Annotated in this window: 109 protein-coding genes, 3 tRNA genes, 7 pseudogenes, 3 riboswitches and 1 other annotated feature (2 of these 123 cut by a window edge); of the genes and pseudogenes, 62 read left to right on the top strand and 57 right to left on the bottom strand. The window is 65.6% G+C overall.

All coding sequences use genetic code 11. The features are described from left to right. The 3 genes from ACOOHP_RS21930 to ACOOHP_RS21920 form a co-directional block, all read left to right on the top strand. Positions 1–583, top strand: partial view of a flavin-containing monooxygenase gene (locus ACOOHP_RS21930; RefSeq protein ID WP_420468582.1) — the final stretch only. The gene continues 1,034 nt to the left of window position 1, outside the view; 583 of the gene's 1,617 nt are visible here — the last part of the coding sequence; its start codon lies beyond the left edge, outside the window; the stop codon is at positions 581–583. A 561-nt stretch (positions 584–1,144) separates the two neighbouring features. Beyond that, a complete protein-coding gene (gene xth / locus ACOOHP_RS21925) occupies positions 1,145–1,915 on the top strand; it encodes an exodeoxyribonuclease III (protein ID WP_420468581.1) in 771 nt (256 codons plus the stop codon). A 138-nt stretch (positions 1,916–2,053) separates the two neighbouring features. Continuing rightward, entirely contained in the window at positions 2,054–3,064 is a 1,011-nt protein-coding gene (locus ACOOHP_RS21920) for a hypothetical protein (protein ID WP_420468580.1), read from the top strand. 633 nt (positions 3,065–3,697) lie between these two features. On the opposite strand, the gene ACOOHP_RS21915 is transcribed toward ACOOHP_RS21920, so the two are convergent. From ACOOHP_RS21915 to tldD, 12 genes are all read right to left on the bottom strand, one after another. After that, positions 3,698–3,973, bottom strand: coding sequence for an energy transducer TonB family protein (locus tag ACOOHP_RS21915; RefSeq protein WP_420468772.1), 276 nt, complete (start codon positions 3,971–3,973; stop codon positions 3,698–3,700). A gap of 473 nt (positions 3,974–4,446) precedes the next feature. Beyond that, positions 4,447–4,869: an ExbD/TolR family protein gene (locus ACOOHP_RS21910; RefSeq protein ID WP_420468579.1), complete on the bottom strand. Its 423-nt coding sequence runs from the start codon at positions 4,867–4,869 to the stop codon at positions 4,447–4,449. Next, complete coding sequence (locus ACOOHP_RS21905; protein ID WP_420468578.1) at positions 4,866–5,267, bottom strand: ExbD/TolR family protein; 402 nt, start codon at positions 5,265–5,267, stop codon at positions 4,866–4,868. The genes ACOOHP_RS21910 and ACOOHP_RS21905 overlap by 4 nt, the downstream gene beginning before the upstream one ends. Before the next feature lie 6 nt (positions 5,268–5,273). Then, the gene (locus ACOOHP_RS21900) at positions 5,274–5,900 is read right to left on the bottom strand and encodes a MotA/TolQ/ExbB proton channel family protein (protein WP_420468577.1); all 627 of its coding nucleotides are present in this window, start codon (positions 5,898–5,900) and stop codon (positions 5,274–5,276) included. A gap of 2 nt (positions 5,901–5,902) precedes the next feature. Then, complete coding sequence (gene ggt / locus ACOOHP_RS21895) at positions 5,903–7,582, bottom strand: gamma-glutamyltransferase (protein ID WP_420468576.1); 1,680 nt, start codon at positions 7,580–7,582, stop codon at positions 5,903–5,905. Next, the gene (locus tag ACOOHP_RS21890; RefSeq protein ID WP_420468575.1) at positions 7,579–7,833 is read right to left on the bottom strand and encodes a YfhL family 4Fe-4S dicluster ferredoxin; all 255 of its coding nucleotides are present in this window, start codon (positions 7,831–7,833) and stop codon (positions 7,579–7,581) included. Before ACOOHP_RS21890 ends, ggt begins: the two co-directional genes overlap by 4 nt. A gap of 26 nt (positions 7,834–7,859) precedes the next feature. Next, positions 7,860–8,630, bottom strand: coding sequence for an ABC transporter substrate-binding protein (locus ACOOHP_RS21885; protein WP_420468574.1), 771 nt, complete (start codon positions 8,628–8,630; stop codon positions 7,860–7,862). After that, complete coding sequence (gene coaD / locus ACOOHP_RS21880; RefSeq protein WP_420468573.1) at positions 8,627–9,118, bottom strand: pantetheine-phosphate adenylyltransferase; 492 nt, start codon at positions 9,116–9,118, stop codon at positions 8,627–8,629. Before coaD ends, ACOOHP_RS21885 begins: the two co-directional genes overlap by 4 nt. Positions 9,119–9,128: 10 nt before the next feature. Continuing rightward, a complete protein-coding gene (rsmD, locus tag ACOOHP_RS21875; protein WP_420468572.1) occupies positions 9,129–9,719 on the bottom strand; it encodes a 16S rRNA (guanine(966)-N(2))-methyltransferase RsmD in 591 nt (196 codons plus the stop codon). Next, the gene (locus tag ACOOHP_RS21870; protein ID WP_420468571.1) at positions 9,716–10,177 is read right to left on the bottom strand and encodes a hypothetical protein; all 462 of its coding nucleotides are present in this window, start codon (positions 10,175–10,177) and stop codon (positions 9,716–9,718) included. Before ACOOHP_RS21870 ends, rsmD begins: the two co-directional genes overlap by 4 nt. 18 nt (positions 10,178–10,195) lie before the next feature. Further along, entirely contained in the window at positions 10,196–10,327 is a 132-nt protein-coding gene (locus tag ACOOHP_RS21865) for a hypothetical protein (protein ID WP_420468570.1), read from the bottom strand. Between the two features lie 14 nt (positions 10,328–10,341). Next, positions 10,342–11,805 (bottom strand): metalloprotease TldD, encoded by a 1,464-nt coding sequence (tldD, locus tag ACOOHP_RS21860; RefSeq protein ID WP_420468569.1) that lies wholly within the window; start codon positions 11,803–11,805, stop codon positions 10,342–10,344. Positions 11,806–11,980: 175 nt separating this feature from the next. Here tldD and ACOOHP_RS21855 point away from each other — a divergent pair, with 175 nt between their 5' ends. Then, complete coding sequence (locus ACOOHP_RS21855; RefSeq protein ID WP_420468568.1) at positions 11,981–12,793, top strand: SDR family oxidoreductase; 813 nt, start codon at positions 11,981–11,983, stop codon at positions 12,791–12,793. A 177-nt stretch (positions 12,794–12,970) separates the two neighbouring features. Here ACOOHP_RS21855 and ACOOHP_RS21850 read toward each other — a convergent pair whose 3' ends face one another. From ACOOHP_RS21850 to argA, 6 genes are all read right to left on the bottom strand, one after another. Then, positions 12,971–13,543: a DNA-3-methyladenine glycosylase I gene (locus ACOOHP_RS21850; RefSeq protein WP_420468567.1), complete on the bottom strand. Its 573-nt coding sequence runs from the start codon at positions 13,541–13,543 to the stop codon at positions 12,971–12,973. 48 nt (positions 13,544–13,591) lie between these two features. After that, entirely contained in the window at positions 13,592–13,777 is a 186-nt protein-coding gene (locus ACOOHP_RS21845; RefSeq protein WP_420468566.1) for a GIY-YIG nuclease family protein, read from the bottom strand. 219 nt (positions 13,778–13,996) lie between these two features. Further along, the gene (locus ACOOHP_RS21840) at positions 13,997–15,322 is read right to left on the bottom strand and encodes a dihydroorotase (protein ID WP_420468565.1); all 1,326 of its coding nucleotides are present in this window, start codon (positions 15,320–15,322) and stop codon (positions 13,997–13,999) included. Positions 15,323–15,357: 35 nt separating this feature from the next. Further along, positions 15,358–16,098, bottom strand: coding sequence for a 16S rRNA (uracil(1498)-N(3))-methyltransferase (locus ACOOHP_RS21835; protein WP_420468564.1), 741 nt, complete (start codon positions 16,096–16,098; stop codon positions 15,358–15,360). Positions 16,099–16,104: 6 nt separating this feature from the next. Then, positions 16,105–17,505, bottom strand: a complete 1,401-nt coding sequence (bioA, locus tag ACOOHP_RS21830) for an adenosylmethionine--8-amino-7-oxononanoate transaminase (protein ID WP_420468563.1) — start codon at positions 17,503–17,505, stop codon at positions 16,105–16,107. Next, the gene (gene argA, locus ACOOHP_RS21825; RefSeq protein ID WP_420468562.1) at positions 17,502–18,827 is read right to left on the bottom strand and encodes an amino-acid N-acetyltransferase; all 1,326 of its coding nucleotides are present in this window, start codon (positions 18,825–18,827) and stop codon (positions 17,502–17,504) included. The genes bioA and argA overlap by 4 nt, the downstream gene beginning before the upstream one ends. Positions 18,828–18,998: 171 nt before the next feature. On the opposite strand from argA, the gene ACOOHP_RS21820 reads away from it, so the two are divergent. The 6 genes and pseudogenes from ACOOHP_RS21820 (at position 18,999) to ACOOHP_RS21795 (ending at position 22,476) form a co-directional block, all read left to right on the top strand. Next, a complete protein-coding gene (locus ACOOHP_RS21820) occupies positions 18,999–19,532 on the top strand; it encodes a hypothetical protein (RefSeq protein ID WP_420468561.1) in 534 nt (177 codons plus the stop codon). Positions 19,533–19,577: 45 nt separating this feature from the next. Beyond that, positions 19,578–20,816: an SLC13 family permease gene (locus ACOOHP_RS21815; protein ID WP_420468560.1), complete on the top strand. Its 1,239-nt coding sequence runs from the start codon at positions 19,578–19,580 to the stop codon at positions 20,814–20,816. 180 nt (positions 20,817–20,996) lie between these two features. Next, the gene (locus tag ACOOHP_RS21810) at positions 20,997–21,374 is read left to right on the top strand and encodes a hypothetical protein (protein ID WP_420468559.1); all 378 of its coding nucleotides are present in this window, start codon (positions 20,997–20,999) and stop codon (positions 21,372–21,374) included. A gap of 12 nt (positions 21,375–21,386) precedes the next feature. Beyond that, a pseudogene (locus ACOOHP_RS21805) lies at positions 21,387–21,797 on the top strand (MFS transporter); the annotation flags it as partial. An 86-nt stretch (positions 21,798–21,883) separates the two neighbouring features. Next, positions 21,884–22,048 carry a hypothetical protein gene (locus ACOOHP_RS21800; RefSeq protein ID WP_420468558.1) on the top strand — a complete coding sequence of 55 codons (165 nt, stop codon included), beginning with the start codon at positions 21,884–21,886 and terminating at the stop codon, positions 22,046–22,048. Further along, positions 22,048–22,476: pseudogene (locus ACOOHP_RS21795) on the top strand (TA system VapC family ribonuclease toxin). Before ACOOHP_RS21800 ends, ACOOHP_RS21795 begins: the two are co-directional and overlap by 1 nt. Before the next feature lie 29 nt (positions 22,477–22,505). Here the strand turns inward: ACOOHP_RS21795 and ACOOHP_RS21790 are convergent. Both ACOOHP_RS21790 and ACOOHP_RS21785 read right to left on the bottom strand, forming a co-directional pair. After that, on the bottom strand, positions 22,506–23,072 hold the full coding sequence (locus ACOOHP_RS21790) for a Uma2 family endonuclease (protein WP_420468557.1): 567 nt from the start codon (positions 23,070–23,072) through the stop codon (positions 22,506–22,508). Positions 23,073–23,098: 26 nt separating this feature from the next. Continuing rightward, complete coding sequence (locus ACOOHP_RS21785; protein WP_420468556.1) at positions 23,099–23,431, bottom strand: ATP-binding protein; 333 nt, start codon at positions 23,429–23,431, stop codon at positions 23,099–23,101. Between the two features lie 17 nt (positions 23,432–23,448). Between ACOOHP_RS21785 and ACOOHP_RS21780 the strand changes: the two genes are divergently transcribed. Next, a complete protein-coding gene (locus tag ACOOHP_RS21780; RefSeq protein ID WP_420468555.1) occupies positions 23,449–23,913 on the top strand; it encodes a hypothetical protein in 465 nt (154 codons plus the stop codon). Between the two features lie 86 nt (positions 23,914–23,999). Here ACOOHP_RS21780 and ACOOHP_RS21775 read toward each other — a convergent pair whose 3' ends face one another. Continuing rightward, positions 24,000–24,515: a hypothetical protein gene (locus ACOOHP_RS21775; RefSeq protein ID WP_420468554.1), complete on the bottom strand. Its 516-nt coding sequence runs from the start codon at positions 24,513–24,515 to the stop codon at positions 24,000–24,002. 11 nt (positions 24,516–24,526) lie between these two features. Further along, the gene (locus ACOOHP_RS21770) at positions 24,527–25,480 is read right to left on the bottom strand and encodes a peptidoglycan-binding protein (RefSeq protein WP_420468553.1); all 954 of its coding nucleotides are present in this window, start codon (positions 25,478–25,480) and stop codon (positions 24,527–24,529) included. 285 nt (positions 25,481–25,765) lie between these two features. On the opposite strand from ACOOHP_RS21770, the gene ACOOHP_RS21765 reads away from it, so the two are divergent. The 5 genes from ACOOHP_RS21765 to ACOOHP_RS21745 all read left to right on the top strand — a co-directional run bounded on the left by ACOOHP_RS21765 (position 25,766) and on the right by ACOOHP_RS21745 (position 31,545). Further along, a complete protein-coding gene (locus ACOOHP_RS21765) occupies positions 25,766–26,974 on the top strand; it encodes an MFS transporter (protein ID WP_420468552.1) in 1,209 nt (402 codons plus the stop codon). A gap of 37 nt (positions 26,975–27,011) precedes the next feature. After that, positions 27,012–27,581: a UPF0149 family protein gene (locus ACOOHP_RS21760; RefSeq protein WP_420468551.1), complete on the top strand. Its 570-nt coding sequence runs from the start codon at positions 27,012–27,014 to the stop codon at positions 27,579–27,581. A 255-nt stretch (positions 27,582–27,836) separates the two neighbouring features. Continuing rightward, a complete protein-coding gene (gene pepP / locus ACOOHP_RS21755) occupies positions 27,837–29,156 on the top strand; it encodes a Xaa-Pro aminopeptidase (RefSeq protein ID WP_420468550.1) in 1,320 nt (439 codons plus the stop codon). Positions 29,157–29,161: 5 nt separating this feature from the next. Further along, the gene (gene ubiH, locus ACOOHP_RS21750) at positions 29,162–30,370 is read left to right on the top strand and encodes a 2-octaprenyl-6-methoxyphenyl hydroxylase (RefSeq protein ID WP_420468549.1); all 1,209 of its coding nucleotides are present in this window, start codon (positions 29,162–29,164) and stop codon (positions 30,368–30,370) included. After that, positions 30,367–31,545 (top strand): UbiH/UbiF/VisC/COQ6 family ubiquinone biosynthesis hydroxylase, encoded by a 1,179-nt coding sequence (locus ACOOHP_RS21745; RefSeq protein ID WP_420468548.1) that lies wholly within the window; start codon positions 30,367–30,369, stop codon positions 31,543–31,545. The genes ubiH and ACOOHP_RS21745 overlap by 4 nt, the downstream gene beginning before the upstream one ends. Positions 31,546–31,568: 23 nt before the next feature. On the opposite strand, the gene ACOOHP_RS21740 is transcribed toward ACOOHP_RS21745, so the two are convergent. The 7 genes and pseudogenes from ACOOHP_RS21740 to ACOOHP_RS21710 form a co-directional block, all read right to left on the bottom strand. After that, positions 31,569–32,801 (bottom strand): cytochrome P450, encoded by a 1,233-nt coding sequence (locus tag ACOOHP_RS21740; RefSeq protein ID WP_420468547.1) that lies wholly within the window; start codon positions 32,799–32,801, stop codon positions 31,569–31,571. Further along, a complete protein-coding gene (locus tag ACOOHP_RS21735; protein WP_420468546.1) occupies positions 32,798–34,402 on the bottom strand; it encodes a GMC family oxidoreductase in 1,605 nt (534 codons plus the stop codon). Before ACOOHP_RS21735 ends, ACOOHP_RS21740 begins: the two co-directional genes overlap by 4 nt. Positions 34,403–34,430: 28 nt before the next feature. After that, the gene (locus ACOOHP_RS21730) at positions 34,431–35,903 is read right to left on the bottom strand and encodes an aldehyde dehydrogenase family protein (RefSeq protein ID WP_420468545.1); all 1,473 of its coding nucleotides are present in this window, start codon (positions 35,901–35,903) and stop codon (positions 34,431–34,433) included. Between the two features lie 2 nt (positions 35,904–35,905). Further along, positions 35,906–37,495, bottom strand: coding sequence for a flavin-containing monooxygenase (locus tag ACOOHP_RS21725; protein WP_420468544.1), 1,590 nt, complete (start codon positions 37,493–37,495; stop codon positions 35,906–35,908). 88 nt (positions 37,496–37,583) lie between these two features. After that, positions 37,584–38,768, bottom strand: a pseudogene (locus ACOOHP_RS21720) (CaiB/BaiF CoA transferase family protein). Between the two features lie 14 nt (positions 38,769–38,782). Beyond that, positions 38,783–39,217, bottom strand: coding sequence for a Zn-ribbon domain-containing OB-fold protein (locus tag ACOOHP_RS21715; RefSeq protein ID WP_420468543.1), 435 nt, complete (start codon positions 39,215–39,217; stop codon positions 38,783–38,785). After that, complete coding sequence (locus tag ACOOHP_RS21710) at positions 39,217–40,401, bottom strand: thiolase C-terminal domain-containing protein (protein ID WP_420468542.1); 1,185 nt, start codon at positions 40,399–40,401, stop codon at positions 39,217–39,219. The genes ACOOHP_RS21715 and ACOOHP_RS21710 overlap by 1 nt, the downstream gene beginning before the upstream one ends. A 159-nt stretch (positions 40,402–40,560) precedes the next feature. On the opposite strand from ACOOHP_RS21710, the gene ACOOHP_RS21705 reads away from it, so the two are divergent. From ACOOHP_RS21705 to ACOOHP_RS21650, 12 genes are all read left to right on the top strand, one after another. Next, positions 40,561–41,601: an alpha/beta hydrolase gene (locus tag ACOOHP_RS21705; RefSeq protein WP_420468541.1), complete on the top strand. Its 1,041-nt coding sequence runs from the start codon at positions 40,561–40,563 to the stop codon at positions 41,599–41,601. Between the two features lie 58 nt (positions 41,602–41,659). Next, positions 41,660–41,754: riboswitch (glycine riboswitch) on the top strand. A gap of 14 nt (positions 41,755–41,768) precedes the next feature. Continuing rightward, a riboswitch (glycine riboswitch) is annotated at positions 41,769–41,882 on the top strand. 30 nt (positions 41,883–41,912) lie between these two features. Further along, positions 41,913–43,037, top strand: a complete 1,125-nt coding sequence (gene gcvT / locus ACOOHP_RS21700; protein WP_420468540.1) for a glycine cleavage system aminomethyltransferase GcvT — start codon at positions 41,913–41,915, stop codon at positions 43,035–43,037. A gap of 48 nt (positions 43,038–43,085) precedes the next feature. Continuing rightward, positions 43,086–43,475: a glycine cleavage system protein GcvH gene (gcvH, locus tag ACOOHP_RS21695; RefSeq protein WP_420468539.1), complete on the top strand. Its 390-nt coding sequence runs from the start codon at positions 43,086–43,088 to the stop codon at positions 43,473–43,475. Between the two features lie 60 nt (positions 43,476–43,535). Further along, positions 43,536–43,919, top strand: coding sequence for a GxxExxY protein (locus ACOOHP_RS21690; protein WP_420468538.1), 384 nt, complete (start codon positions 43,536–43,538; stop codon positions 43,917–43,919). 63 nt (positions 43,920–43,982) lie between these two features. Then, the gene (gene gcvPA, locus ACOOHP_RS21685) at positions 43,983–45,347 is read left to right on the top strand and encodes an aminomethyl-transferring glycine dehydrogenase subunit GcvPA (RefSeq protein ID WP_420468537.1); all 1,365 of its coding nucleotides are present in this window, start codon (positions 43,983–43,985) and stop codon (positions 45,345–45,347) included. A 28-nt stretch (positions 45,348–45,375) separates the two neighbouring features. Next, on the top strand, positions 45,376–45,876 hold the full coding sequence (gene tpx / locus ACOOHP_RS21680) for a thiol peroxidase (protein ID WP_420468536.1): 501 nt from the start codon (positions 45,376–45,378) through the stop codon (positions 45,874–45,876). Between the two features lie 110 nt (positions 45,877–45,986). Beyond that, on the top strand, positions 45,987–47,540 hold the full coding sequence (gene gcvPB / locus ACOOHP_RS21675; RefSeq protein WP_420468535.1) for an aminomethyl-transferring glycine dehydrogenase subunit GcvPB: 1,554 nt from the start codon (positions 45,987–45,989) through the stop codon (positions 47,538–47,540). Positions 47,541–47,780: 240 nt separating this feature from the next. Further along, complete coding sequence (locus ACOOHP_RS21670) at positions 47,781–48,713, top strand: carbohydrate kinase family protein (RefSeq protein WP_420468534.1); 933 nt, start codon at positions 47,781–47,783, stop codon at positions 48,711–48,713. 188 nt (positions 48,714–48,901) lie between these two features. Continuing rightward, on the top strand, positions 48,902–51,061 hold the full coding sequence (locus ACOOHP_RS21665) for a RelA/SpoT family protein (RefSeq protein WP_420468533.1): 2,160 nt from the start codon (positions 48,902–48,904) through the stop codon (positions 51,059–51,061). Positions 51,062–51,211: 150 nt separating this feature from the next. Continuing rightward, positions 51,212–53,008 carry an ABCB family ABC transporter ATP-binding protein/permease gene (locus ACOOHP_RS21660; protein ID WP_420468532.1) on the top strand — a complete coding sequence of 599 codons (1,797 nt, stop codon included), beginning with the start codon at positions 51,212–51,214 and terminating at the stop codon, positions 53,006–53,008. A gap of 176 nt (positions 53,009–53,184) precedes the next feature. Further along, positions 53,185–55,035 (top strand): DUF1302 domain-containing protein, encoded by a 1,851-nt coding sequence (locus ACOOHP_RS21655; protein ID WP_420468531.1) that lies wholly within the window; start codon positions 53,185–53,187, stop codon positions 55,033–55,035. A 22-nt stretch (positions 55,036–55,057) separates the two neighbouring features. Beyond that, positions 55,058–56,410, top strand: a complete 1,353-nt coding sequence (locus ACOOHP_RS21650; RefSeq protein WP_420468530.1) for a DUF1329 domain-containing protein — start codon at positions 55,058–55,060, stop codon at positions 56,408–56,410. A 259-nt stretch (positions 56,411–56,669) separates the two neighbouring features. On the opposite strand, the gene ACOOHP_RS21645 is transcribed toward ACOOHP_RS21650, so the two are convergent. After that, positions 56,670–57,065, bottom strand: coding sequence for a DUF4168 domain-containing protein (locus ACOOHP_RS21645; RefSeq protein WP_420468529.1), 396 nt, complete (start codon positions 57,063–57,065; stop codon positions 56,670–56,672). 238 nt (positions 57,066–57,303) lie between these two features. Here ACOOHP_RS21645 and ACOOHP_RS21640 point away from each other — a divergent pair, with 238 nt between their 5' ends. After that, on the top strand, positions 57,304–57,840 hold the full coding sequence (locus ACOOHP_RS21640; RefSeq protein WP_420468528.1) for an RNA polymerase sigma factor: 537 nt from the start codon (positions 57,304–57,306) through the stop codon (positions 57,838–57,840). Beyond that, positions 57,837–58,838: an anti-sigma factor family protein gene (locus tag ACOOHP_RS21635; RefSeq protein WP_420468527.1), complete on the top strand. Its 1,002-nt coding sequence runs from the start codon at positions 57,837–57,839 to the stop codon at positions 58,836–58,838. Before ACOOHP_RS21640 ends, ACOOHP_RS21635 begins: the two co-directional genes overlap by 4 nt. A gap of 13 nt (positions 58,839–58,851) precedes the next feature. Here ACOOHP_RS21635 and ACOOHP_RS21630 read toward each other — a convergent pair whose 3' ends face one another. The 3 genes from ACOOHP_RS21630 to ACOOHP_RS21620 form a co-directional block, all read right to left on the bottom strand. Next, positions 58,852–60,192 carry an LLM class flavin-dependent oxidoreductase gene (locus ACOOHP_RS21630; protein WP_420468526.1) on the bottom strand — a complete coding sequence of 447 codons (1,341 nt, stop codon included), beginning with the start codon at positions 60,190–60,192 and terminating at the stop codon, positions 58,852–58,854. 82 nt (positions 60,193–60,274) lie between these two features. Next, positions 60,275–61,438: an acyl-CoA desaturase gene (locus tag ACOOHP_RS21625; protein ID WP_420468525.1), complete on the bottom strand. Its 1,164-nt coding sequence runs from the start codon at positions 61,436–61,438 to the stop codon at positions 60,275–60,277. A gap of 110 nt (positions 61,439–61,548) precedes the next feature. Further along, on the bottom strand, positions 61,549–61,761 hold the full coding sequence (locus tag ACOOHP_RS21620) for a cold-shock protein (RefSeq protein WP_133879928.1): 213 nt from the start codon (positions 61,759–61,761) through the stop codon (positions 61,549–61,551). Between the two features lie 503 nt (positions 61,762–62,264). Between ACOOHP_RS21620 and ACOOHP_RS21615 the strand changes: the two genes are divergently transcribed. From ACOOHP_RS21615 to idi, 3 genes are all read left to right on the top strand, one after another. Beyond that, positions 62,265–63,490, top strand: a protein-coding gene (locus tag ACOOHP_RS21615) for an IS3 family transposase (RefSeq protein ID WP_420466482.1) whose coding sequence is annotated in 2 segments (ribosomal slippage) — positions 62,265–62,550 and positions 62,550–63,490 — 1,227 coding nt in all. Because the reading frame shifts where the segments join, the coding sequence is not laid out codon by codon here. Beyond that, positions 62,543–62,659 (top strand) — a sequence feature (AL1L pseudoknot). It overlaps the preceding gene by 117 nt. A 59-nt stretch (positions 63,491–63,549) precedes the next feature. Further along, positions 63,550–63,999 carry a mevalonate kinase gene (locus ACOOHP_RS21610; protein ID WP_420468524.1) on the top strand — a complete coding sequence of 150 codons (450 nt, stop codon included), beginning with the start codon at positions 63,550–63,552 and terminating at the stop codon, positions 63,997–63,999. Next, positions 63,992–64,567 carry an isopentenyl-diphosphate Delta-isomerase gene (gene idi, locus ACOOHP_RS21605; protein ID WP_420468523.1) on the top strand — a complete coding sequence of 192 codons (576 nt, stop codon included), beginning with the start codon at positions 63,992–63,994 and terminating at the stop codon, positions 64,565–64,567. Before ACOOHP_RS21610 ends, idi begins: the two co-directional genes overlap by 8 nt. A 35-nt stretch (positions 64,568–64,602) precedes the next feature. On the opposite strand, the gene ACOOHP_RS21600 is transcribed toward idi, so the two are convergent. The 5 genes from ACOOHP_RS21600 to tadA all read right to left on the bottom strand — a co-directional run bounded on the left by ACOOHP_RS21600 (position 64,603) and on the right by tadA (position 67,755). After that, entirely contained in the window at positions 64,603–65,364 is a 762-nt protein-coding gene (locus tag ACOOHP_RS21600; RefSeq protein ID WP_420468522.1) for an esterase/lipase family protein, read from the bottom strand. Positions 65,365–65,408: 44 nt separating this feature from the next. Beyond that, complete coding sequence (locus tag ACOOHP_RS21595) at positions 65,409–66,449, bottom strand: NAD(P)H-binding protein (RefSeq protein ID WP_420468771.1); 1,041 nt, start codon at positions 66,447–66,449, stop codon at positions 65,409–65,411. A 211-nt stretch (positions 66,450–66,660) separates the two neighbouring features. Continuing rightward, positions 66,661–66,735: transfer RNA gene (locus tag ACOOHP_RS21590), tRNA-Val, on the bottom strand. Between the two features lie 64 nt (positions 66,736–66,799). Further along, a complete protein-coding gene (locus ACOOHP_RS21585) occupies positions 66,800–67,252 on the bottom strand; it encodes a MaoC family dehydratase (RefSeq protein ID WP_420468770.1) in 453 nt (150 codons plus the stop codon). Positions 67,253–67,254: 2 nt separating this feature from the next. Continuing rightward, positions 67,255–67,755: a tRNA adenosine(34) deaminase TadA gene (tadA, locus tag ACOOHP_RS21580; RefSeq protein ID WP_420468521.1), complete on the bottom strand. Its 501-nt coding sequence runs from the start codon at positions 67,753–67,755 to the stop codon at positions 67,255–67,257. Between the two features lie 48 nt (positions 67,756–67,803). Further along, positions 67,804–67,956, top strand: a riboswitch (yybP-ykoY riboswitch). A gap of 17 nt (positions 67,957–67,973) precedes the next feature. On the opposite strand from tadA, the gene ACOOHP_RS21575 reads away from it, so the two are divergent. Next, entirely contained in the window at positions 67,974–68,564 is a 591-nt protein-coding gene (locus ACOOHP_RS21575; RefSeq protein WP_420468520.1) for a TMEM165/GDT1 family protein, read from the top strand. A 244-nt stretch (positions 68,565–68,808) separates the two neighbouring features. Here ACOOHP_RS21575 and ACOOHP_RS21570 read toward each other — a convergent pair whose 3' ends face one another. The 6 genes and pseudogenes from ACOOHP_RS21570 to ACOOHP_RS21545 all read right to left on the bottom strand — a co-directional run. Next, positions 68,809–69,846 carry a DUF72 domain-containing protein gene (locus ACOOHP_RS21570; protein WP_420468519.1) on the bottom strand — a complete coding sequence of 346 codons (1,038 nt, stop codon included), beginning with the start codon at positions 69,844–69,846 and terminating at the stop codon, positions 68,809–68,811. Between the two features lie 314 nt (positions 69,847–70,160). Beyond that, positions 70,161–71,846 carry an ATP-binding protein gene (locus ACOOHP_RS21565; RefSeq protein ID WP_420468518.1) on the bottom strand — a complete coding sequence of 562 codons (1,686 nt, stop codon included), beginning with the start codon at positions 71,844–71,846 and terminating at the stop codon, positions 70,161–70,163. A gap of 3 nt (positions 71,847–71,849) precedes the next feature. Beyond that, entirely contained in the window at positions 71,850–72,485 is a 636-nt protein-coding gene (locus ACOOHP_RS21560) for a hypothetical protein (protein WP_420468769.1), read from the bottom strand. Positions 72,486–72,650: 165 nt separating this feature from the next. Further along, positions 72,651–73,613 carry an IS5 family transposase gene (locus ACOOHP_RS21555; RefSeq protein WP_420464632.1) on the bottom strand — a complete coding sequence of 321 codons (963 nt, stop codon included), beginning with the start codon at positions 73,611–73,613 and terminating at the stop codon, positions 72,651–72,653. A 63-nt stretch (positions 73,614–73,676) separates the two neighbouring features. Next, complete coding sequence (locus ACOOHP_RS21550; RefSeq protein WP_420468517.1) at positions 73,677–74,048, bottom strand: hypothetical protein; 372 nt, start codon at positions 74,046–74,048, stop codon at positions 73,677–73,679. A 169-nt stretch (positions 74,049–74,217) separates the two neighbouring features. Further along, positions 74,218–74,640: pseudogene (locus tag ACOOHP_RS21545) on the bottom strand (PIN domain-containing protein); the annotation flags it as partial. 67 nt (positions 74,641–74,707) lie between these two features. On the opposite strand from ACOOHP_RS21545, the gene ACOOHP_RS21540 reads away from it, so the two are divergent. Next, a protein-coding gene (locus tag ACOOHP_RS21540) for an IS3 family transposase (RefSeq protein WP_420465030.1) occupies positions 74,708–76,266 on the top strand; the annotation gives its coding sequence in 2 pieces (ribosomal slippage) (positions 74,708–75,146 and positions 75,146–76,266; 1,560 coding nt in all). 27 nt (positions 76,267–76,293) lie between these two features. On the opposite strand, the pseudogene ACOOHP_RS21535 reads toward ACOOHP_RS21540, so the two are convergent. The 4 genes and pseudogenes from ACOOHP_RS21535 to ACOOHP_RS21520 form a co-directional block, all read right to left on the bottom strand. Then, positions 76,294–76,452 (bottom strand): annotated as a pseudogene (locus tag ACOOHP_RS21535) (PIN domain-containing protein); the annotation flags it as partial. Next, the gene (locus tag ACOOHP_RS21530; RefSeq protein ID WP_420468516.1) at positions 76,449–76,916 is read right to left on the bottom strand and encodes a helix-turn-helix domain-containing protein; all 468 of its coding nucleotides are present in this window, start codon (positions 76,914–76,916) and stop codon (positions 76,449–76,451) included. The gene ACOOHP_RS21530 and the pseudogene ACOOHP_RS21535, both read right to left, overlap by 4 nt. A 431-nt stretch (positions 76,917–77,347) precedes the next feature. Continuing rightward, a complete protein-coding gene (gene guaA / locus ACOOHP_RS21525) occupies positions 77,348–78,946 on the bottom strand; it encodes a glutamine-hydrolyzing GMP synthase (protein WP_420468515.1) in 1,599 nt (532 codons plus the stop codon). A 58-nt stretch (positions 78,947–79,004) separates the two neighbouring features. Then, the gene (locus tag ACOOHP_RS21520; protein ID WP_420468514.1) at positions 79,005–79,676 is read right to left on the bottom strand and encodes a TetR/AcrR family transcriptional regulator; all 672 of its coding nucleotides are present in this window, start codon (positions 79,674–79,676) and stop codon (positions 79,005–79,007) included. Between the two features lie 92 nt (positions 79,677–79,768). Between ACOOHP_RS21520 and ACOOHP_RS21515 the strand changes: the two genes are divergently transcribed. After that, positions 79,769–81,130: a flavin monoamine oxidase family protein gene (locus tag ACOOHP_RS21515; RefSeq protein WP_420468513.1), complete on the top strand. Its 1,362-nt coding sequence runs from the start codon at positions 79,769–79,771 to the stop codon at positions 81,128–81,130. Between the two features lie 373 nt (positions 81,131–81,503). Here the strand turns inward: ACOOHP_RS21515 and queA are convergent, their stop codons facing one another. Further along, entirely contained in the window at positions 81,504–82,526 is a 1,023-nt protein-coding gene (gene queA, locus ACOOHP_RS21510) for a tRNA preQ1(34) S-adenosylmethionine ribosyltransferase-isomerase QueA (RefSeq protein ID WP_420468512.1), read from the bottom strand. A gap of 138 nt (positions 82,527–82,664) precedes the next feature. Here queA and ACOOHP_RS21505 point away from each other — a divergent pair, with 138 nt between their 5' ends. Beyond that, the gene (locus ACOOHP_RS21505) at positions 82,665–83,426 is read left to right on the top strand and encodes a glycosyltransferase family 2 protein (protein WP_420468511.1); all 762 of its coding nucleotides are present in this window, start codon (positions 82,665–82,667) and stop codon (positions 83,424–83,426) included. Between the two features lie 4 nt (positions 83,427–83,430). Here ACOOHP_RS21505 and waaA read toward each other — a convergent pair whose 3' ends face one another. Together waaA and ACOOHP_RS21495 are read right to left on the bottom strand one after the other, a co-directional pair. Further along, positions 83,431–84,678, bottom strand: a complete 1,248-nt coding sequence (gene waaA / locus ACOOHP_RS21500) for a lipid IV(A) 3-deoxy-D-manno-octulosonic acid transferase (protein WP_420468510.1) — start codon at positions 84,676–84,678, stop codon at positions 83,431–83,433. A 24-nt stretch (positions 84,679–84,702) separates the two neighbouring features. Beyond that, on the bottom strand, positions 84,703–85,413 hold the full coding sequence (locus ACOOHP_RS21495) for a 3-deoxy-D-manno-octulosonic acid kinase (RefSeq protein WP_420468509.1): 711 nt from the start codon (positions 85,411–85,413) through the stop codon (positions 84,703–84,705). 72 nt (positions 85,414–85,485) lie between these two features. Between ACOOHP_RS21495 and ACOOHP_RS21490 the strand changes: the two genes are divergently transcribed. From ACOOHP_RS21490 to ACOOHP_RS21480, 3 genes are read left to right on the top strand one after another with little or no spacing between them, the layout of a single operon-like run. Next, positions 85,486–86,514, top strand: a complete 1,029-nt coding sequence (locus tag ACOOHP_RS21490) for a glycosyltransferase family 9 protein (protein WP_420468508.1) — start codon at positions 85,486–85,488, stop codon at positions 86,512–86,514. 2 nt (positions 86,515–86,516) lie between these two features. Next, positions 86,517–87,563 (top strand): glycosyltransferase, encoded by a 1,047-nt coding sequence (locus tag ACOOHP_RS21485; RefSeq protein ID WP_420468507.1) that lies wholly within the window; start codon positions 86,517–86,519, stop codon positions 87,561–87,563. A gap of 9 nt (positions 87,564–87,572) precedes the next feature. Then, positions 87,573–88,346 carry a glycosyltransferase family 25 protein gene (locus ACOOHP_RS21480; RefSeq protein ID WP_420468506.1) on the top strand — a complete coding sequence of 258 codons (774 nt, stop codon included), beginning with the start codon at positions 87,573–87,575 and terminating at the stop codon, positions 88,344–88,346. Here the strand turns inward: ACOOHP_RS21480 and ACOOHP_RS21475 are convergent. Genes ACOOHP_RS21475 through ACOOHP_RS21465 form a run of 3 tightly spaced genes read right to left on the bottom strand, consistent with a single transcriptional unit; the run spans position 88,337 to position 91,095 of the window. After that, a complete protein-coding gene (locus ACOOHP_RS21475) occupies positions 88,337–89,161 on the bottom strand; it encodes a hypothetical protein (protein ID WP_420468505.1) in 825 nt (274 codons plus the stop codon). The two genes, ACOOHP_RS21480 and ACOOHP_RS21475, sit on opposite strands and share 10 nt — an antisense overlap. Before the next feature lie 9 nt (positions 89,162–89,170). Beyond that, on the bottom strand, positions 89,171–90,169 hold the full coding sequence (gene galE / locus ACOOHP_RS21470) for a UDP-glucose 4-epimerase GalE (protein WP_420468504.1): 999 nt from the start codon (positions 90,167–90,169) through the stop codon (positions 89,171–89,173). Further along, on the bottom strand, positions 90,169–91,095 hold the full coding sequence (locus ACOOHP_RS21465) for a glycosyltransferase (RefSeq protein WP_420468503.1): 927 nt from the start codon (positions 91,093–91,095) through the stop codon (positions 90,169–90,171). The genes galE and ACOOHP_RS21465 overlap by 1 nt, the downstream gene beginning before the upstream one ends. A 182-nt stretch (positions 91,096–91,277) precedes the next feature. Between ACOOHP_RS21465 and ACOOHP_RS21460 the strand changes: the two genes are divergently transcribed. Then, positions 91,278–92,225 carry a UDP-glucuronic acid decarboxylase family protein gene (locus tag ACOOHP_RS21460; protein ID WP_420468502.1) on the top strand — a complete coding sequence of 316 codons (948 nt, stop codon included), beginning with the start codon at positions 91,278–91,280 and terminating at the stop codon, positions 92,223–92,225. A gap of 8 nt (positions 92,226–92,233) precedes the next feature. On the opposite strand, the gene ACOOHP_RS21455 is transcribed toward ACOOHP_RS21460, so the two are convergent. Then, positions 92,234–92,905: a hypothetical protein gene (locus ACOOHP_RS21455; protein ID WP_420468501.1), complete on the bottom strand. Its 672-nt coding sequence runs from the start codon at positions 92,903–92,905 to the stop codon at positions 92,234–92,236. 88 nt (positions 92,906–92,993) lie between these two features. Here ACOOHP_RS21455 and ACOOHP_RS21450 point away from each other — a divergent pair. After that, positions 92,994–93,081, top strand: a tRNA-Leu gene (locus tag ACOOHP_RS21450). Positions 93,082–93,087: 6 nt separating this feature from the next. Here the strand turns inward: ACOOHP_RS21450 and ACOOHP_RS21445 are convergent. Next, positions 93,088–93,684 (bottom strand): DUF938 domain-containing protein, encoded by a 597-nt coding sequence (locus ACOOHP_RS21445; RefSeq protein ID WP_420468500.1) that lies wholly within the window; start codon positions 93,682–93,684, stop codon positions 93,088–93,090. Positions 93,685–93,727: 43 nt separating this feature from the next. Further along, positions 93,728–94,315 carry a hypothetical protein gene (locus ACOOHP_RS21440; protein WP_420468499.1) on the bottom strand — a complete coding sequence of 196 codons (588 nt, stop codon included), beginning with the start codon at positions 94,313–94,315 and terminating at the stop codon, positions 93,728–93,730. A gap of 143 nt (positions 94,316–94,458) precedes the next feature. Between ACOOHP_RS21440 and ACOOHP_RS21435 the strand changes: the two genes are divergently transcribed. From ACOOHP_RS21435 to ACOOHP_RS21340, 20 genes and pseudogenes are all read left to right on the top strand, one after another. Beyond that, entirely contained in the window at positions 94,459–95,055 is a 597-nt protein-coding gene (locus tag ACOOHP_RS21435) for an NUDIX hydrolase (RefSeq protein ID WP_420468498.1), read from the top strand. Between the two features lie 10 nt (positions 95,056–95,065). Beyond that, positions 95,066–95,500, top strand: a complete 435-nt coding sequence (locus ACOOHP_RS21430; protein ID WP_420468497.1) for an SRPBCC family protein — start codon at positions 95,066–95,068, stop codon at positions 95,498–95,500. A gap of 40 nt (positions 95,501–95,540) precedes the next feature. After that, positions 95,541–96,497, top strand: coding sequence for an alpha/beta fold hydrolase (locus tag ACOOHP_RS21425; RefSeq protein WP_420468496.1), 957 nt, complete (start codon positions 95,541–95,543; stop codon positions 96,495–96,497). Continuing rightward, entirely contained in the window at positions 96,494–98,047 is a 1,554-nt protein-coding gene (locus tag ACOOHP_RS21420) for a GAF domain-containing protein (RefSeq protein ID WP_420468495.1), read from the top strand. The genes ACOOHP_RS21425 and ACOOHP_RS21420 overlap by 4 nt, the downstream gene beginning before the upstream one ends. A gap of 113 nt (positions 98,048–98,160) precedes the next feature. After that, on the top strand, positions 98,161–100,305 hold the full coding sequence (locus ACOOHP_RS21415) for an FAD-dependent oxidoreductase (RefSeq protein ID WP_420468494.1): 2,145 nt from the start codon (positions 98,161–98,163) through the stop codon (positions 100,303–100,305). Between the two features lie 72 nt (positions 100,306–100,377). Further along, entirely contained in the window at positions 100,378–102,945 is a 2,568-nt protein-coding gene (locus ACOOHP_RS21410) for an AsmA family protein (RefSeq protein WP_420468493.1), read from the top strand. 8 nt (positions 102,946–102,953) lie between these two features. Next, positions 102,954–103,592 (top strand): SRPBCC family protein, encoded by a 639-nt coding sequence (locus ACOOHP_RS21405; RefSeq protein WP_420468492.1) that lies wholly within the window; start codon positions 102,954–102,956, stop codon positions 103,590–103,592. Positions 103,593–103,603: 11 nt separating this feature from the next. After that, a complete protein-coding gene (gene mutY / locus ACOOHP_RS21400; RefSeq protein WP_420468491.1) occupies positions 103,604–104,767 on the top strand; it encodes an A/G-specific adenine glycosylase in 1,164 nt (387 codons plus the stop codon). After that, positions 104,716–105,000 carry an oxidative damage protection protein gene (locus tag ACOOHP_RS21395; RefSeq protein ID WP_420468490.1) on the top strand — a complete coding sequence of 95 codons (285 nt, stop codon included), beginning with the start codon at positions 104,716–104,718 and terminating at the stop codon, positions 104,998–105,000. The genes mutY and ACOOHP_RS21395 overlap by 52 nt, the downstream gene beginning before the upstream one ends. A 75-nt stretch (positions 105,001–105,075) precedes the next feature. Further along, positions 105,076–105,151 (top strand) — tRNA-Phe (locus ACOOHP_RS21390). A gap of 278 nt (positions 105,152–105,429) precedes the next feature. Beyond that, the gene (locus tag ACOOHP_RS21385) at positions 105,430–106,317 is read left to right on the top strand and encodes an alpha/beta fold hydrolase (protein ID WP_420468489.1); all 888 of its coding nucleotides are present in this window, start codon (positions 105,430–105,432) and stop codon (positions 106,315–106,317) included. A 430-nt stretch (positions 106,318–106,747) separates the two neighbouring features. After that, on the top strand, positions 106,748–107,035 hold the full coding sequence (locus tag ACOOHP_RS21380) for a co-chaperone GroES (RefSeq protein WP_420468488.1): 288 nt from the start codon (positions 106,748–106,750) through the stop codon (positions 107,033–107,035). Positions 107,036–107,123: 88 nt separating this feature from the next. Beyond that, on the top strand, positions 107,124–108,785 hold the full coding sequence (groL, locus tag ACOOHP_RS21375) for a chaperonin GroEL (protein ID WP_420468487.1): 1,662 nt from the start codon (positions 107,124–107,126) through the stop codon (positions 108,783–108,785). A gap of 260 nt (positions 108,786–109,045) precedes the next feature. After that, entirely contained in the window at positions 109,046–109,297 is a 252-nt protein-coding gene (locus ACOOHP_RS21370; protein WP_420468486.1) for a ribbon-helix-helix domain-containing protein, read from the top strand. Positions 109,298–109,313: 16 nt separating this feature from the next. Next, positions 109,314–109,661, top strand: coding sequence for a type II toxin-antitoxin system RelE/ParE family toxin (locus ACOOHP_RS21365; protein ID WP_420468485.1), 348 nt, complete (start codon positions 109,314–109,316; stop codon positions 109,659–109,661). A 342-nt stretch (positions 109,662–110,003) separates the two neighbouring features. Then, positions 110,004–111,562, top strand: a protein-coding gene (locus tag ACOOHP_RS21360) for an IS3 family transposase (RefSeq protein ID WP_420465030.1) whose coding sequence is annotated in 2 segments (ribosomal slippage) — positions 110,004–110,442 and positions 110,442–111,562 — 1,560 coding nt in all. Because the reading frame shifts where the segments join, the coding sequence is not laid out codon by codon here. 200 nt (positions 111,563–111,762) lie between these two features. Continuing rightward, a pseudogene (locus tag ACOOHP_RS21355) lies at positions 111,763–112,007 on the top strand (BrnT family toxin). Continuing rightward, complete coding sequence (locus ACOOHP_RS21350) at positions 112,004–112,237, top strand: BrnA antitoxin family protein (RefSeq protein WP_420468484.1); 234 nt, start codon at positions 112,004–112,006, stop codon at positions 112,235–112,237. Before ACOOHP_RS21355 ends, ACOOHP_RS21350 begins: the two are co-directional and overlap by 4 nt. Before the next feature lie 107 nt (positions 112,238–112,344). Continuing rightward, positions 112,345–112,554 carry a type II toxin-antitoxin system prevent-host-death family antitoxin gene (locus ACOOHP_RS21345; RefSeq protein WP_420468483.1) on the top strand — a complete coding sequence of 70 codons (210 nt, stop codon included), beginning with the start codon at positions 112,345–112,347 and terminating at the stop codon, positions 112,552–112,554. Continuing rightward, a pseudogene (locus tag ACOOHP_RS21340) lies at positions 112,554–112,675 on the top strand (putative toxin-antitoxin system toxin component, PIN family); it runs 291 nt beyond the window's last position. Before ACOOHP_RS21345 ends, ACOOHP_RS21340 begins: the two are co-directional and overlap by 1 nt.

The raw sequence follows: 112,675 nt of genomic DNA, 5'->3' as shown, positions 1-112,675 counted from the left end.
CGACAACGTGCATATCGTCGATCTCAAGGAAGCCCCGATCGAGTGCATCACCGGGGCCGGCATCAAGACCCGCGACGCCGAGATTCCGCTGGACGTCATCATCCTGGCCACCGGCTTCGACGCGGGCACCGGCGCGATCAACGCCATCGACATCCGCGGCCGCGATGGCGTCGCGCTCAAGGACTTGTGGGACCGCGACATCAGGACCGCGATGGGCCTGCAGAAGCACGGCTTTCCCAACTTCTTCACCTCGGCCGCGCCGCTGGCTCCGGCCGCCGCGTTCTGCAACGTGCCAACCTGCCTGCAACAGCAGGTGGAGTGGATCACCGATTGCATTGCCCACGTCGAGCAAAACGGCAAGAACAAGGTGATCGAAGCCACCCAGGCGTTCGAGGACCACTGGGTCAAGCATCACGACGAAGTGACCGGCGCGACCTTGATCGCCAAGGTCGACTCCTGGTGGACGGGCGCCAACATCGAAGGCAAGCCGCGGCGCGTGCTGTCCTACATCCACGTCGGCAACTATCGCCAAGCCTGCGAGAACGTGGCCAGCAAGGGATACGAGGGGTTCGAAATCCGCTGAAGCAGCGTCGTCGCGGGCAGGAGCGCCGGAGGCGCCGATGCCGCCTCCGGCCCCGGTAGCAGTTTTGTTGTACCTACAGACAGAGCCAAAAGAGATTGTCATCCTGAGCGCAGCGAAGGGTCTTTTTCAGAGCATGTGCACAGTCGGAAAGAAGACCCTTCGCTGCGCTCAGGGTGACAGTAGAAGTGTCGGCACTCGAACGAAAATTGCTCTATGGACGCGGTTCCGGAACCGTTTCGGAACTCGCCCGCCTGGCGGAGTGCGTGCGCTGCACCTTTCGCGGATCGCTGCCGCCGGGGCCTGGGATTCCGCTCCGGCTGCGGTGGTAATGCATCGATGCGCCCGCTGAACCTCGATCCTCCGCGGCGCAAGGGTTGCTGCGCGCTTGCCGGTTCCGCTCTAAAGTCCAGACCAGCGGCGGCCTTGGTTCGCCGGATACCCATGATCTGCTCCTGGTCAGCCGTGTGCGGCGCGCCCGCGCACTGACCTCCGGATGCGGGCTTTGCGGCGAGACGCTCTACCCGGTTTGATCGAACTGCACGGCATTGACGGAGGCAACCCATGAGAATCGGCACCTGGAACGTCAATTCGCTGCGCGTGCGACTGCCGCATTTGCTGCAGTGGCTGGCGACCGACCCGGTGGACGTACTCGGCATCCAGGAAATCAAATGTCTGGACGAGCAGGTTCCGCGTGAAGCGCTGGCCGAGATCGGCTGGCAGGTGGAAAGCAACGGACAGAAAACCTACAACGGCGTCGCCATCCTGGCGCGCCAGCCGATCGAAGACGTGACGCGCGACATTCCCGGCCTGGACGATCCGCAGAAGCGCGTGATCGCCGCCACCGTCGGTGGCGTGCGCGTGGTCTGCGTCTACGTCGTCAACGGCCAGGCCGTGGGTTCGGAGAAATACGAATACAAGCTGCGCTGGCTGGCGGCCCTGCGCGATTATCTGCACGACGAAGCGGCACGGCATCCGCGGCTGGCGGTGGTGGGTGACTACAACATCGCCCCGGCACCGGAAGACACCCACGACCCGGCCGTGTGGGAAGGGCAGATCCTGTGCAGCGAACCCGAGCGTGCGCGCTATCGCGAATTGCTGGCACTGGGCCTGTCCGACTGCCTGGCGCGGCGGCCACCGTCGGGCACGCGCTTCACCTGGTGGGATTACCGCCAAGCGGCGTTCCGTCGCGACATGGGCTTGCGCATCGACCACGTGCTGGCCTCGGCGCCGCTGACTGAACGACTGCAGGAGTGCCGCATCGAGCTGGCGCCCCGGCGGCTGGAGCGGCCCTCGGATCATGCCCCGGTGGTGGCCTGCTTCGCCCTCGCCTGAACGCCAGCCGAAGCTGTGACTCAGTGCACAGAATTTCGGTGTTTGAGGGTTTTTTACGGCTACTTTCGCCCTCATGCTGTGTCTACAGTGCCCGGCTGACGAATACCTCTTCCTGGGTATTCCCCTATCGAGGCGGCTATGAGCGGACGGCGGCGCAACCATTACGACGTGACCGACCAGGTGCGGGTATCGCATCCGGGGGACGTTGCGGCTGCGGTCTGCGGACTGATCCAGGCGCTTTACCCGCAGCAGGATCTGCATCCCTTGCGCGAGGCCTACGCCACCTTCACCCGGCTCTATGCCGGCACCCTGCCCGGCTATGTCGGCTGCGACACCCGCTATCACGACGCCCAGCACAGCCTGGATTGTTCGCTGGCGCTGGCGCGCCTGATCGACGGCCACGAGCGCAGCGTCGCGCCCGGTGCGCGGCTTGGCGCGCGGCGCGCTGTGCTGGGCATCGCGATTGCCCTGTTTCACGATGCCGGCTACATCCGCCGCACCGGCGATACCGCACGCAATGGCGCCGAATACACCCTCACCCATGTGCGTCGCAGCGGCGAGTTCATCGCCAGCTTTCTGCCCACCGTCGGTTACGCCGAAGACGCCGCGCTGGCCAGCCGCATCGTGCACTTCACCGGCTACGAGATGCCGCTGGACGACATCGCGGTACCCGAATCCAAGGACCGGCTGCTGGGCTTCCTGCTCGGCACTGCCGACATCCTGGCGCAGACCGCGGATCGCTGTTACCTGGAGAAGTGCCGCGACTTCCTGTTCGAGGAGTTCGAGATCGCCGGCCTCGCCGGCGCCCCTGGCACCAACCGCGTCACGCCGCGTTACGCCACGGTCGAAGCGCTGCTGGAAAACACCCCCGACTTCAACCGCCACTTGTGGGAAGACCGTCTGGACGGTTATTTCGGCTCCGTGCATCGATACATGGAATCTCATTTCGGTGGCCGCAATCCTTACGCCGAACAGATCCAGCGCCACATCGCGCACGTCGCCGAACTGGGCCGCAAGCGACAACTGGATAGGCTTTCCAAGCGCCCGCAATGCATCGACGCCGTCGCCCTGCGAAAGCTGATGGGTCTGGCTGAAAAGCCGGCCAAACCGCTGTCGGCGCGGTATCCCGCCAGCTTCGGCGCCGCGTAATTCGACTGCCGCTAGCGCGCCGGCGGCGACACAGCGGGCTCGTCCCCCCGCCGCCGATCACGCCACCACACCCACTGGTCAAGCCACGCAGACGCGCTGAAGCAGGAACTACTCCGGCATCACGGACATGACAGGTTTCTGCCGCCATCTGCTGGAACGGGACTTGTAGCCCCCAGGGCCGGACCGTCGTGACAAGGCGGCCATTGGGGGCGCGAGCCGGTTCGTGGAAGCGCCCATGGACCAGGTTGCAGTTGGACCGGCCCCCTGCACCACGCCAGACCGCGGCCGGCCGCCGCGAAGCGTATGCCGCGCATTATTGCTTCGAGGCGTCGCCGCGATCAGCCTGCTGGGTATATCCATGCGGCAAAAATCGTCCCATTGCGGACCGACCCGTGATGCATTCCCATGCGGTGAGACTTTGTCGCAGTCCGACGTCTTCACCGCTGACCGACTGTACGCGACCCTCCATGCGGAGGATGTCACTTCTGCATCACATTTTTCACTTCCGGGTCTGGTTCATGCCGGTAGGCAATCGGCCTCCAGGTGACTAAAGGAGAAACGAACGGTTTTTCTCCCCAGCTTCTGGCCCGGCGCACCCATCCCGCGGGCCGGACTATCAGGAGTTCAAGGCGGCTAACGGGCGGCTTGGTGAATGTGGATCGGAATGCTGAGCCGTACCGGCCGGCCGCCCGGTGGACGCGGCAACGGCGCGGCGCGATGAACGAGGTCCAGGGCCTCCTGGTCGAGTGCAGGAACGCCGGACGGCTGGGCAAGATGAATCCGTCCAACCCGCCCATCTGCCTGGATCTGCGCATCGATGACCGCGACGGCCGCCACCTGCTCCAGCGGCAGGCGTCGACGGTAGTTCGCAAGATGCCGGCGAAGATCCGACAAGTAACCTGAACTCACGCCACCCACGGCCTGCTGAGCTGGCGCGCCCGGGAGACGGTACAAGTCATCCCGCGGCTCGCGACCGCCAGGCGGCTCTGGCTCCTGGCTTCCAGCGACTTCGGCAGTATTTCGCGGCGAACCTGCAGTAGCCGACGCTTCGAGTCCGGGCGCGGCGGGTGGCGATACGGTTGTCGAACGGCGAATCGGTTTTGGCAACAGCGCTGTCGCGGACCGGCCTGTTGCGGTGGGCGGCAGCGGGGTCGAACCCGACGCAGTCGGCGCCCGCAAATCGTTTTCGGCAACGACCTCGGACGCTGCGGATGCAGCCTGCAGGAAGTCCCGATCGTCGTCACCAAGAATCACAGGCGCAGTGCTGAACCCCACCTGCCGCCCGCTGGGCCCTTGCGGGGCAGGCTGGAACGCGAAGAGCAAAGCCAGCAACCCATGGATTGCCAGCGCGACGTAAAGCGAAATCGCGGTCCTTGGCAGGTTCACCGGCGTTCGGCACGCTTTTCGGCGACGAGCAGCTCGATCCGGTCGATGCCCCTGGCCTGTACGACCGTTATCACCTCCAGCACCTCTGCGGCATCTGCCGCCGCATCTGCCTTGACCATCAGCGCGCGCTTGCTGTGCGGTGCCGCCTGCCAGCGCCGGAGCTGTGAATCCAGCGTCTCCAAACCGAACGTCGCGCCACCCAACCCCAGTCGTCCGTCCGCCGCGATCAGCAATACCTGCGCTGCGGCATCCACCGAGAGCGGCCGGTCCGAGGTGGGCGGCTCGACCTCGAACGGATCTGGCACCGAGATCGCGCCCAGCAACATGAAAAAGATCATGAGCAGGAACACGATGTTGATCAGCGGCAACATCTCGTCGCCACGTTGTCCGCTGCGGGGCGCGAGGCGCGGCAGGTTCATGGCAGCGCCTGCGCGCGGCCGAGGCGGACATCGGCACCGGTGGGCGCGAGCGCGTCGACCAGATCCACCAGTTGCAGCAGGGTCACTGCCGGGCCTGGCACCAGAATCACCTCGGGAAGTGGCTGCCGCGACTGGATGTCAGCGCGCAGATCATCCAATTCCACGGCGCGACTGTCCTGACGCATGCGGCCATCGGCGAGCAGCAGTACGACCAGGGTTTCCGTGGGCGACGGCGTCTCGGTCGCGGTAAACGCGACGGGCGCAAGGTCCACACGCAAGGCACGCCAATCCAGGCTCTGCGACGCCAGCATGAAGAAGAACAACAGGATGAACACCACGTCCACCAGCGAGGTCAGCTCGATACGGTGCTTGCGCGGCGGCGGCGAGGCCAGGCGCACGGGTCGTTACCCGGTAACGCGCGGCAGGGTCAGCAGGCGCGTCAACGCAGATTCCATCGCCTGCTGCAAGGCCTCCACGCGGCGTTCGAAATAGCTCGCCAGCGCAACGGTGGGAATGGCGATGCCCAGGCCAACCGCGGTGGTCAGCAGCGCCTGCCAGATGCCGCCGGAGAGGATGGACGGCTCCACCCGATCACCAGCGGCCTGCAGCGCCTGAAACGCTTCGATCATGCCCAGCACGGTGCCGAGCAAACCCACCAGCGGCGCGAGGCCGCCGATCAGGTCCAGGGTGCGCAGATGCGTGCGGGCTTTCTGCAAGGCCTCCACGCCGAGGCGTTCGATACGTTCGCGGGCATGGCCTGGGCTCAGGCGCGCGTCCTGCAAAATCCGGATCGCGTCTCGCAGCACCGCGGCCAATGGCGACGGCGAGTCGGCCAGTGCCACCAGGGCCTGATCGCCCTGCCCGCCTTCCCAGGCTTGCAGGCTGCGATCCACGAATTCGCGGCTACTCAGGCGCTGCTCGGAAAATTCCCACAGCTTGATGATGCTCAAGGTCACCACCGCCACCGACATGATCGCCAGCACGGCCATCACCGGCCCGCCGAGCTGTAGCCAGGCCAGGGGCGAGGTCATGCCTACTGCACGCGGGCCAGACCGACCGCGCGCGGATCCGACGCGGCTTCGACGGTGCCATCGCGCCTGACGGTGATCGCCTGCAGATTGCCGTAGCTCGAATCCAGCGGCTTGAGCACGTGGCCCATCTCCTGCAACGCCTTCTGCTCGTCGGCGCTGAAGGCGCCGGGCTCGAACTGCACCACGTCCGGCAGGTACTGGTGGTGGTAGCGCGGCAGCGCGGCAATGGCCTGCGCATCGGCGCCTTCGGTCCAGGCCAGCAGGGCGTGCAACACCATGGTGATGATGCGGCTGCCGCCGGGCGTGCCGACGATGAGCAGGCCGTGCGGACCTTCGGCGAAGGTCGGGCTCATCGACGACAGCGGTCGCTTGTGCGGCTGGATCAGGTTGGGCTCGGAGCCGATCAGCCCGTAGGCATTGGACGATTTCAGGCTGGCGGAAAAGTCATCCATCTCATCGTTGAACAGCACGCCGGTACCGGGTGCCATGTAACCGGAGCCGAATGGCAAGTTCACCGACAAGGTCGCCGCCACTCGATTGCCCTGTGCGTCCAGCACCGAGAAGTGTGTGGTCTGCGGACCCTGCGGCGGCGGCGTGGCGGCTTTCAGGCTGGTGCTGGGCGTGGCGCGCCGGCGATCAATACCGGCGGCCAATTCGCGCGTGTACTCGGTGGACAGCAGCCACCAGTCCGGCACCCGCACAAAATCCGGATCGCCGAGGTGCGCCGCACGATCACGATAGGCCCGCCGCAAGGCCTCGATCACCAGATGCTTGCCGGTCACGCCCTGATTGCCGCGCCAGCCCAGTGCTTCGAGCTGGCCCAGCGTGGTGCCCAGTGTGATGCCGCCGGCCGACGGCGGTGGCGCCGACACGATGCGGACGTCGCGAAAGTAGCTGACCGTGGGCCGGCGCTCCACCGCGCGGTAGTGGCGCAGATCGTCCAGGGTCCAGATACCGCCGTCGCGGCGCGCGCCGTCGACCAGCTGCTTGGCCACGTCGCCTTGATAGAAACCGGCCGCGCCGTGCTCGGCCATCGCGCTGAGGGTCTGTGCCAGATCCGTCTGCACCACGCGGTCGCCGGATTTCGGCGGCTGACCGTCGACTGCAAACACGCGCTGCGCTTCGGCCGACAGCCGCGGCCAGTGGCGTGCGAACGCCTCGGCCAGCTTGTCGTCGCAGGCAAAGCCCTCGCGAGCGGCGCGGATGGCCGGGGCCAGCGACTGCGAAAGCGAAAGCTTGCCGTAGCGCTGCGCCAGATAATCCAGCGCCGCCGGCTCGCCGGGAATGCCGGCCGCCAACGGCCCATCGCGCGAAGCCTTGTCGATACCGCGACCCTGGGCGTCCTGGTACATGCGTTCGTGCGCGGCGGAGGGCGCCGTCTCGCGACCGTCGACAAAGGTCTCAAAGCGATCTGCGGCCCGGTGCAGCAACCAGAAACCACCACCGCCCAGCCCCGACCCGGTCGGCTCCACCACCGCCAGGGTCGCACTCACCGCGACCGCGGCATCGAATGCGTTACCGCCAGCGGCAAAGATCTCGAACGCGGCTTCGGTGGCCAGCGGGTGCGCGCTGGCAACGGCGTTGACCCCAGGCTTGTCCGCCGCGACGGCCGCCATGGACGCGGTCCACAACAGGAGCAGGCCAAGAGCGCAGTGCCGGTTCAGCAAGAGCAAAGCCTTCATGCGTCGCCTCCAGTCAGACGCCGATATTTTTCCTGCAACTGTTCCGGGGTCTCCGCGTAATCGGGGTCCAGCGGAATGCAGTTCACCGGGCACACCTCCACACATTGCGCATGTTCGAAATGGCCGACGCACTCGGTACAACGCGCCGGGTCGATCTGGTAAATCTCGATGCCCTGGAAAATGGCCTGGTTGGGACACACGGGCTCACAGACATCGCAGTTGATGCATTCATCAGTGATCTTCAGGGCCATGATCGGAGCCTGTGCCAGGCGCGCAATTATCCCCCGGCGGCGCCGATCAGTTCACGCAGCGCACGATACCCCTCTACCAGCCGCGGACCGGGCCGCCCCAGCCACGCTTCGGTGATGGCATGGATGCGGTCATGCCGCACCGCCGGGACTTCTTCCCAGCCGGCGCGGCGGCGCACAATCTCGCTGCGGTAGTTGTGCAGCGGCACGCCGCACCAGGCCATGACCACAATGTCCGGCGCAGCACTGAGCACCTGCGCGTCGGTCAGCGGCACGCTCTTGCCTGCCACGTCGCGCCAGGGATTGCAGCCGCCGGCGCGTTCGATCAGATCAGTGGCCCAGGAATCGCGCGTGGGCGCGATCACCGGCTTGGGCCACCACTCGACGAGCACCTTCGGCGCATCGCTCACCACCGGTACGGCCGGCATGGCCTGCTGCATTTCTGCGATCAGCGCCTCGCCGCGCGAGGCCACATCCAGTGCCTGCGCGATGCGCCGGATATCGGCGTAGACATCGTCTAGCGACAGCGGCTCGCAAACCAGGGTGGGAAGATTCTCCGCAAGCAGTTGCTCCACCAGCGTCTCGTGACCCGGCAGGGTCTGCGAACTCAGTACCAAGTCGGGATGGAGTGCCTTGACGGCGGGTATGTCCAGCGACAGATCCCGGCCCAGTTTGGGCAGCGGGCCGACCACCGCCGCCGGGAAATCCGAATCCTGATCCACCCCGACCAGATACGCCGCGCAGCCCAGCGCGCACACGATCTCGGTGTTCGAGCAGGTGTGCGAGACCACTCGCATCATGAGCGGGGTCGGCCGAAGCGCGCCAGCAGCGGTTCAAGCACCGGCTCGGGCACCAGCTTCTCCACCGGCGCGCCGAGGCCGGCCAGCTCGCGCACCAGCGACGACGACAGGTGCGCGTACTCCGGCGCCGGCGTGAGCATCACCGTATCGAGCTGCGGATACAGATCACGGTTCATCACCGCCATCTGCTTCTCGTAGTCGACGTCGCCCACCGTACGCACACCGCGCACCAGCACGGTGACGCCGTGGTCGCGCGCAAAATCCACGATCAATCCCGAGAAGCCCATGACCTCCACGTTGTCGAGGTCGCGGGTGGATTCGCGGATCAGCGCGACCCGCTCGTCCAGCGAGAACTTGGGGTTCTTGGCGACGTTGGAACCGACCGCAACGATCAGCTTGGGAAACATGCGCGCGGCGCGGTGCATGATGTCGTTGTGCCCGAGCGTGATCGGGTCGAACGTGCCGGAGTACGCGGCGACGACGTTCATGATGGGACGTTCATGATAAGGGGGCTCCCGGTTCGTTTGCCGTGCAGGTCGCAAGGCCAAAGCTTACCTGACCCGCCTGTTTCTCCTTGAGCCAGGCGTAGCCCGCCGGAAGCGTGGGCGCATGACCCGCCGGCCATTCCAGGTACAGCCGGTTGTTGGACTTGAGCAGCGGCGGCAGGCGCTGCAACACCGGTTCCAACAGATCGGCCGCGTACGGCGGATCGATGAACACCAGCTCGTAGCGCTGCGCCTGCTTTGCGGCGTTGTCCAGCCAGCGCAATGCCTCGGACTGGCTCACCTCGGCGCGGGTCTCGGCGTCCAGCCGATGCAGCGCCTCACGGATGCCGAGCGACTGCGCCCGCCCCTGTTCCACAAAGTGCGTGTGCGTCGCGCCGCGGGATAGTGCTTCCAGTCCCAGCGCACCGCTGCCGGCGAACAGGTCCAGGCACACCGCGCCTTCGATGCGCGGGCTGAGCCAGTCGAACAGGGTCTGGCGCACGCGGTCCGGCGTCGGCCGCACGCCCTGGTCGGCTTCGAACGCGATCAGGCGGCTGCGCCACTGGCCGCCGATGATGCGTAACTGGCCCGGACGGCGTTTCACTCAGGTTCCAGTTCGCCGTAGCGCGCGCGCAGGCGGCGATGACGGTGGCGGAACACCGCGCCGACGAAGGATTTCAACATCGCACCCGCAGCGGCCAGCCTGGGCTCGAACACCAGTTCGTCGGTCACGCGCACACCGCCTTCGATCACGTGCAGACGGCGCCGGTGTATCCACAAGCGCTGCGACCACGACGACGAACGCTCGTCGAAACCCTGCTCGGGGTACAGCCGTTCCAGACCGAGATGGTGCCGATCCACCGGCAACACGCCGAACAAGCGGACCCAACTCGAGAACAGCAAGGGCGCGGGCGTCACGTCCTGCAGCGACGCGCGCGCAGGCGGGTAGCTCATCGACAGCCAGGGGCCCAGTTCCTCGTTGACGCCATCCAGTGTCGAGACGCGCGCCCACAAGACCGGTGCTGAAACCGCCAGGCGGCTTTCGAAGCGCAGTTCGATCACGGATGCCTCGGTGGTCTGCTACTCGTCGTTGCGGTGATCTTCCAGCTCCCGCGCACGCTGCTTGAGCAGGGCCATGTGCGACAAGTGCGACTGCAGCAATGCACCAATGGCAATGCCGAACGCAAACGCGATGAGGATGCCGATGATCATGCGCGTTCCCGCCTTCAGCCCTGGGTGCCGCCCACGGTCAGGCTGTCCAGCCGCAGGGTCGGCTGGCCGACGCCGACCGGCACGCTTTGGCCGTCCTTGCCGCAGATGCCGATACCCGCATCGAGCTTGAGATCGTTGCCCACCATGCTCACGCGCGTCAGCACCTCCGGCCCGTTGCCGATCAGGGTGGCGCCCTTGACCGGCCGCGTGATCCTGCCGTCTTCGATGAGATAGGCCTCCGACGCCGAGAAGGTGAAATTGCCGGAGGTGATGTCGACCTGGCCGCCGCCGAAGCTCACCGCATAGATGCCGCGCGGCACGCTGGCGATGATCTCGGCAGGGTCTGATTTGCCGCCCAGCATGTAGGTGTTGGTCATGCGCGGCATCACCAGACTGGCAAAGGATTCGCGCCGGCCATTGCCGGTGGCCTTGGCTTTCATCAGGCGTGCGTTGAGCGAATCCTGCATGTAGCCAGCGAGCTGGCCGTTGTCGATCAGGGTGGTGCAGTTGCTGGTGTTGCCCTCGTCGTCCAGGTTCAGCGAACCGCGGCGACCCGGCAGGGTGCCGTCGTCGACCACGGTACACAGTTCGGACGCCACTTTCTGACCGACACGGCCGGAAAACGCCGAGGTGCCCTTACGGTTGAAGTCGCCCTCCAGACCGTGACCAATGGCCTCGTGCAGCAATATTCCAGGCCAGCCGGGGCCCAGCACCACCGGCATGGCGCCGGCCGGCGCCGGCACCGAGTCGAGCAGCACCAGTGCCTGTCGCACCGCTTCGCGGGCGTAGCTTTCGGGAAGATCTTCAGAAAAATATTCCAGCTCGGCGCGCGCGCCGCCGCCCACATGGGCCTGCTCGCGACGGCCGTTGTGCTCGACGATGACGGTCACGTCCATCCGCACCAGCGGCCGCACGTCGGCGGCGCGACGACCGTCGGCACGCACGATGAACACCACCTCGTACTGCGCCGCGAGCGCACACATCACCTGCTTGACCCGCGGATCGGCCGCACGGGCGGCCGCATCGGCGCGCCGCAGCAAGGCCAGCTTGGCATCGGCATGGGCCGAACCCGGCGGATCGACCGGCGCGTACAACGCCCGGCCCTGCACGATCTGCTGGGGCGCGATAGGCACGCTGCGGGTGTCGCGCACGATGGCACGCGCCGCGGTGGCGGCCTCGGTGAGTGCGTCCAATTGAATGTCTTCGGAATACGCCAGGCCTTGCTTTTCGCCGGCGATGGCGCGTACGCCGACGCCCTGCTCCACCGAATGACTGCCGGATTTGACGATGCCTTCCTCCAGTGACCAGTGCTCAGTGCGCGTGTACTGGAAATACAGGTCGGCGTCGTCGGCACCACTGTCCAGCGTGGTGGACAGCACCGCATCCAGGTTGGATTCGCTCAGGCCGGCGGGATCGAGGAACTGGCGATGCGCGATGGACAGGGCACCACGGTCGTCAACGGCTTGGATATCGGTCATGACAGACGGGGAAATGGGTTCGCGACCAGCCTAGCAGGACTGGCGCTGCAGGTAGGACTCCGGCCACGTCGACGGCTGGAGTCGGGACCGGACAGGCTGGGGGCGGTGTTCACGCCGTGGTTCGCGCGATAATTGCGGTCTTGATCCTCACTTTTGAACATCACGGGAGCAACGCATGGCCTCAAGCTTCGATTTCACCGGCAAGAACGTGTTTGTCGCTGGCGGCACCAGTGGTATCAATCTGGGGATCGCACATGCCTTCGCAAGGGCCGGTGCCACCGTCAGCGTCGCCTCGCGTTCGCCTGAGAAGGTGACCGCCGCGGTGGAAGCGCTGCAGGCTCATGGCGGCAAGGTCGTCGGTCATGCGCTGGACGTGCGCGAATACGCGGCGGTGGAGCAGGCGTTCAAGGCCACCCAGGCAACCTTCGGCAGTATCGACGTGCTGATCTCCGGTGCTGCGGGCAATTTCCCGGCGCCTGCGCTGGGCATCTCGCCCAACGGTTTCAAGTCGGTGGTGGACATCGACCTCATGGGCACGTTCCACGTGCTGCGCGCCGCGTTTCCCTATCTGACCAAGCCGGGCGCCTGTCTGGTCAACATCTCCGCTCCGCAGGCCTTTCTGCCGATGGAGTTCCAGATGCATGTCTGCGCCGCCAAGGCCGGTGTCGACATGATCACCCGCGTCGCGGCGCTGGAATGGGGCCCGGCCGGCGTGCGGGTGAACTCGGTGGTGCCGGGGCCCATCGACAACACCGAAGGCATGCGCCGCTTGGCGCCGACCCCGGCGGCGAACCAGCTCGCCATCGACAGCGTGCCGCTGAAAACCCTGGGCACGGTCGACAACATCGCCGACGCCTGCCTGTGGCTGGCCAGCCCGATGGCGTCCTACGTCAGTGGCGTGATCCTGCCGGTCGATGGTGGCTGGAGTCTGGGCGGCGCGTCGTCCCTGGGCCGCGGATTGGCCGAGCTGATGAGTGGGAAGAAATAAAAAGTGGCAAAGCGATTCGGACGCAGATTTCGCGGATGAACGCGGATGAAGATCGAGCGCTTGACGCGCACGCTCGACTCGCCGTCAGGGTGTATTGATCCGACCGCCCGGGCTCCAGTTCGTGTCCGCGTTGACCCGCGTCTGGGTCGTTTCTGTGGGCAATCGCCGCCTCCCGCTTCAGCCCTTGAAGCCCGGGTGACGGTGACAGCTCGACAGGTGATCGTTGACCACGCCCATCGCCTGCAGATAAGCGTAGACGATGGTGCTGCCCACGAACTTGAAGCCGCGCTTGAGCAGATCCTTGCTGACGCGGTCAGACAACTCGGTGCGCGGCGGCACCTGCTTGAGGTCGGTCCAATGATTGAGCAGCGGTTCGCCCTCTACCCAGTTCCACAGGTAGCGATCAAAGCTGCCGAATTCCTTCTGCACGGCTAGAAACGCGCGCGCATTGGTGCGCACCGACCACACCTTGAGCCGGTTGCGCACGATGCCCACGTCCTGCAACGCCGATTCCAGCTTCTCGTCCGACCAGCGTGACAGCTTGAGCGCATCAAACTGCGCGAACACGCGACGGTAACCGTCGCGCTTGTTGAGGATGGTGCTCCACGACAGGCCGGCCTGCGCCCCCTCCAGGATCAGGAACTCGAACAGCACGCGGTCGTCGTGCTGCGGCCGGCCCCATTCGTCGTCGTGATAAGCCTTGTAGGCGTCGGAGCCCAGGCACCAGGCGCAGCGGGAGACTTCACTCATTCAACACCTCTGTACCCCTTCAGCATGCCTGTCATTCCGAGCGTGTAGCTATCCCTCGATCTGCTTCTCGCGGGAAGTCGCTTCCTCGATCCGCTCGTTGCTCTCGAAATGGACGAGACGGGTGATCCAATACCGCAACGTGAAAGCGAGCAGGACAAGCTTCTTGCGCTCCAGCACCCTTCTCTGCAGGTCGCTGGTGGCGCCTGCATACGGCGCCGTTGTTCGACTGGCCATGATGCAAGCGCGACATGGTTAGCAACAAAGCTCGGCTGCCGATGCTTACCCTCTCCCGCAAGCGGTAGAGGGTGGCGCAAAGCGCCGGGTGAGGGCCGCTCAGTTTGGCGCTGCGGTGATCGGCGAGGCCCTCACCCCCGGCCCTCTCCCGCTTGCGGGAGAGGGGAGCACTCAGTGCAGCCGGGCTGAGGTGAGTCGCCAATCAAGAAACGCACGACCTCACCCGAACCGCAGCCGCTGCCCTCGCGGCGGTAACACTTGCGTTCCATCCCAGGCCAGTTCGCCGTTGACCCAGGTCGCCGCGATGCGGCCCGGCAGGGTCATTCCTTCCAGCGGCGACCAGCCCACCTTGTAGCGCACGTCTTCGCGCCGCACGGTCTGCGGGGTCTCGTCGATCAGGGTCAGGTCGGCCCAGTAGCCTTCGCGCACATAACCGCGCTCACGCACCCCGAACAGCTCGGCGGGCGCGTGGCAGATCTTGCGCACCAGGGTTTGCAGGTCCAGCTCCTTGCGCCGCACCAGCTCCAGACCCATCAACAGCGCATGCTGCACCAGCGGCAAACCGGATGGCGCCTGGAAGTAATCGCGCGCTTTTTCCTCCAGCGTGTGCGGCGCGTGATCGGTGGCGATGACGTCGATGCGGTCCTCGCGCACGGCCTTGAGCAGGGCCTCGCGATCAGTCGCGGTCTTGATCGCCGGATTGCACTTGATGAGGCTGCCGCGGGTGGCGTAATCGCGCTCGTCGAAGAACAGGTGATGCACGCAGGCTTCGGCGGTGATGCGTTTGCCTTTGATGGGTCCGGGCTCGAAGAAACTCATCTCGCGGGCGGTGGTGAGATGCAGGACGTGCAGACGCGCACCGTGCTTCTTCGCCAGGCCCGTGGCGAGTTCGGTCGAGGCGTAGCAGGCCTCGGCCGAACGGATGCGCGGGTGTTCACTCCACGGCACCCGCTCACCAAATTTCTCGCGCGCCTTCACTTCATTGCGCAGGATGGTGGGGGTGTCTTCGCAATGCGTCACCACCATCAGCTTGCTGCGCGCGAAGATGCCGTTGAGCGTCGCCGGATCGTCCACCAGCATGTTGCCGGTGGAGGCGCCCATGAATACTTTCAGGGCGCAGGCCTCGTCCGGCTGCAGTGCCGCGATCTCTTCGAGATTGTCGTTGGCACCGCCAAAGTAGAACGCGTAATTGGTGTGCAGGCGGCCTTGGGCGTGCGCGTACTTGTCAGCCAGTCGCGCGCGCGTGGTGATGGCCGGCGAGTTGTTGGGCATGTCCATCACCGAGGTGATGCCGCCCGCCACCGCCGCAGCGGATTCGGTGGCGAGGTCGCCCTTGTGGGTCAGGCCCGGCTCCCGGAAATGCACCTGGTCGTCGATCATGCCGGGCAGCAGCAGGCGGCCCTTGGCCTCGTAGACCTCAGCGCCGGCCGGCGCAGCGATCTGCGGCGCGATCTTCTCGATGCGGCCATCCACGACCAGCAGGTCGCCGTGCAGCACGCTGCCCTCGTTGACGATACGGGCGCTGTGGATCAGCAGTTTGGACATGGCGGCGATTCCTGGCGGCGGGTGACGGGTGCCCCTCAGTTTACGGTGCCCGCCAGATCGCCCGCGCGCGCCTGCAATACGGCCAGCGCCACCACCCCCGCGGTTTCGGTGCGCAGGACGCGCGGGCCCAGGCTCACAGCGACCCCACCGGCCTGCACTCCAGCCGCGATCTCGGACGCGCTGAGTCCGCCCTCGGGGCCGATCACCAGACTGATCGGCGCGGCCGGAATCGGGGCCTGCGCCAGCGCCTGCGCGGCGATGGGGTCGAGCAGATAACGTGGACCCTGTGGCGCGGATGCCAGCCAGTCCGCGTAGCGCTGCAGCGGATGCAGCAACGGCACCCGGGTGCGACCGCTCTGCTCGCAGGCGGACACCAGCACGCCGCGCCAGTGATCCCGTTTCTTCGCCTCGCGCTCGCGGTCGAGGCTGACGTTGCAGCGTTCGGTGATGATCGGGGCAATCGCCGCGACACCCATCTCCACCGCCTTCTGCAGGGTCCAGTCCATGCGATCGCCCTTGGAGATGCCTTGCACCAGGGTGATCTGCAAAGGCGACTCGCGGTCCACCTCGTGAAAGTCGCCGATGCTGAGCGTCGCGCTGCGCTTGGCCACCGTATCGAGCTTGGCGTCGTATTCACCGCCACGACCGTCGAACACGATCAGGGCCTCGCCGGCCTGCATGCGCAGCACCAGGACCAGATGTCGAAACGCCGCTTCGGGCAACTCCAGTTGCAGCCCGCTGGACAGCGGCGTGTCCAGAAACACGCGCGTGGCCATACCGACTCAGTCGTCCTGTGTGGCGTAATCGATGGCCTCGCACGCGATCCTGGCCATGGCCTCGACCTCGCGCGGCTCGATGACATAGGGCGGCATGAAATAGAGGATGTCGCCCAGTGGTCGCAGCAGCACGCCGAAGTCCTTGTGCGTCGCCAGCGCGTGCCGATAGGCGCGCAGGCCGCGACGTTCGGCTGCGGGAAAGGCCTCCCGTGTCTGCGGTCGGCGTGCCAGCTCCACCGCCAGGATCAGGCCCTGCTGACGCACTTCCGCCACATAACGATGGCTGCGCAGCGACGCGGTGGCCGACCACAGGAACTGGCCGAGCAGGCGCACGCGCGCCATCCAGTCCTGTTTCTCGAACACGTCCAGAGTCGCCAGCGCCGCACGGCAGGCCAGCGGATTGCCGGTGTAGGAATGCGAATGCAGAAACGCCTTGCCGGCGCGGTATTCGTCGTAGAACGCCTGGTAGATCGCATCCCGGGTCAAGGTCACGGCCAGCGGCAAGGTGCCGCTGGTGATGCCCTTGGACAGGCACATGAAGTCCGGCGTGATGCCGTTGGGGCCGGTTTTCTGCGGCGCCCAATTGCAGGCGAACATTTTCCCGGTACGGCCGAAACCCACCGCGATCTCGTCGGCGATCAGGTGCACGCCATGGCGGTCGCAAGCCTCGCGCAACATGCTCAGATAAATCGGGTGATACATGCGCATGCCACCAGCGCATTGCACCAGGGGCTCCAGAATCACCGCGCAGGCTTCGTGGGCGTGCTGCGCGAGAACGGCTTCCATGTCGGCGAAGCGGCGGCGCGTGTAGTCCTCCCAGGACTCGCCGGCCGGCCGCTCGTAGCAGTCCGGCGATGGCACATGGATGGGCTGCAGCAGCAGCGACGCATAGGTGTCGCGATACAGGCCGGTATGGCCCACTGCGAGCGCGCCCAGCGTTTCGCCGTGATAACCGCCGGTCAGCGCGATATAGCGGGTCTTCTGCGGTTTGCCGACGTTGCGCCAGTAGTGAAAGCTCATCTTGAGCGCCACCTCCACCGCCGCCGAGCCGTTGTCGGCGAAGAAACAGCGGTCCAGCCCCGGCGGGGCAAGCTTCACCAGCCGCTCGGCCAACTCCACCGCCGGCTGATGGGTGAAGCCGGCGAAAATCACGTGGTCCAGCGTGTCGAGCTGATCCTTGAGGCTGGCGACGATGTGGGGATGCCGATGGCCGAAGATGTTGGTCCACCAGGAGCTCACGCCATCCAGGTAACGCCGGCCCTCGTAGTCTTCCAGCCACACGCCCTCGGCCTTGGCGATGGGAATCAGCGGAATATTGGCGGCGTCGCCGCCGGCGTGGTCCTGCATCTGCGTACAGGGATGCCACACATGCGCCAGGCTGCGCGCGGTCCACTCGATGTTGGTCATGTCAGGACCTTGATGAGCACCGCGGAGTTGCGCTGGTAGTTGTAAAGCTGCTGGCGCGGCAACGGCAGATCGTCGATGCGCGCAGGCTTGAAGCCGTGCTCCAAAAACCAGTGCGGTGTGTGCGTGGTCAATGCGAACAGCCGGCCGATCCCCAGCTTTCGGGCGGTTTCCTCCGCGCGTGCTAGCAAGGCCGCGGCACGGCCAGAACGACGGTAGTCGGGATGCACTGCCACGCAGGAGAATTCGGCCATGCCCTGTTCCACGAACGGGAACAGCGCACAGCAGGCCACCACCAATCCATCGCGCACCATGACGTCGAACTGCGCGATCTCCAACTCCAGTTGCTCGCGCGAGCGCGGCACCAGCACGCCGGCGTTCTCCAGCGGCTCGATCAGCGCCAGGATGCCGCCGACGTCCTCGATGCTGGCCTCGCGCACGGCCTCGTAATGCTCGTCGGCGTAGAGCATCAGGCCGATGCCGTCGCGCGTGTAGAGCTCGCGCAGCAGTGCGCCTTCGGCCTGTGCGCCCACCAAGTGCACACGCTTGACCCCGCCGTGACCGGCTTCCAGCGCGGCGGTCAGATAACGCCGGTCCTGCTCGCCGATGCCGTTGGCCGCCGCCAGCAGGCGCTCACCTTCGGCCAGCGACAACTGCCCGGCGTCGCCGGTGTCGTCGGCGAGCTTCCAGGTATCCGGATCGGAGTTGGACACCAGCACCAGCTTGTCCGCGCGCAAGGCCACCGCCATGGCGGTGGCCACGTCGGCCGAGCGCAGGTTGAAGATCTCGCCGGTGGGCGAATAACCGACCGGCGACACCAGCACGATGCGGTCCTGGTCGAGTACGGCGCGCACCGTGTCGACGTCGATGCGCCGCACCTCGCCGGTGTGCTGAAAGTCCACGCCGTTGCGGATGCCGACCGGACGGGCAGTCACCCAGTTGCCGCTCGCCACCTTCAGCCGCGCGCCGCCCATCGGGGTACTGGCCAGCGACGTCGACAGGCGCGCCTCGATGTCCATGCGCAGGCTGCCGACGGCCGCCTTCACGCATTCCAGCGCCGGCAGATCGGTGACCCGGAACTCGCCGCAATAACGAGGGGTAAGCGCGCGTAGCGCCAGTTGCCGGTCGATCTGCGGCCGCGCGCCGTGCACCAGCACCAGCTTCACACCCAGGCTGTGCAGCAGGGCGAGGTCGTAGACAAAGGCCTCGAAGTCGGGCCGATCGGCCACCTCGCCGCCGAACGCCACCACGAACACGCCGCCGTTGTGGGCGTGGACATAGGGCGCAGCAGCGCGCAGGGCGGCGACGAAATCGGCGGGGATCATTCGTCATTATCCGGCGCGCCCGCGACAACTGGAAAGAGCTCGACGCTGCGGGCGCAACTTGAACCGAATCCGAACAGGGTGTTTGCGGCGGGTTAAAGGCCGTCCGCCTATCGTGATTGCCGCGGTCGCTGCCGGGCGATTCCTTCCTTCATCTGCAACCGGAGATTACCCATGAGATCGATGCTCGTCCCCCTGGCGCTGGGCACCGGCCTGGCGCTGTCGTCCACCCTGGTCCTGTCCAAGCCACCGCATGCCACCGAACCGGGTTGGAACGGCCCGGTCTGGCAGCAGCAGGCAGCGCTGCCGCTCGAACTGGTTCAGGCCACGCTGCGCGAACGCGGTTTCGGCCGGGTGCTGGGCATGCAACCCAAGAAGCATCATGTCGAGGTCTACACCACGCGCAACGGCGAGCCCATCGAGGTCAAGCTCACGCTGGACGGCCGCTTCCACGAGTGGGAACTGCCCAAGCACCAGCGCTACGCTGGCGCCTCCGCCGCAACGCCGATCGACGATCCGGTCGCGGTGGCGGCCGAGGCCGGCTACGAAAGCCCGCGCCTGGGCGAGTACAAGCGTCATCATGTGGAAGTGTTCGCCGCCAACGCGCGCGGCGAGAACGTGGAGCTGCACATGGCGCCCAGTGGGCTGATCTACAAGGAAAAGCAGATCCAGAGCTGGTTCGACAGGCCAAGCGGCTGGGGCCGCTAGGCCGCTGGCCACAGGTGCGCACCGGTCTATCCAGAGGGTCCAGAGGTGACAACCAGCATTCTCATCGGCGGCGCTTTCGTGCTGACCTACCTGGGCATGGCGATCGGCCGCCTGCCCGGGCTGCAGGTGGATCGCGCCTGGATCGCCTTTGGCGCCGCCGTGCTGCTGCTGGCCAGCGGTGCGGTGCCCTTGCAGCAGGCCGGTCGGCTGCTGGACTGGGAGGCACTGCTGCTGCTGCTGGGCATGATGGTGGTGTCCGCGCAGTTCGAGTTTTCCGGCGTCTACCAGCGCGCCGGTACCGCGGCGGCGCGCCTGGCGCAACGCCCGCTGCACCTGCTGGCGACGGTGGTGCTGCTGGGTGGCGGCCTGTCCGCGATCCTGGTCAACGACATCGTCGCCTTTGCGCTGACCCCGGTGCTGTTGCTGAGCCTGCGCGCGCAGGGTCGCGATCCGGTGCCCTACCTGCTGGCCCTGGCCTGCGCCTGCAACGCCGGATCGGCAGCGAGCCTGATCGGCAATCCGCAGAACATCCTCATCGGCCAGGCCGGGCGACTGGATTTCTGGGGCTACGTGGCGGCCAGCATCGTGCCGGCGGCGTTGGCGTTGGCGAGCGTGTTCGCCGTCATCGCCTGGCTGTGGCGCGGACATTGGACGCCGGCCGCAGCGCCGACGGATGCCGTAGCGGCGCTTGCGCCCGAGCGCGCACCTGCATGGAAGCCCTGGCTGGCCATCGTTGCGCTGCTGTTGCTGTTCTCCACGCCGCTGCCGCGCGAGCTGTCGGCGCTGCTGGTGGCGGTGCTGGTGATGGCCTCGCGCCGGCAGTCCAGCCGCGAGTATTTGGCGGCGGTGGACTGGAGTCTGCTGCTGCTGTTCGCCGGCCTGTTCGTCGTCACCGGCGCCGCCGGCGAACTGCCCTGGGCGCGCGAGCAGGCGGCCCAGCTCGCCGCCAGTGGACAGCTTCCGCAGGGCGCGCTGAGCCTGGCCGGCGTGGCGCTGCTGGGCAGCAATCTGATCGGCAACGTGCCCTTCGTCATGTTGCTGCTGCAGGTGTGGCCGCAAGTGCCCGCTCAGGCCCTGGTCGCACTGGCGCTGCTGTCCACCCTGGCCGGCAACCTGCTGATCGTGGGCAGCGTGGTGAATCTGATCGTGGCCGAAAGCGCGCGTCGGCACGGGCTGGCGCTAGGCTTCATGCAGTTCGCCCGCGTCGGCATTCCGGTGACCCTGCTGTCGATGAGTCTGGCGGTGGGCTGGCTGGTGGTCAGCGGCACGTTGCCGCTGCGCTGACCGGCCTTGGTAGCGGCCGTCGCCGGGACACGACGGTTTCCTTGATTCACTTCGGCGTTCCGCGGCTTCGCCCCGCAGCACCCGCAACGCCATCCTGATTCGGATCGACTGCCAGGAGCACCGCCCTCAGCCCCCGGAGCCGTCGCGGCCTGGACTGGATGAACTTCCATCGCCGGCGCGGTGGGGCACTTCATCGCCCGCGAGTACATCTTCTGGGTGGTGGGCCTGTGGAGCCTGTTGTCGATTGCCTCGGAGATGATGATCCGCACCAGCGAGGTCGATCCGGTCATCGCCCGTGGCGCGCAGCGCGACGAACGCGGCAGCATGAAGATCGGACCGATGCTCGATGTGCTCAAGGACCGCCGCGTGGCGGTGTTCGCGCTGACCGTGCTGCTGTTCCATTTCGGCAACGTCGCGATGCTGCCGCTGGTCGGCCAGGAACTCACCGCCAACGCCGACGGCCAAGGCGCCTCGCTGTGGATGAGCGCCTGCATCATCCTGGCGCAACTGGTGATGATTCCGGTCGCAATGTTCGCCGGCCCCTATGCCGACCTGTGAGGCCGCAAGCCGAACTTCCTGATCGGCCTGGCTGCGCTGCCGATCCGCGGCCTGCTTTACACCGTCAGCGACGAGCCGGCAAGGCTGCTGGCGGTGCAGGCGCTGGACGGCATCGGCGCCGGCATCTTCAGGGTGACGTGGGTGCTGATCGTGGCCGATCTCACCCGCGGAACCGGCCGCTACGGCGTCACCCTGGGGCTGATCAACGCCGCGCACATGGTGGGTTTTTTTCTCAGCCAGACCATGGCAGGCATGGTGGTCGATCATTTCGACAGCTACGCCGCCGGGTTTACCTGGCTGACGGTCATCGCCGCCAGCGCGCTGCTGCTGTTTGCGGTGGCCATGCCGGAGACGCGCGAGGCCAGCCTCTACGACGCCGCAGATCGGGCCGGGCCGGGCCCGCGTCCCGCCATCGGGTCCTGAGCCCAGCGATACGTCATGCAAAAATGGGTCGCTCTTGCCCTCCGCCAAGCCCAGCCAAGGCCATGGCGCGGCAGGAGAAACGTACCTTGGGCGAGGTCTTGTCGCGCCTGCTGCGTCAGGCGCTGACGCAACCCGCACCCGCCGGCATCGCCGAACCGGCCGCGCGGTACGGATTCCGGCCGCTGTCGGCGCGCGGCAAGCTGGTGACCAACGAGGCCATCGACCGGCTACGGGAAGACGAAGGCATCTGATGCGGGCATTGCTGGACGTCAACGTCCTGATCGCCTTGCTCGACGCGGCGCATGTCCATCACGGTCTGGCGCGGCGCTGGTTTGCGAGCCATGTCGAACAGGGCTGGGCATCGTGTCCGCTGACCCAGAACGGCTGCGTGCGAATCCTGTCGCAGCCGCGCTATCCCAACGCGGTGCCGGTGGCGGAGGCCGCGCTGCGTCTGGGTGAGGCGTTGGCGCATCCTTCGCACACGTTCTGAGCGGACGACCTGAGTCTGTTCGAACCCGGCCTGATCGACTGGACCCGCGTGCTGTTGCCGGCCCACCTCACCGATGCCTACCTGCTGGCCCTGGCCGTGCGTCACGACGCGCGCCTGGTGAGCTTCGATCGCCCCGTACCGGTGGCCGCGGTGAGGGGCGCGGGCGGCGAGCACTGGGTGCGCCTGTAACGGCCGGAAACGCTGCGGTTCCGCCACGCTCAGGCGCGGTCGTCGAAACGCAAGCCGGCGTAGATCTCCTGCAACGGCACCGAGCATCCCAGGCAGGTGCTATCGAACGCCTCTTCAGGATTCAGCGGCTCGCAGGTCCAGCCACCGTCGCCAAGCCGGTAGACCTCCACCGCGATCCTCCGGCTGTCTACCAGCAGGTATTCGCGCAGCGAGGGCAGCAGGCGGTAGTTCTGCCATTTCTCGCCGCGATCGGCACGCTCGGTGGAGTCGGACAGCACCTCCACCAGCAGGCACGGTGCGCGCGAGTAATACTCGTGATCGTCGGCGGGATCGCAGCCGACCAAAATGTCCGGGTAGTAGAAGATGTCGGCGGCGTCGATGCGCACTTTCATGTCGGCGACGTACACGCGGCAGGCTCCGCCACGGGCCGCGCGATGTAGGGCGCTGCCCAGGTTCACGACGATCTCGCCGTGACGGCGACCTGCCCCAGCTATGGCGAACACCTGCCCGGCCACGTACTCGTGCCGCAACTCGGAGCGCAGCTCTCCATCCAGGTATTCGTGGGCGGACAGTAGGGGAAGTCGTGCCGGTCGCATGCGCGAAAGTATATCCCCGGCCTGCGTCAGCGCAGCGGCAGTCGCAGTTGGGCGGACAGTCCGCCCAGGCTGGATCGCGCCAGTCGCAGTTCGCCACCGTAGAGCCGCGCCAGTTCATGGACGACGGACAGACCCAGGCCGTGGCCGGGCGTGGATTCGTCCAGCCGCTCGCCGCGCAGCAGCGCGCGCAGTCGTCCCCTGCCATGCCGGGGCCGCGGGCGCGGCCGACAGCAGTTCCAGCGCACGCGGATCGCCGGGCGCGCTGAAGCGGCGCACGCAGGCGTAGGGCGCGCCACCACCGGCTCGGGATCGCGCATGAGATGGGTGAGCACCTGCGCTTCAAAAGCGGTGAGTCTCACCGGCGAGCGGCCTGCGCGTGCAAGGCGAGATCCGCGAACGCTACGGCGATGCTTTCATCCTGGAAGACGCCAGCGGCCGCGTGCTGGTGGACGCCGGCCGCCTGCAGGCGCCTCAGCGACCGCTGCAGGAGGGTGAGCGCGTCAGCGTGATCGGCGAACTTCAGCGTGGCCGTTTCGAGGCGCGCATGCTGATCCGTGCCGACGGCGAGGTACTGGAAACCGCGTCAGGGCGGGACCGACGGTCGGTGCCGCCGGGCGGTCGCGTGATCGATCCGGCTGGCCCTGCCGATGCCGATGCGCCCACCACCCTGCCGCCGCAGTCGCTGACGCAAGCGCTCGGCTACCGCGGCATGGAACAGGTCAAGCTGCATGATCGCCATTACGAGATTCACACCCGCAATCCCTGGGGCGAGCCGGTGGAAGTGCACCTGGATTTCAGCGGCGAGGTCTACAGGGAAAAGCGGCGGCGCGATCCACGCTGATGCCGGCTCCCGCTCGCGGGATCGGGCGTCCGAACGACGCGCGGCGAAGCGCACCACCGCATCATCTACCGTCTTGGAAAGCATCCTCAGCGCAGCTCCGCGGCGGTGTCGATGCGGTTGCAGCACCCCTGCCAGACCGGGGCATCCGGACGCGCCACGGTGACGCCGTACGCGTAGCGAAAATCGGACATGCCATCGCTGCATTGGCCGCTGTGCGTCAGGCTCATTTGCGCGAACGGCTGCCCATCAGGCCTCATCAGAGCCAGCGCGTACCGCTGCGTAGCGTCGTTGGCGACCACCAGATCGTCTGCGGCCAGGACGTCGTCGACCTCGCAGTCGTCGGCACAGACTGCGCTGCCGTCGGCAGCGATGTCGATGCGCCAGTAGGGTTCGGTCCCGATACAGCGCAGGGGTGCGATGGCTTCGAGGCCGGACACGGCAGCCGGGGCGACGTCTGAGTCCGGTGTCTGAGCTTGCGGCTGCAGCGCAGGCCCGGCGCCGGACACCGATGCATCGCGTTCCGGCTTACCGCAGGCGCCCAGCAGCGCGCCGAAAAGGACCAGCGCGGCCAGCAAGGATGATCCGCGGGCAGGCATGAACATAGGCGAAAGTCTCACTTGAAGAAGGCGGCGCGAGTCATGGCGCCGGCCACACCATCGGCGACCAGACCCTTGCGACGCTGGAAGCTCACCACACCGCCGCCGGTATCCACGTCGAACCTGCCGTTTTCGCTCACCACGATCTGGTGCAGTCCCAGCAATCGCTGCAGGGCACGCACATCCTCGCCCTGGGTGCCGAGCTTGAGCAGTCGCGCCCGGTTGCCGCCCGCGCTCAGGGCGGTGCGGGTCTGCGGCCCGACCTGGCCGTCGACGTCGATGCCGGCCAGACGCTGGAAACTGAGCACCGCCTCGAAGGTGGCCTGGTCGAACAGGTCGGTCTGTGCATTCACGGCGATTCCATTCCACCGCAGCAGGTTCTTGACCACCAGCACCGGCGGGCCGCGGTCCAGCATCCGGGTGGCGCCGGTGGTGGCTCTGGCCGAGCCCGCACCGGCGGCCGGCGGCGGTGTCGACAGCGGCGGCGTGATCGTGGTGCTGCCGGTCATGTAGCCGTTGGCGTTCAGACCCAGCACCGATCTGTAGTGATAGACCGGACAGGTCTTGGTGGACACCTCACAATGGCCGCGAAAGCGAATCTGGCTGGGACTGTAGGCGTCGCGGATGGCGGTGCACAGCTTGATCACCGTGGTGTACTGCTCGGCGGTGAAACTGGCCTCGGCCAGGCCGTGGCAGCAGATCGCGATCGAGCCGGTGTTGTGCGGCGCCTGCGCGATCGGGATGCTCTCCAGCGCGCGGCCGGCCTGGACGTTGCCATTCTTGTTGATGAAGTAGTGGTAACCGATATCGCCGAAATTGCGTTCCAGATGCCAGGCCTTGATCACCGACACGTCGTCGTGGCTGGCCACATCCGAGGCCGAACAATGCAGGTAGACCGTGTGGACGCTGCGCGTCGGTCGGGTGAATGCGATGTCCTGCCCATAGCTCCAGAGCGGGGCGGTGGTGACCATGGTCGATGCTCCTTCGTCGGGTATCGCGGTCCGGGCGGCACGCGAAACTGAACCGGTCGTCGCAGGTGGACACGGGGCAGTCATGGCTTGAACGCAGCAGCCCGCGGAATCGGTATGCACACCGCATCACCGCCGCCGGCGACGCCGGCTGAGACGATCCCGCCGACCTCGGACCGACTCGGGTAGTCTTCGGCCATGCCAGGACACGCTCACCCGCTAACGCCGCAACGATCCTCCCCAGGGCTGACGGCAACGGCGCCCGCGCCGATCAAAGCCTGAGGCCCGATGTCGGCAGCTGCTGCAGCCCAATTCGACCGCCACGGCCTGATCGTGCTGGCGCTCGCCACGTTCATGAGCATGGCGGCCATGCGTGCCTGCGACCCGTTGCTGCCGATGCTGGCGCAGACGTTCGCGGCCAGCACCGGCGATGCCGCGCGCACCATCTCGGCCTACGCGGTGGCCTACGGCCTGCTGCAGCTGGTCTACGGGCCGCTGGCGGACCGCTACGGAAAATTTCGCGTCATCGCGTTCGGCGTTGCCGCCTGTGTGGCCACCAACGTCATGGCTGCGGTCTCCGACAGCCTCGGCGCACTGGTGTGGGCACGCACCCTGTCGGGCGCCGCCGCCGCCGGCATCATTCCGATGACGCTGGCCTGGGTGGGCGACGCGGTGAGCTACGAGCGGCGCCAGGAAATTCTGGCGCACATCATGACCGCCACCCTGCTCGGCACCGCGTTCGGCCAGTGGGCCTCGGGTCTGTTGGCGGAGTCGCTGGGCTGGCGCTGGGCCTTCGCGATGATTGCCGCGATGTTCCTCGTGGTCGCCGCCTGCATGCTGCCGATGACGCCGGCACGCGGTCCGCTGGCGCGGCCTGCAGGAACGCCCGGCTTTGCCCGCGGCGTCGCCAGCGTGCTGTCGGTGCCCTGGGCGCGCGCCATTCTGGCCATCACGTTGCTGCAAGGCGCGTTCGCGTTTACCGCGATGGCGTTCATTCCGTCCTATCTGCACGACCGCTTTGGTTTGTCGTTGAACTGGGCGGCGGCGATCGTCGCCTTGTTCGCTCTCAGCGGATTGGCCTACACCGCGAGCGCGCGCTGGCTGATCGCGCGCCTGGGTGAAGCGGGGCTGGCGTCGGGCGGCGCCAGCCTGCTCGGGCTGGCTTATCTGGCGATCGCGTTTGCCCCGCACTGGGGCTGGACGGCACCGGCCTGTGCGGTGGCGGGGCTCGGCTTCGTGATGCTGCATTCCACTTTGCAGACCCACGCCACCCAGATGGCGCCGGCACTGCGCGGCACTGCAGTGTCGCTGTTCGGCGCCTGCCTGTTCCTCGGCCAATCGCTGGGCGTGCTGGGCGCGGCGCTGCTGGTGGATCGCGTCGGCTTTCAGACTGTGTTTGTGGTTTCCGGCGCGACCATCGTGCTGATGGGTTGGGGCTTTGCGCGTGCCTTGCGCCGACGCGCAGCCCGTGCGGCGACCTCGACCGTGACAGTCTGAAACGCCTGCCGCAGAGCGCGGCCCTATACTTGTTCGCATGACCGAAGCGCCCGATTACCAGGAACTGGCCGACCTGCTGCGTCCCCTGGGCTATACCGAAATTCCCTCCAACTTTCACGGCGTGCTGTGCGGTGCGCTGTGTGTGATCGAGCCCGAGCGCCTGAGCGTGGAAAGCCTGCTGGCGGAGGCTGCCGAAGGCCTGGAAAAACTGGGCGCCGAGGATCACGCCCGACTGGCGCGACTGCGCGACGAGACCAGCGACGATTTGCAATCCACCGACATGAGCTTCGAGCCCCTGCTGCCGGACGATGCCATGCCGCTGAGCCTGCGCGTGGACGCCCTCGCCGCCTGGTGCGGCGGTTTTCTGTACGGCCTGTCCAGCCGTCGTCAGCTCGACCTGCGCGGTCTGACCGACGAGGCGCGCGAGACCCTGCGCGATTTTTCCGAGTTCACCCAGGCCGGATTCGATGCCAGTGGCGACGCCGAGACCGAGGAAAACGCCTACAGCGAATTGGTCGAATACGTGCGCGTCGGCGCGCAGTTGCTGTTCCTGGAAATGCGGCCGCGCCCGCCCGCCGCAGACGAGCCCTCGGACACGGTGCACTGAGCCTGCCCGCATTTCTCACAGGTTGCCGGAGAATCCCATGCCATTCCCATTCTCACGACGCTCCTCGTGTTTGCTTCGGAAACAGACCGTCGGAAGATTCTCCGGCTGGATCGGCGCTGGCCTGTCTGCGGCGCGCAGGGCTTGGGGTTCACTCAACCGATGGAGCTACCATCGGTTTCGCTCCGCCCCGGCGCCCTGCACGTCCTCGACGTACGACCATCGCTCGATCCCCCTGTGAGAAATGCGGGCCAACCCATGAAACTCAAACCCGCTCAACGTCAGGAACACGCCGCGCGCCGCGCCGAACTGATGCGCCGTATCGGCCGCAATGCGGTGGTGATCGTGCCGGCCGCGCACGAGGTGATCCGCGCGCGCGACACCCACTACCGCTTTCGCCAGAACAGCGACTTCGCCTACCTCACCGGGTTTCCGGAGCCGGAGGCGATTGCGGTAATCGCGCCCGGCTGCGGCGAGGGCGAATACACCCTGTTCGTGCAGCCCAAGGACAAGGAGCGCGAAATCTGGGATGGCCGCCGCGCCGGCCCGGCTGGCGCGCGCAAGGATTTCGGCGCCGACCAGGCCTGGAACCTGGACGAGTTCGACACCCGCCTGCCGCAGTTGCTGGCCGGCCGCGAGGTCCTGCACTACACCCTGGGCGAGTTCCCCAGTCTGGACGGCCGCATCGCCTCCCTGCTGCGCCACCTGCGCGAAGTGTCGCGGCGCGGTGCCGCGGCGCCGACCACGGTGGTGGCCTTGGAAACCACGCTGCACGAGATGCGCCTGTTCAAGCGTCCAGCGGAGATCGAGCTGATGCGCCGCGCCGGTCAGGTGTCGGCCCAGGCCCACGTGCGCGCCATGCGTGCGACGCGGCCAGGCAAGTTCGAGTGGCAGATCGCGGCCGAAATCCATGCCGAGTTCGAGGCGCACGACATGCAGCCCGGATATGGCTCCATCGTCGGCGGCGGCGACAATGCCTGCATCCTGCATTACGTGGAAAACGACGCCAAGCTCAAGCAGGGCGATCTGCTGCTGATCGACGCCGGTGGCGAGCTGTCTGGCTACACCGCCGACATCACCCGCACCTTTCCCGTTGGCGGCAAGTTCAGCGCCGAACAAAAGGCCGTCTACGAGGTGGTGCTGGAAGCGCAGAAAGCGGCGCTGCGACAGATGCGCCCCGGCGTGTCGGCCGGAAAGCCGCACGAAGCCGCCACCCGCACGCTCACCGAGGGCATGGTCGACCTGGGGCTACTGAAAGGATCGGTCGACAAACTCATCGCGCAAGACAAGCATCGCCAGTTCTACATGCACGGCACCGGCCACTGGCTGGGCATGGACGTTCACGACGTTGGCCGCTACAAGCTGCAGGGCCGCTACCGTCCGTTCGAGCCCGGCATGGTGATGACGGTGGAGCCGGGCCTGTACATCGCACCGGGCAGCAAGGGCGTGAACAAGAAATTCTGGGGCATCGGCATCCGCATCGAAGACGACGTGCTCATCACCAAGACTGGCCACGAAATCCTGACCAGCGACGTGCCCAAGTCGGTGCGTGAAATCGAAAGCCTGATGGCCGGTTGACCGCGATGCCGGCCGCGGATTTCGACGTCGTCATCGTCGGCGGCGGACTGGTCGGCTGCAGCTTGGCGATGGCGCTGGCGGCGCAGGGCCGTCGAGTGGGTCTGATCGAAACCCAGATGCCGCGCGCAATGCCGCCCGGCTGGGACGAACGCTGCATCGCGCTCAACGCCGCATCAATACAAATCCTGGAGCGCTATGGCGTGTGGGAGGCGCTGGCAGCGCAGGCCTCGCCCATCACCGCCACCCACATCTCCGAACGTGGCCGCTTCGGCGCCACCCGCTTCACCGCGGCCGAGGCCGGCCTGCCGGCGCTGGGCTACAACACGCCGCTACGCGCAATCAATCAGGTGCTGTGGGCGCGCATGGAGCAGACCGGCGTCGCCGTGTTCTGCCCGGCCTCGCTGCAGCGCTTCGAGCTCGATCAGTCCGGTGTGCAGATCGCTCTGGACACGCCGGAGCATCCGCCATTGCACACGCAGTTGCTGGTGGCGGCCGACGGCGCGCGTTCGGCGGTGCGCAAGCAGCTCGGCCTGTCGGCTCGGACCCACGACTACGGGCAGTCCGCCATCGTCACCGCGATACGGCCGCAGTATCCGCATGACGGCGTCGCCTACGAACGCTTCCTGCCCGGTGGTCCGCTGGCGATCTTGCCCAAGCCGGACGATGATCAAGGCCACGCCTGCTCGCTGGTGTGGACCGTGCCCTCCTCCGAGCTGCCGGACTGGATGGGGCTGGACGACGCCGCCTTCCTGGCGCGCGCGCAGGATCGTTTCGGCGAGCGCCTGGGCCGCCTGCTGGCGCTGGGTCAGCGTCACAGCTATCCGCTGCAACGGGTGATGAGTGATGCGCTGACCGCACCACGCACGGTGTTGGTCGGCAACGCCGCGCAGAGCCTGCATCCGGTGGCGGCACAGGGCTTCAACCTGGGTCTGCGCGACGTCGCGGCGCTGGCCGAAGTGCTGCGCGGCGCGGCCGACGCCGGTCACGCATCGCTGCTGTCGGATTACGCGGCACGACGCCGCCAGGATCGCCAGCGCGCCTCCGATTTCACCGACCGCCTGGTGCGTCTGTTCTCCAACACCGTGCCGGGCTTGCGCCAGTTGCGCCACCTCGGCCTGCTGGCGCTGGAGCTGGACACTCCGGCGCGGCAGGCGATCCTGCAGCAGAACCTGGGTCTGGCGACCGCATTGCCGGAAGACCTGTTCCGGTCATGAGCGCGAACCCGGCAGGCTGCGACGTTGCGGTGATCGGCGGCGGCATCACCGGCCTGGCAATGGCCGTGGCGCTGCACCAGCAGGGCTTCGCCGTGCAACTGATCGAGCGCGCGGATCGCGCGCCGCGTCACGACCCTGGCGGATACGATCCTCGCGTCTACGCCCTTTCGCTGGCCTCCGCCGGATTCCTGCAGGAACTGAACGTGTGGGAAGCCATCTGCGCCACCCGCGCGGCGCCGATGCCGCGCATGCAGGTGTGGGACCGAAACCCCGCAACCGGGCTGAACTTCGAGGCCTCCGGTCTCCGCCATGGCGTGCTGGGCTGGATCGTCGAGCACAGCCTGATCGCGCAGTGCCTGTGGCAAACCCTGCCGGCCGAATGCCTGCGCAGTGGTGCGGAAGCCAGCGACATCGCCTTCCACGACGACACGGTCAGGCTGCGACTGTCGGACGGCAGCGTGCTGACCGCTGCGCTGGCCATCGGTGCCGAAGGCGCCCAATCCGGCCTGCGCGACGCCGCCGGCATCGACACCCTGGGCTGGCACTACCAATCCAGCGCGGTGGTCTGTCACCTGCGCAGCGGCACGCCGCACCAGGGCCAAGCCTTGCAGCGCTTTCTGCCGTCGGGGCCGGTGGCCCTGCTGCCGCTGGCCGACGGTCGCCGCTCGCTGGTCTGGTCCACTACCGACGCCGACGCAGAGGCCTTGCTGGCGCTGGACGACGACGCCTTCTGCGCCCACCTCTGCGAAGCGATGCAGAACGCGGCCGGCGCATTGAGCCAACCCACGCCCCGACTGCGCTTCGCCCTGCGCCTGATGCACGCCCGCGACTACGTGGCGCCGCGCTGCGCGCTGATCGGCGACAGCGCCCACCTGATCCATCCCATGGCCGGCCAGGGCCTGAATCTGGGCCTGGCCGATGCCGAACAACTGGCCCGCGAGCTGACCAGCGCGAGGGCGGCCGGTCGCGACTGGAGCGCGCTGCGCACGCTCAAGCGCTACGAGCGCGCACGCCAGGCGCACAACCTGGAAATGCTGGCGGTGACCGATGCGCTGGATCGCGCCTACCGCCTGGACCTGCCCGGCTGGCAACGCCTGCTGAGCCTGGGCCTGGGTGCGGTGGAGCGCGCGCCGCTGGTCAAGCAGGTACTGGCCGGACGGGCGGCGCAGTCCTGACATCGCCGGCCGGTGTCGCAGCCTTACCGCGCCGCGATCATCAATCGTGTCTGCACCCGGCTGACGATCGAAGGCGACCACTGGCTGGGAGGATCGATCAGCTTCAGCCGTGGCAGGGTGGAGAGCAGTTCGGCGAAGAAGATGCGCAACTCCATGCGGGCCAGGGCCATGCCCAGGCACAGGTGCATGCCGGTTCCGAACGCCAGATGCCGGCCCACGTCGGGCCTTGCGATGTCGAACACCTCGGGATTCTCGAACACCGCGTCGTCGCGGTTGGCCGCCAGCGGCGACAGGAACACGCGGTCGCCGGTTTTCAGATGCTGCCCATACCACTCGAAGTCTTCGCCGACGATCCGCACAGTCGCCTTGGTGTGCGACTCCCAGCGCAGGATCTCCTCGACCGCGGCATTGATCCGGCCCGGGTCCGCAATCAGCGCATCGAGCTGCGCCGGATGCAGCAGCAGTGCGCGCACGCCGTTGGCGATCATGCAGGAGGTGGTGCGATTGCCGCCGAACAGCATCAGGATGCCGGTGGCGATGACCTCGTCGCGGGTCAGGCGCTGGCCGTCGGCCTCGGCCGCCGCCAACTGCGCCATCAGGCTGCCGGTGCTGCCGGCGTTGCGCTCGATCACCGCATTGAGGTAGGCCTCCAGCGATTCCACCGCCGCGTGGGTCTTGCCGAAGCGATCAGGGTCATCGGCGACGCCGCCGATGATGCTGGAGACCTCTTCGGTCCAGGCGGTGAACTGGTGACGGTCCTGCGGCGGCACGCCCAGCATCCCGCAGATGATCGGGCCCGGGATCTCGTAGGCGATCTCGTTGAGCACGTCGATCGGCTTTGAGGGCTCCGTGTCCAGACGACGATTGAGGATCGCCACCTGCTCGCGCGCCAGCTCCCGGACCCGGCCTTCCAGACCTGCCACCACCTGCGGAGTGAAGGCCTTCTGCACCACGCCGCGCAGGCGTTTGTGCTCGGGGTTGTCCTGGAACACCATCCAGGATTCCAGGATTTTCATCGTGCGCCCGACCGTGTCCTGCTGTTCCGGCGCCACTTTCTCGCGCAGCTTCTTCATGCGGTTCGACAGCAGCCGCCGGTCGCGAAAGCCGGTTGTCACCGCGGCATGGCTGGTGATGATCCACGCACGGTGGCGCGCGTTCCAGTGCACCGGCTCGGTGGCGCGCAGACGATCAAAGTAGGCGTAAGGCGTCTGCGTGCAGGCGGCGTCGAGCAGATCGGTCTTGTCGGCGGCCGTCATGCTGCGTCCAGTCCGGCGGCGCCCTTCTCGGCGATCATCATCGTTGCGGCCGCGGTATTGGCCGACGGCATCGTCGGCATCACCGAGGCATCCATCACCGACAAGCCTTCGACGCCGTGGACGCGAAGGTTCGCGTCCACCACCGCGAGCGGATCGTCGGCCGGGCCCATCTTGCAAGTGCCCATCGGGTGATATCCGGTGCTGCCGTACTGGCGCGCGTAGTGCATCCACTCGTCGTCGGTCTGCACCTCTGCGCCGGGCAGCAGTTCGCTCTGCACCAGCGCCTGCATCGGCGCCGAATGCATCACCGCGCGAGCGCACTTGAGTGCGGCCAGGGTCACCGCCTGGTCCTGTTCGTGGGCGAGGAAATTGGGCTGGATCTCGGGGGCGTCGCGATCGTCGGCGCTGTTCACGCGCACGTACCCGGTGCTTTCGGGTCGCAAGGCGAACCCGCCGCAGGTCAGACCCGGTTGATCGTCGATGTGGCCGATCATCCCGAGCTTGTAGCTGGCCGGAAAATATGACAGCGCAAAGTCGGCGGTCGGCAGTTCGGGTCGGGACTTCCAGAAACCGTAGATCAGCACCGGACTGACCGCGAGCACGCTGGGACGCCCCAGGGCCCAATTGAGGAGTTCGCTGAGCAGTGGCAACCCGCGCACGCGCTGATTGATGCTCAACACGTCGGGCTTGCCGCGCACGATCACCCGCGGGACGAAATGATCGCGCAGGTTTTCGCCTACACCCGGCAGTTCGCGGGTGACCGCGATACCGGCCTTGCCCAAGACCTGCGCGGGGCCGATCCCCGACAGTTGCAGCAGCTTGGGACTGCCGATGGCGCCGGCACAGAGCACCACGCCGCGGGTGGCGATGATCCGCTGCGTCGCGCTCTGGTTGCCGATGCGCACATCCACACCGCGGGCACGGCCGTCGTCGATCACCACCCGCGTCACGGTGGCGTCGGTGATCACCCGCACCCCGAAGCGGCTGCGTGCCGGATGCAGGAAGCCGTGCGCGGTGCTCCAGCGCCGGCCCTTGCGGATGTTGCTCTGCACGTAGCCGATGCCGGTCTGCTCGGCGCCGTTGTAGTCGGGGTTGAGGGGGATGCCGACGGAATGGGCACCTTGCAGAAAGGTATCGCCGACCACCGCGCGCCACGGCGTCACCGTGACCGGCATCGGGCCGCGATCACCGCGATGCTGCTCGTGTCCGGGCTCGTGGAAGTGTTCGGATTTGCGGAACCAGGGCAGCACTTCCGGATAGCTCCAACCTGGATTGCCCTGCGCCGCCCACAGATCGAAATCCTGCGCCTGTCCGCGGTTGTAGACCGCGCCGTTGACCGCGCTGGAACCACCCAGCACGCGGCCCTGCACCAGCGGCGTGGCACGACCATTGGTGCCGGCCGAACCCTGGTACTGAAACTGCCAGGTGACGCGCGGGTCCTTGAGCGTCTTGGTCCAGCCCACCGGGATGCGGATGTAGGGGCTGCTGTCGGCCGGGCCGGCTTCGAGCACGCAGACCTTGTGCCCGCGCTCGCCCAGTCGGTAGGCAACGATGCTCGCTGCCGTACCGCCGCCAACGATCACGTAGTCGTGGCTTTCCATTGATCGTCTCCTCGATGCGCGTCGTGCATCAGCGCGTGGTCAGGAACACCGACTTGGTGTTGAGGAATTCGTCCAGATGCTCGAATCCGGACTCGCGGCCGTAACCGCTCATCTTGTAGCCGCCGAAGGGCACCGCGACGTCCTGCAGGCTGTAGTTGTTGATCCAGACGGTGCCGCTGCGCACGCGGCGCGCCATCCGATGTGCGGTGTCCACGCTGCGCGTCCAGATACCGCAGCCCAGGCCGAACTCGCTAGCGTTGGCGCGCTGCACGACTTCTTCCATCGTGTCGAACGACAGCGCCGACAGCACCGGCCCGAAGATCTCTTCGCGCGCGATGGTCATCGTATCGGTCACGTCGCCGAAGATCGTCGGCTGCACGAAATATCCCGGCGCATGATCGGGCGAGGTCATGCGCTCGCCGCCGACGAGCAGGCGCGCGCCTTCGGATTTTCCCAGCGCGATGTAGCGGCACACACGGTCCAGTTGCGCTTGCGATACCAGCGGGCCGATCTGGGTGTCGCGCTGCAGTGGATCACCGACGCGCAAGGTGCCGGCGTAGGCCGCGGCACGCTGCAGGAATTCGCCGTAGATCTCGCGCTGCACGAACAGGCGCGAACCGGCAAAACAGTTCTGTCCGCAGTTGGCGAACACCGCCACGTCGAGATCGGCATCGGCGAACACGATGTTGGGGGATTTGCCGCCGAGTTCGAGCGATACCCGTTTCACGTTGGCGGCGCTGGCGCGGATGATCGACTGTCCCACCTCGGTGGAGCCGGTGAACGCGATCTTGTCGACGTCGCGGTGTGCCGCCAGCGCGGCGCCGGCATCGCCCAAGCCCGGCACCACGTTGACCACGCCGGGCGGCACGCCGGCTTCGAGACAAAGTTGGCCGAAGCGCAGCGGCGACAGCGGCGCCTGCTCGGCGGGCTTGAGCACCACCGTGCAACCGGCCGCCAGCGCCGGCGCGATCTTCCAGATCGACAGCACCAGCGGACTGTTCCAGGGGTTGATCGCGCCGACCACGCCGAGCGGTTCCTTCAACGTGTAGGCGAACACCTCGCCCGGTACCGAGTTGTCGATGGTGTGCCCGTGCACCGTCACCGCAAGGCTCGCGTAATAGCGCAGCATCGCCACCGCCCGCGCGCGGCGCGGGGCCAGGGTGCCGACCGGCACGCCCATGTCGAGCACGTCGAGCATCACCAGGGCGTCGAAATTTGCCTCTACCAGATCCGCCAGACGCAGTAGCACGCGCTGACGTTCCACCGGCTTGACCATCGACCAGCCGCCTTCGAACGCGCGGCGTGCGGCGGCAACCGCGAGGTCGATGTCGGCGGCGGCGCCTTCGGCCACCGTGGCCAGCACTTCGCCGGTGGCGGGATTGATCGTCTCCAGGGTGCGTCCCGACAGCGCATCGACGAAGCGGCCGTCGATCAGCAGCTGCCGCGGGGTGGCCCGCACCAGCGCGCGGCGTGCTTCGGCGGTATCGATGGCGGCGGCCATGTTCAGCTCATCCGCAGGCCGGCATAACGCTCGGCCCGCACCTTGTCGAGGATGCCGCGATACGACGCCAGCCCGCCCATGTGGAACGACAGCGTGTAGGGCTTGCCGGGGATGTTGGCGCCGAAGATCCACGACTGCGTCTTGGGCAGGATGGTCATGTTGGCCAAGGTCGCGCACTCCTCCACCCAGGCGACCTCGGCTTCGCGGGTGGCCTCGATCACCTGCTTGCCGCGCTCGCGGGATTCGGCGATCACTTCGGCGATCAGATCGACCTGGGTCTCGATCGCCGGCGGCAGGTTGGAGAAGGGGCTGTTGGGGCCCAGCACCATGAACAGGTTCGGGAAGTCGACGTTGTAGATGCCCAGGTAGGTGCGCGCGCCGCCGCGCCAGTGATCCTGGATCGTCAGCCCGCCGCGACCACGAATGTCCAGGCGCAGATAATTACCGTCGGAGGCATCGAAGCCGGTGGCGTAGATCAGCATGTCCAGCGCGTGCTCGACGCTGTCGGCAGTGCGCACGCCGGCCTCGGTCAGCTCCGTGATCGGGTTCTGCTTGATGTCCACCAGATCCACATTGGGCCGGTTGTACTGCTCGTAGTAGCCGGCGTCGCACAGTGGCCGCTTGGCGTAGGCATCGGTCGGAATCAGTTTTTGGCGCTTGTCCGGATCCTTGACGATGGCGGCGATCTTGCGACGGATGAATTCCTGCGCGTAAGCATTGGATTCATCGTCGAGAATCAGGTCATTGAAGGTGCCGAACATGAAGCGAAAACCGCCGCCTTCCTGCCAGGCCTCCTCGAAGATGCGTTCGCGTTCCTCGGCGCTGACACTGTGGGCCGAGATACTGCTTTCCTTGGCCCCGAACGCGGTGAGGGTGTTGCGCTCGCTGGCCCAGATCTCGTCATAGCGGTTCTTGACGTCGCGCACGAAGGCTTCCCCCACCGGGCCGTTGCCCGAAGGCACGCTGTACTGCGGCGAACGCTGGAACACGGTGAGGTGCGCCACTTTCGGCGCGATCGCGGTGATCACCTGCACGCCGGTGGAGCCGGTGCCGATGATGCCGACCCGCTTGCCGTCGCAGGTCGTGCCCTCGGGCCAGCGCGCGGTGTGAAGGACCTGGCCCTTGAAACGGTTCTGACCGGGGAGTTCCGGGATGTTGATGCGCGACAGCAGGCCCACCGCGGTGACGATGAAGCGCGCCGTGTATTGGCCGCCGTGGTTGTCCTCGACCTGCCAGCGACCGCTGTGCTCGTCGAAGACCGCCCGCGTCAGTTCGGTGGACAGCCGGATGTCGGAACGCAGTTCGTAACGGTCGGCGAAGTGATCGAGGTACTTGCGCACCTGCGGCTGCAGACGGTAGTGCTCGGTGAATTCGTCTTCCTGCAGCAACTCCTTGTCGAAGGAGTAGCAATACAGATGCGAGCGGGTATCGGACATGGCGCCCGGATAGCGATTCCAGTACCAGGTGCCGCCCACGCCGTCGCCCTGCTCGATCAGCAGGGTGTTGAGCTTGAGATCGTCGCGCAGACGTTTCAGCGCATACAGGCCGCCGAAGCCGGCCCCCACCACGATGGCATCCAGTGACGTGGACATCGTTTCTCTCCTCTGATTTTTCTGGTCTCTACCACTGCAGCATTCTGGTGACGCGGCCCGGCACACCGCGTCCGGTTGAAGCGCCCGCTCAGATCACCTGCGCGCGGCGTAACCGCTCAAGCTCTTCGGCCTGCAGGCCGAGCAGCGATCCCAGGATGGCATCGGTGTCCCGCCCCAGTTCGGGGGCCTGCCGGATCGCGCCTGCCGGCGTGGCGCTCATGCGCGGTTGCGGCGCGGGCATACGCACCTGTCCCAACTGCCGGTGCGGCACGTCCGCGATGGTGCCGCGCGCGGCGTAATGCGGATCGGCATCGATGTCGGCGGCGCTGTAGACCATCGAGTAGGCGAGTCCGTGACGATCCAGGCTGGCGGTGATCTCGGCCACCGGTCGCGACTTGATCCAGTCCGCGACCAGTTGATTGAGCTCGGCGATGTGCTCCCAGCGCTGCCCGTGCGAGGCGAAGCGCGGCTCGCTCGGCAGGCCGGGTTGCTGCATCGCCTCGGCCAGGCGCTGGAACACGCCGTCCGAGGACACCGTCAGCACCAGGTAGCGACCGTCACAGGTCTCGAAATGATCACCCGGCGCGGCGGCAAAGTGCAGATTTCCGCGACGCTGGCGCACCACGCCGAGCTTGTCGAACGCCGGGAACAGCACATCGGTGAAGCGGAACACCGCCTCGAAAAGGGCCAGATCGATCTGCTGGCCACTGCCACCCATTTGGTCACGGTGATACAGCCCGAGCATCACCGCAAACGCGCCCAGGATGGCGGACATGTAGTCGGCCATCGCGGTGCCGGGCCGCATCGGCGGGCCGTCGGAGTTGCCGGTGATGTGCAGGAAACCGGAAAAGGCCAGCGCGATCCGATCGTAGGCCGCGCGATCGGCATTGGGGCCGGTCTGTCCGTAGCCGCTGATGCTGAGCATGATCAGGCGTGGATTGACCGTCTTGAGGTGTTCGTAACCCAGGCCCCAGCGGTCCATCGTGCCGGGGCGGAAATTCTCGACCAGCACGTCGGCCTGCGCGGCCAGCCGTCGCAGGATGGCCTAGCCTTCCGGCTGTCGCAGATCCAGCGTCACCGAACGCTTGTTGCGCCCTTCGGTGCACCACCACAGCCCCTGCCCTTCGCACATCGGCCCGTTGTGGCGGATCGGATCGCCGCCCCGGGGCTGCTCGATCTTGATCACCTCGGCGCCGAAATCGCCGAGCAGCGTGGCCGCCACCGGCCCGGCCACCATGGTGCCCAGATCGAGCACGCGGATGCCCGCCAGCACGCCGCCGTCGCCCGTCACGCAGACGCGCCTGTTGGCGGACGGAACAGCGGCAGGAACAGACCGTCTCCGAGATCGTCCCACCACAGTTCCACCGCCATGCCGATACGCACGTTCGCCGGATCGCAATGCGTGATGTTGGTGAGCAGGCGCACCCCCGGAATATCGTCGAAGCTCACCACCGCGGTCACGTAGGGCAAGCGCGCAGCCACTGCGGGATGCGCCGCATGGTGAATCACGGTGTAGGTGTAGATCTGCGCGCGGCCGGCGGTCGGCGTCCAGGCGATGCGCACCGAGCGGCACTTCGCGCAGACGGCGATCGGCGGATGGCGGCAGGTTCCACAATCGGCACAGGTCTGGAACTGCAGGCGTTGTTCGGCGCAGCCGCGCCAGAAGCCCTCGTCGTCCCGGTTCGGCTCCGGCCGCGGCATGCCGTCTGAGAAGTAGGCCATCACAGTCTCCCCAGAATCATCGCGCTGGTCGGCGCAACACCCGAGCCGCCGGTGACCAGGCAGGTGGCCGCGCCGGGCACCTGCGAAGTAGAGCTACCGCGCATCTGGCGCACGCCTTCGACGACCAGGTTCATGCCGTGCACGTAGGCCTCGGACAGTTGCCCACCGGCGGTGTTGATCGGCATTCCGCCATCGGGCCAGCGCAGCTTGCCGGACGCCACGAAGTCGCCGCTTTCGCCTTTTCCGCAGAAGCCGTAGTCCTCCAGGGTCATCAGCACCATGCCGCTGAAGTGATCGTAGATCTGGGCGACGTCGATATCCCCCGGCGTCAGCCCGGCCTGGCCGAACACCTGGCGCGCCACACGACGACCGTTGGTAGAGGCGTAGTCCTCATCGGGCATGTTGTGGCTGGTCAGCGCGCCGCCACCCCAACCCGGTCCGCTGCCGTGGGCAGACGACAGGATCGCCACCGGCGGCGCGCGCAGATCGCGCGCACGTTCCAGCGAGGTGATGACCACCGCGGCCGCGCCGTCGGTCTCCAGGCAGCAGTCGTAGAGACGCAGCGGCTCGGCGATCCAGCGCGCGGCAAAATAATCCTCGCGGGTGAGCCGGCGGGCGTGCATCACCGCGTTCGGATTGCGGTTGGCGTTGGCGCGCGCATTCAGCGCTACTTCTGCCAGATGCTCATGCGTGATCGGGTACAGGTGCATGAAGCGCTGGACGATCATCGCCAGCATCTGCGGCGGGGCCAGCGCGCCGAAGGGGTCGACGAAGTTGCCGTTGACCCGGCCCTGTCCGTGGCGGCCAAAGCGACGCCCCTGGCCCTGACACAGTCCACGGTAGGCGACGACCACATCGGCCTGGCCGGTCTGGATCGCCGAGCACGCCATCGAGATCCCACCGCAGGTGCCGCCGCCGGCACCGCCCCACACCATGGCGGCGAGCCGCAGCTCGGGGATGCCCAGCGCCACCTGCATCAGGTTGGGTTCGTTGGCATCGTTGGAAAACGACGCCAGGCCGTCGACGTCCGCGGGGGAGAGTCCGGCATCGGCCAGCGCCGCCAGGATCGCTTCGGCAGTCACCTGAAACTGGCTGCGGTCCTGGATGCCGCCCCAGCGCGTGTACTCGCTCTGCCCAATGCCGACGACGCAGCACTGCACCGGATTCCGGGTCACGCGGGTCACTACCCTGCTTCTCCACATGCATTGGCCAGACTCATGTTGGCATGGCGACCGAGCTGGCGAAATTAGGCCTTACCCTGCCGCAGCGGCTGGGATTCTCCCCGACTGCCATCGCGCGCGAATTCCGCGAAACTGTCGCATCCCCTGCCACCCGAGCCCCTAATGAGCGCACGTATCCACCATCTGCTGGACGTCTCCGGCGTCCGTATCCACGCCGTCGAACAGGGCCAGGGGCCGCTGGTGCTGTTGCTGCACGGCTTCCCGGAGTCCTGGTACTCCTGGCGACATCAGCTCGAGGCCTTGTCCGCCGCCGGTTACCGCGCCGTGGCCATCGATCAGCGCGGCTACGGTCGGTCATCCAAATTCTGGAAGCGCGAGGCCTACCGCATCGACGCGCTGGTGGCCGACGCCGTGGGCGTGGTGCAGGCACTGGGCGAGACCCGCGCTGTGATCATCGGCCACGACTGGGGCGCACCGGTGGCCTGGACCGGCGCCTGGCTGCATCCGGAAATCTTTCGCGGCGTGATCGGCATGAGCGTGCCCTTCGCCGGACGCGGACTGGTGGGCCTGCCGGGCAGCCCCTTCGGCGAGCGCGAACCCGAAGCCCTTCACGCTGAACTCGCCGGGCCCGGACAGTGTTTCTATCAGGATTATTTCGGCCGTATGGACGCGGTCATCGAGGAGATCGAATCCGACGTGCGCGGCTGGCTGCGCGACGCCATGTTCAGCCTTTCGGGCGATGCCCTTTCAGCAGCGGGCATCGACTTCGCGGCGATGGACCCAGCGCTGTTCATCCGCAATTCCGCCATGTGCGTGGCCGACGGCGCGCGCATGCGCGACCGCTTCGTGACCCCGCCCGCCCTGCCCGCCTGGTTGAGCGAACAGGATCTGGACGTGCTGTCCGCGGAGTTCCAGCGCAGTGGCTTCGCCGGAGGCCTGAGTTACTACCACTGCGTCGGGGCCAGCTGGCGACACCTGGAAGCGGTCGCCGGTCGACCGCTGACGGTGCCGTCGATGTTCATCGGCGGCCAGTACGACGTCGCCACGATCTGGGGCCGCGACGCGATCGCGCGCGCTGGGGAATATCTGAAGGACCTGCGCGGCACGCCGATCCTGCAGGGTTGCGGGCACTGGATTCAGCAGGAGCGGCCGCGACAAACCAACACGCTGCTGCTGGAGTTCCTGCAAGGCCTGCGCGACTGAAGGGCGCGGACCCGGGTTTTCGCCGACACCGGGCTGGGGCTACACTGCAGCCTCGACGCAAACCCACGCGCGAGAGTCCATCCCCACCCGGGATGGCGCCGAAGGCGCAAACCCGCTCGTCAATCGCTCAGGCAAACGGAGCGCGTGGAAGTCCGCGGCAACGCGGGCAGGTCGACTCTGGAGAGCGTTTCGCGCAGGCGAAACCACCGATGGGGCAAGCCCGTAGCATTGCAGGCTGAACTCTCAGGTCTGGCGCCGGCCAGAAAGACAGAGGAGCGATCACGATTCAGTTCATCGCTGCCCGGGATCGCATGCGCAAACGCACCGTCTTGTTCGAAAGCCACCAGCATCTGGGCGCCCGCCTGGTGGATTTTGCCGGCTGGGAGATGCCGATCCAGTACACCTCCCAGCTTGACGAGCACCACGCCGTGCGCAGCGGCGCCGGCATCTTCGACGTGTCTCACATGTGCGCGGTGGACCTGCGTGGACCGCGCGTGCGGGCGTTTCTGTCACGCGTGCTGGCCAACGACGTGGCCAAGCTGCAAGTGCCGGACGCGGCGCTTCCCGCCAACCCGGGCAAAGGCATGTACAGCTGCCTGCTCCGCGAAGACGGTGGCGTGCTGGATGACCTGATCGTCTACCTGCGCAACGAGAATTTCTTTCGCCTCGTGGTCAACGCCGGAACGGCCGATAAGGATATCGAGTGGCTGCGCCGTCACGCGCGCATCCACGGCGTGGACGTGCTGCCGCGACGCGACCTCGGAATCCTCGCCGTGCAAGGCCCGCAGGCGAGGCAACGTGTACACAACGTGCTGCCCAGAGCCCTGGCCGAAGCGGCCGCCCAGCTCAAGGCGTTCAATGCCTGCGAGGACGACGGCGTTTTCGTCGCCCGCACCGGCTACACCGGCGAAGACGGCTACGAGATCGTGGCGCCGCAGGTGCAGACGCTGGCGCTGTGGACCGCGCTGCTCAAGCAAGGCGTCACGCCCTGCGGTCTGGGCGCGCGCGACACCCTGCGGCTGGAAGCCGGGATGAACCTCTACGGCCAGGACATGGACGAAACGGTTACGCCGCTGGAGTCCGGCCTGGCCTGGACCGTGGCGATGAGCGGCGAGCGCGACTTCATCGGCCGCATTGCACTGGAGCGCCAGGCGCAGCAGGCACATCGCCAGCAGGTGGGCCTGATCTTCGAGGGTCGCGGGGTGCTGCGCGCGCACATGCCGGTGCGCTTTGCCGATGGCGCGCAAGGCGAGATCACCAGCGGCGGATTCGCGCCCACGCTCAAGCGTTCCATCGCGCTGGCGCGAGTCGAGCCGACCACGCTGCCCCGTTGCGAGGTGGAGCTCCGCGGTGTGTGGCAGCCTGCCCGCCTGTTCAAACCGCCGTTCGTGCGCCACGGCAAAAGCCTGATTCCTGACGACTCGGGCGCTGGCTGAGCCTGCCGACGCATCTGCCTCCATCCTTACCTTTACTGCGAGCCCGACATGAGCCAAACGCCCTCTGAACTGAAGTACGCCAAGTCCCACGAATGGGTTCGCCTGGAAACCGATGGAACCGTGACCATCGGCATCACCGATCACGCGCAGAACGCGCTCGGCGATCTGGTATTCGTGGAACTGCCCAAGGTTGGGCGCCAGCTCGCCGCCGAGGAATCCTGTGCGGTGGTGGAATCGGTCAAGGCCGCCTCGGACGTTTACGCGCCTATCGCCGGCGAGGTCATCGCCAACAACCCCGCCCTGGCCGACATGCCGGAAGCGATCAACAACGAACCCTACGGCGCCGGCTGGATGTGGAAGATGAAGCCGGCCAATGCAGCCGACGTTGACGCGCTGCTCGATGCGGCTGGGTATCAAGCTGTGATCGAAACAGCCTGAAGAAAAAGAATCACGCAAAGGCGCAAAGAGGAACGCAGAGACGCAGAGACGCAAGAAGAAATGGATGAAAACGAGATCAGCGCAGCAGTGGTCGATGCCGCCATCCAGATCCATCGACGTCTAGGTCCAGGGCTTTATGAGTCGGCTTACGAAGCCATCCTTGCGCATGAACTCGTCAAGCGAGGGCTACAGATCAAACGGCAAGTAGCAGTTGCACTGCAATACGACGAACTGACATTCGATGAAGCATTTAAAGCAGACCTGCTGGTTGAGAATAAAGTGATGATTGAACTGAACTCCTTAGAGACGCTGTTGCCCGTGCATCGCAAGCAGTTGCTGACCTACATCAAGCTGGCCAACGTACGCCTCGGACTGCTACTGAACTTCGGAGCCACATTCATGAAGGACGGAGTTGAACGTGTCGCCAATCACATGCCGCACTAAATCTTTCCTGCGCCTTTGCGCTTCACTTTGCGTCTCTGCGTGATTCTTTAATAGTCCCACCTCATGCCCTTCATCCCCCACACCGACGCCGACATCCGCCACATGCTGGAGACCATCGGCGCGCCGAGCATCGACAGCCTGTTCGACGAAATTCCGTCCGATCTGCGTTGCGGTCAGCTCAAGGCGATTCCGCCAGGACTGTCCGAAATGGAGATCAGCCGTCTGATGTCCGAACGCGCGGCGCAGGACGGCCGGCTGATCAACTTCTGCGGCGCAGGCGCCTACGAGCACCACATTCCCGCCGCGGTGTGGGAGATCGCCACCCGCGGCGAGTTCTACTCCGCTTACACCCCGTACCAGGCGGAGGCCAGCCAGGGCACGCTGCAACTGCTGTACGAGTTCCAGACCATGATGGCGGAACTCACCGCGATGGAGGTCTCGAACGCCTCGCTGTACGACGGCGCCACCGCGCTGGCCGAAGCCTTGCTGATGGCGGCGCGCGTGCAGTCCGACAAGTCCTCGCAGGAAGTCTGGCTGCCGCAGGCGCTGCACCCCTACTACGCCGAGGTGGTCGCCAGCTGCACCGCCGCCCAGGGCCTGAAGGTTAGACGCCTGCCTTACGATCCCGCGACCGGCCTCAGCCTGCTGCCCCCGCAGGCGCCGGACGCACCGATCGCGGTGGTGATCGCCCAGCCCAATTTCTTCGGTGTCCTGGAAGACGTCGATGCACTCACCGACTGGGCGCACGCGCAGAACGCGCTGGTCATCGGCCTGGTGAATCCGACCTCGCTGGCCGTGCTCAAACCACCCGGGCAGTGGGGAGGCGGCACCGGCCGCGGCGCCGACATCGTCTGCGGCGAAGGCCAGCCGCTGGGCTCGCCGCTGGCCAGCGGTGGCCCTTATTTCGGCTTCCTGACCGCCCGGCAATCGCTGGTGCGGCAGATGCCCGGCCGCATCGTCGGCCAGACCGTCGACCTGGACGGCAAGCGCGGATTTGCCCTGACCCTGCAGGCGCGCGAGCAGCACATCCGCCGGGCCAAGGCCACGTCCAACATCTGCACCAACCAGGGCCTGCTGGTCACCGCGGCCACGATTTACCTGTCGCTGATCGGCGCCCAGGGTTTGGCCAAAGTCGCCAGCGCCTGCCTGCACAACACACAGACGCTGGTGACCGCGCTGAGCGCGGTGCCCGGCGTCAGACCGGCATTCGAAACCAGCCCGCGCTTTCACGAAGCCGTGATCGTGCTACCCCGTCCGGTCGCACCGGTCGTGAATGCGCTGGCCGCGGCCGGGGTGTTCGGCGGCTTCGATCTGTCACGCCACTTCCCCGAGTTGGGCCATGCGCTGCTGGTCTGCGCCACCGAAACCCGCACCGAATCCGACATCCGGCTGTATGCCGATACCCTGGGCCGCATCCTCGCGGCCTGATCTGACTTCATCCAAGGAGAGCAACCCGATGGCCAACATCACCCTGCGCGGCAACCCGTTCCAGACCAATGGCGATCTGCCCCAACCCGGCAGCGACGCCCCCGGCTTTCGCCTGGTCAGCGGCGAGCTCAAGGACGTGACCCTGCACGACTTCGCCGGCAAGCGAAAAGTGCTGAACATCTTTCCATCGATCGACACCCCAACCTGCGCGACCTCGGTGCGCAAGTTCAACGAGAAGGCCGCCGGGCTCACCGACACGGTGGTCCTGTGCATCTCGGCGGATCTGCCCTTCGCGCAGGCGCGTTTCTGCGGGGCCGAAGGTCTCAAGAACGTGCAGAACCTGTCGCTGATGCGCGGCGGCAGCTTCGCGCAGGAATACGGCGTGCACATCGAAAATGGACCGCTGGCCGGGCTCACCGCGCGCGCGGTGGTGGTGATCGGCGCGGACAACAAGGTGCTGCACTCGGAACTGGTCACCGAGATCGCCGATGAACCCAACTACGACGCGGCGTTGAAGGCGCTGGGCTGATAAAGCCGGGAATCGGGAGTGGGGAATCGGGAATCGTTGAAGCACCAACATCCGATGCCCTTCCCCGCTTCTACGATTCCCGATTCCCGATTCCCGATTCCTGTTCTTCTATGGAACTGATCTTCGAACTGTCCTCCCCTGGCCGCACCGCAGCGGCTCAGCACCCGCCTGTCGCGGTGGACATGTCTGGCGTGCCCGAGTCCTTGCGCCGGCAAACGGCGCCGCGCCTGCCGGAGGTGTCCGAACTGCAGGCGGTGCGCCACTACACGCGGCTGTCGCGGCTGAACTTCAGCATCGATACGCACTTCTATCCGCTGGGTTCATGCACCATGAAGTACAACCCGCGCGCCTGTAACACCCTGGCGATGCTGCCCGAGTTTCTCGGACGCCATCCGCTGGCCCCGGCTGCGCACTCGCAGGGGTATCTGGCCTGCCTGTTCGAACTGCAGGAGATGCTGCGCGAAGTCACCGGCATGGCGGCGGTGTCGCTGACGCCGATGGCAGGCGCCCAGGGCGAGTTCGCCGGCGTGGCGATGATCCGGGCCTATCACCGCGCACGCGGCGATCACGCGCGGCGCGAGATTCTGGTGCCGGACGCGGCGCACGGCACCAACCCGGCCACTGCGACCATGCTCGGCTATGTCGCCCGCGAGATTCCCACCAACGCCGAAGGCGACGTCGACCTGCAGAAGCTGCGTGCCGCGGTCGGCCCGCAAACCGCCGGCATCATGCTCACCAACCCCAGCACCCTGGGTGTGTTCGAGCGCGCAATCCGCGAGATCGCCGGCATCGTGCATGCCGCGGGCGGCCTGCTGTACTACGACGGCGCTAATCTCAACGCCATCCTGGGCAAGGTCCGTCCCGGCGACATGGGCTTCGACGTGATTCACATGAACCTGCACAAGACCTTCTCCACCCCGCATGGCGGCGGTGGGCCGGGGGCGGGTGCCGTCGGGGTGTCGGAGCGGCTGAAACCTTTCATGCCGATTCCTGTTGTCGGAATGGCCGATTACGGGAATCGTGGAGAAGCCGGGAATCGAGAATCGAGAGTCGAGAATCGCAAAAGCGCTTCTGTTTCTCACGATTCCCGATTCTCCATTCCCGATTCCCGGTCTTTTCGGTGGCTCGACGAACGCGATCTGCCACAAAGCATCGGCCGTCTGTCCGCTTTCATGGGCAACGCCGGTGTGCTGCTGCGGGCCTATATCTACGCGCGCCTGCTGGGGCGCGAGGGCATGCATCGGGTGGCAGAGTTCGCCACGCTCAATGCCAATTACCTGTCCAGCAAGCTCAAGGCCGCGGGCTTCGACCTCGCCTACCCCACGCGGCGGGCCAGTCACGAGTTCATCGTCACCCTTAAGAAGCAAAAGCAGTCGATGGACCTGACCGCTACCGATATTGCCAAACGTCTACTGGATTTCGGCTTTCACGCCCCCACCGTGTATTTCCCGCTGCTGGTGCCGGAGTGTCTGCTGATCGAGCCCACCGAGACCGAGGACCTGCAAACCCTGGATGCGTTTGTCGCTGCCATGGTGGCGATCTTCGAGGAGGCCCGGACCGACATGCCCAAGCTCAAGGGTGCCCCCTGGACCTTGCCGGTGCGGCGGCTGGATGATGTGCGGTGTGCAAGGCAACTGGATCTGCGTTGGCAGTCCGCTGGCTGAGGCCGATTCAGGCACTCTGGGCGCAGGCTTGCTGCCAATCCACTGGTCTGCACCCCGCTATCCGACCCACCTGTCCATTGCAGGATTTTCGATGTCAGCTCTCATCTGCGGCTCGTTTGCTTACGACACCAGCATGGTTGAGGCGACCGCGCGCGGCGAGTGCCGGTGGCACTCGCTGAGGTCGCCGAACGCGCGAGCGAGGGCCGGGACCACAACACACAATCCGTTCGAGTAACTCCGATGTCAGCTCTCATCTGCGGTTCGTTTGCTTACGACACGATCATGGTCTACCCCGGCTACTTCAAGAACGAGATCCTGCCGGACAAGGTGCACATCCTGAATGTGTCCTTCCTGGTGCCGCAGCTGCGCCGCGAGTTCGGCGGCTGCGCCGGCAACATCGCCTACAACCTGCACCTGCTTGGCGGCGACGCACGGCCGATGGGTGCAGTCGGCAAGGATTTCGACACCTATGCCGCGTGGATGGATCGGTTGGGGCTCAACCGCGAGCACGTCAAGACCATCGAAGGTGCCTACACTGCACAGGCCTACATCACCACCGATCTGGACGACAACCAGATCACCGCGTTTCATCCCGGTGCGATGAGCTTTTCCCACACCCAGGACATCGCCACCGCCGGCGTGAAGATCGGCACCGTTTCGCCGGATGGGCGCGAGGGCATGTTGCTGCACGCGCGCCAGTTCGCCGAAGCCGGCATCCCCTTCGTGTTCGATCCCGGCCAGGGCCTGCCCATGTTCAGCGGCGACGAGCTGCGCGCTTTCATCGAACAGGCCACTTACGTTGCAGTGAACGACTACGAGGCCGAGCTGCTCACCGAGCGCACCGGCCTGAGCACCAAGCAGATCGCCGAGCGCGTCGAGGCCCTGGTAGTCACCCGCGGTGGCAAGGGCTCGCACATCTTCAACAAGGGCAAGGTGCTGGAAATCCCCTGCGCCAAGGCCGAGTCGCTGGCCGATCCCACTGGCTGTGGAGATGCCTACCGCGGCGGTCTGCTGTACGGCCTGCTGCAGGGCAAGGACTGGGAGACCACCGGCCGCATTGCCAGCCTGATGGGCGCGATCAAGATCGAACGGGTGGGGCCGCAGAATCACCGTATCGACCTCGAAGCCTTTCGCGAACGCTACAAGGATGAGTTCCGGCGCAGCCTGGATTGAGTGTCAGCGTATCCGTGCCGAGGATTTCACGGTCGCCTGCGGAAAAAGTGTGGACTTCCCCGGGTACAGTGGACAGCTGCTGCCTATATGGCGCGCCCAATCCGTGTGCATCCGTGAAAACCGTGGCAAAAGCGCCTCGGCCGACCGCTTGACTGGCGCGCCAGCCGCCGAAGCCGGACACTGACCCGATGGAACTCCCCGTCATCCAGCGTATCGGCAATGCCTGGCGCACCCAGCGGGTGGCGCGCGAGTACGGCATGGAGCCGCTGGCCAAGCTACTGGCGGAATACCTGCCGCAGGAGCAGATCGCGGAGGTGCGGCGCGCCTACGAGTTTGGCGCCCAGGAGCACAAGGGCCAGAGCCGCACTTCAGGCGAACCGTACATCTTTCATCCGCTGGCAGTGGCGCGCGTGCTGGCCGAGATGCGCATGGACTCCACCACCCTGTGCGCGGCGATCCTGCACGACGTGATCGAGGACACCGGCGTGTCCAAGGACGAGGTGGCGGCACGCTTCGGCAAGGACGTGGCGGAGCTTGTCGATGGGGTGTCCAAGATCGGCAAGATCGAGGGCATGAGTCGCGCCGAACGTCAGGCCGAAAGCTTCCGCAAGCTGCTGCTGGCGATGACGCAGGACATGCGGGTGATCCTGATCAAGCTGGCGGATCGCTTGCACAACCTGCGCACATTGACGTCGATGGCGCCGGAAAAGCGCCGGCGCATTTCGCGTGAAACCCTGGACATCTATGCGCCCATCGCACAGCGTCTGGGCATACACACCATCCGCGTCGAACTGGAGGATCTGGCGTTTGCCCACCTCTACCCCAAGCGCTTCGCCGCGCTGGCCTACGGGGTGGGCAAGCAGATGGGCGACGCCAAAGGCCTGATCAAGGAGGTCGAAAGCCGGCTGTCCAAACACCTGCGCGATGAGGGTATCGGCGCCACCGTGGTCGGTCGCGACAAGAACATCTACAGCATCTACCAGAAGATGCGCCGCAAAAAGCTGCGTCTGCTCAAGGTGATGGACCTGCTGGGCTTTCGGGTCATCGTGTCCAAGGTCGACGACTGCTACCGCGCGCTGGGCATCGTGCATCACGTGTTCAAGCCGGTGCCCGGGCATTTCGACGACTACATCGCCAATTCGAAGGGCAATGGCTACCAGAGTCTGCACACGACCTGCGTGGCCCCGGGCGGACACAAGATCGAGGTGCAGATCCGCACCCGCGAGATGCACCACATCGCGGAAGCCGGCATCGCCGCGCACTGGCAGTACAAGCTCGGTGACCGCAACTCGCAGGCCGCGCCGCAGCTGCGCGCGCGCGAGTGGCTGCGCAACGTGTTCGACGTGTTTGGCGCCGACGGATCGATGGACTTCATCGAGGGCGTCAAGGTCGACCTGTTCCCGGACGAGGTCTACGTGTTCTCGCCCAAGGGCGAGATCCGCCAGTTGCCCAAAGGCGCCACACCGGTAGATTTCGCGTATTCGGTGCACTCCGAACTGGGCGACCGCTGCGTCGCCGCGCGCATCGACGGCAGCCTGGAGCCGCTCAACTCGCCGCTCAAATCCGGCCAGACCGTGGAGGTCATCACGGCCCGCCACGCGCGCCCAAATGCGGCCTGGCTGCACTTCGTCAAGACTGCCAAGGCGCGCAGCCACATCCGCAACTTTCTCAAGAACCAGCGCGAGGACGAGGCGATCCGTCTCGGCCGCCGGTTGCTGGAGATCGCGCTGCGCGAACTCAAGATTCCGCTGTCGGCATTGCGCGAAGAGCGCGCCGAACTGGTGCTCAAGAGCTTTGATCTGCAGGACGTGGAAGAACTATTCGCCGCCATCGGCACCGGCGAGCGCCTGGCGCCGCTGGTTGCACGTCGCTTCCTGACCGAGGCCGGCGCCGACGCTCCGCATCAGGGTACCCACCAGGCCCTGGCCATCGAAGGCACCGAGGGCCTGGTGCTGGATTACGGGCGCTGTTGCCATCCGATCCCCGGCGACGAAATTCGCGGTCATGTCAGCGTGGGTCGCGGCATCGTGGTCCACCGCGTCGAATGCACCCACGCCAAGGCACGTCCGCAGGACTGGGTGCCGCTGGTGTGGTCTACGAGCGTCCAAGGCGATTACCTGTGCGAGTTGGTCCTGCGCAGCGAGAACAAGCGCGGCCTGTTGGCGCGTATCACCGCCGAGATTTCCGGCGCCGAATCCAGTATCGAGAACGTGCAGATGCCGGACCGTGCCGGTGGCGACGCAGTCGAAATGCGCTTCATCCTGACGGTGAAGAATCGCTCGCATCTGGCGCGCGTGATGCGCCGTCTGCGCCATATCGAGGGCGTGTCGAGGGTAGCGAGAGCTTGAACAGCAGGCGTTAGACGTCAGGACGCTCGCCGCGCTCGCTTCAGGCGTTAGCGAAAATCGTGAGCTGCAACAATTCATCCACGCCAAAGGCTGTTGCTAACGCCTAAAGCCGGCGCAGCCGGCGTCCTAACGCCTAAAGACTGATTTTCAATGCGCCCCAACCGCCTGCCGCCCGCGCCCGACTCCGAGCACTTGCAACCCTCTTTCCGGGTTGTGGCCAGCCTGCTGCCCTATCTGCGTGAGTTTCCGGGGCGGGTCGCACTGGCGGGCGCCTGCCTGGTGCTGGCCAAGCTCAGCGGCGTGGCCTTGCCGCTGGTCCTCAAGCACATCGTGGATAACCTCGACAGCCAGCGGCAGGCGGTCGTGGCGGTACCCATCGCGTTGCTGGTGGCGTACGGCGTGATGCGCTTCGGCAACGTGCTGCTCGGCGAACTGCGTGACGTGATTTTCGGGCGCGTCACCGAGCGTGCGGTGCGCCGCGCTTCGCTGGATGTGTTTCGTCATCTGCACAGTCTGGACATCGAATTCCATCTGGCGCGACGCACCGGTGGGGTGGCGCGCGACATCGAACGCGGCGTGGCCGGCATCAGCTTCCTGCTGCGCTTCATGCTGTTCAACATCCTGCCGACCCTGCTCGAACTGGCCCTGGTCGCAGCGATCCTGCTGGTGCAGTACGGTGCCAGTTTTGCGGTGGTGACGGCGCTGTCGGTACTGGCCTACATCGGCTTTTCAGTGATCGTGACGGAGTGGCGCACGCGTTTCGTGCGGGATGCCAACCAGCTCGATTCGCGCGCCAGTCAGCGCGCCGTGGATTCATTGCTCAATCAGGAGACGGTCAAGCTGTTTGGCGCGGAGAAGCGCGAAGCGCAAGAGTACGACCGCTTCCTGATCGCCTGGGAGACCGCGCAGCAGCGCAGCCGCTCGTCGCTGGCGGCGCTCAACGTCGGGCAGTCGCTGATCGTGGCCGGCGGCATGACCGCGATGATGTTCCTGGCCGCCTACGGCGTGGTTGCCGAGCGCCTGACCCTGGGCGACTTCGTGGCCATCAACGCCTACATGATCCAGTTGTTTCTGCCGCTCAATTTCCTCGGCTTTGTCTACCGCGAGATCCGCCGCGCGCTGGTGGACATGCAGCGCATGTTCGATCTGCTCGGACAGCAGCCGCGGGTGGAAGACCCGCCGCAGGCCCCCGCCCTGATCCTGCAGCGCGGGAATATCCGCTTCGAGCAGGTGTCGTTTGCCTATCGTGCCGATCGCCCAATCCTGGATCGGGTGAGTTTCGAGATCGAGGCGGGTCGCAAGCTGGCGGTGGTCGGCGCCAGCGGCGCCGGCAAGTCGACGCTGGCACGTCTGCTGTATCGGTTCTATGACCCGCAGCACGGCCGTATCTTGATCGACGGCACCGACATTCGCAGCGTCAGCCAGGACAGCCTGCGCAGGGCCATCGGCGTGGTGCCGCAGGACACCGTGCTGTTCAACGACACGTTGGGCTACAACCTGCGCTACGGCGATCCCGATGTCGACGATCGGCGCCTCCGGCAAGTGCTGGCAACCGCGCATCTGCAGACCTTTGTGGACCGCCTGCCGCAAGGTCTGGAGACGCAGGTCGGGGAGCGCGGGCTCAAGCTGTCGGGCGGCGAGAAACAGCGCGTGGCAATCGCCCGCGCGCTGCTCAAGAATCCACCGATCCTGGTGTTCGACGAGGCTACCTCGTCGCTGGACTCCGCCTCGGAGCAGGCCATCCTGCAGGCGCTGCACGACGCCGCTGAGCACCGCACTACCCTGGTGATCGCGCACCGCCTGTCCACCGTCACCGATGCCGACCAGATCGTGGTTCTGGATCAGGGCCGTGTGGTGGAGCGCGGAACCCACGCCGGCCTGCTCGGCGCTGCCGGCACCTACGCGCAGCTGTGGAATCTGCAGCTGAGGGAGAGTCGCCGACGCTGAAGCGCCGCCGGTCTCGTCCGCCAGGTTGGCCGGCGTGGCGCGCGGGTAAGGTGTTTCTCCCATTTTTGTGCAGCTTGCGCACCCGCGACATGGCGCACAGAATCGGACCATAACTATAGATACGGTTGGAGCGCTGCATTCCGGCCGTCCGAGCGTGACCCTCAGGAGAAAGACCGATGAAAACTAGAAAACTGACCGTGCTCTTGCGTCTCGGAGTCGGAGGCCTGGCCCTTGCACTGCCGTTGTCGAGCCAGGCCCTGCCGTTTCAGTTCGGGCCGGTGCAGGGCAGCCTGGACACCACCGTGTCCGCCGGTGTCACCATCAGCACCGAGGACCCCGACAGCAGCCTGATCGGTATCGCCAATGGCGGTACCGCCCGTACCGTCAACGAGGACGACGGCCGCCTGAACTACGAGGCCGGCGACGTCATCTCCACCCTGATCAAGGCGACCCACGACCTCGACATCCAGTACGGCAGCGGCGGCATCTTCGGGCGCGCCAGCTATTTCTACGATTTCCAGGCCGACGACGATCGCGACAATTTCGGCGAACGCGGCAGGGATCGCCTGGTGGCCCAGGGCGATCTGCTGGACCTGTTCGCCTACGTCAACTTCAAGATCAACGGCCACAATGCTTCCGTACGGGCAGGCCGGCAGGTGGTGAACTGGGGCGAATCGACCTTCATCGGCAACAGCATCAACGCCATCAACGCCATCGACGTTGCGCGCTTCCGCGCGCCGGGATCGGAACTGCGCGAGGCGCTGCTGCCGCATCCCATGTTCTGGGGTTCGCTGTCCCTGACCAATACGTTGAGCCTGGAATCCGTGTGGATATGGGGCTTCGACGAAGTGGAGATCGATCCGCGCGGGAGTTTCTTCTCCACCAACGACTTCATCTCTGACGACGGCGACGTGGCCTACACCGGCATCGGCCGCCGCAACGACCAGTCGCTGGGCACGCCCGTCACCGCGGGCAACGCCGCGGGGGTGTTTCCCGTCGGCGTGCCGCGGTCCAGCACCCGCCACCCGGACCAGAAGACCGGCCAGTACGGCGTGGCGCTGCGCTACTTCGCGGACTGGCTCAACAGCACCGAGTTCGGCTTGTACTACCTCAAGTACCACAGCCGGCTGCCGTTGATTTCGGGTGTGCGGGCGTCGGACCAGTCGAGCACGCTGGCACGCGTCAACAGTTCGACCTACTTCGTGGACTATCCCGAGGGCATCGAGCTGTATGGCCTGTCGTTCAACACCGATGGTCCGCTGGGCATCGCCTTGCAGGGCGAGTATTCCTATCGTCCCAACCTGCCGGTGCAGCTGGCCGCCACCGAGCTGCTGCTGGCGGCGCTGCGACTGCCCAATGCCATCGATCTCGGCGAAGGGGTGAATCCGGCGACGGCCGAAGCGCAGGCCGAGGGTTTCCGTCGCGTCAAAACCCATCAGGCACAGATGACGGCGACCAAGGCTTTCGGCCCCAGTCTGGGCGCCGACCAGTTCATCCTGCTGGGCGAAGCCGGCGTCACCCGCATGGAGCTGGACAAGGACCTGCTCTACAACGGCCCTTCCGCGCATCTGGTGTCGTGCCGTAATCCGGCGGCAATCCAGGCCGCGGTGTCCAACGGTTCCTGCCAGGAAAACGTCGGCGGTGGCTACGCCGATCGCACCTCCTGGGGCTATCGCGTGGTCAGCCGCATGGACTTTGAAAGCGCCATCGGCGCTGCACAGTTGTCGCCACGTCTGGTGTTTTCGCATGACGTCAACGGCGTCGGTCCGGTGTTCAACCAGGACACCAAGGCGATCTCGGTGGGCCTAGCGATGAACTATCTGCAGCGCTGGCAGGCAGATCTTGCCTACACCACGTTCTTTGATGGGCGTACCTATTCAGGAGTCGATCCGATTCCCCCCGGCGTCATGATCGCGCCCGGCACGACGACGCCGGGCGATCCGGCGCAGCCGCAGTCGTTTTCGACCAGCGCCAACGTCAACGAGGATCGCGACTTTCTCGCGCTCAGCATTTCCTACGCGTTCTGAAGATCCCGCCCTGGAGCACTTCATGAAAAACAAACTACTGGTAGCGGCACTGTTCGCTACGTTCTGTTCCGCGAGCCTCGCAGCGGTGACCGCGGACGAGGCCGCAGCACTCGGCAGCACGCTGACACCGCTGGGTGCCGAGAAGGCCGGCAATGCCAGCGGGTCGATTCCCGAGTGGACCGGCGGCATCACCGAGGTCCTGCCCGGCTTCGAGACCGGCGGTCACTATCCCGATCCGTTCGCCAGCGACAAGCCCATCCTGACCATCGATGCGTCCAACCTGGCGCAGCATCAGGACAAGCTGTCGCCGGGACAGGTCGCGCTGTTCAAGCGCTATCCCACCTGGAAGATGAAGGTCTATCCCACGCGGCGCAGCGCATCGTTCCCGCAGGGCATCTACGACGAAACGCGGGCCAATGCCACCAAGGTCAAGCTCGTCGAAGAGGGCGTCGGCTTCACCGGCACCAACGGCGGCACGCCCTTCCCCATCGTCAAGAACGGGCTGGAGGCGATCTGGAACCACATCACCGTCTACAAGGGCGACACTTATCGCACGTCGTGGTCGCAGGCACCGGTGACGGCTGGCGGCGACTACAACCTGGTGAGCTTCGATTACGAGTTCGACTTCGTGTACTCGCACCAGGGCAAGCGGCCGGAGGAGCGGACCGACAATCTGCTGTTCTACTTCCTGCAGATCGTCAAAGCGCCGCCGCGTCTGGCGGGGCAGCTGCTGCTGGTGCACGAGTTCGCCGACCAGGTGAGCCAGCCGCGCAAGGCCTGGACCTACAACCCGGGCCAGCGCCGTGTGCGTCTGGCGCCCAGCGTGTCCTACGACAACCCCGGCACCGCCGCCGACGGCCTGCGCACCAACGACGACTTCTTCATGTACAACGGCGCCACCGATCGCTACGACTGGAAGCTGGTGGGCAAGCGCGAAATGTACATTCCGTACAACGCCTACCTCATCAACGGCCCCACGCTCAAGGTCAAGGACGTCCTGCAGGCCGGGCATGTCAACCCGGAACACGCGCGTTACGAGTTGCATCGCGTGTGGGAAGTCGAGGCCACCCTCAAGCCCGGCACCTCGCATCTTTACAAGCGGCGCACCTTCTTCCTCGACGAGGACAGCTGGATCGTGCACGTGCAGGACAAGTACGACAACCGCGACCAGTTGTGGCGCGTCGACGAACTGCACAGCCTCAACTACTACGACGTTCCCTTCGTCGCCGCCGGACTCGAGGTCAAGCATGATCTGCAGTCCGGCCGCTACATCGCGTTGTCGATCCGCAACGAGGAGACCAAGGTCTACGATCGGGTGCCGTTGACGCCGGCCGATTTCACCCCGGATGCCTTGCGCAGCAAGGGCACGCGCTGACGCCTGGGCGGGCCAGTCGCAGCAAAAAAGCCCCCGGTCGAACCGGGGGCTTTTTCGTTGGGGCAGGCACGCCGGAGGGCGCGCTTGCAACCACTTTGAATGGCGGCTGCCTGCCCGGGTTATACGGACAAGCACGGATCGGAACACGACCTGATCGGGCGTCGTCGCGACAGCGATCCGATCAGCCCGCACAAGCCGCCGACTTTCGATTCATGTCATCCGTCGCATCTTCCAGGTGACCGGCAAACAACCGGTGCCATCAGCCGCTGGTCATCGCGGCGCGGATGCGCTGCTGCAGCTCGGCATCGTTCTGCGCGGCCATCGCGATCTGGTTGTACTGCTCCAATGTCAGGCCGGAGTTCTGCACGGCGATCACCATCTCCTTGCGGGCCTTTTCCTGCACCGACTGCATTTCCGCTTCGGTTTCGGTGCCGTCGATCTGAGCCTGCCATTTCTGGCTGATCTCAGTAACGCGGCCCTGCGCTTGGGCAAAGGCATCGATCTGCTTGTCGTCGACCTCGACCAGCGCGGCTGCCGGCGGCTGCGCAGCGGGCGGCTGCGCAGTGCCCTGCGCCAGCGCGGCGTTGCTGAAGATCACGGCGCCTGCGCACAGCGAGGCAGCGAAAGTTGCGCGATATCGATTGAGGGACGTCATCTTGACTCCTTTGATGTCAAATGGATTCAGCGTGGCGCGTGCAGCGTCCACACCCCTACCCACACCGCTGCGAGGCATCCGGTTCCGATGCTTGCCGATCGAATTTCGGGGAACTGATCCCGATCCCGCGGTGTTGTTCGGGTGTATGCGCGCAACCGGCGTCCGCTCGCCCGGACAGGCAACGGTGGCGCGATCAAGACTCTATAGAGACCCATCGACCGCAACCCCTGGAGTGCCGGTGAAGGAACGCGATGAATTCGAGTGGCTGCTGGAGCAGGAAATCCCGCATCTGCGCCGCTATGCACGCGCGTTGACCCACAGCGTCACCGAAGCCGACGATCTGGTGCAGGATTGCCTGGAACGTGCGCTGAGAAAGTGGTTTCGATGGCAGATGCAGGGGCGCCTGCGCAGCTGGCTGTTCCGCATGCTGTATCGCCTGCACCTGAACCGGCTGCGCACACAGCGTCGGCAGTGCATCGAGCGCTCGCTGGACGATATGGCGACGGAGCCGGCGCAGGCCGCACAGCAGGAGCAGCGCGCCGAATGCCTGGACATCCTGCAGGTCATGCGCGGCATCCCAGAAGACCAGCGCCAGGCCATCCTACTGGTAGCACTGGAAGACATGAGTTACGACGAGGCCGCCTGGGTGCTGGCGATACCGGTAGGCACCTTGCGCTCGCGGATCTCGCGCGGGCGCTCGGCGCTGCGTGATCTGTGCGGCGAGGCCACGCCGGTGCAGGCCGAGCCCCGCGCCAACTTGAGGAGGGTCAAATGAACGACCGATCCACCCTGCCGGACCGTCGACCGGACGATGACGAACTGCTGGCCTACGCCGAGGGCCGACTACCGGCCGATACCGCGCGCGGTCGTCAGATCGCAGCGTGGCTGCAGCGCGACAAGCGTGCGCACGAACGTGTCATGACCTGCCGCGCACAGGACCAGGCCATTCGCCGGCATTACGCCAGGGTGCTGGCCGAACCGATCCCGGAACGTCTGCAAATCGCCGTCGTGCAGCGACGCCTGGCGCAGCGCGACCGGCGCTGGCGGCTGATGGCTGCGGCGTCGATCGCCGCAGGAGTGCTGCTGACCGCGGTGTGGACCCTGCAGCCGCCAAAGGCCGGCGCTCCGGAGACCTCGGAACTGGACCGGTTTGCCGGCCGGATTTCGCAACAGATGCTGGCGCTGAGCAATCCGGACCGCGACAGTGTCGACGCCTTCCAGCCCCTGACCGCAGGCGACCCGACCTTGCCCCTGCCCGGCTATACTGCGGCTGGCACCCGCCAGCTGCAGATGGACGGGATCGAGCTGCGAGAGGTGCAGTACCGTGACGTCCACGGCCGCCATTTGAGTCTGTTTGTCGGCGAGCCACTGGCGATACCCGCGGACCCGGTGCGCTGGCAACGCGCCGGCGACACCCGGATCGTCTACTGGGAGCAGGACGGCCGGCTCTATGCGTTGGCCGGCGAGCTTCCGCAGGACGTCCTGGGCGAGGTGGCCGCCAGCGCGGTGACGGAGACTGCGCAACAGCAGTACGCCGGCGCGGCATCGGACCCGTCGACCGACACCTTCTCCGACCTCGGCGTCCGGCCCTTGGACGGATCGCCGCGACCAGCTCCCGCACGGCCGGTGACGGCGAGCTCGGCGCCCGCACAGCTCGCCGAACCGGTGCAGCTGGTAGGCAATGACGGCGCCCGACCAGTCGAGGCGCTGGCCCCGGACACTTCGTCCAACGTCGGCGATCTACCTGCCGGCGTCCACGAACCGGCGCTGTAGAAGGTCAGGCCTCTCAGCCGGCGCCGGCGTCCGCGAAAAAGCGGTTGGCCGGTCGCGGCAAGCCGAGATGTTCGCGCAGGGTGCTGCCGCGGTAGGCCCGGCGGAAAATCCCACGCCGCTGCAGTTCGGGCACCACGCGATCGGTGAAATCATCCAGGCCCTCGGGAAGGTAGGGGAACATCACGTTGAAGCCGTCGGAGCCGTCGGTGAGCAACCACTCCTCCATCTCGTCGGCAATGCTCTGTGGCGTACCCACCATCGACAGGCCAGGGTAGCCACCCACTCGCAAGGCGAGCTGGCGCACTGTCAGGTTTTCTTCGCGCGCCGCCGCGATCGCCAGCGCGCGCGTGGTCTTGCTCTGGTTGCTCTCCGGGATGTCCGGCAGCGGCGCGTCGGGGTCGAATTTCGAGGCATCGTGTCCGAGCAGGATCGACAGCGAGGCCAGGCCGCTGTCGTAATGCACCAGGCTGTCCAGGTGCAGGCGCTTGCGGCGCGCGTCCTCCACCGTGTCACCGACCACGACGAAGCAGGCGGGCAGGATCTTGAGGTGCTCGCGCGGACGACCCACCCGCTGCATGCGCGCGCCAATGTCGCCGTAGAACTCGCGCGCCTCGGCCAGGGTGGACGCAGCCCCGAAGATCACTTCGGCGGTTTCGGCAGCAAGCTGACGACCGGATTCCGAAGCCCCCGCCTGCACGATCACCGGCCAGCCTTGCACCGGTCGCGCGATGTTCAGGGGTCCGCGTACCGACAGATACTTGCCCTTGTGCTTCAGGACGTGCAGACGCTCCGGATCGAAGTAGGTCCCGCTGTCGACGTCGCGCACGAAGGCGTCATCCGCCCAGCTGTCCCACAGGCCGGTCACCACGTCGTAGAACTCGCGGGCGCGCAGGTAGCGCTCGCCGTGCTCCATGTGGTCTTCCAAACCGAAATTCAGCGCGGCATCGGGGTTGGAGGTGGTGACGATATTCCAGCCCGCCCGGCCTTCGCTGATGTGGTCCAGCGAGGCGAACTTGCGCGCCACGTGATACGGCTGCTCGAAGGTCGTCGACGCGGTGGCGATAAGCCCGAGCCTTTGCGTGCAGACCGCCAGCGCCGGCAGCAGGGTCAGCGGATCGAACGAGGTGACGGTATGGCTGCGCTTGAGCGCATCCACAGGCATGTTCAGCACGGCCAGGTGATCGGCCATGAAGAAGGCGTCGAAGCAGGCCTGCTCCAGCTTCTGCGCAAAGCGCTGCAGATGCCGAAAGTTGAAGTTGGCGTCCGGATAGGAACCGGGGTAGCGCCAGGCGCCGGTGTGAATGCTCACCGGGCGCATGAACGCGCCCAGGTGCAGCTGCGGTTTATCGCTCATGTTCGGCGCACTCCCTTGGCCATGCCGGGTCGCAGCCCTGCTCAACTTTGCGGCACGTCACGCCGTGCGCGCTGCGCCAGGACTAGGCGTGCTGCACGGACAGCACGCGCAGACGCTGATACTGCTGGTGCAGCGCATCTTCCAGTACCTGCAGCTGACGTCGCGCCTCGCTGTGCTCCCAGCGTTCGGTCACCCGGCCGATGACCTGACGCTTGGCCGCCTCGATCTTTTCGGACTGCAGGCGCGTCCATTCGTTGACGGTGACCTTGAAGGTTTCCATCTCCGTTTCCAGCAGCGCCTGAAAAGCGGCCAGTCGACCCGGCTCGGCGCGACGCAGCGCCGCATGGGCGCGGGCAAACTGGCGCTCGATCATGGCGCGCCGGATGCGGAACTCCGGGACCCGGCGCAGCTTATGTGCCTGGCCGAAGAACGCACAGGTCGCGATCCACCATTTGGTGAGATCCAGATGCCACCAGCGCACGCCGTTGCGGTAATCCCAGGAGAACAGATGGTGATAGTTGTGGTAACCCTCGCCGTAGGTGAACAAGGCGATGAGATCGTTGTCGCGCGCGGTGTTGTCCTCGGTGTAAGGGCGACGACCCCACATGTGCGCCAGCGAATTGATGAAGAAGGTGAAGTGGTGATTCACCACCAGCCGCAGCAGACCGGCAACCAGCAGCACGCCCCAGGGATCGCCGCTGGCCCAGCCCACCAGCAAGGGCAGGCCGATGTTCATGAACAGCGCCAGACCCAGATAGTGGCGGTGCTGGAACATGACCACCGGATCGCGCTGCAGGTCCTGCACATTGGAAAAATCCAGCTCGTGGCTAGGGTAGTCGCGCAGCATCCAGCCCATGTGGGCATACCAGAATCCGCGCTTGATCGAGTAGGGATCGTGGTCGACGTCGTCCACGTTCTTGTGATGCACGCGGTGCATCGAGGCCCAGACCAACACGCTGTTCTGCAGCGCCTGCGCGCCGAACAGCATGTAGAAAATCTTCAGCGGCATGCGCGCCTCGTAGGCGCGGTGGGCCCACAGGCGGTGATAACCGCCAGTGATGGAAATGCCGCTGGCGTACAGAAACACCACAAACCATACCCAGGCAGCCGCGGAAAAATCGTGATGCCAGGCGTACAAGGGGAAAATCGTCAACAGCAGCAGGGTGCTGGCAGAGAACAGGATCGTCGCCGGCACATTCAACGGGGCACGGACAGCGGTGGAGGCGGGCGCCGCGGGATCGCTCATCGTCGTCTCAGGATTCGGTGGTCTCGAAAGGCTGGGGGTCGAAATCCAAAAAGAAAGCCGCGGCAAGGGGGCCGCGGCTCTCGATTACTGCAACATCGAATAAGGGTCGATCAGAGCGCCTTGATCTGGGTGGCCTGCATCCCCTTCTGGCCGCGCTGCGCGATGTACTGCACGCGCTGGCCTTCCTTGAGGGTCTTGAAGCCGGTGCCCTGGATTTCCTTGAAGTGAGCAAAGAGATCTTCACCGCCGCCTTCCGGGGTGATGAAACCAAAGCCCTTGGCGTCGTTGAACCACTTGACCACACCGGTCGATACATTCGACATGAAACGTTCCTCTGACAGTTGATGATGTGCAGGTCGGAAATGACCCACATGATGCAAGCGTCCAAGAAACGTTGCCCGGGAGCTGGAGCGTCCCCGGAAAAGCGATACGGGGCACAGAAGACCGCTGGCGAAACCCTGCTTGAAACGACTGCAAGCGGGACGTTAGCCGACCTGTGAGCGTTTGTCTAACGCCTCATTCAACCGACAACAAGACCCGATTTTGCCCAAGTCTTGTTGAATACAAAGCTAGTGGATTGCGAGGTGATCGAACCTGTGGCCCCCGTCGCATGAATTTGCTCAACCGTCGCTTGATGTCGACAAATAGCGGTGCGATGGCTGCATATCAATAATTTACGCAAACCTACGCGCACCAAACGCTCCGCACACTTCCAAATGCGCGCTTCACACTGGCGAAAATGTGGCGCGCACCCGCATCGCATCCGGCAATAGACCTGAACCGCCCCGGGAATCTCGGAGGCTCCCTCACTTGAGAGAATGGAGCCATGACCAGAGCATCGAAGTATTCCCCGGAAGTGCAGGAGCGCGCGGTCCGGATGGTGGCGGAGCACGCGGCGCAGCACACCTCGCAGTGGGCAGCGATTGAATCGATTGCTGCCAAGATTGGTTGTACAGCCGAGACGTTGCGGCGCTGGGTGCGCCAGGGCGAGCGTGACGCCGGTGTACGGCCCGGCCTGACCACGGCCGAGGGCGAGCGGATCAAGGCGCTGGAGCGCGAGGTCCGTGAACTGCGCCAGGCCAATGAGATTTTGCGCAAGGCATCGGCGTATTTTGCGCAGGCGGAGCTCGACCGCCCGTTCAAACGATGAAGGCGTTCATCGACGAGCATCGCTCGGTCCACGGGGTCGAGCCGATCTGCAAGGTGCTGCCGATTGCCCCGTCGACGTACTACGCCCACGCGGCTCGCGAGGCAGACCCACAGCGCCGTTCTACGAGGGACCAGCGAGATCGAGCGCTGGTGCCGGAGATCGAACGGGTCTGGAACGAAAACTTCCAGGTCTACGGCGTGCGCAAGGTGTGGCGGCAACTGCGGCGCGAAGGCTTTGATCTGGCCCGCTGCACGGTGGCGCGCCTGATGAAGCGCCTGGGCTTGCGTGGCGTCATCCGCGGCAAGTCGGTGCGCACGACGGTGAGTGATGCCAACGCACCTTGCCCGCTGGATCATGTCCGTCGTCACTTCAAGGCGGATCGGCCGAACAAGCTGTGGGTCTCGGACTTCACCTACGTGTCGACCTGGCAGGGCTTCGTCTACGTCGCCTTCGTCATCGACGTCTTCGCCCGGCGCATCGTCGGCTGGCGGGCTTCGTCCTCGGCGCGGACCGACCTGGTGCTCGACGCGCTGGAGCAGGCGCTGCATGAGCGCAAACCGGTCGGCCCGGATCGGCTGGTGCATCACAGCGACAGAGGTGTCCAGTACGTGTCGATCCGCTACACCGAGCGTCTTGCCGACGCGGGTCTCGAACCTTCCGTGGGCAGTGTGGGCGATTCCTACGACAACGCGCTGGCCGAGACCATCAACGGCTTGTACAAGGCCGAGGTGATTCACCGGCGGCCTTCCTGGCAACGCCGCGAAGACGTCGAGTGGGCCACGCTGCAGTGGGTGGACTGGTACAACAATCGCCGACTGATGGAACCGCTTGGCGACATCCCACCCGCCGAAGCAGAAGCTGCCTACTATTCACAAATCCCGAGTCTCGCCCTCGCGGCGTGACTCACAACAACGAGCCTCCGGGAAAACCGGGGCGGTTCACGCTGCTCTATCGTCGTGCCATGGGCGAACAGCCGACCCTGATGCAGCCGATCAGACTGGCCCGGTCTATCCCGCTGGTGATCGGCATCAGCCGCAAGGAAAGCCTCACCGCCAGAACCGTCGGCGCGGTGCGCGAGGCCTGGAAAAAGAACCCTTCCCTGTACGAGGACATCTTCCGTCGCATCGATCAGATCACCTTGCAGGGGCTGGCGGCCGCACAGCGGGACGACCTGGAGCAACTGGGCGATTTGATGAACGTGTGCCACGGTCTGCTCAACGCACTGCGGGTGTCCAGTCCCGAGATCGAAGACCTGGTGGAGATCGCGCGACGTCACGGTGCATTGGGCGCCAAGCTCACCGGCGGCGGCGGCGGTGGCTCCATCATCGCGCTCTGCCCGCAGCATCGCGATGAGGTCATGGGCGCAATGCGCGAAGCCGGTTATCAGGCCATGGAGGTGCAGATTGGGTAACGCACCCGCCCGCCCTGCCGCGGTGGTTTCGTTTGAAGACGAAGCCCTGATTCTGGTCGACCACGAGGATCGCGAGATCGGTCACCTGTCCAAGGCGGCGGCACACCACGGCAATGGTCGTTTGCATCGCGCCTTCTCATTGTTCGTTTTCGATCCGCGCGGGCACCTGCTGCTGCAAAAACGTGCGGCCGGCAAGCGCCTGTGGCCGGGTTACTGGTCGAACACCTGCTGCAGCCATCCTCGCCGCGGGGAATCCATCGACGCCGCGATTCATCGGCGTCTGCACGAGGAACTGCGACTGCAATGCCCGCTGGCGTTCCTGTTCAAGTTTCGCTACCAGGCGCAGTTCGATGAGCGAGGCGCAGAGAATGAACTGTGCTCGGTGTTCGCCGGCCGCAGCGGCGACCCACCGGCGCTGAACCTCAACGAGATCTCGGAGCTGCGTTACGTGGCACCCGATGTGCTGGACCAGGAAATCCAGGCGCGGCCGCAGGATTTCACGCCCTGGTTCAAGATCGAGTGGTCGCGTATCCGCCGCGATCATGCCGAGCTGCTGACAAGGCTATAGAGCGCTTTTCAGCCTGCACGCGGACCTTCGCTCATTCATACCGGCTTCGCGGCGCGTTTGTGCCCCGCACGCGCAACTGATGACGAAACAGTCGATGGCTCCCACGGCGGCCGTGCCAATCGGTCCGCGAGCAGGCGCAGCACCTCCAGGCTGTAACCGAAACTCAGGTGCGTACCACCGACTTCCAGGTTCTCGGTCTGCGGCGCCTCGATTTCTATCGCGGCGCGCCAGTCCACGACGCCGTCGGCCTTGGAATGAATGGCGCTGCAGGCCACCGGCGGTGGCGCCAGCAGCGGCGTGAAGCTGCTCCGACCCCGCAAGGCCAGCAAGCCTTCGAACGCGGCCTGCGCCAGGCCGACCATCGCCTGCCCGGAGCCATGTGGGCGGATCGGACTGCCCAGCGTGATCACGCGTCGCACTGCGTGTGGCCGCGCGCGCGCCATCTCGCGGGCGTAGAGGCCACCGGCACTCCAGCCCACCAGGCTGACCGCTTCATGCTGCTGCGCGTGGAGTTGGTCGAGTCGCTCGATCAGGCGCTGAAGGGTCTGCTCGCGCAGCCCCAGGTTGCGGCCCTGCGCCCAACCACAGGTCGCGTAGCCCAGGCGCTGGACGGCGCGGGCCATCGGTCGCAACCCCTCGTCGCCCATGGTGAAGGCGGGCAGGAACATCACCAGATGCCCATCCCCCTGCGGCAGATCGGGGATGCCTTGCGCGCGCAGCAGGAAATTGGCCATGGCCAGGGGCGCACGCACTTCGGTGATGAACTTTCGCAGCGGCGGTGCAGGACGATTATTCAATCGCGCTCCAAGGAGTCCGCGCGGACACACAATGCGCCCACCGTTCAGAACACGGCGTGATCGCCGCGCTCGGGCGCAGCCGCGCCGCTGACAAGACTGGCATAGAAATCGAACAGCGTTTGCGTGCCGGTAGACGGGGTCGCATCGGCATCGTAGCGACCGGTTTCTGGATTCAGCACCAGCATGGATTCGGTGGTGTAGTAACGCCCGATGCGCGCCAGCTCGGCCTTTGCCGCCAGTGCCGGCACCACCTGCCCTAGCATGCCGAGCACGCCGATGACGGCATCGAGCAGTGCAACCGGCACCTGCTTGAACCGCGGTGGCCGGCCCAGCAGCGCGAACAGATGCTCGCCTTGTTGCCGCGGGGTGATGGCCGGCCCGGGCCCGCCAATGGGAAGAATGCGGTTGCGCCGGGCGGGATCGTCGAGACACGCGGCAAGATAGTCCGCCAGGTCCGAGTCGCTGATCGGCTTGCAGGCGGTGAGACTGCCATCGCCGAACAGCAGAAACGGCTTGCCCTGCTTCACCCGCTCCACCTGGCCCGACAGAGACTTGAAGAACGCCGTCGGACGGACGATCGAATAGCACAGCCCGGAGCCGATCAGGACGTTCTCGAAGGCAAGCTTGGCCTGCTGAAATGCCAGCAACGGCTTCTGCACGCAGATCGCCGATAGCTGCACGAACTGTTCAACCCCAGCGCCGTGCGCGGCTTCGAGCGCGTGCAGATGCGCGCGATGATCGATCGCCCAAGCGTCCTGCGGCGCACCGGTACGCGAAGCCAGGCACGACACCAGTGCATCGAAACGCTCGCCGCGAAAGCCATCGCGCGCGAGCGATTGCGGATCGGTGACATCGCCCAGTCGAAGCTCGGCGCCTTCAAGCAGACCCCGGCTGTCCAGCGGTGCAAGCGTGCCGCCGACGCCAGCCTGCGGCCGCACCAGGCACACCACATCGTGACCGCGTGCGACCAGGGCACGCACGCTGGCGCGTCCGATGGTGCCAGTGGCACCGAGCACCAGAACGCGACGCGGATGCGGTGATCGCAAGGTGATCGCCGCGGTGAGCGCTCGGGTGGACTGCGTCATGTCGGGGGTGAGCGATCCGGGAGCTTGGGTGGCGAAAGCCATGTAAGCGCTGGACGAATCTGCGCTTCCCAACCCGTTTCGCGCTGAAAAAACGTTGCCACGCCAAACCCGCCACATTTCGTTGTGGTGAATTTGCGGTCTGTGTGAGCAATTTCGGTCCCGGACAATTCCCCGAAACCCAAAAGTTATCAGCCGGAACAGGCGCTTGTAATGGTGGATGGTACAGGGATCGAACCTGTGGCCCCCGCCGTGTGAAGGCGATGCTCTACCGCTGAGCTAACCATCCGTGGGCCGCGAATAGTAGTGAGCGCCCCCGAGAGCGTCAATCTGACGGCGGCCCCGGCGCAGCATCAAGCCGCATCCTGAGGTCGCCGACCGAACATGCCCAGCGTCTTCATGGTGACCACGCAGGCGCCGGCCTGGTTGAACGCCACGTACTCGCAGCGGATGACCCCGCGATCAGGACGCGACTTGGAGGGTGTGATTTCGATCACCTTCATCTTCGTGCTCAGGACATCTCCCGGTCGCACCGGTAAAAGCCAGCGAATCTCGTCTACGCCGGGCGAGCCGTGGCTGGCCGACCGCAACAGCAGGTTCTCCACGATCTGGCGCATCAGCAATGAACAGGTGTGCCAGCCGCTGGCAACGAGCCCGCCGAAGTGCGAAGCCCTTGCCGCCTCATGGTCGACATGAAAGGGTTGCGGGTCGAACTGACGCGCGAAATCCACAATCTCTGACTCCGACACGCTGCAGTGGCCGAGGTCGATCTCCTGCCCAGGGTGAAAATCCTCGAAGTACAGCATGTTCATGTGTTGTCCTGGGCTGAAGAGAAATCGATTGGCACCGCGGCGCGACGGCGCGCGCGAAAGAACTCGCGTAACAGCTCGGCACATTCGGCCTCGCACACACCGCCGGTCCACTGCACTGCATGGTTGAGGCGCGGATTGGCGATAAGGTCGTACACCGAATTCACGGCACCGGCCTTGGGGTCGGCGGCACCGAACACCAGGCGTTGCACGCGGGCGTGGATGATGGCACCGGCACACATCGCGCAGGGCTCCAGGGTAACGTAGAGCGTGGTGCCCGGAAGCCGGTAGTTGCCCAGCATCTGCGCGGCGGCGCGCAGCGCCACCATTTCGGCGTGCGCGCTGGGGTCATGCCCGCTGATGGGTCGGTTGAATCCGTCCGCCACCAGACTGCCGTCGCGCACCAGCACGGCCCCCACCGGCACTTCGCCCAGCTCGGCCGCACGTCGTGCGCAGTCCAGCGCCTGATTCATCCAGTGTTGATCGACGTCGTGGGTCATATCGCCAAGTATCGCAGTGCCGCAACCGCCTGTAGACTCGTCAGCGTTTTGGGGAGTAGCCGTCCCGACGGATCGGGAGGGTGCGTCAACAAACTTGGCCACGGCCATGGCGCATCCGGTAGCGGCCTCGATCACCGAGGTCCACTTGGCGAGACCAAGGTGTCGTGCAGCGGCCGCCGGGCGCACTGCACGAACCTTGCCTCGCACAGCGCCCGGTCATGGAGTCTCTTTTGGACGCATTCCTGGTTTCCACCGGCACCGTTTTCCTGGGCGAAATCGGCGACAAGACGATGCTGCTCGCCGTCATGCTCGCCAGCCGCTTCCGCCGGCCGTGGACCGTGATTCTCGGCATTGTAATCGCCACCCTGTTCAACCATGCGCTTGCCGGATTGCTTGGCGCCTGGCTCAACGACGTCATTGCGCCCGGCCTGCTGCCTTGGATCGTGGGCCTGTCGTTCATCGCCGTCGGCCTGTGGGCGCTCAAGCCTGATCGCGCGGAAGAATCGGAAGCCTCGCGTGCCGGTCGCAGTGCGCTGTGGATTACGACGGTGAGCTTTTTTCTGGCCGAGATCGGCGACAAGACGCAGATCGCCACCACAGTCCTGGCGATCAAGTTCGACGCCCTCTTCGCCGTGGTGGCCGGCACCACCACCGGCATGCTGCTGGCCGACATGCCGGTGGTGTTCCTCGGCGCAGCGCTGGCCAGTCGCCTGCCGCTGCGCACAACGCGCTTCGCGGCCGCGGCCCTGTTCATGGTGCTGGGACTCAGCAGCATCGTGTTCGGTCGCGGGCTGATGGGCGGCGCCTAGCCCGCATTTCTCACAGGTCGCCGGAGAATCCCTTGCCATCGCCAATCCGCACAACGTTCTTCGACTTCGGCTCCGAAACAGACTGTAGCGAGATTCTCCGTCTGGATCGGCGCTGGCCCGTCTGCGGCGCGCATCGCTTGGGACTCACTCACCCCATAGAACCACTATGGGGTTCGCTCCGTCCCGGCGCCCTGCACGTCCTCGACCTACGGCCATCGCTCGATCCCCCTGTGAGAAATGCGGGCTAGCCGCCGGCGCGCATGTCGCGAATCGCCTGTGCCAATGCCACCGCCGACAGGGGCGCCGATCCCTCAGCCTTGTTGCTGAGCGTGACTAACGCATTGTGGCCGGCGCCGATGGTGCCGGCGATGACGCGCGCCAGAGCAGCGCGCGTCTCCAGGTCCGGATCGACCAGGCGGTCGAATGGCGCGTACTGATCGCGCGCCTTTTCGTATCCGAATGCGCCGTGCAACGGATTGAGATTCCAGCGACACACCAGCGGGCCGGGCCAGAGCGCGCGCAGGATCGGTAGTTGCTCGGCGAATCGGGGCATCTTGGCGTGCAGGCCCATGCAGTAAGTGGCGCCGGTATCGCGGAGCACATCGACGAACCCACCGCTGAGCCAGGCGGCGTCGCGCACCTCCACCGCAATGACGGCGTCCGGCGCGCGGCCGCGCAGGTCCGGCAAAGCACGCAACATCGCGTGCAGGCGCGCGACCCATTCATCCATCCGGTCCAGCATCACGCCCGGCAGTGGACTGATCTGAAACACCAGCGCTCCCAGCTTGTGGCCGAGACCATCCAGGGCCGGTTCCACACAGCAGCGCAACGCAGATTCTCCGTCGAGAAACCCTGCGTTCGTCTGCTGCCCGCGCCCGGACTCGTCCCGCAGCATCGCATCGGTCACCAGGCTGGGCGCCTTCACCACAAAGCGGAAATCTTCCGGCACTTGCACGGCATAGGCTGCGAACTGGGCAGCGGTCAGCGGCCGGTAGAAGCTGCGATCCAGACTGACCGTACGGAACAGCGGGTGCTGTGCGTAGGCCGCGAGTCCGTACTTGGAGAGCTTTACGTCGGCGTATTCGGCATCCCAAACCGTCCCGATCCAGCCGGGGTAGGTCCAGGACGAGGTGCCGAGTCGCAGTGTCCCAGGCAGCTCAGCCGCCAGATCGACCAACGCCGGATCGACGGTTGCAGGCTGGACCTTGGCCCCGCGGGTGCGCGACTTCGATGCCGGCTGTGCTGTGGTTTCTTCAGGTTCTGGGAAGAGTGAATTTTGCATTGGCGTTCATTTGGGCGCTCGGGTGAAATGCGCGCCTGTTCTCGCCGCCGACGCTACTGCGTTCGGGCCCGATCCGCCTTCGACATCGACCGCTCGGCGCGCAAAGCGCGACTTCGCCTTGCCGTCGATCCCCACTGCGTGGGGCCCTCGCCGGAGGGCTCAGTCGCTTACTCCCACTCGATTACATCTGGTGCCATTAAGCTATTATAAGTACGGAACTTCTGCGTAATTATCATTGCTCATTACCGTCATTTTTGCCGTCAAAGAACGACCGCTATGCCTCAGTTGAGAAATTCCTTCAGTTCGCTAGCCTGCTACCGCTCCTGACTCCGCCAGCGCTGGACAATGATGTCCACGTCTAGATCATCAGGGCCATCCTTCCACTTCGCGCAGAAATCAACATCATCACTGTTCGGCACCGGATTCGGCCTCTCAAACTGTAGGCGGGTCGGCAAAGGCACAGCTTCGCCCAAGACCAGAGCTTCGCCGCGTCCAAGGCCAGCAAGCACACTCACCAAATCGCCTTCACTTTCTGGCACAAGGCTACGGATATAGCTTTGGTCGGTTGGGTTCGTGATGCGCAAGCAGATAAAGGTGCCGCACTGGGCAAGCACGGTCTCAGAGACCTCATGAGGGCGTTGGCTGACGATAGCCAATCCGACCCCGTACTTGCGCCCCTCTTTCGCGATCCGCTCCATGGATTTTCGCGATCCCGTGAACTGGCTATCGGAAGCGCGCGGAATGTAGGCGTGAGCCTCCTCGCAAATCAACAGAATGGGGAACTCGCGGTATGCCGGATTCCAATAGTTGAACTCGAACGCCAGCCGGCCAATCTGCGCGGCAACCGTCGGCCTGACATCGAACGGTATCGAACTGAGATCGATGACCGTGTTTGCCGCCTTCTTGGCGCCGAGGCCGATGAAATCGCGCAGCATCGCTGACAGCGACGCCGAGGTGTTGCGCGAACGCGGCCTCAGTAAGAAATCGTAGCGCACGTCATTCAACTTACTTTCCAGCCGCATCAGGAAGCGATCAAAGTCCCCGAACATTGGCCCCTGTCTGTTGCCGACGCGCTCCGTATTCTTCGTGCGGACCTTGGCCAACACGTCATCGAGGGAAAAATAAATCGGCGTGTCTACCGTGACCCGCGCTAGGTTCAATGCCGCGTTCCTGTTTTCGTCGCTCCGGCCTTCCAATAGGCAGTCGCGGAAAAACGCCGTTTGGTTCGTGGCCTCGCGCTCACCATGCTCGATAAGCAGTTCGCACAACTCCGAGAATGTCATTAGCCAATACGGAATCTCCAGTTCGCGTGCATCCACGTGCCGCACGACGGCTTCGTCGAATGCGTAGTGGCGACCGCCATCCTTGCGCTTCCAACAATATTCGCCGTGCAAATCAAGAATGATGATGTGCGCCTTAGGCATCACCGCCACGGTCCTTTGCACGAGTGATGCGACGGTCCACGATTTTCCGGAACCCGTCTGCCCCAGGATGGCAAAGTGTCGGCCGAATAAGTTCGTCGGGTCCATACACACTTGCAGCGCCGGATGGCTCGCGACGTGGCCTACGGCGAAACCCTTGGAATTGAATTTGTCGAACATCTTGCCAATGTCCGGCACTCCAACGGCATGCACTTCGGCGCCGGTCGTCGGGTATTGGCCGACGCCACGGTCGAACAAGCCATTCGGGAGAATCGAACCAATGGGCGTCAAGCGCGCGATCCGTTTCGCGAAAGGCAGGCGCGCCGCATCGTCACCCGGTGTCTCGATTGAAGAGGGTGCCAGCGCTTCCTGTTCAGTCATCCGGGTAACAACGGCGATGATGTGAACGTCACTTTGGCGGATGGCCACATAGGAGCCGATCTGTCCAACCAGAATATCTTCATCGCCGATGGTGACCGTCGGTGTTCGGCCTTGCTCATCTTCAACCAATGTCGCTACGAGCATGGCCCCTTGTACATCGACGATGTATCCAATGACGGTCGGGCTGATCTTGGTCATACGCTACACCTTGTATGCGAGTTTTTCGAAGTTCCACAGGTCAGCGTGACCGGGACCGATCTCACTCTTGATTGAACAGCGGTCTTCAGTAACCACGATCGTGTTGGTCTTGGCGCTCCAACGAATCCAGGCGCTGTCAGCCAGCACTCTGGAAAAAATCAACACCGAAAAGTCGCTACGGGCTAGCGCTCCCTCGATGACGGCGTTGACGTGTTCATCCAAGAAGCCGTAACCGAAGCACGCCAAACGATTGAGGGGTACAGAGTCCTGGCCAAGGGAGCCGCGAAAGACCGACCAGAGGGTCGCGTAGGGCGGTGTCATGGTGTCGCTTGCCTTTCGCCGCTGCGGCGGGATCATCAGGCGCTTCGTCATAGCTGGAATCGGCGATGCAAAGGCACAGCGGCGCACGCCTGCTGCGCTCGCGCATTCATACCACCCCAGCGAACCATGAAGTTTCAGAAGATGCACGGGCCTTGTTGTTTCATCGAACTGGCGCCCCTTGTGCGAGCCACGAATTCTACCGATGCGTTCATCGAACATCGCCCCGTCAAAGTACGCGTGTTCATGACCCGCGAACCCATCGCATAGTCGAACTCGCACGGCTTCGGCGGCGCGTTCGAGCAACGGATCGTAGTTCAGGCTGAAGACCTTGATGCTCGGGTCGCCTTTCTGAGCTAGGGATTCTCTGATTTACCTGGTGACTGGCGCCCCAAGCCGATAAGAAATCCGAATTATGGGTGCTTGGATCGCCTCGGATGCCTCGTTTCTTGGCCTTTCGGCCTCAATCGCTGTGCAGCAGGCGGATTACGCCTGCTGCAGCTTCATCAATTGAGCGCGCGCCAGGTACAGGTTGGCCAGCGCGCAGGTCACCTGCAGCCGGTGCAGGTTCTTCGCCAGACCGCGGTAGCGGACCTTGGTAAAACCGAAGCGCAGCTTGATCACCGCAAAGACGTGCTCGACCTTGGCGCGCACCTTGGACTTGGTCCGGTTCTTCGCCCGCTCTGATTCGTCGATGACGCCCTTGAGACGGTAGCGCCGGTTGGTGAAATCCAGCGCCTGCGGGGCCTTCTCACGAATGACGCTGCCCTGACCGCGATACGCCTGATCACCCCACACCCGCGTCTCCTGGCCGTGCAGCAGTTCCGGCAATACCCGGCAGTCGGCCACGTTCGCCGCCGTGGCTTGTACCGAATGAATCAGCCGGGTCCGGCTGTCGACACCCACGTGCGCCTTCATGCCGAAGTACCACTGGTTGCCTTTCTTGGTCTGGTGCATCTCGGGATCGCGCTGCTGTTGCTGATTCTTGGTCGAACTCGGCGCGCCAATGATCGTGGCATCCACGATCGTCCCTTTGCTGATCTTGAAGCCCTGCTCCTGAAGGTAGCGCTGGACCTGGTCAAACAGCGGCTTGCCCAGGGTGTTGCGCTCCAGCAGGTGGCGGAACTTGCAGATCGTGGTTTCGTCCGGCGGCGCCTCCAGGCCCAGGTCAATCCCCGCAAAACGGCGCATCGACGCCGAGTCGTACAAGGCCTCCTCGGCCGCCGGGTCCGACAGATCGAACCACTGCTGCAGAAAGTAGATCCGCAGCATCCGCTCCAGTGCTATCGGTGGCCGTCCGCCGCTGCCGGTATCCTTGAAGTAATACGGCTCGATCACCTCGCACAGCGAGGACCACGGCATCACCGAGTCCATCTGCTCCAGGAAGCGCGCCCGCTTGGTCGTGCGCGCGTACTTCTCAAATCCACTGCCCAGGCTCTGTTGCTTCATCAAAGTCATCCGTCTGTCCGTTCCAGATTGAAACGCAAACAGCGTGCAACTTCGAGAGGTAAATCAGAGAATCCCTAGTCGCTTGGCGAATTCGCGATGCACGTCTGACGCTGGTCCAATTGTCAGAAACAGTTCAGCAATGGCAGCGGTTACGAGATGCCGGTGCGGCCCCTCGACGACGAGACCGTTGTCCAATTGATCCAGTGCGTCCTCAATCCCGAGGCCCCTCGTGTCCAGAACAGCCTGGATCTCGGCGCGTCTAGCGACATCGGTGATGCGGCCTTTTATCCGGTCCCAAAGTTCAATGGCGAGCGGATAGCCAGCACCGTTGAGATACGAAGAGCCGGCTCCCAGTAGATAGCCAACCCGCTGCGCTCGGAGTTGTTCAGCGACTTTCGCTTCCAGCCGCGCCGTGAAGCTTGGGGTAGCTATCATGCGTGTGTGCTGGCCGACGCGCCTACTCTGACCAGTCGGCCGATCCGCTTGCATCCTTGGGCAATGATCTGCTGCAAGCTGACCATGTACTGGTCTGGGTTGTAGACACTGACGGTCATCGAAGCTCCCCAATAGTGGCGATCCCAGAGATCGCATCGAACGGCCGTTTTTATAGAACCAAGCGATACGTGGCTAACGATTTGCTCGTCTGTACGAGCCCTTGTCGCAGCAGGATGTCGAGGTAGCGATCCACATCGATCGGCGGGCTCTTGAGCTGGCGCCGTTGGCGTTGCGCGGCGGCAACCACCGCAGCTTGATCGAGATCGAACAGATACTCCGTAAAGACGTCAGGATGCTGGCAGTCGATACCGAAAGTAGAGAGCACGTCAGCGGGGAAATCCTTCTCGTTGAACGTCACGATCACGCTGGCGTTGCAGCGGATCGCGGCGGCCAGCACATGACGATCATCAGGATCCGGCAGGGTCAGCCCGGCAATCAGGTGTTCGTGCCCAGTGACAAGCGCGTCCGGAATAGCAAGATCCATCAGCGACGACGTGCGAGCCAACTGTTCCGGCGTCAGGTCGGGTCGGTTCCCCCCCGCGTCAGAATAGTTGCCGCCTTGATAGGACCATCCCTGGGGGCGTCAATGAAGGTAGAACGTGGCTCGATACGGACAAGGATTCAAGGACCGCGCGGTAGCGCGGCTGTTGCCGCCTGAAAGCGCGGCGGTGGAAGACGTGGCGTTAGCAGTGGGAGTGGGTGCCCAGACCTTGCAGCGTTGGCGAGAGCAGACGCAGTCCGGGCCGGTGAAGGCTCGGACGTGGACCGCGGGATCGCGTCTGGAGGCGGTGATTGCAACAGCACCGATGGCCGAAGCGGATCGGAGTGTGTGGTGCCGGGAACAGGGTGTATTTCCGACGGAGTTGGAGAAGTGGCGGGCCAGCGCAACGGCCGCACTGGCGGAACCCGAAGAAGCCCGTGCCAGTCCGCAGGCGACGCGACAGGACCGCAAGCGCATCAAGGAGCTGGAGCGCGACCTGCTGCGCAAGGACCGGGCGCTGGCGGAGACGGCGGCTCTGCTGGTCCTTTCAAAAAAACTCGCGGCGATCTTCAACAAGGCAGAGGACGAATGATCGACCTCGAAGATCGCCAACGCCTGGCCCACAACATTCAAATCGCCCAGGGTGCCGGTGCCCGGCTGCACGCCGCGTGCGACACCGCGGGCATCGACACCCGCACCCTGCAGCGCTGGAGAGCGTGCGGGGGGCTCGTGGACGGCGATGGAAGGCCCCAGGCCGTCCGACCCACACCGGCGCATGCCCTGAGCCTGGCCGAGCGTGCCGAGCTCTTGCGCGTGGCTAATGAGCCGCGCTTTGAGGCCGTGCCGCCAGCGCGCATCGTGCCGATGCTGGCCGACGAAGGCGTGTACCTAGCCAGCGAGTCCAGCTTCGCGCGTGTGCTGCGAGCACATGGCCAAGCCACTCACCGTGGACGCGCCCGCGAGCCGCACACGGTACGCCCACCGACCACCCACATCGCCACTGCACCGCGCCAGGTGTGGTGCTGGGACATGACCTATCTGCCGGCCACGGTGCTGGGACGCTGGTATCACCTCTACCTGATTCTCGACCTCTACAGCCGCAAGATCGTCGGCTGGGAGGTCCATGACCGCGACCATGCCGATCACGCAGCGCATCTGGTGCGGCGCACCGCCCTGGCAGAGGGCATTGCGGCCCTGGTGAACAAGCCCGTGCTGCACGGCGACAACGGCGCCACGCTCAAGGCCACCACGGTGCTGGCGATGCTGCACTGGCTCGGAGTGAAGCCCTCCTACTCGCGGCCGCGGGTGAGCGACGACAACGCCTACGCGGAATCGCTCTTCCGCACCGCCAAGTACCGGCCCGAGTTTCCGGCCAGAGGATTCGAAGACCTGGCGGCAGCGCGCGCCTGGGCAGCCGGCTTCGTGCGCTGGTACAACATCGATCATCGCCACAGCGGCATCCGCTACGTCAGCCCGGCACAGCGCCACGACGGCAGCGATGGTCCGATCCTGGCGGCGCGCCACGCGCTCTACGCCCAAGCCCGCGAACGAAACCCTGCACGATGGTCAGGCGCAACGCGAAACTGGTCGCCGGTACTCGCCGTCACCCTCAACCCCGAACGCGACTGCGTCATCAACACCCACGTCGCCGAAACCTTTAAGCAACTCGCTGCATGAATGAGGCGGCAACTACCTTGACGCGCGCCGGTTCTTAAGAAGGTTGCGTTTCCATTCGTCATGGATTTGCGCGCTCCATCGAGCCCGGAACCGGCCCGTCAGCCCGAGCCACATCAGGAAGTCCCGAAGTGGCGCGGGATACAGCACGCAAGCGTCATAGATGGCTGTGAACGGCGAATGCCTCATTCGTAACCCATGCCCAACTCCTGAGCCTGATTGGTCAGCTCCTCCATTGCTTGCTCACTGGCACGGTCGCGCTCTGATTTGAAACTCATCAGGTCAGCAAAGCGTACGCGGCGATGCTTACCGGTCTTATGGAACGGCAACAAGTTCGCTTCTAGCAGTTTCACCAAATGTGGCCGTGACACATTGAGCAGGTCTGCCGCTTCCTGAGTCGTCAGCTCCGCATGGATTGGCACGACCTGGACGGCATTACCGTCGGCCAGCTCAGCAAGGATATCCACCAACAAGCGCAGAGCACTGGTCGGCAATTCGACCTGATGGGCTTGGTTCTTGTCGTCCAGAATCTGGATTCGCTGGGTTTCAAACTGCGTCGTGAGGTACGCGGCTAAGGCGCGCTGGCTCTCTACCGCCGCCTGCACCTCACGCGCAACGGGGAGATTCATAACGGCTAGCGAAGGGTTGCTCATGACGAACTCCGGGGCTTTTGAACGACTCGTGGAGACCAAAGTAAACGAAACAATCGAAAGTCGCAATAAACGAAACGACGCCCCCTTTCCCAAGTCATCCTTCCCGCGTGACAAGCGTTGCCGTAGGCAATCCTATGGGAGTTCCGAGACACTTCATGGCATTGATTATTCTACTTTTTTCTCGGCATTTGACCAAGACGGTCTGCAGCGGTGAGGAGCAGGAGGCGCTACGATGGTGCACCGATCTCCTCACGCGACGAGGCTTGGCGGAGCGACGAGGACGAGGCCATTGCCATGAAAACCGGTCTCACGCATCACACCATCAGTGACGGTGAGCGCGTGACCGGCGTTCGCCGGCGCCTGATACTGCCGGCGAGTGGGGCGCTTCGGCCGGCTCGATAACGGTAAAGGGGTCACGAAACGGCTTTAGATCATTCCCACTCAATCGTCGCCGGCGGCTTGCCGGAGACGTCGTAGACCACGCGCGACACCCCTGCGATTTCGTTGCAGATGCGCCGCGACACCACGTCCAGCAGCTCGTACGGTAGATGCGCCCAGCGCGCGGTCATGAAGTCGATGGTCTGCACCGCTCGCAGGGCGATCACCGGCTCGTAGCGGCGGCCGTCGCCGGTGACGCCCACGGATTTCACCGGCAGAAATACCGCGAAGGCCTGCGAGGTCTGGTCGTACCAACCGGACTTGCGCAGCTCCTCGATGAAGATGTTGTCGGCCAGCCGCAAGGTGTCGGCTGCAGTCTTGGTCACTTCGCCGAGGATACGCACGCCCAGGCCGGGCCCCGGGAAGGGATGGCGCATGACCATCTCGCGCGGCAGGCCCAGCTCCATGCCGATGGCGCGCACCTCGTCCTTGAACAGTTCGCGCAGCGGCTCGACCAGCTTGAGCTTCATGTGCTCGGGCAGGCCGCCGACGTTGTGATGGCTCTTGATCACATGCGCCTTGCCACCGCCGGCACCCTTGCCGGCCGAATGCCGTAAGGCGCCGGCGGACTCGATCACATCCGGGTAGATGGTGCCCTGTGCCAGGAACTGCACGTCGTCGATCTTGCCGGCTTCTTCGTCGAAGACTTCCACGAACAGCCGGCCGATGACCTTGCGCTTGGCCTCGGGGTCGCTCACCCCGTGCAGCTCGCGAAGAAAGCGCTCCTCGGCATTGACCCGGATCACCCGCACACCCAGATGCTTGGCGAACACGCGCATGACCTGGTCGCCCTCGTCCAGCCGCAGCAGGCCGGTGTCGACAAATACGCAAGTCAGTTGCTGGCCGATCGCGCGATGCAGCAAGGCCGCCACCACCGACGAGTCCACCCCGCCCGACAGACCCAGCAGCACATGGCCGCTGCCGACCTGCTCGCGCACGCGCTCGGCGGCGTCCTCGATGATGTTGACCGGCGTCCAGGCGCGTCCGCAGCCGCAGATCTCATGCACGAAGCGCTCGTAGATGCGCGTGCCCTGCGGCGTGTGAGTGACTTCCGGGTGGAACTGCAAGCCGTAGTAATGCCGCTCCTCGTCGCCGATGCCGGCCACCGGCACATCGGCGGTGGACGCGATCAGTTTGAAGCCCTGCGGCAGTTCGGCCACGCGATCGCCATGACTCATCCACACGTCGAGCAGGCCATGACCTTCAGCGTTGATGCGATCCTCGATATTGATCAGCAAGGTCGAATGATTGCGCGCGCGCACCTCGGCGTAGCCGAACTCCTTGCTGGCGGAGGCTTCGACCCGCCCGCCGAACTGCACCGCCATGGTCTGCATGCCGTAGCAGATGCCCAGCACCGGCACCCCCAACGACCACACCAGCTCCGGCGCCCGCGGCGAACCGGGTTCGGTCACCGACTCCGGGCCGCCAGACAGGATCACCCCACGCGGTGCGAAGTCGCGGATGTGCTGCGCATCCACGTCCCAGGGAAGCAGTTCGCAATACACCCCCAGCTCGCGCACGCGGCGCGCGATGAGCTGCGTGTACTGCGAGCCGAAATCGAGTATCAGAATGCGATCAGCGTGGATATTCACATCGCGCTCGGGCGTGGGTAAGGACGCGAATTCTAAGGCCGGACCGGCAACAACGCCCTCAACCGCGCCGCGCCGGCCGCTTGACCCGCTCGGACACCGCAGCGGGCTCGGCGAATCCACACAGGTAGGCGCGCACCGTCTGGCGGCTCAGCTCGGTGGTGTCGCCCCAAGGGTAGTCGGCCAGGGTGATGAAGTTCAGCGCCAGCCCCTGCAGCACGCAGAGCAGACCCTGCGCGATATCCCCGGCGTCCTGATCGGCCCACAAGCCCTGCGCCTGCGCGTCCTGCACCGCGCGGGTGAGCAGCTGGAAGCGCACGACCAGCGGCGAGGACTGGAGGTAGTTGCGCGTTGCGTCCGGCACCAGGTCCTTCTGCAGGAACACGATCAGGTAACGCTCCGGGTGTTCGAGCCAGTAGTCGAGATACGCAAACGCCAGCCGTTCCAGCCGCTCGCGCGGCGACGGCGCCTGGATGCGTTCCAGCCGCGCGAACAGCTCGCCGAGAAACACGTCCCATACCTGCCAGAGGATCTCCTGCTTGCTGCCGAAGTAGCGGTACAGCGCCATCGGCGAACAGCCGACTTCGCTGGCGAGATTGCGCATCGACACGGCCTCCACACCGTCGCGCAGGAACAGCTTGCGTGCGGCGGCGACGATGCGTTCCCGCGTCTGCCGTTCGTCGGATTCCGCCAGGCGCGGACGGCCTCGGGTCTTGGCTGGGACTCGCTTCATATGCAATATATTGTACGCGTACAGTTAATTCTGGATTCCATCATGACATCGCCACTCGCCGTACCGAACAACCCGCCCCGGAAGATCGCATCATGAGCGGCGCGGAAGCCGTCGAAGTATGCGTGGTCGGTGCCGGTGTCGCCGGCCTGCGCGCGGCGCAGAAGCTGAGCGAGCGCGGTTTGCGCGTGCGCCTGCTGGAAGCGCGCGACCGGGTTGGCGGCCGCACCGAGGGCGGCGTGCTGTGCGGCGAGCCGGTCGATGTGGGCGGTCAGTGGATCGGCCCCACGCAAACCCGCGCGCTGGCCTTGTGCGCCGAACTGGGCCTGCACACCTACGAGCAATACGCGGACGGCCAGCGCCTGATGGACATCGGTGGCAAGTTGAGTCGCTACAAGGGCACGGTGCCACGCATGTCGCTGTTCGGTCTGCTCGACGCCTGGCAGGCCATGCGGCGCGCCAACCGCGCCGCCGCGCAGCTCGACCCGGCCGCACCGTGGAACGCAGCACAGGCCGCGGCCTGGGATCGCATGACCGTGGAGCAATGGTTGCAGCAGACCTTGCACACGCGCGGCGCGCGCAGCCTATTGACCATCCTCAACCGCGCCCTGCTGTGCTGCGAGCCGCACGAGGTGTCGCTGCTGTGCTTTCTCAACTACCTCGCCGCCGGCGGCAAGGTCGAGACCATGGCGGAGATCCACGGCGACGGCGCGCAGAAGTTCAAGGTCCATGGCGGCGCGTTCCAGCTCGCCGCGCGCATGGCCGAACGTCTTCCGGCCGGCGTGCTGCGGCTCGACTCCGCGGTGCAAGCGGTCGAGCAGTCCGATGCCGGCGTCGTCGTGCGTCATGCCGGTGGCGAGGTGCACGCATCGCGCCTGGTCATCGCCGCCGCACCGGCGTTGGTCTCGCGCATCCACTTCCACTCCGCGCTGCCCGCCGCGCGCACGCAGTTGCAGCAGCGGATGCCGATGGGTTCGGTGATCAAGGCGCTGATCGCCTACGAGCGCCCGTTCTGGAAGGAGCGCGGCCTGTCCGGCGAGGCCATCAGCGACACCGCCGCGTTCGGCCCGGTGATGGACGCCACGCCGCCCGGCAGCGAGCGCGGCTTCCTGGTCGGCTTCTTCGCCAGCACCGAGAGCCGCGCGCTGGCCGGCACTTCCGGCGAGACGCGTCGCGAGACCACGGTACGCTCGCTCACGCGTTACTTCGGCGACGCAGCCGCGACGCCGATCGGCTATGTCGACAAGGACTGGATCTCCGATCCCTGGAGCCAGGGCTGCTACGTGGGCTACACCGCGCCCGGCACGCTCACCGCGGTCGGTCGTGCGCTGCGTGACCCCTGCGGTCGCGTCCACTGGGCCGGCGCGGAAACCGCGATGCGCTGGACCGGCTACATCGACGGTGCCATCGAGTCGGGCGAGCGGGTGGCGGACGAGGTCGCGGCCGCGCAGGCCTGAAGTCAATGGACACGACAACACTTGAATCGTGGGGCACCACGCGACGCTCGATCCGCGGCCTCGACTACGCGCTCACCGACGGCAGTGAGCAGACGTTCTGGACCGTGTGGGAACGCGCCAACCCGGCCTGGGACGTGCTATGGCGCTACGCGGTTTCACGCCGAAGATCGATCCGATTCCCGTGTTTGGCATCCACAGCGCACAGGACGAGTAGATGACCGAGGGCCAGATGCGGCGTTCAGGCCGGCACGTGAGCGGCCCCTGGCGTAACGAGCGACTCGATGGCGGCCACTGGGTACGGCTGCAATACCCGGAGCCGATCAACACAGTGCACGGCGACTGGCTGGCTGGCCAAGTGCGAGCGCGGTCGCGCTCAGGGCTCGATCAGCATCGCGTCGCCGTAGCTGAAGAAGCGGTAGCGCTGCGCGACCGCGTGGTGGTAAGCCGCCATCAGCCGCTCGTGCCCGCCGAACGCGCAGACCAGCATCATCAGCGTGCTCTCGGGAAGGTGGAAGTTCGTAAACAGCCGATCCACCACGCGAAAGCGGTAGCCCGGTGTGATGAAGATGCGCGTTTCGCCCTCGCCCGCCTGGACGTTTCCCTGCTCGTCCGCGGCCGATTCCAGCGCCCGCACGCTGGTCGTGCCCACCGCCACGATGCGGCCGCCGGCCGCGCGCGTGGCCGCGATCTGCGCCGCCAGTTCCGGCGGAACGCGATAGCGCTCGGCGTGCATGCGGTGCTCGGCAAGATCGTCCACGCGCACCGGCCGGAAGGTGCCGGCACCGACATGCAGGGTCAGCGTCGCGGTCTGCACGCCTTGCGCATGCAGGGCCGCGAGCAGCGCCTCGTCGAAATGCAGGCCCGCGGTGGGCGCGGCGACCGCGCCGGGCTCGCGCGCGAACACGGTCTGGTAGCGGTCGTTGTCCGCCGCGTCCGGCGCATGCCGGATGTAAGGCGGCAGGGGGAGCCGCCCGGCGCGTTCCAGCAGGTCCAGCCATGGCCCGCCCCGCTCCAGATGCAGCGCGAAGAACTCGCCCTCGCGACCTTCCACGCGCGCCCGGCCGGCGCCGTCGTCGAGCTCGATCGCGGTGCCGGGTCGGGGCGTCTTGGAGGCGCCGACCTGGGCCAGCGCGTGGGCCGGGTCGAGTACGCGTTCGATCAGGATCTCCACGCGTCCGCCGCTGTCCTTGCGGCCGAACAATCGCGCCTTGATCACGCGGGTGTCGTTGAAGACCAGCAAATCCCCGGCCCGCAACAGGCCCGGCAGCTCGCTCATTCTGCGGTCGGACAGCCCGCTCGGGGCCAGGTGCAGCAGGCGGCTGGCGCTGCGCTCGGCGGCCGGGTGCTGCGCGATCAGCTCGGGCGGCAGCGCGAAATCGAAATCGGAAACTTTCATGAACCAAACCGTTACGCAGGGTCCGCGCGTCGACTGACCGCGGCAGGAGTCGCGCGAAAGCTTGCGCTCCCCCGGCAAGGCGGGAAGACTCCCGCGCCTGTCGCGACGACACTCGTTTCGCACTGCATGGACAAAAGTATGACTGCAAACCGCCGGCGCCTTTCGGTGTTCGTGATCGTCAAGAACGAGGCCGACCGTATCGAGGAATGCCTGAAGTCGGTGGCCGGGCTGGCTGACGAGATCGTGGTGCTGGACTCGGGCAGCAGCGACGGCACGGTGGACATCGCGAAGCGCTACGCCACCGTGCACCAGACCGACTGGCCGGGCTTCAGCGCGCAGCGCAACCGCGCGCTGGGTCTGGTCAGCGGCGAATGGGTGCTGTCGATCGACGCCGACGAGCGCCTCACGCCGGGCCTGCGCGAGGAGATCGACCACGCGCTGGCGCTACCGGACCTGGACGCCACCCTGATCAAGATGCCGTGGCGCACGTATTTCTGCGGCAAGCCGCTGCGCTACGGCCGCTACACCTCGCCCCAGGGCAAGCTGTTTCTGCGCGAGGGCGCCCGCTACAGCACGCGGCCGGTACACGAGCAGCTGCTGCTGCCGGTACGCAAGGTGATGAACCTGAAGTCGCCGCTGGATCACCACAGCTGGCGCAATTATCTGCACGCGCAGGAAAAGCATCTGCAATACGCCTGGCTGTTGGCCGGCCACAAGAAAGCGCAGGGCAAGACTTCGAGCATGACCTATGCGTGCCTGCGCTTCTTCACCGATTTCTTCCAGCAGTACCTGCTGCGCCTGTGCATTCTGGACGGCTGGCGCGGCTTTCTGATGTCGGTGATCCTGGGCCAGTACGCCTTCCACAAGTACGCCGCGCTGAGCAGTCTGCGCGACGACTGAAGAGTCACGCGGGATCGAGCAGCGCCATCACGCGCTCGGTCGCACCCTGATGCCCCTGCAGCGCGGCCAGCGCCTGGCTGCCCATGCGGCGACTGCGCTCGCGGTCGCCCAGCAGTTCGGTCACGGCGGGCGCCAAGGCGCTGGCATCGGCTAGTTCAATTGCGCCCTGGGCTTCGAGCAACAAGGCGCGGGCGGCCAGGAAATTGTGCATGTGCGGCCCGAACAGCACGGGCAGGCCCAGCGCCGCAGGCTCCAGCACGTTATGCCCGCCGATCGGCTCCAGGCTCCCGCCGACGAAGGCCAGATCGGATGCCGCAAGGTAACCGAACATCTCGCCCATGCTGTCGCCCAGCAGGACCTGCGTGTGTCCGTCGAATGTCTCGGTGCTGCGCCTGGCCACGCGCAGGCCCGAGCGCTGCAGCGCCTCCCAGGCCAGTTCGAAGCGCTGCGGATGGCGCGGCACCAGGATCAGCAAGGCATCCGGCAGCAGGTCCAACACCTGGCGCTGCGCCTGCAATGCCCAACTGTCCTCTTCGCGATGGGTGCTGGCGGCGACCCATATCGGACGTGCCGCGCCCAGCCGCGTGCGCAGGGCTTTTCCCACGATCGCCTGCGCTTGCGGCACCCGGCAGTCGAACTTGAGATTGCCGCACACCTGCACCCTTGGCGCCCCCAGCTCGCGGTAATGCTGCGCATCGTGTTCGGATTGGGCGGCGACGATGTCGACGCATTCCAGAATCGCGCGCACCCAGCGGCTGAAGCGGGCATACCGAGCACGCGAGCGCGGCGACATGCGCGCATTGGCGAGCAACAAGGGAATCCGGCGCGCACGCAGTTCTGCGAACAGGTTGGGCCACAACTCCGACTCCATTACCACGCAACGGCGCGGCTGCCAGCGGTTCAGCAGCGGTCGCAGCAGGAACGGCAGATCGAACGGGATGTAAGCGTGGACCAGGTGCGACCCCCAGCGCTGTTGCACCTGCACCGAGCCGGTCGCGGTCATGGTGGTGATCGCAACCCGGCCGCTGCCATAGCGCTCCAATGCCGCGTCGATCAGCGGCGACGCCGCCTGCACCTCGCCCATGGACGCCGCGTGGACCCACAGTTGCAGCTCGGACTCCACCGGCGTGCCCCAACCCAGCCGCTCGCGCCAGCGCCCCGGGGCAGCGCCGGACCCCATCGCCCGACGCTGCAGCGCCCAAAGCGCCACGGGCAGCAGCAAGGTCAGCAACAGGCTATAGAGCAGGCGCATCAAACCGGCCGTTCGGCGTGGCGATCAGCTGCGATAGCCGGCAAGAAAGATCTGCCAGTGGCTGTCGTCGAAGGCGATCTGCGGCTGCTTTTCGTGCAGCTTTTCGAGAGAGCGCCGGAAGCGCTTGAGATCGATCTCGAGCAGCAGCGCGCTGGCCTGCATGCGACCCTTGTCGAAATCGATGAAGAAATAGCGGCCATCCCGGTGGAGCAAGATGTTCTGAACGTTGAGGTCGGGATGATGCACGCCGGCGCGGTGAAAGCGCTGCAGGGTTTCGCCCAGCCGGCGCCAGTCGAAAGAGGACATGCCGTCGCCCTTGAGCACTTCAGCCAGCGGGCGTGCCTCATTGATCAACTCCGACAGCAGGTGTCCGGAATAGCGCCAGCCGGTGCGCGAAACATGCGCTGCGATCGGCCTCGGCACCGGCAGTCGCAGTCGCCGCAGTTCCGCCAGCAGATGCCACTCGCGCCAGGGGCGTGTGGCCTCCAGCCCCGCCCACACGTAGCTGCGATCCACCACCCGCCCCACCACACCACCGCGGCGATAGCGGCGCAGTACCCATTGCGCGGCGCCGTGCTGGACCACGTGCACCTGGCCGCGGCCACGAAAGACGCCCAGCCGCAGTCCCTGGCGCTCCCACCATTGCGGGTCGAACAGGTCGGGGGTGGGGTCTGCGATCTGATCGCGGTCGTATACGATAAAATCGTCGCCTTGATGCCAGGAACTGATCTGCATTTGCCGCTTCTTTATCCCCCGGCGTCGATTTGCCTGTTACGTCTTTCGGCGATAGGCGATGTCTGCAATACGGTGCCGCTGGTCCGGAATCTGCAGCGCGCCTGGCCGGATACGCGCATCACCTGGCTGATCGGAAAACTCGAACGCAGTGTAGTCGGGGACATCGGGGGAATCGAGTTTCTGACCTACGAAAAATCCAGTGGCCGGCTCGAAGGCGAGCCCTGTGCACGCTACCTTGCGCGTCGCCGTTTCGACCTGCTGCTGCACCTGCAAGCCTCATGGCGGGCCAATGCCCTGGCCTGGCGGGTGCGGGCGCCGCTCAAACTGGGCTTTGACCGCCAACGCGCACGCGACGGCCAGTGGCTGTTCACCAACCGGCGCATCGAAGCGAACCCCAAAGCGCACGTCGCCGAAGGGTTTCTATCCTTTGGCGACGCCCTCGGCATCCCCCGCGGACCGCTGTGCTGGGACATTCCCATCGCCACGGCCGACCGCGAATTCGCCAGTAGCGTCATCGCCGCGGATCAGCCGGTCATGGTGCTCAGCCCCTGCAGCAGCCAACGCGCGCGCAACTTCCGCAACTGGCCGGTGGAGCGCTATGCCGCGGTGGCCAAGCTGGCGCACGAACGCCATGGCATCCGCACCCTGATCACCGGCGGACCCACCGACCTGGAGCGCAAGTACTCCAGCGGCATCGTCGAACTCGCTGGGGACGCGGCGACCGATCTGGTCGGCCGCACCAGCCTCAAACAGCTACTGGCCCTGATCGAGCGCGCGCTGTGCGTGCTGGCGCCCGACTCCGGACCGGTGCACATGGCCAGCGCGGTGGGCACGCCCGCCATCGGCCTGTACGCCACCTCCAACCCCGCCCGCACCGGACCGCTGGACGGCCGCTGGTGCGTCAGCGTTTACGAACAGGCACTGCAGACCTTTCTGGGCACCTCGCCGGAGCGCGTACGCTGGGGCCAGCGGGTGCGCGATCCGGCCGCCCTGGAGCTGATCACCACCGAGGCCGTCCTGCAGCGCTTGCAAAGCATCGTCACTGCCCCGGAACCAGAACGCCGCCCGCCTTGGTGGCAGCCGCTGCATCCCGACACCTGAACATGCATATCGTCCACTACTGCCCCACCCCCTACCCCATACCCCCGGTCGGCTACGGCGGCACCGAGCGCGTCGTTTACTGGTTGGTCCGCGCACAAATCGAGCAAGGCTTGCGGGTGAGCGTGATCGCCAACGCTTCGAGCGCCATCGAGAGCGCGGTGCCGGGCGCACATCTGATTCCCTGGACCGACGGCTCCAAACTGGCGCAGGTGCTGCCGGCCGACTGCGACGTGGTACACCTGCACCGCATGCCCGACGACCCCGATGCGCTGGACCGGCCGCACCTGATTACCGAGCACGGCAATCGCGGGCCTGAAGCGCGGCTACTGGTCAACACGGTGTTTGTCAGCGAGTCGCACGCGCGCATTCATGGGCGTTCCTGCTTCGTGCGTAACGGCGTTCCGGTGCAGGACTACCGCTATTCCGAGGACAAGGACCGCTTTCTGCTGTTCCTGGCGCGGATGGAGTGGCAGCGCAAGAACGCCCGCACCGCCATGGATCTGGCCATCGACCTGGACGTACCGCTGGTGATGAGCGGCAAATATCCGCCGTGGGTGCGACCGAAAATCTGGGGCGCGTGGTGCCTGCATCCCTGGGCGATGACACGGCTGGTGGACCGCGTGGGTTACATCGACGGCGAGCGCAAGCTCGACCTGCTGGCACGCGCACCCATCATGTTTCACGCGGTGAACTGGCACGAGCCGGGTTCCATCGTGGTGCTGGAGTCGCTGGCCAGCGGCACCCCGGTGCTGTGCACGCCCAACGGCAGCATGCCGGAGTTCGTGGATCACGGAGAAACCGGCTGGATCGTGCGCGACTACCGCGAAGCGCTGGAGGCCACCCGCGAAGCACTGGCGTTCTCGCCCGAGACGGCACGCAGTTGGGCCCAGCGTTGCCGCGAACGGGTGTCGCGCGTCGAGGACACCGCGCGCGGCTACGCGACGCTGTACCAGCGGGTGATCGCCGGCGAGTCGCTGTCATCGCAGCAGGAGCAGCGACCACAGGTGCCGCGCCCGGTGGTGCACGTGACCAAGCCCGCTTTCGGCTGACCGCTGTCGATGAAGATCTTCGTGATCAATCTGGAACGCTCGCAGGATCGGCGCGAATTCATGTGCCGGCAGCTCGATGCGCTGGGACTCTCTTACGAATTCTTTCGCGCCACCGATGCGTCACGCGGTGAACTGGACGGGGTGTCGCGCTACGACGAGCGTCTGGCGCTGCGCCGGCTCGGCCACGCCCTGCAGCCGTCCGAAGTCGGCTGCTTCGCTAGCCATTACCGGCTGTGGCAGCGCTGCGTGGCCGACGACCTGCCCTTGGTGGTGATGGAAGACGACGTCCAGCTCGAAGCGGGCTTTGCCTGCGCGATGACGGCCGCGACCGCCATCGTCGACTCACATCGCTTCGTGCGCCTGTGCGGCCTGGCCAGCCGCGGTTATCGCGACCTGGGCAAGCTGAGCGATGGCCACCGCCTGGTGCGCTATTTGAAGGGCCCGCGCGGAACCCAGTGCTATGCGCTGGCACCGGCCGGCGCACAGCGTCTGCTGCAGGGCGCACAGCGCTGGTTCGATGCGGTGGATCTGTACATCGACGCGTTCTGGCTGCACGGTCTGGCCAGCTACGCAGTCCTGCCGTTCCATGTACGCCACGACATGGACCACGGACCCGCCTCGCTGATCGGCAGCGGCCGCTGGGCTGCACGGCGACCGCTGCTGCACAAGCTGCGGCGCGAAGCCACGCATCTGGCGTATCGACTCCGTCGCGGGTTGTTCAACCTGCGCCAACTCTGGCGCGAGCGGCAGGTCGCCATTGCGGCACACCCCGCTCAGCGATAGTAGCGACGTACGGTCCGGTAAGCCTCGCAGCGCCTCAGATGCGGGTGCGCCCGCAGAAATCGCTCGGCCACCTCGCGGTTGGCATCGCGGCTGTAGGTGGCGCTCTGCGGCCGGTAACTGTGATCGATCGGGGTTGCATCGACGATGCCCATGCGCAGACCTTGCTGTTGCGCCAGCAACGGCCAGACGAAATCGTAGCCCCAGCCCATGGGGCTGCTCTCGTCGAAGGGCAGCAAATGACGTCGGGCAGCGCGATCCAGACTCAGGAGCGGCCCGATTTCAACGAAGCAGGTCTGGCGCGCCTTGACCCAGCATCGCTGCAGCGCGATGCGGTGATCCTTGTAACTGTGCGGCGCCCGCGCCGGCTGTGCGATGGAAAAGTCGCATCGCCGGATCCAGGCCAGGTAGGCGTCCATGAATCCCGGGCATAGCGCGATGTCGTCGTCCGAGATCAGCAGATAGTCGTAGGTCTGTAGGTCGCGCACCGCCAACAGCTGGTTGAGAATGACGAACTTCGGCGCCATGCCGTCCCAGCGCAGATGTTCGATCTCGGCGTGTGCCGGCGGCTGCGGCCCGTTGCCCAGGGCTACCCAGACCTGATCGACGCGATGACGGCCCGCCGCGAACGCCTCGATCAGGTGCGGCACCCGATGCGGCTTTTCGCTGAGGTAGATGCCCACCACCAGCACGCGCAGCGCGCTCGTCGACGATTCGCCAGCGGGCCTGTCGGCTGCCGGCTGCTGCAGAAACGCCCGCTGTCCGGCTGGCAGACGCCACGCGCGCCAGCGCCGGCGCAGCTGGTGCAGGCTCGTCATGCGATCGGCTCAGTAACGACGGGCCGATTCCCACTGCCAGGCGGTACGCACGATGTCGGCCAGATCGGCGAACTGCGGCGTCCACGCCAGTTCGCGCCGCGCGCGCAGCGGGCTCGCCACCAGTCGTGCCGGGTCGCCCTCGCGGCGCGGGCCGATCTGCGGCGCCAGTTCGCGGCCGCACACGGCTTCGATCGCGGCAATGACCTCACGCACCGAAAAGCCGTTGCCGTTGCCGAGGTTGAAGGCGTGGAAACCGGTATGTGTATCCAGATAGCGCAGCGCGCACAGATGCGCCGCGCACAGGTCGTTGACGTGGATGTAATCGCGCACGCAGGTGCCGTCTGCGGTCGGATGGTCGTCGCCATAAATCTGTACCTGCGCGTCAGGGCGTGCCGCGAGTTGCAGCACACGCGGAATCAGATGGGTTTCCGGTTCGTGCGCCTCGCCGATCAGCCCGGAAGGATCGGCCCCGGCGGCGTTGAAATAGCGCAGGGCCACCGTGTTCAGGCCCCAGGCTCCGGCGCAGTCGCGCAGCACCTGTTCGACCATCGCCTTGGAATGACCGTAGGGATTGATCGGCGCAATCGGATGATCCTCGTCGACCGCCTCCTGCAGCGGGTCGCCAAAGATGGCTGCGGTGGACGAGAACACCAGCTTGTGTACCCCGTGCCTGCGCATGGTCTGCAGCAACTGCAGGCTGCCGGCGACATTGGCGGCGTAGTACTTGAGCGGATCGACCACCGACTCGGACACCACGATGGCGCCGGCAAAGTGAAACACCGCATCGAATCCGGCGCCCGTAAAGGCACGCTCCAAGGAGTCTGCATCCTCCAGCGAACAGCGCAGCAGGCGCCCCCAGCGCACCGCCTCGACATGGCCGGTGGAGAGATCGTCCAGCACCGTCAGCTCGTGGCCGGCTTCAGCCAGCATCTTGCACATGTGCGAACCGATGTAGCCGGCGCCACCCACCACCGCGATACGCCTGGAAGTCGAGCGCAGATCGTTCATCAGGCTTCGGCGCTGCGGTCCTTGCGCACGAAGTCGCCGACCAGTTTGTATCGCCCCGGCCGCATGCGCGGCAGGCCGAATCGACGGTACCAAGCCGACTCAACAAGGCGCATCCGTTCCTTGCGAGTCAGTACGTTACGCCAGCCAGGATGGCCGATGTCCAACTGGAGACCATGGGCTGCGATACGCTCGGCCATTACCGCTGGATGATCGCCCGCGTAAGGTCGAACATGCTGCCGCGGTAGCCAGTTGTAGTAAGAATCAGCTTCAAATTGCACCTCGTCCCCTTTGAGCTTGTGCGGCGCATGACGCAGCTTGTAGCGCATGGCTTCGGGCGAAAGGATCTTGCCGTAGCGGAACATGTCGATTCCGCTGTCGACACAGCGCAGCGACCGACCATGCAGCCCCCAGCTGTCGAACGCGGCAAAGGTCATCGCGCTGGTAATGGCGTACACGCCGCGCCAGGGCTTAAAGGCTCGCACCACGTACTTGTGGCGATCAGGGTAAACGCGGACGAAATTTCGATAATCGCCGTAGAACACCAGCCGCTCGATGAGCAGGCCTTCGACTTCGTCATTGTCCACGTGAATCTCCATCAATTCGCGCAAACGCGGCAGATCGCGCTGATGGAACAACTCGTTACCCTGCACGTATACGACCCAGTCGCCGGTGCAGTGCATCAACCCAAGATTCGTCTGTTGTGCCAGAACGCTGGCTTTCGGTCGAATTCCTGGATGCCATACCGAGTCGATGATGCGGATGCGCGCATCGTTGATCGCCTCCACTGCCTCTCGCGTGCCGTCATCGGAGTCCCCCACCACGACCACCAGCTCGTCCACCACCGGCAGGATCGAGCGGATGGCCTCGATGAACGGATACCCCAGGGAAATCCCATTGCGGATGAAGGTCAGACCCGAAATCTTCATGTTGACGAGCGTGGCAGGTTCGGGCGCGGAATCTAGCATGCCGACCGCCGCCGACGGCTCTAGCTCCCCCCGACCCGTGGACTGCCAGTCAAATGCAGAGAATTGGGTTCCGTCCCCAACAGACTGAGCCGCACCACCAGTCGCCGACGCGGCGGACGAGTTCGGATGAGACGAGGCGCAGAATGGTACTGGTCACCGGCGGGGCGGGCTTCATCGGCTCGCACCTGTGCCGCCGTCTGATCGAAGCCGGTCACGAGGTGCTGTGCGTGGACAATTTCTTTACCGGTGAGCGCGCCAACGTGGAGGGCCTGTTCGGCAATACCCGCTTCGAGCTGATCCGTCACGACGTCACCTTCCCGCTCTATGTGGAGGTTGACGAGATCTACAACCTTGCCTGCCCGGCCTCGCCGGTGCACTACCAGTTCGATCCGGTGCAGACCACCAAGGTCAGCGTGCACGGCGCGATCAACCTGCTGGGTCTGGCCAAGCGCGTGAAAGCGAGAATTCTCCAGGCCTCGACCAGCGAGGTGTACGGCGATCCGGGCGTGCATCCGCAGCCGGAAAGCTATTGGGGGCACGTCAACCCGATCGGTCCACGCGCCTGCTACGACGAGGGCAAGCGCTGCGCGGAAACCCTGTTCTTCGACTATCACCGCCAGCATGCCCTGCCGATCAAGGTCGCCCGCATCTTCAACACCTACGGCCCCTACATGCGGCCGGACGACGGGCGCGTGGTGTCCAATTTCATCGTTCAGGCGCTGCGCGGCGAGCCGATCACGCTATACGGCGACGGCCAGCAGACGCGCTCGTTCTGCTATGTCAGCGACCTCGTCGAAGGCCTGGTGCGCCTGATGGAGTCGCCGCCGGAGGTCACCGGGCCGATCAATCTGGGCAACCCGGTGGAGTTCACCATGCGCGAATTGGCCGAACTGGTCCTGCAGATCACCGGCTCGAAGTCTGCGATGGTGTTCCGACCGCTGCCGCAGGACGATCCGCGCCAGCGCCAGCCCGATATCCGCCTGGCCAAGGCCACCCTGGACTGGGCGCCAACCGTGCCGCTGGAAGAGGGCCTAAAGCCCACCATCGCCTATTTCGATGCATTGCTGGCCGGTCGTCTGACCGCCGTCTGAACCACAACCTAACGCTGTCGCCGGGTACCGAAACGGTTGTAACCCGGCGGGTCGGTGAACAGGTGCAGGCGGCGGCGGTCGCGCGACTCCGGCCGGATCAGCCGCAGCCGGCAGGCCAGCGCGGTGAGCGGGTTGGACAGCCGCTCGTGTACCGGGATGTTGTTGAAGTCGAAAAGCTTGAGCCGATAACCCTGGGCGTCTTCGCCCACCACCATCACGTTGTTGGGGTGCAGGTCCAGGTCGAACACGCCGGCACCATGGGCCAGCGCCACCAGAGCGTGCAGGGAATCGGTCAGCACACGCAGCACCTCGACCGAAGCGTGCTCGCGGAAATGCTCGAACAACGTGCCGGGCACGTATTCCTGCACGAAAGCCTGTGCCGGCCCGTTGTCCAGGAACGCTATCGGCTGTGCAATGTGATCCTGCAAGCCCGGCGTGCGATACAGGCGGCGGTTGCGCAGATATTCGTAGCGCGCCAGCGGGATCGGGTGGCGGCCCACGTGCTTGGCGACCGCGGCAGGGTTATAGACCTTGAGCGCGCATTCCCGATCCTGCCAGCGGATCAGGTAGGCGGTGGAACGACGTCCGTCGCCCAATCGCCCGAGCAGCCGGGCCGAAGCCAAACCGCTGTCTTCCAGTACAGCAGGCAGGGATTGCGGCCGCGCGCTGCGATCATTCATCGCCCGCGGCGATGGCGAGATCATTTTTTGCGGGCCCGCTCATTTCTCCCTCCCGGGACGCGACGACGCCCGTATAATCGCGCCCCGCGCCTGAGTGGCGGAATCGGTAGACGCAGGGGACTCAAAATCCCCCGAGGCGACCCCTCGTGAGAGTTCGAGTCTCTCCTTAGGCACCAAGTGTTTCATCCGCGGCGCTGCCACACCCGGCAGCGGTTGTTGGCCGGCATCTCGCGATCGGCCAGCAGATCCAGTCCCGCTTGCGCGGCAAGCGCGTCCACCGCTTCGGCGTCGCGGATACCGCGTACCGGATCGTCGGACTTCAATCTGGCGTCGAAGGCCGCATTGCTCGGGCTGCTGAACTGTCCGGCGTAATTGAAGGGGCCGTAAACGATCAGCAAACCCCGGGGTGCGAGCACTTCGTGCATCCGTCTGAACAGCGTGCAGACCTGCTCCCAGGACAGGATATGCAGGGTGTTGGCACTGAACGCGGCGTCATAGCCGCCCGCCGGCCAGCGGGTCTGATCCACATCCAGGACCAGCGGCGGCGGTGTATTGGGCAGCGCCGCATCGCGCAACCAGGCGCCAATGCCGGGATGGTTCTCGACCACGTCCGCGCACTGCCAGAGCAGGTGCGGCATCGCAGCGGCAAAGTGGACCGCGTGCTGCCCGGTGCCGCTGCCGATTTCCAGCAGCGTCCGGCAATCCGCCAGCAGCGGGCGCAAACACTGGAGAATCGGTTCGCGGTTGCGCTCGCTGCTGGGCGAAAAGGGTTTGTCCACGGCAGACCCGGCCGTCGCGATCATGATCGCCGGCGACACCGGATCAAATGGAAAAGTCGTAACGCAGGCCGCCGTGAAAGCCGTAGATGCGGGCGTCGCGCTCTTCCTGGTAGACCGTACCGCCGAAGCCCAGGCGCAGGTCGGGCATGCTGTCGCCGAAGGCGCGGCGCAAGGGGAACTCCACGCTCAGACCGTAGGAGGCACCGTCGAGATCTTCGGACGCCAGTTCGTTCTCGACGGAACTGAACGCGTAACCGAGGCGCACGGACACCTCGAACAATTCCGCGATGACGCCGGTGGGCACGAAGTACAGGCCGTAGAACTGCTTGGTTTCGATCTCGCGACCGTCCGCGTCATGCGCAGGAAAGCCGGCATGCAGCTCGACCCCCACGGCCTCGAAGAGGCGGGCACCCAGGCGCAGCTTGTAGAAGTCCGACTCGAAGCGGCCGCGCCCGAACTGCTCCTGCAGGCCATCGTCGCTCAGGTCCACAGTGGTCATGTCGAACTCGACACCCGCATAAAGATCCCAGCCCAGGCCACCGTCCCCGCCCTCGTCCTGCGCATGAACGGCGATCGGCGCACCCAGCGCCACGATCAATCCTGCGATGGCGATCAGCTTTATTCCCGTCACGTTATTCCTCCCCTTGATATGTCCGATCCGGTGCCTGATCGGTCCCGGGATTGTAATGAGGGTCGCCGCCCGGTGACGATTGCTGTTCGGCCACGACTTTTGCGTAAGCTGCCACTGACCATGCCCCCCATGCGATCCCCGAGATGACCGAGGTCCTGTACTGCAATCTCTGCGGCACCCGCGTCGAGCACCGGATTCCCGACGGCGATCATCTGCCGCGTCACCTGTGTCCATCCTGCGGGCACATCCAGTATTTCAACCCGCGCGTCATCGTCGGCTGCATCCCCGAATGGGAAGACGGTCGCATCCTGATGTGCCGACGCAACATCGAGCCGCGCTTCGGGCTGTGGACGTTCCCGGCGGGGTTCATGGAGCTGGACGAAACCACCGCCCAGGGCGCCGCGCGCGAAACGCTGGAGGAGTCGCAGGCCGACGTCGAAGTGGGCGACATGCTGGCGGTCATCAACGTGCCTTACGTGTCGCAGGTGTACGTGGTGCATCGCGGCCGCATGCGCAGTGCGCATCACGCGCCGACCCCGGAAAGCAGCGAGACCCGGCTGATGTCGGAAAGCGAGATTCCCTGGGAACAGATCGCCTTCCCCACCGTCTATCACAGCCTGCGCTTTTTCTTTGCCGACCGCGCCAGCGGCGAACGGCGCATCCATGCGCTGGACTTGGCGCACAGGCCACGCCGGCCACGCGACCGCGAAGTCAGCACGGGCGATCCGCCACCGGTGTAGATTGCGCTGCATGGCGCAGCATTCGGTCCGCTTCGAACAGTTTTTCGCCGCACCGCGACCGGTGGTGTTCGGCTGGTTCGCGCAGCACCAGAACATGGCTCGCCTGTTCGGCGGCCGCCTGAAGCGTACGGTCGCCGCCAGCGGCGACGCGCCCGAAGGCCTGGGCTCAGTCCGCGAAGTGGGCGTGGGCCTGTTGCGCCTGGAGGAAACCATCACGCGCTTCGAGCCGCCGGAGGTGATCGAGTACCGGGTCACCCGCGGCTGGCCGATCACCGACCACCTGGGCCGGCTGTGCTTCAGCGAGATCGACGGCGGCACCCAACTGGACTACGCCATCGAATTCAAGGTCGCCGTGCCGGGGCTGGGCGGCATCTTTGCCGGCGTGCTGTGTGCCTCGTGGCGGCGCCATATCCATCGCGTGGTCGACGCCGTCTCCGGCGCCTAGCCGTCGGCACCGCAAGACCTCAGGAACCGCGTCGGTCGCGATGAACGTGCTCAAGGGTCTGGTCGTCATTGCGATCGCCGCGCTGCTGGCGGCGCCGGCCGTGTACTGGCTGTCGCCGTCGCTGTTCCTGCGCGCCGCGGTGGCCCTGGAACGCGCCGACGCCGGGCTGTCGTCGCAGCAGCTCGCCATCCCCGGGTTTTCGCTGCGTTATCTGGACAGCGGTGGTGCCGGGGCTCCGCTGCTGCTGGTTCACGGCTTTGGCGGCGACAAGGACAACTGGACCCGACTGGCCAAGCATCTGGGCGACGACATTCGCGTGATCGCACCCGATCTGCCCGGCTACGGTCGCAGCGACGCCCCGATCGACGCCGATTACGGTCTGGATGCGCAGGTCGAACGCCTGCGCATGCTGATCGAGCGGCTGGGCCTGACGCGCGTGCATGTGGGCGGCAACTCCATGGGCGGCAACATCGCTGCGCGCTTCGCGGCACGCTATCCCAACCAGGTCGGCAGCCTGTGGCTGATCGCCAACTCCGGCGTGGCCAGCGCGCCGCAGAGCGAGCTGCGGCGCCAGATTGCCGAGGGCCGACCCAATCCGCTGGTGGCCACCACCAGGGCCGAATATCGGGAACTGCTGGGCTGGGTCATGGCGCAACCACCGACCCTGCCCGACGCACTGGTCGACGTGCTGGCCGATCGCGCCATTGCCGCGCACACGCTCCGACAACGGCAGTTCGAACAGCTCTACGCACAGACCGATCCGCTGGAGCAGGTCCTGGACGGCTTGCCCGTGCCCACCCACATCGTCTGGGGCGCGCAGGATCGGGTGCTCCACGCAGGTGCGGTGGAGGTGTTGCGCAAACTGCTGCCGCAGGCCAGCCACACGGTGCTGGATGGCATCGGTCACCTGCCCATGGTCGAGGCGCCCGAAGCCACCGCGCAGGACTATCTGGAATTCCGGATGCGGCTGGCGACGGGCGCAACCGCAGCCCGGTGATCCCGCTCCGACCCTGGCTGCGCCTGTTTCTACCGGTGGCAACAGTCGCCACCCTGCTGGCGGCGGCGGGCGCGCGCCTGCACTACCAGAGCGCGCTGCAGGACCGCATCGGACGGGAGAACCTGCGTCTGGCCGTGGCCGACCAGGACCTTGCGCGGCGCCTGCAGGACGCCGCGCTCGATCTGCGCGTGATTGCCGATGCGCCGGCGCTGGCGGCGTATCTGGGGCATTCCGATGCTGAGGGCCGCCGCGGGCTGGAACGGCTGTTCGGTTCGTTCGTCGAGCAGAAGCCGCTGTTTGACGCCTTTGCGCTATATGCCGGCGGCGCAGACGAGCTCGCGGTACGCGTTCGTCGCAGCGGCAGCGGCACCGCCGAGCGGGAACCGGCGGCGTCCAACCCTACGGATCGTGTTCGGGGATTCACCGACACCAACGAACTGGCGCCGCGGTCGATCCGGCTGTCGCGTTTTGAACTGCTGCAGTACGGCAACGAGATCGTGCGGCCGCTGCGGCCGGTGATCTATTTGTCGATGCGCCTGAACTTCGGCGGGGGCGAGCAGGTGCTGCAGGCGCGCCTGCGCGGTGCAGTTCTGCTGCGCAGCATCGAACAGCAGCTATCCGCGGCACCCACGCAGACCTGGCTGCTCGATCCCGATGGCTACTGGCTGCTGCATCCCGATGCGCGCGTGTCCTGGGGCTTGCAACTCGATTCGGAGCGTCGGCTCGACCGCCGCGCCCCGCACCTTGCCGAGGCCATCGGCGGGGCCGACGGCGTGCTGCGCGATGCGGATGCGCTTTACGTGTATCGCCGCTTGCGCGAACTGCCGGCCGCCGCGGCCGAAGCCGGACTGGAATTGTCCGGGTCGTTGCACGCGGTGCAGCGGATTCCCTGGCAGGCACTGCCGGCGCCGTGGCCGTTGCTGCCGCTCGGGCTTGGCGCCCTGGGCCTGCTGCTGTGGGCGGCCGCCAGCGCCGTTCATGTGCATCTGCGTCATCGCGCGGCGATATCCGAGCGGCACGCGCAGGCATTGCTGGACGCCAATCAGCGCGCGACCGACGACCAGGCCTGGATTCGCGAACGCATCTATCGACTGAGTCTCAAAGCCAATGCGGCAGCCGACCTGCGCGGATTTGGCGAGGCGGTTCTGTCCGAACTGGCGCCTGGCCTCAAGCTTGGTGCGGCCTGCCTGTATCGCTTGCAGCACGACCGCTGCCTGCTGGTCGCCACCTACGGGCTGCAACACAGCGAAGTGCCGCGTGAATTCGCCATCGGCCAGGGCCTGGTGGGCGAAGTCGCGCGCACCCGCGAAGCGCGACAGGTCGCCCCGCCACCGGCTGGATATCTGGATCTGTTTACCGGGCTGGGGGGCGGAGCCGGCGCGGAATTGCACATCCTGCCGCTATGGATTCAGGAACACGCCCTCGGCGTGCTGGAGCTGGCCTGCGCCGAGACCCTGGATGCGCGGCAGAGGGAACTGCTGGATCAACTGCGACCGCTGCTAGCGCTGAATCTGGCCGGACGCACCGGCGGCCTGCACAGTGGCCGGTAGCACCTGTCCGATGCGGACGATAGGTTCGTAGCGCGACACGATCCGTCATTGCGGGGCCCGCGCCGGCTGCGCAGACTGCGATTCCGCCTTCCGCCCCGAACCCGCAACCGACCATGACACCGCGCCGCTGGATCATTGCCGTGCTGCTGCTGGCGGCCATCGGCGCATTCTTTGCGCTGGACCTCGGGCGCTTTCTGAGCCTGGAGTATTTCCAGGCCCAGCGCGATCGTATCGAGGCGCTGCAGGCCCAAAGGCCGCTGGCAGTGGCCGGCGCTTTCTTCCTGATCTACGTGCTCGCCACTGCGTTGTCGCTGCCGGGCGCGGCGGTGCTCACCCTGATCGGCGGCGCTTTGTTCGGCCTGGGATGGGGCCTGCTGCTGGTATCGTTTGCATCCACCTTCGGCGCCAGCCTGGCGTTCGTGATCTCGCGCAGCCTGTTGCGAGACCACATCCAGTCGCGTTTCAGCCGGCAGTTGAAAGGGATCAACGAGGGCTTTGCCCGCGACGGTGGCTTCTACCTGTTCACCCTGAGACTGGTGCCGGCAGTGCCGTTCTTCGTGGTGAACCTGGTGATGGGTCTCACGCCGATCAAGCTGCGTACGTTCTATTGGGTCAGCCAGCTCGGCATGCTGCCCGGCACGCTGGTCTACGTGAACGCCGGCACCGAGCTGGGTGACCTTACGTCTCTGCGCGACGTCGCCTCGCCCACCTTGATCGGCGCCTTCGTGCTGCTGGGCCTGTTTCCTTACCTGGCGCGCGCGTTGGTGCAGGGCGTGCGGGGTCGTCGTGTCTACGCGGGGTTGGTCAAGCCGCGGCGCTTCGACCGCAACCTCATCGTCATCGGCGCCGGCTCGGCCGGGCTGGTCGCCAGCTTTATCGCCGCGGCGGTGAAAGCCAAGGTGACCCTGATCGAAAAGCATCGCATGGGCGGCGACTGCCTCAATACCGGTTGCGTGCCGTCCAAGGCCCTGCTGCGCGCCGCCAAGCTGGTGTCGCACATCGACCGCGCCAGCGAATTCGGCATCCAGGCCGGCATGCCCAAGGTGGACTTTGCAGCGGTGATGGGTCGCGTGCGCAAGGTCGTTGCCGAGATCGAGCCGCACGATTCGGTGGAGCGCTACCGCGGCCTGGGGGTGGAATGCCTGCAAGGCGAGGCCAGGCTAATCGACCCGTGGACGGTGGCGGTCGGCGGGCGGACCCTCAGCGCGCGCAACATCGTCATTGCCACCGGCGCCGAACCGTTCGTGCCGCCCCTGCCCGGCCTGGCCGAGGCGGGCTACCTGACATCCGACACCCTTTGGGAGCTCGACGAGCTGCCGTGCAAGCTGGTGGTGCTGGGCGGTGGACCGATCGGCTGCGAGCTGGCCCAGGCCTTCGTACGCCTGGGGGCGCAGGTCACCCAGGTCGAGATGGCGCCGCGCCTGCTGATGCGCGAAGACCCGGAAGTTTCGGCGCTGGTCGCGGACAGGTTCGTCGCCGAAGGAGTGGATCTGCGCCTGCAGACCAAGGCGCTGCGCGTCATCGAAAACCACAGCGGCAAGTTTCTGGTGTGCGAGCACGGAGGTCGCGAGGACGCGATCGCATTCGACCGCATCCTGGTGGCGGTGGGCCGCGCCGCGCGGCTCGAGGGCTACGGCCTGGAAGAACTGGGCATGAGCAGCGGCAAGACGCTGGAGGTCAACGAGTTCCTGCAGACCCGCTTTCCCAACGTTTACGCCTGCGGCGACGTCGCCGGACCCTATCAGTTCACCCACACCGCGGCGCACATGGCCTGGTATGCGACGGTCAATTCCCTGTTCGGCCCGCTGCTGGCCTTGCGCGGCGGCCCGTTCAAGGTGGATTACTCGGTGATTCCCTGGGCCACGTTCACCGAGCCGGAGGTGGCGCGCGTCGGACTCAACGAAACCGAGGCCAGGGAGCGCGGCGTCGAGTACGAGGTCACCCGTTACCCCCTGGAGGATCTGGATCGTGCCATCGCCGACGGCGAGGCGCACGGCCTGGTCAAGGTGCTGACCGAGCCGGGTCGCGACCGCATCCTGGGGGTCACCATCGTCGGCGAACACGCTGGCGACCTGATTGCGGAATTCGTGCTGGCGATGCGCCATCGCCTGGGCCTGAACAAGATTCTCGGCACCATCCACATCTACCCGACGCTGGCGGAGGCCAACAAGTTCGCGGCGGGCGCCTGGAAACAGGCGCACAAACCAGAGCGCCTGCTGCGCTGGGTCGCACGATTCCACGCATGGCGCCGGGGCTGAGGCGGGGTCGCTTCCTATTCAGCTTGAGCGGCTACACTCGACAGCCGCTTTCACCGCCCCGGAACCCCATCCATGGCCAAGCCGCTGAAGATCGCCCTTGCCGTTATCGGCCTCCTGATTGTGCTGGTGTTCGGCGCCGTGTTGCTCGCCGCCACGTTCTTCGACCCTAACGACTATCGCGACCAGATCACCGCCCAGGTCAAGAAGCAGACCGGGCGCGACCTGAGCCTGGGCAATATCGAGCTGAGCGTGTTCCCCTGGCTCAAGGCGCGGGTCAACGACGTCCGCTTCAGCAATGCCCCGGGCTTCGGCGACGAGGCGATGGCGGAGGTCAAGGAAGCCGCCGTCGGCGTGCAAGTACTGCCCCTGCTGCTGCGGCGCGAGGTGCAGGTGAGCACGGTGACCCTGGACGGGCTGAGGCTCAAGCTGGCCAAGGACGCGGATGGCAAGACCAACTGGGACGACCTGATCGAGGCCGGCAAAGAAGAAGAGGAAGTGCCGGCCGAAGAGGAAGGCGGCGGTGGCGTGAAGCTGGAGAGCATCGACATCGCCGGCGTCACTCTGCGCGACGCGTTTATCGACTACCGCGACGCCACCACCGGCGAGGCCTACCGGCTGGAGAACGTTTCGCTCGACACCGGCGCGCTGCGGCCGGGCGAGCCGATGGACATCAAGGCCTCACTGTCGGCCATCGACGAGATGCGCAAGCTGTCGGCCGACCTTGCGCTGTCGTCGACGGTGCTGGCCGATCTGGTGGCGCAGCAGGCCAGTCTGGACAATCTCAGCGTGCAGCTGAGCACCGAGGGCGAAGGCCTGAGCGCGATATTGGATCTGGCCGCGCAGGTGTCTGCCGATCTGGAAGCCCAGGTGGTGACGGTGCAGGACCTGCGGCTGGACTTTCAGACCGCGATGGACGACATGAAAGCCGACGGCGTGCTGGCCGGCAAAGTGCTGGCCGATCTGGGCAACCAGACGGTGAACGTCGACGGGCTCAAGCTCGACTTCGAAGGGCGCATGCCCGACATGAACGCCAAGGGCGCACTGGCCGCCCAGGTGCGCGCGGCGCTGGACACCCAACAGTTCGAGATCTCGGGCCTGTCGCTCAACGCCGATGCCTCGGGCGCCGCCATCCCCGGCGGCCAGCAAAGCGTGAAGCTCAGCGGCGCGGCCAGCTTCGATGCGGCCAAGGGCGCGCTGAAATTCACCGACGGCAAGATCGCCGCCGCCGGGCTGGACATCAAGACCTCGATCACCGGTGAGGGCCTGATGGGCGACAGCCCGCGACTGAGCGGACCGTTACAGGTGGCGAGCTTCAATCCGCGCACCCTGCTCAAGTCGCTCGGCCAGGCCGACATTCCCACCACCGACCCCAAGGTTCTCAGCAACGCCAGCCTGTCGGCGGACTACAGCGGCAGCTTCAACTCGGTACGGCTCGACAACCTGCAACTCAAGCTGGACGACACCAATGCCGCGGGCTCGTTCGCGGTGCGCGATTTCGCCACCCAGGCGCTGGAATTCGCGCTCAAGGTCGACAAGCTGGATGCCGACCGTTACCTGCCGCCCGAAGCCAGCGGCCCGGCCGAGGCGCCGCAGCCCGAGAAGCAAGCGGCCGAAGGTCCGTCCAAGGACCTCAACTCCACCGAAATTCCGCTGGCCGTGCTGGAAGATCTCAACGCCAGCGGCACCCTGGACGTGACCGAACTCAAGCTCAAGGGCGCCACCATGCGCGACGTGCGCCTGAAGGTGGACGGCCCCAAGGGCGCGGCCAAACAGATCGCGCTGCAGACCAAGGCCTTCGGCGGACAGATCGATACGCAGACGCGCATCGCACCCGGCGCCAAGCCGACCTATGCGCTGAATACCTCGATCTCCACCCTGCAACTGGCACCGGTGCTGCAGACCTTTGTCGGCAAGGACTATGTGTCGGGGCTGGGCAACATCAAGCTGGATCTGAGTTCGGGCGGCCGCACCGTCGGCGATCTGCGCAAAGCCCTCAACGGCGATCTGTCGCTCAACTTCGAGAACGGCGCGGTCAAGGGCTTCAACCTGGGTCAGATCATCCGCCGCGCACAGGCGACCCTGCAGGGCCAGAAGTTTTCCGCCACCGAACCCGAGCAGACCGACTTCACCTCGATCAGCTTCGCCGCAAAGATCGTCGACGGCGTGCTCAAATCCGATCAACTCGATGCCATGAGTCCGCTGCTTCGCCTGAACGGCAACGGCGAAATCGACTTGGTCAACGAAACCCTCAATTACCTGGCGTCGCCCACCGTGGCGGCCACGTCCAAAGGCCAGGGCGGCAAGGGTCTGGAGGAACTGGCGGGCCTGACCATTCCGATCCGGCTGACCGGCAGCCTGTTCGCACCCAGCTACAAGCTGGACCTGCAGACCGCGCTCAAGCAGAAGGCCGGCGACGAGCTGCGTGGCAAGGTGGCCGACAAACTGCTGGGCGGCGAGAGCGGCGAAAAACTCAGCGATGCCGAGCTCAAGGCCAAGGCTGGCGAAAAGCTCAACAAGGAGATCGGCCGCGGGCTGGAGAAACTGTTCGGTGGCAGCAAAAAGAAGGAAGAACCGGCACCTGCCGCCTCCGAGCCCGCCACCGAACCCGAAGCGCCGTCCGCGGCAACCGAGGCAGAGTAGGGCGGCCCATGGCCGCCGGCTGTGCCGGGCCGAAGGGCCGACGGCGGGCGCGGCCCACCCTGCCCGACCTCGGTCTGCTTGCGATCGCGGTCACCGCTGTTGGCGCCGCCAGCGCCTACCAGGTCCAGCAGGTTTCTGTCGATCGCCACGGTGATCGCTATGACCTGCACATGACCGTCGAACTGGATGTCGCGGCGTCCGCCGCCTATGCAGCCCTGGCCGATCCGATGCTGCTGCCGCGCATCAACCCGGCGGTGCGCGAAGTCAGCGTGACCCGCACGGGCGGCAGCACCAGTACGGACAAACGGGTCGCAACCGTCATCCGCCTGTGCGTGAGCTTCTTCTGCCGGCGGCTCAGGCAGGTTCAGGACATGCAGTTTGCCGCCGACGATCGGGCCTATCGCATCCATGCCAAGGTGCTGCCGCAGCTCAGCGACCTGCGCTACGGAAAAGCCAACTGGCATCTGATTCCGTGCGGATCGCGCACCTGTCTGAGCTTTGACGCGCAACTGGAACCGGACTTCTGGATTCCGCCTCTGATCGGCCCCTGGCTGGTGCAGCGCAAGCTGCACGAACAGGCCATGCAGACCAGCGCCGGCATCGAGCGGGTGGCGCGCGAACAATCCGCTGCCGCCGGCGCGCAATGAGCGCAGCCGTGATGAGCGACCCCGGCGCCACGCCTGAGCCTTTCTCCGAACGCCTCCTGAGCTGGTTCGCCCGGCATGGCCGTCACGACCTGCCCTGGCAACACCCGCGCGATCCTTATCGCGTCTGGGTCAGCGAGATCATGTTGCAGCAAACGCAGGTTCGAACCGTGCTGCCCTATTTCGAGCGCTTCATGGCCCGGTTTCCGGATGTCCAGGCGCTCGCGGCGGCGCCGCTGGACCTGGTGATCCAGCTCTGGGCGGGCCTGGGCTACTACGCGCGGGCGCGCAACCTGCACGCGGCCGCGCAGCGCGTGACGGTGGATCACCGGGGACAGTTTCCCGACACGCTGGAGGGCTTGCAGGCCCTGCCCGGCATTGGTCGCTCCACCGCAGGCGCGATCCTGTCGCAGGCCTTTGGTCAGCGCGCGGCGGTGCTCGACGGCAATGTCCGCAGGCTGCTGGCGCGCCACGCCGGCATCGAAGGCTGGCCGGGCCAACCCAAGGTGCTCGCGCGGCTGTGGGCCGTGGCCGAATCGCGATTGCCGCATGTCCGTCTGGCCGATTACACGCAGGCCGCCATGGATCTGGGCAACGCGGTCTGTCGCGCGCGCTCTCCGGCCTGCCATGCCTGCCCGGTCGCAAGCGATTGCGTCGCCCGGCTGAGCGGCAAGACTCAGCAAATTCCGGCGCCAAAGCCACGGCGCGCCCGTCCGAAGCGCAGCGCACAGGCGCTGATGTTGCGCAGCGCGGTTGGTGAAGTGTGGCTGGAGCGCCGCCCTCCCAGCGGTCTGTGGGGCGGGCTCTGGTGCCTGCCGCTGAGTCAGCTCGACGAGCCTTGGAGCACCTATGCCACTCGAATGCAGTTGCGCGGCGAAGCGCAATGCCCACTGCCGGTCATCCGGCATGCCTTCACCCATTTCGATCTCGAACTGTCGGCGATGTGCATGCCGCCGGAGTGCCTGACCCAAGGCGTGCGCGAAAGCACCGACGGCGCCTGGATTAAGCTGGACCACCCGGCGACCTGGCCCGGCATGCCCGCCCCGATCCGCCGACTCCTGGAACAATTGCGGGCGCAGGAAGCGGGCGTCGTGCCTGTCCCTCATCATCCAACCGGAAACGATCCATGTCCCGAACCGTTCAGTGCATCAAGCTCGGCCGTGAGGCCGAAGGTCTAGACCGGGCGCCCTACCCTGGCCCGCTCGGTCAGCGCCTGCTCGAAAACGTCTCGAAAGAAGCCTGGCAGCAATGGCTTCAGCACCAGACGCGCGTGATCAACGAGTATCGGCTCAGCCTGTCCGACGCCAGCGCGCGCAAGTTCCTGGCCGAAGAGATGGAGAAGTATTTTTTTGGTGGCGGCGACCTCGCCCAGACCTCGTACGTGCCGCCGAAGAACGCCCTCGATTCTTGACACTCCAGGGGCCGGTCGCTTTAATGCGCGACCTTTTCGCGACCCCCGTTTTTCCGCGGTCGCCATTGCCTGCAAGGCCGGATAGCTCAGTTGGTAGAGCAGGGGATTGAAAATCCCCGTGTCGGCGGTTCGATTCCGTCTCCGGCCACCATTTGATCCTTGTCGTTGCATGGTCTGCCGACTCCAAGGAGTCTGCGCAGCAATGTTGTGACTGCGGTTCCACATCTTCCTTGCCTTGTCCCGACCGCTCGGTTGCGACCGAGAACGCCCAACGGCGCACATCGAGAGGCAGGACGGGATTGCCGCGGACGAATGGGGCTGCCGTATCATCCCAGGGCGAATCCCCGGCACGTTGCGGGCAGCTCCAATATCCTCCGATACCGCTCCAGGAACGCTTCGTGCCGTAACCCACAGAATTGCATTCCCACCATGAGTGAAGCCATCGACACCCCGCCGATCAAGACACTGAATGCCAATGGTCTGGAGTTCGCTTATTTCGAGATGGGCGAAGGACCGCTGGTAATCCTGTTGCACGGGTTTCCCGATACCGCCCACGCGTTCCGGGAGGTGATGCCGCGCATCGCGTCGGTGGGTTATCGGGTGATCGCGCCGTTTCTGCGCGGCTACGCGCCCTCGGCGCTGGCTCCGGACGGCGACTACTCGATTCGCGCCCTGGCGCTGGACCTTCTCGCGCTGATCGAGCATTTCGGCCAAGGCGAACAAGCGCGTGTGGTCGGCCACGACTGGGGGTCGGTCATCACGCAGTACGCGGCCAACCTGCGGCCGGACCGCTTCGATCGCATCGTGCTGTGCTCGGTGCCGCACTTGCGCAAATTCTTTCTAGCGCCGAGCTGGGCCCAGCTCAAGCGTTCGCATTACATCTTCCGTTTCCAGGCGCCGCTGTGGGCAGAGCGACGCATCCCGGAAAACGACTTTGCCTGGATGGTGGAGAACCTGTTCCGGCGCTGGTCGCCGACCTGGGATTTCACCGAGGCGCACCTGGCGCCGATCAAGGCCAATTTCTCGGACCCGGCCCGGCTCAAGGCGGCGCTGGCCTATTACCGCGCAATTCCGGGCCTGCTGGTGAATCCGGCGGCGCAGGGTGTGGCGTTCGCCAAGGTGACGGTCCCTACCCGCATGCTGCACGGCGCGCTGGACGGCGCCATCGGACCCGAAATGTTCCGCGGTCAGGAGAAGCGCTTTGCCGGCGGGTTCGAAGTGTTCGAAGCCCAGCAACTGGGCCACTACATTCCCTACGAAGACCCGGCCTGGCTGGCGGAGATGAGCCTGGAGCATTTCCGCGCCGGAGCGGCATGACAGCGGGCACGGACGGTCCGTGCAGCCAGGCTCGCCATACCCCGTAGGGCGGCCCGTGGCCGCCGTGTAAGCCTGACTGGCGGCCGCGGGCCGCCCTACATTCCCCGCGACTGCCACGCTTTCCTGCATGCGCAGCGGCGGGCCACGCTGCAACTTTGGGCGTCCAGAGTATCGCGCGGCGGCGAGGTGTTTCCGCCCGACAAGTTCTCTCCCCGGACGCGGCCCGGCTCAGCACTGACAGCCCCGCGTCGCCGCCGCGATAAAAAAATACCGGCGCCCCCTTGAATCCCCGGCGCGCGTAGCCAATGATTAGCAGCCTTCGCGGGAGAGTGCTAACAAAACTGGCTTCGCGGCTGTGACGCGAGGCCCGTCCGGTTAGCTCGACTGCCTGTGAATCAACCCCCAAGTGTTTGAAAACAGGAGTAATGGTATGGCACTGCGTCCTCTGCATGATCGCGTGATCGTGAAGCGTCTGGAAGAAGAGAAGAAAACCGCCGGCGGCATCCTGATCCCCGACTCCGCGGCAGAAAAGCCTCTCAAGGCGGAAGTGGTTTCGGTGGGCCCCGGCAAGCGCAGCGACGACGGCAAGGTGCACGCCGTTGACGTCAAGGCCGGCGACATCGTGTTGATCGGCAAGTACTCGGGCACCGAGGTCAAGGTCGACGGCCAGGACCTGGTGGTCCTGCGCGAAGACGACATCATGGCTGTGGTTTCGTAACCCGCCCTCTCAAACAATTCCCTACCGATTCAAGTAGGGGGCAGCGCGCAGCGATGCCCCCCTTTGAAAGTAACGAACGGAGCAACACATGTCTGCAAAAGAAGTGAAATTTGGTGACGACGCCCGCGCCCGCATGGTTCACGGTGTCAACGTGCTGGCCAACGCAGTCAAGGTCACCCTGGGCCCCAAGGGCCGCAACGTGGTGCTCGACAAGAGCTTCGGCGCCCCCACCGTGACCAAGGACGGCGTGTCCGTGGCCAAGGAAATCGAGCTGAAGGACAAGTTCGAGAACATGGGTGCGCAGCTGGTCAAGGAAGTGGCTTCCAAGACCTCCGACGCCGCCGGCGACGGCACCACCACTGCCACCGTACTGGCTCAGGCCATCGTCAACGAAGGCTTCAAGGCGGTGACTTCGGGCGTAGACCCGATGGACATCAAGCGCGGCATCGACAAGGCCGTGGAAGCCGTCACCGCCGAGCTCAAGAAGATCTCCGTGCCCTGCAAGGATCGCAAGGCCGTCGCGCAGGTCGGCACCGTGTCCGCCAACGCCGATGAGGCGATCGGCAACATCATTGCCGACGCCATGGACAAGGTCGGCAAGGAAGGCGTGATCACCGTTGAAGAAGGCAAGGGCCTGGACAACGAGCTGGACGTGGTCGAGGGCATGCAGTTCGACCGCGGTTATCTGTCGCCCTACTTCATCAACAACGCGCAGAGCCAGAACGTGGAGCTGGAAAGCCCGCTGATTCTGATCACCGAGAAGAAGATCTCCAACATCCGCGACCTGCTGCCCGTGCTGGAAGGCGTGGCCAAGCAGGGCCGCCCGCTGCTGATCATCTCCGAAGACGTCGAAGGCGAGGCCCTGGCCACCCTGGTGGTGAACAATCTGCGCGGCATTCTCAAGGTCGCCGCCGTCAAGGCCCCCGGCTTTGGTGATCGTCGCAAGGAAATGCTCAAGGACATCGCCATCCTCACCGGCGGCACCGTCATCGCCGATGACGTCGGCCTGAGCCTGGAAAAGGTGACCCTGGACGACCTGGGCAACGCCAAGAAGGTGCAGATCGACAAGGAAAACACCACCATCGTCGACGGCGCAGGCGAGAAGAAGAAGATCGAGGCGCGCATCACCGAGATCCGCACCCAGATCGACGCCGCGACCAGCGACTACGACAAGGAAAAGCTGCACGAGCGTCTGGCCAAGCTGGCCGGCGGCGTGGCAGTGATCAAGGTCGGCGCCGCCACCGAAATCGAAATGAAGGAAAAGAAGGCCCGCGTCGAAGACGCCCTGCACGCCACCCGCGCAGCCGTCGAGGAAGGCATCGTGGCCGGCGGCGGCGTGGCCCTGGTGCGCGCTTCCAAGGTGCTGGACAAGCTCAAAGGCGCCACCGACGACCAGCAGGTGGGCATCAACATCCTCAAGCGTGCGGTGTCCGAGCCGCTGCGCCACATCGTCCGCAACGCTGGCGATGAGCCCAGCGTGGTGCTGAACAAGATCGCCGAAGGCAAGGACGCCTACGGCTACAACGCCGCCAAGGGCACCTACGGCGACATGATCGAGTTCGGCATCATCGACCCGACCAAGGTCACCCGTCTGGCCCTGCAGAACGCCGCCTCCGTGGCCGGCTTGCTGCTGACCACCGAAGCCATGATCGCCGAAGCCCCCAGCAAGGAAGCTGCCGGCGGCCCGCCGATGGGTGGCGGTGGCGGCATGGGTGGAATGGGCGGCATGCCGGGAATGGGCGACTTCTAAGGTCGGACCCCGCTTCAACCGGCGGCAACAGTGCCGGCAATCGCAGCATCATCAGGGCGCCTTCGGGCGCCCTGATTTTTTGGTGCTTGAACGAGCCTCCCATTGAGAAGGACAGCAGTGTGTACGCTCCTGCGCTGGTGCCACGCGGCTTACGCGGCCGTTTGGTTGCCGCCGGCAGAAGTTCAAGCAGCCTGTTCTGATCCTTGCTCGTGTATTCATTTGTAAATATATTGAACACGAACGCGCCCACGGATCCTGCCATGCCCCAAACAACGATGACGGTCCGCCTGAACGAGACACTCCGCGACTTCGTGGCAGCCAACGTCGGCGAGCGTGGCGCCTACGAGAACGTCAGCGAGTACATGCGCGACCTGATCCGCCGCGACAAGGAGCGGGTGGAGCGGGAAACCTTCGACCGGCTCAAGGCCGAACTGGCGCAGGCCTATGCAGCGCCCGAGTCCGCTTACAAGCCGCTGACAGCCGCTGCCGTGATCGCGCGCAATCGGTCCTGAGCAGGGCCCGGGGTTCGTGGGCCAGGTTCGCATTCAGGAAGCCGCCTCGTGGCGGCTCGATGAGATCTACCGCTACACGCGCAAACGTTGGGGCGAGCCGCAGGCCGAACGCTACCTCACGGGCCTGTTCGATGCGTTCGACCGGATCAAGTCGCATGGCGTCGCTTCCCGACCGGTCCCGGCCGAGTTCGGCGTGCAAGGTTTTTTCTTTCGCTACGAGCGTCACTTCGTCTACTGGCGGCGACTGTCCAATGGCGACATTGGCATCGTAACGATCCTGCACGAGCGCATGCACCAGATCGAGCGGTTACGGGATGACTTCTTCGGGGAGCAGCCGCCGGATACGGGTTCGGTCCATTCATAGCGGTTCACTGTTCGATGATCGCAACGAAGCTGCATTGATCCATTGGGGGGTGCAGAAATTCCGCCGGACTGCCACGACGAGCAGCGGCGTCACATCGTCCGCAACGCCGGCGATGAGCCCAGCGTGGCGCTGAACAAGATCTCGGAAGGCAAGGATCTATTTTCGGAGCGTAGGCACAGTCGGAAATAAGATCCTTCGCTACGCTCAGGATGACAGTAGAGGTGTCAGCACTTGAACCAAAAATGCTCTAGCGAACTGACCCAGCCCGCTCGACCGCCCCCCGCGTCAGAATAGTTGCCGCCTTGATAGGACCATCCCTGGGGGCGTCAATGAAGGTAGAACGTGGCTCGATACGGACAAGGATTCAAGGACCGCGCGGTAGCGCGGCTGTTGCCGCCTGAAAGCGCGGCGGTGGAAGACGTGGCGTTAGCAGTGGGAGTGGGTGCCCAGACCTTGCAGCGTTGGCGAGAGCAGACGCAGTCCGGGCCGGTGAAGGCTCGGACGTGGACCGCGGGATCGCGTCTGGAGGCGGTGATTGCAACAGCACCGATGGCCGAAGCGGATCGGAGTGTGTGGTGCCGGGAACAGGGTGTATTTCCGACGGAGTTGGAGAAGTGGCGGGCCAGCGCAACGGCCGCACTGGCGGAACCCGAAGAAGCCCGTGCCAGTCCGCAGGCGACGCGACAGGACCGCAAGCGCATCAAGGAGCTGGAGCGCGACCTGCTGCGCAAGGACCGGGCGCTGGCGGAGACGGCGGCTCTGCTGGTCCTTTCAAAAAAACTCGCGGCGATCTTCAACAAGGCAGAGGACGAATGATCGACCTCGAAGATCGCCAACGCCTGGCCCACAACATTCAAATCGCCCAGGGTGCCGGTGCCCGGCTGCACGCCGCGTGCGACACCGCGGGCATCGACACCCGCACCCTGCAGCGCTGGAGAGCGTGCGGGGGGCTCGTGGACGGCGATGGAAGGCCCCAGGCCGTCCGACCCACACCGGCGCATGCCCTGAGCCTGGCCGAGCGTGCCGAGCTCTTGCGCGTGGCTAATGAGCCGCGCTTTGAGGCCGTGCCGCCAGCGCGCATCGTGCCGATGCTGGCCGACGAAGGCGTGTACCTAGCCAGCGAGTCCAGCTTCGCGCGTGTGCTGCGAGCACATGGCCAAGCCACTCACCGTGGACGCGCCCGCGAGCCGCACACGGTACGCCCACCGACCACCCACATCGCCACTGCACCGCGCCAGGTGTGGTGCTGGGACATGACCTATCTGCCGGCCACGGTGCTGGGACGCTGGTATCACCTCTACCTGATTCTCGACCTCTACAGCCGCAAGATCGTCGGCTGGGAGGTCCATGACCGCGACCATGCCGATCACGCAGCGCATCTGGTGCGGCGCACCGCCCTGGCAGAGGGCATTGCGGCCCTGGTGAACAAGCCCGTGCTGCACGGCGACAACGGCGCCACGCTCAAGGCCACCACGGTGCTGGCGATGCTGCACTGGCTCGGAGTGAAGCCCTCCTACTCGCGGCCGCGGGTGAGCGACGACAACGCCTACGCGGAATCGCTCTTCCGCACCGCCAAGTACCGGCCCGAGTTTCCGGCCAGAGGATTCGAAGACCTGGCGGCAGCGCGCGCCTGGGCAGCCGGCTTCGTGCGCTGGTACAACATCGATCATCGCCACAGCGGCATCCGCTACGTCAGCCCGGCACAGCGCCACGACGGCAGCGATGGTCCGATCCTGGCGGCGCGCCACGCGCTCTACGCCCAAGCCCGCGAACGAAACCCTGCACGATGGTCAGGCGCAACGCGAAACTGGTCGCCGGTACTCGCCGTCACCCTCAACCCCGAACGCGACTGCGTCATCAACACCCACGTCGCCGAAACCTTTAAGCAACTCGCTGCATGAATGAGGCGGCAACTACCTTGACGCGCGCCGACCGTGATCAAGCTCAGCAGGAGGCGCGAGTTTTGCCGACCGTGCCCAGCACCAGAAGCTCCGCGACTCTCGCCGCACCGACACTTGGGAGACATTGACCACACAATCGATGTACGTACACTGTATTTATGATCGCGTTTGAATGAAATTCGAAGAAAGCGCGGGACAACCTGTCGAAACACGGCATTTCTTTCGAGGAAGCGAAGTCCGTTTTCCTTGACGACTACGCGAGACAATTCCTTGATGAAGATCATTCTGACGATGAAGAGCGCTTCCTTATATTGGCATGAGCATTCGGTCCCGTGTTCTTGTGGTCTGCCATTGCGAGCGGAATAGCGGGAACACCATCAGGCTGATTTCTGCTCGGAAAGCCACTGAAAATGAACGCCACCACTACCGAGGTCCGCTACCATGAAAAAGGAATATGACTTCTCTACTATGAAATCCTGGACGAACCCGTACACATCCAAACTCAAGAAGCCGGTGACAATTCGCATGGGCGATGATGTCGTCAGCTATTTCAAGAGCATGTCGGACGAAACGGGGATCCCGTACCAGAGTCTGATCAATCTGTATCTCAGAGACTGCGTGGCACAAGACCGGAAACCCGACCTTAGTTGGCGAAGCAAGCAGCCGGGGGCATAGAGAGAAAAGCGGCCCCGAGACGTGAGTGACGACGCACGGATTGGCGCTTCCAAGTTGCCGGCCAAGCTCAAGGGGCAGACAACTAACCTCACTCCTTTGCCTGAACTGTGAACTTCCGGGAGAACCTGGGCGAGATGCTCAATCAGGTTCAATACCGAAAAGACGGCATCGTCATCAACAAGGACGGCAAACCAGTTGCTGCCTTGGTCGACGCCGAGCTGTTCGCCCGCATCGCCGAGGCCTATGCCGATACGCCGATCAAGCAGGGGCTTGCCGAGGTCGATGCGGCGACAGCAGCGGAGCGCAAGCGGCGCTGATGCCAGGATTGCTCGTCCTGCTCGACACCAACGTACTGGTGTCCGGCCTTGCCTACCCGTCAGCGTGCCCGGCCGCATCGTCACCGCCTGGCGTCAGGGCGGCCTGACAGTGTTGCTTTCG

This window comes from Panacagrimonas sp., assembly GCF_965216805.1.
Taxonomy (GTDB): domain Bacteria; phylum Pseudomonadota; class Gammaproteobacteria; order Nevskiales; family Nevskiaceae; genus Panacagrimonas.
This window is presented reverse-complemented; position numbering and strand designations above follow the sequence as displayed.

Coding starts and splice junctions, on each gene's coding strand:
- ACOOHP_RS21575 (WP_420468520.1), top strand. CDS start 67,974: ATGGAGTCTCTTTTGGACGCATTCCTGGTTTCCACCGGCACCGTTTTC.
- ACOOHP_RS21395 (WP_420468490.1), top strand. CDS start 104,716: ATGTCCCGAACCGTTCAGTGCATCAAGCTCGGCCGTGAGGCCGAAGGT.
- gcvH (WP_420468539.1), top strand. CDS start 43,086: ATGAGCCAAACGCCCTCTGAACTGAAGTACGCCAAGTCCCACGAATGG.
- waaA (WP_420468510.1), bottom strand. CDS start 84,678: ATGCGCCTGCTCTATAGCCTGTTGCTGACCTTGCTGCTGCCCGTGGCG.
- tpx (WP_420468536.1), top strand. CDS start 45,376: ATGGCCAACATCACCCTGCGCGGCAACCCGTTCCAGACCAATGGCGAT.
- ACOOHP_RS21555 (WP_420464632.1), bottom strand. CDS start 73,613: ATGAAGCAACAGAGCCTGGGCAGTGGATTTGAGAAGTACGCGCGCACG.
- bioA (WP_420468563.1), bottom strand. CDS start 17,505: ATGACCAACATCGAGTGGACCGCGCGCAGCCTGGCGCATGTGTGGCAT.
- ACOOHP_RS21645 (WP_420468529.1), bottom strand. CDS start 57,065: ATGACGTCCCTCAATCGATATCGCGCAACTTTCGCTGCCTCGCTGTGC.
- ACOOHP_RS21435 (WP_420468498.1), top strand. CDS start 94,459: ATGACCGAGGTCCTGTACTGCAATCTCTGCGGCACCCGCGTCGAGCAC.
- coaD (WP_420468573.1), bottom strand. CDS start 9,118: ATGAACGTCGTCGCCGCGTACTCCGGCACGTTCGACCCGATCACGCTC.
- mutY (WP_420468491.1), top strand. CDS start 103,604: ATGAGCGACCCCGGCGCCACGCCTGAGCCTTTCTCCGAACGCCTCCTG.
- ACOOHP_RS21845 (WP_420468566.1), bottom strand. CDS start 13,777: ATGGCCAGTCGAACAACGGCGCCGTATGCAGGCGCCACCAGCGACCTG.
- ACOOHP_RS21410 (WP_420468493.1), top strand. CDS start 100,378: ATGGCCAAGCCGCTGAAGATCGCCCTTGCCGTTATCGGCCTCCTGATT.
- ACOOHP_RS21745 (WP_420468548.1), top strand. CDS start 30,367: ATGAGCGCGAACCCGGCAGGCTGCGACGTTGCGGTGATCGGCGGCGGC.
- ACOOHP_RS21740 (WP_420468547.1), bottom strand. CDS start 32,801: ATGACGGCCGCCGACAAGACCGATCTGCTCGACGCCGCCTGCACGCAG.
- xth (WP_420468581.1), top strand. CDS start 1,145: ATGAGAATCGGCACCTGGAACGTCAATTCGCTGCGCGTGCGACTGCCG.
- tldD (WP_420468569.1), bottom strand. CDS start 11,805: ATGACCGATATCCAAGCCGTTGACGACCGTGGTGCCCTGTCCATCGCG.
- ACOOHP_RS21505 (WP_420468511.1), top strand. CDS start 82,665: ATGACTGCAAACCGCCGGCGCCTTTCGGTGTTCGTGATCGTCAAGAAC.
- ACOOHP_RS21495 (WP_420468509.1), bottom strand. CDS start 85,413: ATGCAGATCAGTTCCTGGCATCAAGGCGACGATTTTATCGTATACGAC.
- ACOOHP_RS21690 (WP_420468538.1), top strand. CDS start 43,536: ATGGATGAAAACGAGATCAGCGCAGCAGTGGTCGATGCCGCCATCCAG.
- ACOOHP_RS21515 (WP_420468513.1), top strand. CDS start 79,769: ATGAGCGGCGCGGAAGCCGTCGAAGTATGCGTGGTCGGTGCCGGTGTC.
- ACOOHP_RS21665 (WP_420468533.1), top strand. CDS start 48,902: ATGGAACTCCCCGTCATCCAGCGTATCGGCAATGCCTGGCGCACCCAG.
- ACOOHP_RS21430 (WP_420468497.1), top strand. CDS start 95,066: ATGGCGCAGCATTCGGTCCGCTTCGAACAGTTTTTCGCCGCACCGCGA.
- ACOOHP_RS21765 (WP_420468552.1), top strand. CDS start 25,766: ATGTCGGCAGCTGCTGCAGCCCAATTCGACCGCCACGGCCTGATCGTG.
- ACOOHP_RS21885 (WP_420468574.1), bottom strand. CDS start 8,630: ATGATGCGAGTGGTCTCGCACACCTGCTCGAACACCGAGATCGTGTGC.
- ACOOHP_RS21385 (WP_420468489.1), top strand. CDS start 105,430: ATGAGTGAAGCCATCGACACCCCGCCGATCAAGACACTGAATGCCAAT.
- ACOOHP_RS21405 (WP_420468492.1), top strand. CDS start 102,954: ATGGCCGCCGGCTGTGCCGGGCCGAAGGGCCGACGGCGGGCGCGGCCC.
- groL (WP_420468487.1), top strand. CDS start 107,124: ATGTCTGCAAAAGAAGTGAAATTTGGTGACGACGCCCGCGCCCGCATG.
- ACOOHP_RS21415 (WP_420468494.1), top strand. CDS start 98,161: ATGACACCGCGCCGCTGGATCATTGCCGTGCTGCTGCTGGCGGCCATC.
- ACOOHP_RS21485 (WP_420468507.1), top strand. CDS start 86,517: ATGCATATCGTCCACTACTGCCCCACCCCCTACCCCATACCCCCGGTC.
- ACOOHP_RS21520 (WP_420468514.1), bottom strand. CDS start 79,676: ATGAAGCGAGTCCCAGCCAAGACCCGAGGCCGTCCGCGCCTGGCGGAA.
- gcvPB (WP_420468535.1), top strand. CDS start 45,987: ATGGAACTGATCTTCGAACTGTCCTCCCCTGGCCGCACCGCAGCGGCT.
- ACOOHP_RS21855 (WP_420468568.1), top strand. CDS start 11,981: ATGGCCTCAAGCTTCGATTTCACCGGCAAGAACGTGTTTGTCGCTGGC.
- ACOOHP_RS21760 (WP_420468551.1), top strand. CDS start 27,012: ATGACCGAAGCGCCCGATTACCAGGAACTGGCCGACCTGCTGCGTCCC.
- ACOOHP_RS21670 (WP_420468534.1), top strand. CDS start 47,781: ATGTCAGCTCTCATCTGCGGTTCGTTTGCTTACGACACGATCATGGTC.
- ACOOHP_RS21480 (WP_420468506.1), top strand. CDS start 87,573: ATGAAGATCTTCGTGATCAATCTGGAACGCTCGCAGGATCGGCGCGAA.
- ACOOHP_RS21370 (WP_420468486.1), top strand. CDS start 109,046: ATGCCCCAAACAACGATGACGGTCCGCCTGAACGAGACACTCCGCGAC.
- ACOOHP_RS21530 (WP_420468516.1), bottom strand. CDS start 76,916: ATGAGCAACCCTTCGCTAGCCGTTATGAATCTCCCCGTTGCGCGTGAG.
- ACOOHP_RS21350 (WP_420468484.1), top strand. CDS start 112,004: ATGAAAAAGGAATATGACTTCTCTACTATGAAATCCTGGACGAACCCG.
- ACOOHP_RS21715 (WP_420468543.1), bottom strand. CDS start 39,217: ATGGCCTACTTCTCAGACGGCATGCCGCGGCCGGAGCCGAACCGGGAC.
- ACOOHP_RS21380 (WP_420468488.1), top strand. CDS start 106,748: ATGGCACTGCGTCCTCTGCATGATCGCGTGATCGTGAAGCGTCTGGAA.
- ACOOHP_RS21610 (WP_420468524.1), top strand. CDS start 63,550: ATGGGCGAACAGCCGACCCTGATGCAGCCGATCAGACTGGCCCGGTCT.
- ACOOHP_RS21725 (WP_420468544.1), bottom strand. CDS start 37,495: ATGTCCACGTCACTGGATGCCATCGTGGTGGGGGCCGGCTTCGGCGGC.
- ggt (WP_420468576.1), bottom strand. CDS start 7,582: ATGAAGGCTTTGCTCTTGCTGAACCGGCACTGCGCTCTTGGCCTGCTC.
- ACOOHP_RS21460 (WP_420468502.1), top strand. CDS start 91,278: ATGGTACTGGTCACCGGCGGGGCGGGCTTCATCGGCTCGCACCTGTGC.
- ACOOHP_RS21655 (WP_420468531.1), top strand. CDS start 53,185: ATGAAAACTAGAAAACTGACCGTGCTCTTGCGTCTCGGAGTCGGAGGC.
- ACOOHP_RS21625 (WP_420468525.1), bottom strand. CDS start 61,438: ATGAGCGATCCCGCGGCGCCCGCCTCCACCGCTGTCCGTGCCCCGTTG.
- pepP (WP_420468550.1), top strand. CDS start 27,837: ATGAAACTCAAACCCGCTCAACGTCAGGAACACGCCGCGCGCCGCGCC.
- galE (WP_420468504.1), bottom strand. CDS start 90,169: ATGAACGATCTGCGCTCGACTTCCAGGCGTATCGCGGTGGTGGGTGGC.
- ACOOHP_RS21890 (WP_420468575.1), bottom strand. CDS start 7,833: ATGGCCCTGAAGATCACTGATGAATGCATCAACTGCGATGTCTGTGAG.
- tadA (WP_420468521.1), bottom strand. CDS start 67,755: ATGACCCACGACGTCGATCAACACTGGATGAATCAGGCGCTGGACTGC.
- ACOOHP_RS21565 (WP_420468518.1), bottom strand. CDS start 71,846: ATGACCAAGATCAGCCCGACCGTCATTGGATACATCGTCGATGTACAA.
- ACOOHP_RS21775 (WP_420468554.1), bottom strand. CDS start 24,515: ATGTTCATGCCTGCCCGCGGATCATCCTTGCTGGCCGCGCTGGTCCTT.
- ACOOHP_RS21475 (WP_420468505.1), bottom strand. CDS start 89,161: ATGACGAGCCTGCACCAGCTGCGCCGGCGCTGGCGCGCGTGGCGTCTG.
- ACOOHP_RS21425 (WP_420468496.1), top strand. CDS start 95,541: ATGAACGTGCTCAAGGGTCTGGTCGTCATTGCGATCGCCGCGCTGCTG.
- ACOOHP_RS21620 (WP_133879928.1), bottom strand. CDS start 61,761: ATGTCGAATGTATCGACCGGTGTGGTCAAGTGGTTCAACGACGCCAAG.
- ACOOHP_RS21835 (WP_420468564.1), bottom strand. CDS start 16,098: ATGGCCACGCGCGTGTTTCTGGACACGCCGCTGTCCAGCGGGCTGCAA.
- argA (WP_420468562.1), bottom strand. CDS start 18,827: ATGATCCCCGCCGATTTCGTCGCCGCCCTGCGCGCTGCTGCGCCCTAT.
- ACOOHP_RS21635 (WP_420468527.1), top strand. CDS start 57,837: ATGAACGACCGATCCACCCTGCCGGACCGTCGACCGGACGATGACGAA.
- ACOOHP_RS21820 (WP_420468561.1), top strand. CDS start 18,999: ATGAGATCGATGCTCGTCCCCCTGGCGCTGGGCACCGGCCTGGCGCTG.
- ACOOHP_RS21465 (WP_420468503.1), bottom strand. CDS start 91,095: ATGAAGATTTCGGGTCTGACCTTCATCCGCAATGGGATTTCCCTGGGG.
- ACOOHP_RS21910 (WP_420468579.1), bottom strand. CDS start 4,869: ATGAACCTGCCGCGCCTCGCGCCCCGCAGCGGACAACGTGGCGACGAG.
- ACOOHP_RS21660 (WP_420468532.1), top strand. CDS start 51,212: ATGCGCCCCAACCGCCTGCCGCCCGCGCCCGACTCCGAGCACTTGCAA.
- ACOOHP_RS21735 (WP_420468546.1), bottom strand. CDS start 34,402: ATGGAAAGCCACGACTACGTGATCGTTGGCGGCGGTACGGCAGCGAGC.
- gcvT (WP_420468540.1), top strand. CDS start 41,913: ATGCGCAAACGCACCGTCTTGTTCGAAAGCCACCAGCATCTGGGCGCC.
- ACOOHP_RS21730 (WP_420468545.1), bottom strand. CDS start 35,903: ATGGCCGCCGCCATCGATACCGCCGAAGCACGCCGCGCGCTGGTGCGG.
- ACOOHP_RS21900 (WP_420468577.1), bottom strand. CDS start 5,900: ATGACCTCGCCCCTGGCCTGGCTACAGCTCGGCGGGCCGGTGATGGCC.
- ACOOHP_RS21570 (WP_420468519.1), bottom strand. CDS start 69,846: ATGCAAAATTCACTCTTCCCAGAACCTGAAGAAACCACAGCACAGCCG.
- gcvPA (WP_420468537.1), top strand. CDS start 43,983: ATGCCCTTCATCCCCCACACCGACGCCGACATCCGCCACATGCTGGAG.
- ubiH (WP_420468549.1), top strand. CDS start 29,162: ATGCCGGCCGCGGATTTCGACGTCGTCATCGTCGGCGGCGGACTGGTC.
- ACOOHP_RS21455 (WP_420468501.1), bottom strand. CDS start 92,905: ATGAATGATCGCAGCGCGCGGCCGCAATCCCTGCCTGCTGTACTGGAA.
- ACOOHP_RS21840 (WP_420468565.1), bottom strand. CDS start 15,322: ATGTCCAAACTGCTGATCCACAGCGCCCGTATCGTCAACGAGGGCAGC.
- ACOOHP_RS21865 (WP_420468570.1), bottom strand. CDS start 10,327: ATGATCATCGGCATCCTCATCGCGTTTGCGTTCGGCATTGCCATTGGT.
- ACOOHP_RS21650 (WP_420468530.1), top strand. CDS start 55,058: ATGAAAAACAAACTACTGGTAGCGGCACTGTTCGCTACGTTCTGTTCC.
- ACOOHP_RS21920 (WP_420468580.1), top strand. CDS start 2,054: ATGAGCGGACGGCGGCGCAACCATTACGACGTGACCGACCAGGTGCGG.
- ACOOHP_RS21850 (WP_420468567.1), bottom strand. CDS start 13,543: ATGAGTGAAGTCTCCCGCTGCGCCTGGTGCCTGGGCTCCGACGCCTAC.
- ACOOHP_RS21705 (WP_420468541.1), top strand. CDS start 40,561: ATGAGCGCACGTATCCACCATCTGCTGGACGTCTCCGGCGTCCGTATC.
- ACOOHP_RS21550 (WP_420468517.1), bottom strand. CDS start 74,048: ATGATAGCTACCCCAAGCTTCACGGCGCGGCTGGAAGCGAAAGTCGCT.
- ACOOHP_RS21630 (WP_420468526.1), bottom strand. CDS start 60,192: ATGAGCGATAAACCGCAGCTGCACCTGGGCGCGTTCATGCGCCCGGTG.
- queA (WP_420468512.1), bottom strand. CDS start 82,526: ATGAAAGTTTCCGATTTCGATTTCGCGCTGCCGCCCGAGCTGATCGCG.
- ACOOHP_RS21790 (WP_420468557.1), bottom strand. CDS start 23,072: ATGCGACCGGCACGACTTCCCCTACTGTCCGCCCACGAATACCTGGAT.
- ACOOHP_RS21595 (WP_420468771.1), bottom strand. CDS start 66,449: ATGACGCAGTCCACCCGAGCGCTCACCGCGGCGATCACCTTGCGATCA.
- ACOOHP_RS21585 (WP_420468770.1), bottom strand. CDS start 67,252: ATGCTGTACTTCGAGGATTTTCACCCTGGGCAGGAGATCGACCTCGGC.
- ACOOHP_RS21770 (WP_420468553.1), bottom strand. CDS start 25,480: ATGGTCACCACCGCCCCGCTCTGGAGCTATGGGCAGGACATCGCATTC.